The sequence below is a fragment of the Plantactinospora solaniradicis genome (assembly GCF_042658085.1).
In the GTDB taxonomy this organism is placed as follows: Bacteria; Actinomycetota; Actinomycetes; order Mycobacteriales; family Micromonosporaceae; genus Plantactinospora; species Plantactinospora solaniradicis.
Genome location: NZ_JBHSPR010000018.1, coordinates 334,636 through 448,979, shown reverse-complemented (window position 1 = coordinate 448,979; position 114,344 = coordinate 334,636). Strand labels below are relative to the sequence as shown.

At 71.1% G+C, this 114,344-nt stretch carries 98 protein-coding genes, 3 tRNA genes and 3 pseudogenes (1 of these 104 running past the window's edge); 50 read left to right on the top strand and 54 right to left on the bottom strand.

The window, feature by feature from the left end; all coding sequences use genetic code 11:
* The 3 genes in view from ACFP2T_RS23795 to ACFP2T_RS23785 are tightly spaced (at most 4 nt apart) and all read right to left on the bottom strand, a layout consistent with a single transcriptional unit that may run on beyond the window.
* On the bottom strand, positions 1-438 hold the start of the coding sequence (locus tag ACFP2T_RS23795; RefSeq protein WP_377425035.1) for a PP2C family protein-serine/threonine phosphatase. Its footprint begins 981 nt before the window's first position; the window shows 438 of its 1,419 coding nt (coding positions 1-438); it begins with the start codon at positions 436-438; its stop codon lies off the left edge, out of view.
* Positions 435-917, bottom strand: coding sequence for an FHA domain-containing protein FhaB/FipA (locus tag ACFP2T_RS23790; RefSeq protein ID WP_196200544.1), 483 nt, complete (start codon positions 915-917; stop codon positions 435-437). Before ACFP2T_RS23790 ends, ACFP2T_RS23795 begins: the two co-directional genes overlap by 4 nt.
* 4 nt (positions 918-921) lie before the next feature.
* The gene (locus ACFP2T_RS23785; protein ID WP_196200545.1) at positions 922-1,725 is read right to left on the bottom strand and encodes an FhaA domain-containing protein; all 804 of its coding nucleotides are present in this window, start codon (positions 1,723-1,725) and stop codon (positions 922-924) included.
* Between the two features lie 274 nt (positions 1,726-1,999).
* On the opposite strand from ACFP2T_RS23785, the gene ACFP2T_RS23780 reads away from it, so the two are divergent.
* From ACFP2T_RS23780 to ACFP2T_RS23770, 3 genes are all read left to right on the top strand, one after another.
* A tRNA-Leu gene (locus ACFP2T_RS23780) sits at positions 2,000-2,082 on the top strand.
* 112 nt (positions 2,083-2,194) lie between these two features.
* Positions 2,195-3,268, top strand: a complete 1,074-nt coding sequence (locus ACFP2T_RS23775; RefSeq protein WP_377425032.1) for an NAD-dependent epimerase/dehydratase family protein — start codon at positions 2,195-2,197, stop codon at positions 3,266-3,268.
* Positions 3,269-3,444: 176 nt separating this feature from the next.
* Entirely contained in the window at positions 3,445-4,251 is an 807-nt protein-coding gene (locus ACFP2T_RS23770) for a WecB/TagA/CpsF family glycosyltransferase (protein WP_377425030.1), read from the top strand.
* 29 nt (positions 4,252-4,280) lie between these two features.
* Here ACFP2T_RS23770 and ACFP2T_RS23765 read toward each other — a convergent pair whose 3' ends face one another.
* On the bottom strand, positions 4,281-4,850 hold the full coding sequence (locus ACFP2T_RS23765; RefSeq protein ID WP_377425029.1) for a hypothetical protein: 570 nt from the start codon (positions 4,848-4,850) through the stop codon (positions 4,281-4,283).
* A 168-nt stretch (positions 4,851-5,018) separates the two neighbouring features.
* Here ACFP2T_RS23765 and ACFP2T_RS23760 point away from each other — a divergent pair, with 168 nt between their 5' ends.
* The 4 genes from ACFP2T_RS23760 to ACFP2T_RS23745 are packed head-to-tail and all read left to right on the top strand — an operon-like array spanning position 5,019 to position 10,548.
* Complete coding sequence (locus ACFP2T_RS23760) at positions 5,019-5,828, top strand: ABC transporter ATP-binding protein (protein ID WP_377425028.1); 810 nt, start codon at positions 5,019-5,021, stop codon at positions 5,826-5,828.
* The gene (locus ACFP2T_RS23755; RefSeq protein WP_377425027.1) at positions 5,822-8,314 is read left to right on the top strand and encodes an FtsX-like permease family protein; all 2,493 of its coding nucleotides are present in this window, start codon (positions 5,822-5,824) and stop codon (positions 8,312-8,314) included. The genes ACFP2T_RS23760 and ACFP2T_RS23755 overlap by 7 nt, the downstream gene beginning before the upstream one ends.
* 45 nt (positions 8,315-8,359) lie before the next feature.
* Positions 8,360-9,760 carry a hypothetical protein gene (locus ACFP2T_RS23750; RefSeq protein ID WP_377425025.1) on the top strand — a complete coding sequence of 467 codons (1,401 nt, stop codon included), beginning with the start codon at positions 8,360-8,362 and terminating at the stop codon, positions 9,758-9,760.
* Positions 9,757-10,548, top strand: coding sequence for a 3-ketoacyl-ACP reductase (locus ACFP2T_RS23745; protein ID WP_377425024.1), 792 nt, complete (start codon positions 9,757-9,759; stop codon positions 10,546-10,548). Before ACFP2T_RS23750 ends, ACFP2T_RS23745 begins: the two co-directional genes overlap by 4 nt.
* 69 nt (positions 10,549-10,617) lie before the next feature.
* Here ACFP2T_RS23745 and ACFP2T_RS23740 read toward each other — a convergent pair whose 3' ends face one another.
* Positions 10,618-12,501, bottom strand: coding sequence for a S8 family peptidase (locus ACFP2T_RS23740; protein ID WP_377425023.1), 1,884 nt, complete (start codon positions 12,499-12,501; stop codon positions 10,618-10,620).
* Between the two features lie 220 nt (positions 12,502-12,721).
* Between ACFP2T_RS23740 and ACFP2T_RS23735 the strand changes: the two genes are divergently transcribed.
* Positions 12,722-13,321, top strand: coding sequence for a hypothetical protein (locus ACFP2T_RS23735; protein WP_377425022.1), 600 nt, complete (start codon positions 12,722-12,724; stop codon positions 13,319-13,321).
* Here ACFP2T_RS23735 and ACFP2T_RS23730 read toward each other — a convergent pair.
* The 3 genes from ACFP2T_RS23730 to ACFP2T_RS23720 form a co-directional block, all read right to left on the bottom strand.
* Positions 13,289-13,810, bottom strand: coding sequence for a hypothetical protein (locus ACFP2T_RS23730; RefSeq protein WP_377425020.1), 522 nt, complete (start codon positions 13,808-13,810; stop codon positions 13,289-13,291). The two genes, ACFP2T_RS23735 and ACFP2T_RS23730, sit on opposite strands and share 33 nt — an antisense overlap.
* A 224-nt stretch (positions 13,811-14,034) precedes the next feature.
* Positions 14,035-14,262, bottom strand: a complete 228-nt coding sequence (locus tag ACFP2T_RS23725) for a DUF397 domain-containing protein (RefSeq protein WP_377425019.1) — start codon at positions 14,260-14,262, stop codon at positions 14,035-14,037.
* Positions 14,226-15,107 (bottom strand): helix-turn-helix domain-containing protein, encoded by an 882-nt coding sequence (locus tag ACFP2T_RS23720; RefSeq protein WP_377425018.1) that lies wholly within the window; start codon positions 15,105-15,107, stop codon positions 14,226-14,228. The genes ACFP2T_RS23725 and ACFP2T_RS23720 overlap by 37 nt, the downstream gene beginning before the upstream one ends.
* Before the next feature lie 587 nt (positions 15,108-15,694).
* Between ACFP2T_RS23720 and ACFP2T_RS23715 the strand changes: the two genes are divergently transcribed.
* Together ACFP2T_RS23715 and ACFP2T_RS23710 are read left to right on the top strand one after the other, a co-directional pair.
* On the top strand, positions 15,695-15,994 hold the full coding sequence (locus ACFP2T_RS23715; RefSeq protein ID WP_377425017.1) for a hypothetical protein: 300 nt from the start codon (positions 15,695-15,697) through the stop codon (positions 15,992-15,994).
* A gap of 116 nt (positions 15,995-16,110) precedes the next feature.
* Positions 16,111-16,725 (top strand): chromosomal replication initiator protein DnaA, encoded by a 615-nt coding sequence (locus ACFP2T_RS23710; protein WP_377425016.1) that lies wholly within the window; start codon positions 16,111-16,113, stop codon positions 16,723-16,725.
* 33 nt (positions 16,726-16,758) lie between these two features.
* Here the strand turns inward: ACFP2T_RS23710 and ACFP2T_RS23705 are convergent, their stop codons facing one another.
* Both ACFP2T_RS23705 and ACFP2T_RS23700 read right to left on the bottom strand, forming a co-directional pair.
* A complete protein-coding gene (locus ACFP2T_RS23705; protein WP_377425014.1) occupies positions 16,759-17,631 on the bottom strand; it encodes a PASTA domain-containing protein in 873 nt (290 codons plus the stop codon).
* Positions 17,632-17,763: 132 nt separating this feature from the next.
* A complete protein-coding gene (locus tag ACFP2T_RS23700) occupies positions 17,764-18,450 on the bottom strand; it encodes a PASTA domain-containing protein (protein ID WP_377425013.1) in 687 nt (228 codons plus the stop codon).
* Positions 18,451-18,629: 179 nt separating this feature from the next.
* Between ACFP2T_RS23700 and ACFP2T_RS23695 the strand changes: the two genes are divergently transcribed.
* Entirely contained in the window at positions 18,630-20,018 is a 1,389-nt protein-coding gene (locus ACFP2T_RS23695; protein WP_377425011.1) for a hypothetical protein, read from the top strand.
* A gap of 9 nt (positions 20,019-20,027) precedes the next feature.
* Here ACFP2T_RS23695 and ACFP2T_RS23690 read toward each other — a convergent pair whose 3' ends face one another.
* Entirely contained in the window at positions 20,028-21,509 is a 1,482-nt protein-coding gene (locus tag ACFP2T_RS23690) for a glutamate-cysteine ligase family protein (RefSeq protein WP_377425009.1), read from the bottom strand.
* A 291-nt stretch (positions 21,510-21,800) separates the two neighbouring features.
* Entirely contained in the window at positions 21,801-22,382 is a 582-nt protein-coding gene (locus ACFP2T_RS23685) for a YceI family protein (RefSeq protein WP_377425008.1), read from the bottom strand.
* A 141-nt stretch (positions 22,383-22,523) separates the two neighbouring features.
* Here ACFP2T_RS23685 and ACFP2T_RS23680 point away from each other — a divergent pair, with 141 nt between their 5' ends.
* On the top strand, positions 22,524-22,973 hold the full coding sequence (locus tag ACFP2T_RS23680; protein WP_377425223.1) for a MarR family winged helix-turn-helix transcriptional regulator: 450 nt from the start codon (positions 22,524-22,526) through the stop codon (positions 22,971-22,973).
* Between the two features lie 273 nt (positions 22,974-23,246).
* On the opposite strand, the gene ACFP2T_RS23675 is transcribed toward ACFP2T_RS23680, so the two are convergent.
* From ACFP2T_RS23675 to ACFP2T_RS23665, 3 genes are all read right to left on the bottom strand, one after another.
* Positions 23,247-25,955 carry an ATP-binding protein gene (locus ACFP2T_RS23675; RefSeq protein ID WP_377425007.1) on the bottom strand — a complete coding sequence of 903 codons (2,709 nt, stop codon included), beginning with the start codon at positions 25,953-25,955 and terminating at the stop codon, positions 23,247-23,249.
* A 154-nt stretch (positions 25,956-26,109) separates the two neighbouring features.
* Positions 26,110-28,413: an MMPL family transporter gene (locus ACFP2T_RS23670; RefSeq protein ID WP_377425006.1), complete on the bottom strand. Its 2,304-nt coding sequence runs from the start codon at positions 28,411-28,413 to the stop codon at positions 26,110-26,112.
* A gap of 92 nt (positions 28,414-28,505) precedes the next feature.
* On the bottom strand, positions 28,506-28,991 hold the full coding sequence (locus ACFP2T_RS23665; RefSeq protein ID WP_377425004.1) for a MarR family winged helix-turn-helix transcriptional regulator: 486 nt from the start codon (positions 28,989-28,991) through the stop codon (positions 28,506-28,508).
* A 51-nt stretch (positions 28,992-29,042) separates the two neighbouring features.
* Between ACFP2T_RS23665 and ACFP2T_RS23660 the strand changes: the two genes are divergently transcribed.
* Complete coding sequence (locus tag ACFP2T_RS23660; protein ID WP_377425003.1) at positions 29,043-30,356, top strand: multidrug effflux MFS transporter; 1,314 nt, start codon at positions 29,043-29,045, stop codon at positions 30,354-30,356.
* A 16-nt stretch (positions 30,357-30,372) separates the two neighbouring features.
* Here the strand turns inward: ACFP2T_RS23660 and ACFP2T_RS23655 are convergent, their stop codons facing one another.
* From ACFP2T_RS23655 to ACFP2T_RS23640, 4 genes are all read right to left on the bottom strand, one after another.
* On the bottom strand, positions 30,373-30,969 hold the full coding sequence (locus ACFP2T_RS23655) for a dihydrofolate reductase family protein (RefSeq protein ID WP_377425001.1): 597 nt from the start codon (positions 30,967-30,969) through the stop codon (positions 30,373-30,375).
* 102 nt (positions 30,970-31,071) lie between these two features.
* Positions 31,072-32,634: an MFS transporter gene (locus tag ACFP2T_RS23650; protein WP_377425000.1), complete on the bottom strand. Its 1,563-nt coding sequence runs from the start codon at positions 32,632-32,634 to the stop codon at positions 31,072-31,074.
* Positions 32,631-33,065, bottom strand: a complete 435-nt coding sequence (locus ACFP2T_RS23645; protein WP_377424999.1) for a VOC family protein — start codon at positions 33,063-33,065, stop codon at positions 32,631-32,633. The genes ACFP2T_RS23650 and ACFP2T_RS23645 overlap by 4 nt, the downstream gene beginning before the upstream one ends.
* 9 nt (positions 33,066-33,074) lie before the next feature.
* A complete protein-coding gene (locus ACFP2T_RS23640; protein WP_377424998.1) occupies positions 33,075-33,533 on the bottom strand; it encodes a helix-turn-helix transcriptional regulator in 459 nt (152 codons plus the stop codon).
* A gap of 148 nt (positions 33,534-33,681) precedes the next feature.
* Here ACFP2T_RS23640 and ACFP2T_RS23635 point away from each other — a divergent pair, with 148 nt between their 5' ends.
* Positions 33,682-34,950 (top strand): D-alanyl-D-alanine carboxypeptidase family protein, encoded by a 1,269-nt coding sequence (locus ACFP2T_RS23635; RefSeq protein ID WP_377424997.1) that lies wholly within the window; start codon positions 33,682-33,684, stop codon positions 34,948-34,950.
* Positions 34,951-34,968: 18 nt separating this feature from the next.
* Here the strand turns inward: ACFP2T_RS23635 and ACFP2T_RS23630 are convergent, their stop codons facing one another.
* Complete coding sequence (locus tag ACFP2T_RS23630) at positions 34,969-35,706, bottom strand: GNAT family N-acetyltransferase (protein WP_377424996.1); 738 nt, start codon at positions 35,704-35,706, stop codon at positions 34,969-34,971.
* A gap of 75 nt (positions 35,707-35,781) precedes the next feature.
* On the opposite strand from ACFP2T_RS23630, the gene ACFP2T_RS23625 reads away from it, so the two are divergent.
* Positions 35,782-36,342, top strand: a complete 561-nt coding sequence (locus tag ACFP2T_RS23625) for a DUF1697 domain-containing protein (RefSeq protein WP_377424995.1) — start codon at positions 35,782-35,784, stop codon at positions 36,340-36,342.
* Positions 36,343-36,376: 34 nt separating this feature from the next.
* Here ACFP2T_RS23625 and ACFP2T_RS23620 read toward each other — a convergent pair whose 3' ends face one another.
* The gene (locus ACFP2T_RS23620; RefSeq protein ID WP_377424994.1) at positions 36,377-37,525 is read right to left on the bottom strand and encodes an acyl-CoA dehydrogenase family protein; all 1,149 of its coding nucleotides are present in this window, start codon (positions 37,523-37,525) and stop codon (positions 36,377-36,379) included.
* A gap of 86 nt (positions 37,526-37,611) precedes the next feature.
* Positions 37,612-39,168 (bottom strand): acyl-CoA carboxylase subunit beta, encoded by a 1,557-nt coding sequence (locus ACFP2T_RS23615; protein ID WP_377424993.1) that lies wholly within the window; start codon positions 39,166-39,168, stop codon positions 37,612-37,614.
* A 194-nt stretch (positions 39,169-39,362) separates the two neighbouring features.
* Between ACFP2T_RS23615 and ACFP2T_RS23610 the strand changes: the two genes are divergently transcribed.
* Complete coding sequence (locus tag ACFP2T_RS23610; RefSeq protein WP_377424992.1) at positions 39,363-39,935, top strand: snapalysin family zinc-dependent metalloprotease; 573 nt, start codon at positions 39,363-39,365, stop codon at positions 39,933-39,935.
* Positions 39,936-40,071: 136 nt separating this feature from the next.
* Here ACFP2T_RS23610 and ACFP2T_RS23605 read toward each other — a convergent pair whose 3' ends face one another.
* The 5 genes from ACFP2T_RS23605 to ACFP2T_RS23585 all read right to left on the bottom strand — a co-directional run bounded on the left by ACFP2T_RS23605 (position 40,072) and on the right by ACFP2T_RS23585 (position 48,063).
* Positions 40,072-40,977 carry a hydroxymethylglutaryl-CoA lyase gene (locus ACFP2T_RS23605; protein WP_377425221.1) on the bottom strand — a complete coding sequence of 302 codons (906 nt, stop codon included), beginning with the start codon at positions 40,975-40,977 and terminating at the stop codon, positions 40,072-40,074.
* A 14-nt stretch (positions 40,978-40,991) separates the two neighbouring features.
* Entirely contained in the window at positions 40,992-42,365 is a 1,374-nt protein-coding gene (locus ACFP2T_RS23600) for an acetyl-CoA carboxylase biotin carboxylase subunit (RefSeq protein ID WP_377424990.1), read from the bottom strand.
* Between the two features lie 46 nt (positions 42,366-42,411).
* Positions 42,412-43,020: a TetR/AcrR family transcriptional regulator gene (locus ACFP2T_RS23595; protein WP_377425220.1), complete on the bottom strand. Its 609-nt coding sequence runs from the start codon at positions 43,018-43,020 to the stop codon at positions 42,412-42,414.
* Positions 43,021-43,171: 151 nt separating this feature from the next.
* The gene (locus ACFP2T_RS23590; protein ID WP_377424989.1) at positions 43,172-46,264 is read right to left on the bottom strand and encodes a hypothetical protein; all 3,093 of its coding nucleotides are present in this window, start codon (positions 46,262-46,264) and stop codon (positions 43,172-43,174) included.
* Between the two features lie 5 nt (positions 46,265-46,269).
* Positions 46,270-48,063 carry an HSP90 family protein gene (locus ACFP2T_RS23585; protein WP_377424988.1) on the bottom strand — a complete coding sequence of 598 codons (1,794 nt, stop codon included), beginning with the start codon at positions 48,061-48,063 and terminating at the stop codon, positions 46,270-46,272.
* A 230-nt stretch (positions 48,064-48,293) separates the two neighbouring features.
* Between ACFP2T_RS23585 and ACFP2T_RS23580 the strand changes: the two genes are divergently transcribed.
* The 5 genes from ACFP2T_RS23580 to ACFP2T_RS23560 all read left to right on the top strand — a co-directional run bounded on the left by ACFP2T_RS23580 (position 48,294) and on the right by ACFP2T_RS23560 (position 53,429).
* Complete coding sequence (locus tag ACFP2T_RS23580; RefSeq protein ID WP_377424987.1) at positions 48,294-49,634, top strand: MFS transporter; 1,341 nt, start codon at positions 48,294-48,296, stop codon at positions 49,632-49,634.
* Positions 49,635-49,691: 57 nt separating this feature from the next.
* On the top strand, positions 49,692-50,534 hold the full coding sequence (locus ACFP2T_RS23575) for a phosphotransferase family protein (protein ID WP_377425218.1): 843 nt from the start codon (positions 49,692-49,694) through the stop codon (positions 50,532-50,534).
* Positions 50,535-50,583: 49 nt separating this feature from the next.
* Positions 50,584-51,153 carry an NUDIX domain-containing protein gene (locus ACFP2T_RS23570; RefSeq protein ID WP_377424986.1) on the top strand — a complete coding sequence of 190 codons (570 nt, stop codon included), beginning with the start codon at positions 50,584-50,586 and terminating at the stop codon, positions 51,151-51,153.
* A 398-nt stretch (positions 51,154-51,551) separates the two neighbouring features.
* A complete protein-coding gene (locus ACFP2T_RS23565) occupies positions 51,552-52,898 on the top strand; it encodes a YncE family protein (RefSeq protein WP_377424984.1) in 1,347 nt (448 codons plus the stop codon).
* 30 nt (positions 52,899-52,928) lie between these two features.
* A complete protein-coding gene (locus tag ACFP2T_RS23560) occupies positions 52,929-53,429 on the top strand; it encodes an isochorismatase family protein (protein WP_377424983.1) in 501 nt (166 codons plus the stop codon).
* Here the strand turns inward: ACFP2T_RS23560 and ACFP2T_RS23555 are convergent.
* Positions 53,419-54,321, bottom strand: coding sequence for a sulfurtransferase (locus ACFP2T_RS23555; protein WP_377424982.1), 903 nt, complete (start codon positions 54,319-54,321; stop codon positions 53,419-53,421). The two genes, ACFP2T_RS23560 and ACFP2T_RS23555, sit on opposite strands and share 11 nt — an antisense overlap.
* Positions 54,322-54,383: 62 nt before the next feature.
* Here ACFP2T_RS23555 and ACFP2T_RS23550 point away from each other — a divergent pair, with 62 nt between their 5' ends.
* Positions 54,384-55,007: a pentapeptide repeat-containing protein gene (locus ACFP2T_RS23550; RefSeq protein ID WP_377424981.1), complete on the top strand. Its 624-nt coding sequence runs from the start codon at positions 54,384-54,386 to the stop codon at positions 55,005-55,007.
* A gap of 58 nt (positions 55,008-55,065) precedes the next feature.
* Here the strand turns inward: ACFP2T_RS23550 and ACFP2T_RS23545 are convergent, their stop codons facing one another.
* A complete protein-coding gene (locus tag ACFP2T_RS23545; protein WP_377424980.1) occupies positions 55,066-55,848 on the bottom strand; it encodes an SGNH/GDSL hydrolase family protein in 783 nt (260 codons plus the stop codon).
* 206 nt (positions 55,849-56,054) lie between these two features.
* Between ACFP2T_RS23545 and ACFP2T_RS23540 the strand changes: the two genes are divergently transcribed.
* Positions 56,055-57,797 (top strand): proline--tRNA ligase, encoded by a 1,743-nt coding sequence (locus ACFP2T_RS23540; protein WP_377424979.1) that lies wholly within the window; start codon positions 56,055-56,057, stop codon positions 57,795-57,797.
* 38 nt (positions 57,798-57,835) lie between these two features.
* On the opposite strand, the gene ACFP2T_RS23535 is transcribed toward ACFP2T_RS23540, so the two are convergent.
* Complete coding sequence (locus tag ACFP2T_RS23535; protein ID WP_377424977.1) at positions 57,836-58,456, bottom strand: dTDP-4-dehydrorhamnose 3,5-epimerase family protein; 621 nt, start codon at positions 58,454-58,456, stop codon at positions 57,836-57,838.
* A 177-nt stretch (positions 58,457-58,633) separates the two neighbouring features.
* Here ACFP2T_RS23535 and ACFP2T_RS23530 point away from each other — a divergent pair, with 177 nt between their 5' ends.
* Positions 58,634-59,059 (top strand): CBS domain-containing protein, encoded by a 426-nt coding sequence (locus ACFP2T_RS23530; protein WP_377424976.1) that lies wholly within the window; start codon positions 58,634-58,636, stop codon positions 59,057-59,059.
* A 92-nt stretch (positions 59,060-59,151) separates the two neighbouring features.
* Positions 59,152-59,571 carry a SufE family protein gene (locus tag ACFP2T_RS23525; RefSeq protein ID WP_377425216.1) on the top strand — a complete coding sequence of 140 codons (420 nt, stop codon included), beginning with the start codon at positions 59,152-59,154 and terminating at the stop codon, positions 59,569-59,571.
* 158 nt (positions 59,572-59,729) lie between these two features.
* On the opposite strand, the gene ACFP2T_RS23520 is transcribed toward ACFP2T_RS23525, so the two are convergent.
* Positions 59,730-60,239 (bottom strand): TetR/AcrR family transcriptional regulator C-terminal domain-containing protein, encoded by a 510-nt coding sequence (locus ACFP2T_RS23520; RefSeq protein ID WP_377424975.1) that lies wholly within the window; start codon positions 60,237-60,239, stop codon positions 59,730-59,732.
* Here ACFP2T_RS23520 and ACFP2T_RS23515 point away from each other — a divergent pair.
* Positions 60,176-60,958, top strand: a complete 783-nt coding sequence (locus tag ACFP2T_RS23515; protein ID WP_377425215.1) for a serine hydrolase domain-containing protein — start codon at positions 60,176-60,178, stop codon at positions 60,956-60,958. The genes ACFP2T_RS23520 and ACFP2T_RS23515 overlap by 64 nt on opposite strands.
* Positions 60,959-61,043: 85 nt before the next feature.
* On the opposite strand, the gene ACFP2T_RS23510 is transcribed toward ACFP2T_RS23515, so the two are convergent.
* The 3 genes from ACFP2T_RS23510 to ACFP2T_RS23500 form a co-directional block, all read right to left on the bottom strand.
* A complete protein-coding gene (locus ACFP2T_RS23510) occupies positions 61,044-62,126 on the bottom strand; it encodes a helix-turn-helix domain-containing protein (protein WP_377424974.1) in 1,083 nt (360 codons plus the stop codon).
* An 853-nt stretch (positions 62,127-62,979) separates the two neighbouring features.
* Positions 62,980-63,531 carry a YbaK/EbsC family protein gene (locus tag ACFP2T_RS23505; protein WP_377425213.1) on the bottom strand — a complete coding sequence of 184 codons (552 nt, stop codon included), beginning with the start codon at positions 63,529-63,531 and terminating at the stop codon, positions 62,980-62,982.
* A gap of 64 nt (positions 63,532-63,595) precedes the next feature.
* Complete coding sequence (locus tag ACFP2T_RS23500; RefSeq protein WP_377424972.1) at positions 63,596-63,790, bottom strand: hypothetical protein; 195 nt, start codon at positions 63,788-63,790, stop codon at positions 63,596-63,598.
* A gap of 109 nt (positions 63,791-63,899) precedes the next feature.
* Here ACFP2T_RS23500 and ACFP2T_RS23495 point away from each other — a divergent pair, with 109 nt between their 5' ends.
* Positions 63,900-64,757, top strand: a complete 858-nt coding sequence (locus tag ACFP2T_RS23495) for an alpha/beta fold hydrolase (protein WP_377424970.1) — start codon at positions 63,900-63,902, stop codon at positions 64,755-64,757.
* Here the strand turns inward: ACFP2T_RS23495 and ACFP2T_RS23490 are convergent.
* Positions 64,729-65,304: an exonuclease gene (locus ACFP2T_RS23490; protein WP_377424969.1), complete on the bottom strand. Its 576-nt coding sequence runs from the start codon at positions 65,302-65,304 to the stop codon at positions 64,729-64,731. The genes ACFP2T_RS23495 and ACFP2T_RS23490 overlap by 29 nt on opposite strands.
* A gap of 111 nt (positions 65,305-65,415) precedes the next feature.
* Here ACFP2T_RS23490 and soxR point away from each other — a divergent pair.
* Together soxR and ACFP2T_RS23480 are read left to right on the top strand one after the other, a co-directional pair.
* Positions 65,416-65,850: pseudogene (gene soxR / locus ACFP2T_RS23485) on the top strand (redox-sensitive transcriptional activator SoxR); the annotation flags it as partial.
* 322 nt (positions 65,851-66,172) lie between these two features.
* Positions 66,173-70,681, top strand: a complete 4,509-nt coding sequence (locus ACFP2T_RS23480; RefSeq protein ID WP_377424967.1) for an HAD-IC family P-type ATPase — start codon at positions 66,173-66,175, stop codon at positions 70,679-70,681.
* Positions 70,682-70,786: 105 nt separating this feature from the next.
* On the opposite strand, the gene ACFP2T_RS23475 is transcribed toward ACFP2T_RS23480, so the two are convergent.
* Positions 70,787-71,998 (bottom strand): TolB family protein, encoded by a 1,212-nt coding sequence (locus ACFP2T_RS23475; protein ID WP_377424965.1) that lies wholly within the window; start codon positions 71,996-71,998, stop codon positions 70,787-70,789.
* The gene (locus ACFP2T_RS23470) at positions 71,970-72,530 is read right to left on the bottom strand and encodes a SigE family RNA polymerase sigma factor (protein ID WP_377424963.1); all 561 of its coding nucleotides are present in this window, start codon (positions 72,528-72,530) and stop codon (positions 71,970-71,972) included. Before ACFP2T_RS23470 ends, ACFP2T_RS23475 begins: the two co-directional genes overlap by 29 nt.
* 181 nt (positions 72,531-72,711) lie before the next feature.
* On the opposite strand from ACFP2T_RS23470, the gene ACFP2T_RS23465 reads away from it, so the two are divergent.
* On the top strand, positions 72,712-74,619 hold the full coding sequence (locus tag ACFP2T_RS23465) for a PPC domain-containing protein (RefSeq protein WP_377424962.1): 1,908 nt from the start codon (positions 72,712-72,714) through the stop codon (positions 74,617-74,619).
* An 88-nt stretch (positions 74,620-74,707) separates the two neighbouring features.
* On the opposite strand, the gene ACFP2T_RS23460 is transcribed toward ACFP2T_RS23465, so the two are convergent.
* Positions 74,708-75,148: a hypothetical protein gene (locus tag ACFP2T_RS23460; protein ID WP_377424960.1), complete on the bottom strand. Its 441-nt coding sequence runs from the start codon at positions 75,146-75,148 to the stop codon at positions 74,708-74,710.
* 77 nt (positions 75,149-75,225) lie between these two features.
* On the opposite strand from ACFP2T_RS23460, the gene ACFP2T_RS23455 reads away from it, so the two are divergent.
* From ACFP2T_RS23455 to ACFP2T_RS23415, 9 genes and pseudogenes are all read left to right on the top strand, one after another.
* Complete coding sequence (locus ACFP2T_RS23455; protein WP_377424959.1) at positions 75,226-75,723, top strand: MarR family winged helix-turn-helix transcriptional regulator; 498 nt, start codon at positions 75,226-75,228, stop codon at positions 75,721-75,723.
* Between the two features lie 99 nt (positions 75,724-75,822).
* Positions 75,823-76,197 (top strand): YciI family protein, encoded by a 375-nt coding sequence (locus ACFP2T_RS23450; RefSeq protein ID WP_377424957.1) that lies wholly within the window; start codon positions 75,823-75,825, stop codon positions 76,195-76,197.
* Positions 76,198-76,339: 142 nt separating this feature from the next.
* Positions 76,340-77,575, top strand: coding sequence for an RNA polymerase sigma factor (locus tag ACFP2T_RS23445; protein WP_377424956.1), 1,236 nt, complete (start codon positions 76,340-76,342; stop codon positions 77,573-77,575).
* 97 nt (positions 77,576-77,672) lie between these two features.
* Positions 77,673-78,257, top strand: a complete 585-nt coding sequence (locus ACFP2T_RS23440; RefSeq protein WP_377424954.1) for a cysteine hydrolase family protein — start codon at positions 77,673-77,675, stop codon at positions 78,255-78,257.
* Positions 78,254-79,165: a GlxA family transcriptional regulator gene (locus tag ACFP2T_RS23435; protein WP_377424952.1), complete on the top strand. Its 912-nt coding sequence runs from the start codon at positions 78,254-78,256 to the stop codon at positions 79,163-79,165. Before ACFP2T_RS23440 ends, ACFP2T_RS23435 begins: the two co-directional genes overlap by 4 nt.
* Before the next feature lie 131 nt (positions 79,166-79,296).
* A complete protein-coding gene (locus ACFP2T_RS23430) occupies positions 79,297-80,274 on the top strand; it encodes an aldo/keto reductase (RefSeq protein WP_377424950.1) in 978 nt (325 codons plus the stop codon).
* A gap of 64 nt (positions 80,275-80,338) precedes the next feature.
* Positions 80,339-81,190 (top strand): annotated as a pseudogene (locus tag ACFP2T_RS48125) (serine/threonine-protein kinase); the annotation flags it as partial.
* A gap of 986 nt (positions 81,191-82,176) precedes the next feature.
* Positions 82,177-83,145, top strand: coding sequence for a class A beta-lactamase (gene bla, locus ACFP2T_RS23420; protein WP_377424947.1), 969 nt, complete (start codon positions 82,177-82,179; stop codon positions 83,143-83,145).
* Positions 83,146-83,294: 149 nt separating this feature from the next.
* Positions 83,295-84,584 (top strand): D-alanyl-D-alanine carboxypeptidase family protein, encoded by a 1,290-nt coding sequence (locus tag ACFP2T_RS23415; RefSeq protein ID WP_377424946.1) that lies wholly within the window; start codon positions 83,295-83,297, stop codon positions 84,582-84,584.
* A gap of 17 nt (positions 84,585-84,601) precedes the next feature.
* Here ACFP2T_RS23415 and ACFP2T_RS23410 read toward each other — a convergent pair whose 3' ends face one another.
* From ACFP2T_RS23410 to gyrB, 9 genes are all read right to left on the bottom strand, one after another.
* A complete protein-coding gene (locus tag ACFP2T_RS23410; protein WP_377424944.1) occupies positions 84,602-85,228 on the bottom strand; it encodes a glyoxalase in 627 nt (208 codons plus the stop codon).
* A gap of 5 nt (positions 85,229-85,233) precedes the next feature.
* Positions 85,234-85,698 carry a helix-turn-helix transcriptional regulator gene (locus tag ACFP2T_RS23405; protein ID WP_377424942.1) on the bottom strand — a complete coding sequence of 155 codons (465 nt, stop codon included), beginning with the start codon at positions 85,696-85,698 and terminating at the stop codon, positions 85,234-85,236.
* A gap of 59 nt (positions 85,699-85,757) precedes the next feature.
* Complete coding sequence (locus tag ACFP2T_RS23400) at positions 85,758-86,168, bottom strand: VOC family protein (protein WP_377424941.1); 411 nt, start codon at positions 86,166-86,168, stop codon at positions 85,758-85,760.
* 136 nt (positions 86,169-86,304) lie between these two features.
* Positions 86,305-86,380: transfer RNA gene (locus ACFP2T_RS23395), tRNA-Ala, on the bottom strand.
* Between the two features lie 41 nt (positions 86,381-86,421).
* The gene (locus tag ACFP2T_RS23390) at positions 86,422-86,550 is read right to left on the bottom strand and encodes a DLW-39 family protein (RefSeq protein ID WP_225945452.1); all 129 of its coding nucleotides are present in this window, start codon (positions 86,548-86,550) and stop codon (positions 86,422-86,424) included.
* Positions 86,551-86,592: 42 nt separating this feature from the next.
* Positions 86,593-86,666: transfer RNA gene (locus ACFP2T_RS23385), tRNA-Ile, on the bottom strand.
* Between the two features lie 171 nt (positions 86,667-86,837).
* Positions 86,838-87,779: a DUF3566 domain-containing protein gene (locus tag ACFP2T_RS23380; protein WP_417629210.1), complete on the bottom strand. Its 942-nt coding sequence runs from the start codon at positions 87,777-87,779 to the stop codon at positions 86,838-86,840.
* A 165-nt stretch (positions 87,780-87,944) separates the two neighbouring features.
* Positions 87,945-90,473 carry a DNA gyrase subunit A gene (gene gyrA, locus ACFP2T_RS23375; RefSeq protein ID WP_377424938.1) on the bottom strand — a complete coding sequence of 843 codons (2,529 nt, stop codon included), beginning with the start codon at positions 90,471-90,473 and terminating at the stop codon, positions 87,945-87,947.
* 170 nt (positions 90,474-90,643) lie between these two features.
* A complete protein-coding gene (gene gyrB, locus ACFP2T_RS23370) occupies positions 90,644-92,587 on the bottom strand; it encodes a DNA topoisomerase (ATP-hydrolyzing) subunit B (RefSeq protein WP_377424937.1) in 1,944 nt (647 codons plus the stop codon).
* 584 nt (positions 92,588-93,171) lie between these two features.
* Between gyrB and ACFP2T_RS23365 the strand changes: the two genes are divergently transcribed.
* Together ACFP2T_RS23365 and ACFP2T_RS23360 are read left to right on the top strand one after the other, a co-directional pair.
* Complete coding sequence (locus ACFP2T_RS23365; RefSeq protein WP_377424936.1) at positions 93,172-93,726, top strand: hypothetical protein; 555 nt, start codon at positions 93,172-93,174, stop codon at positions 93,724-93,726.
* A 245-nt stretch (positions 93,727-93,971) separates the two neighbouring features.
* Positions 93,972-95,243: pseudogene (locus tag ACFP2T_RS23360) on the top strand (MFS transporter); the annotation flags it as partial.
* A 109-nt stretch (positions 95,244-95,352) separates the two neighbouring features.
* Here ACFP2T_RS23360 and ACFP2T_RS23355 read toward each other — a convergent pair.
* The 5 genes from ACFP2T_RS23355 to dnaA form a co-directional block, all read right to left on the bottom strand.
* A complete protein-coding gene (locus ACFP2T_RS23355; RefSeq protein WP_377424934.1) occupies positions 95,353-96,042 on the bottom strand; it encodes a DciA family protein in 690 nt (229 codons plus the stop codon).
* Complete coding sequence (recF, locus tag ACFP2T_RS23350; protein ID WP_377424933.1) at positions 96,032-97,207, bottom strand: DNA replication/repair protein RecF; 1,176 nt, start codon at positions 97,205-97,207, stop codon at positions 96,032-96,034. Before recF ends, ACFP2T_RS23355 begins: the two co-directional genes overlap by 11 nt.
* Before the next feature lie 5 nt (positions 97,208-97,212).
* Positions 97,213-98,085: a phosphogluconate dehydrogenase (NAD(+)-dependent, decarboxylating) gene (gene gnd, locus ACFP2T_RS23345; protein ID WP_377424931.1), complete on the bottom strand. Its 873-nt coding sequence runs from the start codon at positions 98,083-98,085 to the stop codon at positions 97,213-97,215.
* 25 nt (positions 98,086-98,110) lie between these two features.
* The gene (dnaN, locus tag ACFP2T_RS23340) at positions 98,111-99,244 is read right to left on the bottom strand and encodes a DNA polymerase III subunit beta (protein ID WP_377424929.1); all 1,134 of its coding nucleotides are present in this window, start codon (positions 99,242-99,244) and stop codon (positions 98,111-98,113) included.
* 696 nt (positions 99,245-99,940) lie between these two features.
* A complete protein-coding gene (gene dnaA, locus ACFP2T_RS23335) occupies positions 99,941-102,001 on the bottom strand; it encodes a chromosomal replication initiator protein DnaA (RefSeq protein ID WP_377424928.1) in 2,061 nt (686 codons plus the stop codon).
* A 775-nt stretch (positions 102,002-102,776) separates the two neighbouring features.
* On the opposite strand from dnaA, the gene rpmH reads away from it, so the two are divergent.
* From rpmH to ACFP2T_RS23290, 9 genes are all read left to right on the top strand, one after another.
* A complete protein-coding gene (gene rpmH, locus ACFP2T_RS23330) occupies positions 102,777-102,914 on the top strand; it encodes a 50S ribosomal protein L34 (protein ID WP_192766194.1) in 138 nt (45 codons plus the stop codon).
* Between the two features lie 35 nt (positions 102,915-102,949).
* Positions 102,950-103,384, top strand: coding sequence for a ribonuclease P protein component (gene rnpA, locus ACFP2T_RS23325; RefSeq protein WP_377424927.1), 435 nt, complete (start codon positions 102,950-102,952; stop codon positions 103,382-103,384).
* A gap of 26 nt (positions 103,385-103,410) precedes the next feature.
* Positions 103,411-103,674: a membrane protein insertion efficiency factor YidD gene (gene yidD, locus ACFP2T_RS23320; RefSeq protein WP_192771946.1), complete on the top strand. Its 264-nt coding sequence runs from the start codon at positions 103,411-103,413 to the stop codon at positions 103,672-103,674.
* A complete protein-coding gene (gene yidC / locus ACFP2T_RS23315) occupies positions 103,671-104,711 on the top strand; it encodes a membrane protein insertase YidC (protein ID WP_377424926.1) in 1,041 nt (346 codons plus the stop codon). The genes yidD and yidC overlap by 4 nt, the downstream gene beginning before the upstream one ends.
* Before the next feature lie 467 nt (positions 104,712-105,178).
* Positions 105,179-105,685 carry a Jag family protein gene (locus ACFP2T_RS23310; protein WP_377425211.1) on the top strand — a complete coding sequence of 169 codons (507 nt, stop codon included), beginning with the start codon at positions 105,179-105,181 and terminating at the stop codon, positions 105,683-105,685.
* Positions 105,686-105,693: 8 nt separating this feature from the next.
* Positions 105,694-106,674: a 16S rRNA (guanine(527)-N(7))-methyltransferase RsmG gene (locus tag ACFP2T_RS23305; protein WP_377424925.1), complete on the top strand. Its 981-nt coding sequence runs from the start codon at positions 105,694-105,696 to the stop codon at positions 106,672-106,674.
* Positions 106,675-108,005: 1,331 nt separating this feature from the next.
* Positions 108,006-108,941 (top strand): ParA family protein, encoded by a 936-nt coding sequence (locus ACFP2T_RS23300; protein ID WP_377425209.1) that lies wholly within the window; start codon positions 108,006-108,008, stop codon positions 108,939-108,941.
* Positions 108,942-108,968: 27 nt separating this feature from the next.
* Positions 108,969-110,003, top strand: coding sequence for a ParB/RepB/Spo0J family partition protein (locus tag ACFP2T_RS23295; protein WP_377424924.1), 1,035 nt, complete (start codon positions 108,969-108,971; stop codon positions 110,001-110,003).
* Between the two features lie 673 nt (positions 110,004-110,676).
* Positions 110,677-111,435 carry a hypothetical protein gene (locus tag ACFP2T_RS23290; protein WP_377424923.1) on the top strand — a complete coding sequence of 253 codons (759 nt, stop codon included), beginning with the start codon at positions 110,677-110,679 and terminating at the stop codon, positions 111,433-111,435.
* 96 nt (positions 111,436-111,531) lie between these two features.
* On the opposite strand, the gene ACFP2T_RS23285 is transcribed toward ACFP2T_RS23290, so the two are convergent.
* Together ACFP2T_RS23285 and ACFP2T_RS23280 are read right to left on the bottom strand one after the other, a co-directional pair.
* Positions 111,532-112,563 carry a D-alanine--D-alanine ligase family protein gene (locus ACFP2T_RS23285; RefSeq protein ID WP_377424922.1) on the bottom strand — a complete coding sequence of 344 codons (1,032 nt, stop codon included), beginning with the start codon at positions 112,561-112,563 and terminating at the stop codon, positions 111,532-111,534.
* 8 nt (positions 112,564-112,571) lie between these two features.
* Positions 112,572-113,888: an aminotransferase-like domain-containing protein gene (locus ACFP2T_RS23280; protein ID WP_377424921.1), complete on the bottom strand. Its 1,317-nt coding sequence runs from the start codon at positions 113,886-113,888 to the stop codon at positions 112,572-112,574.
* Positions 113,889-114,344: the final 456 nt, after the last annotated feature.

Genomic DNA, 114,344 nt, shown 5'->3' with positions numbered 1-114,344 from the left:
GCTGATCCGGCCTTCGTCGACCAGCATCTGGACGTACGTGTCGTCCTTGGTGACCTGGGCGAATTCGCCGTCTCGGAGCAGGTATGCACGAGAGTCACCGATGTGCACCATACCGATCTTGCTGCCCGAGAACAGCAGAGCGGTGAGCGTCGTGCCCATCCCCTCCAGATGCGGATTGGCGTCCACGGTGTCGCGCAACTGCTGGTTGGCGGTGTCCACGGCCGAACGCAACGCGTCGACGAGGGCGTCCCCAGGGACGTCCTCGTCTAGCGGGGCCATGGCACCGATGACGATGTTGCTGGCGACATCACCGGCGGCCATTCCACCCATGCCATCAGCCACGGCGAGGAGCCGTGGCCCGGCATAGACGGAGTCTTGATTGCCGTCTCGGATCAGCCCGCGGTCGCTGTGCGCCGCATAACGCATGGTCAGAGTCATGGCCGTAATTCGAGGGAAGTGCGGCCGATCCGGATCGGCACGCCGAGGGGGACGGGGGTAGGTCCGGTGACCTTAGCGCGATCGAGGTAGGTCCCGTTAGTCGAGCCGAGATCTTCGACGAACCACTGTCCGGACCGGGGCACGAGCCGGGCGTGCCGGGCCGAGGCGTAGTCGTCGGTGATGACCAGCGTCGAGTCCTCCGCCCGGCCGATGGTGATCTGCGCTTCGCCGAGGGTTATCCGTGTGCCGGCGAGCTGGCCGGCCGTGACGACCAGCTGGTGAGCCGCCCGGCCCCGCTTGACCTTCGCCGGTTTGGTGTTCCCGAGCACGGCCCCCACCCCACGCGGCGCGGCGACGAGGCGGCTGGACCTCGCTCCCGCGAAGAGGTCCCGGCGGATCACACCGACCACCGTGAACACGAAGATCCACAGCAGGACGATGAACCCGATCCGGGCGACGGTGATGACGAATGGGGGCAAGGCGTCAACCGTCCACGCGGAAGGTCAGGGTGGTCGTACCGAGCTGGATCATGTCGCCCGGGTTCAGCGCCACCGCCGAGACCCGCTGCCCGTTGACCATCGTGCCGTTGGTCGACCCGAGGTCGGTCAGCACCACCTGGGCGCCGTCGAAGTCGAGCCGCGCGTGCCGGCGGGAGATGCCGACGTCCGGCAGTCGCAGGTTGGCCTGGTCACCGCGGCCGATCACCGTGGAGCCCATCTGCAACGGGTACGTCCGTCCGTCGCCCGAGACGAGCCGGATGTTGCGCCCACCGCCACCGTGCCCGGGTGGCGGACCGTAGCCGCCCCCCTGGTCGTACGGCGGGTAGCCGGGCTGGGGTCCACCCGGCTGGTCATACGGCGACGACTGGTGCACCGGCGCCACGTCGCCACCGGTGTAGACCTCGGCGGTGACCCGGAACATCCCGGTGTCCAGGCCGTCCCCGCGCTCGATCTCGACGATGACGTCGCCGTAGACGGTCCACGCCTGCTCGCCGATGAACTCGGCCTGGGACTGTGCCAGTTCCTGGGCCAGCGCGGCGGCGTACGGCGCCAGCCGACTGTGGTCATATGGTGAGAGATCGATCACGTAGCGGTTAGGTACGAGAGTGCGCCCACCGGCGAGGATCGCCTTGTGCGCCTCCGCCTCCCGCTGCATCGCGTTGAGGATCTCGACGGGGTGCACGACCCCTTTGAACACCTTTGCGAAGGCCCCCTCTACCAGGCCCTCCAGACGCTTCTCAAAGCGTTGCAGCACGCTCACCGGCTCCTCCTCGGGTTCCGAGGACATGATGGTATCCGGCCGTTGCACGTACGGCTCGCACGCCGCTCGGCCGCCTGCTGCCGGCCTCTCTCAGCAGCCGGGGTTTGTCGTGCTACTCTTCCATCCGCCGCGAGCGGTAACGCCCGCGGCGGCAGTAGGGACAGCGTAGTATGTCCCGGCACATGCCGAAGAGCGGGCTCCGGACAGAATTGTTATGGTCCTGTGGCACGCTCGGGGGGGATGAGCCGGGTTGGTCTGTGTTCTCAGCCAGAACGCAGGGCGACGCGGATCAGCCTCGCAAGGGGAAGTGGCGGAATGGCAGACGCGCACGGTTCAGGTCCGTGTGCCCGAAAGGGCGTGGGGGTTCAACTCCCCCCTTCCCCACCGCTACGAGGGGCTCCGTGGTGACACGGGGCCCCTCGTTCATATCGGGGCAAAGGCGCCACCGCGCTATGCTCCGGTGGTTTCCGACCCGAGGGCGAACCAGGAGTGACGTGTGAGTGTCGCGTTGGTGACCGGATCCGGTGGTCTGATCGGATCCGAGGCGGTCCGGCACTTTGCCGGGCTCGGGCTGGACGTGGTCGGTATCGACAACGACATGCGCAGCCAGTTCTTCGGCGCCGAGGCGTCCACCGCCTGGAACGTGCTGCGGCTGACCAGTGATCTCGGCGACGCGTACACGCATCACGACGTCGACATCCGCGACCGGGACGCGCTGGCGGGCATCTTCCGGCGGTACGGCCGCGACATCGCGGTGGTGATCCACACTGCCGCGCAGCCCTCGCACGACTGGGCCCTGCGCGACCCGTTCACCGACTTCGACGTCAACGCGGGCGGCACCCTGAACGTCCTGCAGAACGTGCGGGAACACTGCATCGAGGCCCCCGTCATCCACTGCTCGACGAACAAGGTCTACGGCGACCGGCCGAACAGCCTTCCGCTGGAGGAGCAGGAGACCCGCTGGGAACTCGCGGCGGACCACCCCTACTTCGACGGCATCAAGGAGGACATGTCGATCGACGGCTCACTGCACTCCGTCTTCGGCGCCTCCAAGGTGGCCGCCGACGTGATGGTGCAGGAGTACGGCCGTTACTTCGGCATGAGGACCGCCTGCTTCCGGGGCGGCACGCTGACCGGCCCGGCGCACTCCGCCACCGAACTGCACGGCTTCCTCGGCTACGTGATGCGGGCCAACATGGAGCGGCGGACGTACAAGATCTTCGGCTACCAGGGCAAGCAGGTCCGGGACGCCATCCACAGCCACGACGTGGTCGCCGCCTTCGAGGCGTTCTTCCGCAACCCCCGCTCGGCGGCGGTCTACAACCTCGGTGGCGGGCGGCACTCCAACACCTCCATGCGGGAGGCGTTCGCCCTGGCTGGACAGATCACCGGCCAGGAAATGATCACCGAATACCACGAGGCGAACCGGGTCGGCGACCACCAGTGGTGGATCGGCTCCAACGCCGCGTTCCAGCGGGACTATCCGGACTGGAAGCAGATCTACGACGTACCGATGATCCTCCAGGAGATCCACGCCGCCAACGCCGACAAGTGGGTGCCTGTAACGTGAGCGCGCGAACCGGGCAGCGCGAGGAGACGGCGTGAGCGAGCGAACCAGTTGGCTCCGCTGTTTAGATCACGGGGTCGACGAGCGCAGCGAGGAGAGGCCGTGAGTGAGCGGAGCGAGCGAACCAGTTGGCTCCGCTGTTTAGATCACGGGGTCGACGAGCGCAGCGAGGAGAGGCCGTGATCTCGCGGGGTAAGCGCAATGTGCTGGGCGTACTGGTCGACGCGATCGACTACGAGGCGGCGACCGAGCAGGTGGTGGCCGCCGGACGCGAACGCCAGTCACTGGCGCTGACCGCGCTCGCCGTACACGGGGTGATGACCGGAGTGCTCGATCCGGCGCACAACGCCCGGCTCAACGCCTTCGACGTGGTCACCCCGGACGGGCAGCCCGTCCGGTGGGCACTCAATCTGCTGCACCGCGCCGCCCTCGCCGAGCGGGTCTACGGTCCGGACCTGACGCTGAGCGTCCTGTCCCGGTTCGCCGACGAGGGCATGCCGGTCTACCTGTACGGGTCCACCGACGACACCCTCGCGCGGCTGATCCCGGAGCTGGAGCGGATGTTCCCGGCGCTGAAGATCGCCGGCGTGGAGTCGTCGAAGTTCCGGCCGGCGCGACCGGGCGAGGACGCGGAGATCGCCGACCGGATCCGGGCCTCCGGTGCCCGGCTGGTGCTGGTCGGCCTCGGCTGCCCCCGGCAGGAGGTCTTCACCTACGCCATGCGGCCCCTGCTCGACATGCCGCTGATGGCCGTCGGCGCCGCCTTCGACTATCACGCCGGTCTGCTCCGGAAGCCGCCGCCGTGGATGCAGCGGGTCGGCCTGGAATGGCTGTGGCGGTTCGGCCTGGAGCCGAAACGGCTCTGGCACCGGTACATGGTGCTCAACCCCGCGTACGTGGCCCGGCTCACCGCACAGCGGCTCGGGGTCTGGAAGGCCCACCCGCCGGCCCCGGCGAACGAGCGCCCGGAAACCTTCGCGGTCTGACCGCCACGCCTGCGGCGCCGCCGGCGACGTCACTCCTCCGTCGGCCCGTCGGGCTCGGAAGGCCTTGGTCGGCGGCGGCGGCGCGCCGAGAACCCGCCGCTGAATGCGCCCTCCAGTCGATCGGCTGCGACCTCGGCGAACAGTCCCACGAGCACGCCCGTACCGCCGAACGCGAACACGTTGACGTTCTCGACGGAGGTGCCGCTGGCTAGAAAGCCGCCGCGCACAACGAGGTAGAAGCCCACGGCGAGGATCGCCCCGATCGGCGGGGTCAGGAAGTACCACGGTATGTACCGCGATTCGACCTGCGGCGACGTGAAGTCCCCGCGGATCCGCAGCAGCATCCGGATGGAGCCACCGAGTAGCCCGCAGAACGCCACGCAGAGCAGGATCCGCTGCTCGGGAGAGATGGTCCCGGAGGACCAGTTCAGCAGGTGGAGCCGGCTCGGACCGGCCAGGTCGGCCGGCTCCGGCCACAGCACCACGAGGCACACGAGCGGTACGTTCGACAGCATCAGAAGCAGCGCGACCAGCCCGTACACCTGCCGCTGCGGCATGCCGGCCGCCGCCGGAGCCCTTCCACGGTCTTCTGCCGCCACACGTCCTCACCCTCGTACGCCGCACGCGGTTCGGGCCACCGAGCATAACGAAATCCGCCAATTTGATCGGCCGGAGCCGGGAGACCCTGGCGGGTAGGGCTGTCCCTACCCGGGAGATGCCGGCCGCCGGGAGTGTGCCGGACCGCCGGCTCAGATTGACTCAGAGCCATGGATGCGGTGCGGTTGGTGGAGACGACCAGACGGTACGGCTCGGGCGAGGGCGCGGTCACGGCGCTCGATCGGGTCACCCTCGGTTTTGTCGGCGGCACGTTCACGGCGGTGATGGGCCCGTCGGGTTCCGGCAAGAGCACCCTGTTGCAGTGTGCGGCCGGACTGGACCGGCCGACCTCCGGCACCGTCACCGTCGCCGGTGTCGACCTCGGCGGCCTCTCCGAGACGAAGCTGACACTGCTGCGCCGGAACACGATCGGCTTCGTCTTCCAGTCCTTCAACCTGCTCCCCGCGCTCACCGCCGAACAGAACGTGGCGCTGCCGCTGCGGCTGTCCGGCCGCCGGCCGGGCCGGGCCGACGTGCGGGCCGCGTTGGCGGCGGTGGGCCTCGCCGGGCGGGCCCGGCACCGGCCGGCCGAACTCTCCGGCGGCCAGCAGCAGCGGGTAGCGATCGCCCGGGCGCTGGTCACCCGGCCTGCGGTGCTGTTCGCCGACGAGCCGACCGGCGCGCTGGACTCGACGGCCGGACGTGAGGTGCTCCGCCTGCTGCGCGGGCAGGTCGACCGGGCCGGGCAGACGATCGTCATGGTCACCCACGATCCGGTGGCCGCCGGGTACGCCGACCGGGTGGTCTTCCTGGCCGACGGCAGGGTGGTGGACGAGCTACGCCAGCCGACCGCGTCGACGGTCGCCCAGCGGATGACCGTGCTGGAACCGGGTGCGCCGGAGCCGGCGACCGTGGAACCGGGCTCCCCGCGACAGGGTTCCCTGGCGCAGGACTCCCGGGAACAGGTCGCGCCGTGCTGACGCTCGCCGGCCAGACCTTCCGGAGCCGCTGGACCGCGTTCGTCGGCACCTTCGTCGCGCTCGCTCTCGGCGTCTGCCTCCTGGCCACCACCGGGCTCACCCTGGCCGCCAGCGTGGCCGGGACGGATCGCGGCCCGCAGTGGTACCGCCATGCCGACGTGGTGGTTGCCGGCCCGAACACCGTCTCGGTCACCACCGGCACCGGCGACGAGCGGATGACCTCGACGACGGGCACCGCGTACTCCGCTCCGCTGCCGGCCGACCTGTCCGCCCGGCTGGCCGGGCTGGCCGGAGTCGCCGAGGCGGTACCCGAGCATCAGGCGCCGATCGAGGTGGCCGGGGTCGCCGGGATCGCCCGGCCGTGGTCGGCCGCCGCGCTCGGCGCGTACACCGGACTGGCCGGCGGCCCTCCGACGGCGGACGACCAGGTCGTGCTCACCGCGCCGACCGATCGTCGACCGGGTGACCGGGTACCGGCGCAGACCTCGGACGGACCGCGGACGCTGACCGTCAGCGGCGTGCTGACACCGGCTGCCGTCGCGGCCGGCGAGAACCCCCCGGCCGTCGGGTACCTCACCGACCGGGCCGCCGCCGGACTGGCCGGCGACCGGATCACCGCCGTCGCGCTCCGGGCCGCCGCCGGAGTCTCCGCCGACACGCTGGCCGAGCGGGTCCGCGCCGTGGCACCCGGGTCACGGGTGCTGACCGGCGACGACCGGCGCGAGGCCGAACCGGATCCGGACAGCGACGCGCTGGCCATCGCGGCGTCGCTGCTGGGCACCACCGCCGGGGTGGCCACCTTCGTGTCGATCTTCGTCGTCGCCGGTACCTTCTCGTTCGCGGTCGCCCAGCGCCGCCGGGAGTTCGCCCTGTTGCGCACGACCGGTGCGACTCCCCGGCAGATCCGCCGGCTGGTGCTCGGCGAGGCGGTGCTGGTCGGCCTGCTGGCCGGAGCGGCCGGCAGCGCGCTGAGCCTGGTCGCCGCGCCGCCGTACGCGCACTGGCTGGCCCGGTCGGGTTTCGCGCCGGAGCATTTCACCGCCCGGTTCATCCTCTGGCCGCTGCTCGCCGCGTCCGGGGTCGGCCTGCTGGTCGCGCTCGTCGGCGCCGGGGTGGCCGCCCGGCGGGCGGCCCGGGTGCGCCCGGTCGAGGCGCTCCGCGAGGCGTCGGTCGACCACCGGGTCATGGGTTGGGGGCGCTGGCTGTTCGGGCTGCTCTTCCTCGGCGGCGCGGCGGTGCTGCTGGCGGTGCTGCCGAACATCGGGGTCTCCGACGGCCTGGCGCTGGTCATGCTCGTGGCCCAGTTGGCCCTGACCGCCGCCGGGCTGCTCGCGCCGGTGCTGATCCGGGTCCTCGTCCACCTGCTCGGCGCTCCGCTGCGCGGGCAGGTCGGGACGATCGCCCGGTCCAGTGCGCTGCGCGCCCTGCGCCGGACCTCCGCCACCGCCGCGCCGATCCTGGTCACGGTCGGCCTGGCCGCCACCACCCTGGCGCTGACCGCGACGTTGTGGCAGAGCGAGCAGCAGTCCGCCCGGGATCGGGTCACCGCCACCGCCGTGGCCACCGCGAGCAGTCCGGTCGGCCTGGCCGAGCCGACCGTCACGGCGCTGCGCGAGGTGACCGGCGTGCGCGCCGCCGTACCGAGCCGGCAGACCGAGGTGTACGTCGACAGCGGCGACTACCCCGAGGAGTACTCCGCCCGGTACGTCGGCGCAGGGCTGGACCGGGTGCTGCGACTGCCGACCGTCGCCGGTTCGATCGACGGGTTGACCGGCACCGACACGGTGGCGGTGAGCAGCTCGATGGGCTGGCGGGTCGACGAACAGGTGCGGGTGTGGCTCGCCGACGCGACCGAGGTACGACTGCGCGTGGTTGCCGTACTCGCCGACTCGATCGACCTGGACCGCACCCTGCTGCTGCCCTGGGAGCTGGGCCGGGCGCACCCGTCCGACGGTGGCGCCGACGTCGTCTACCTGGACGGCGGCGATCCGGCGGCGCTCGGTGACGCCGCCGGCCCGGGTGGCGGGCGGGTGTCGCCGGCCCTCGACCACCTGGTGGCGGGGGATGCCGAGCAGTACGAACGGAACCGGGTGGCGCTGCTGGCGGTGCTCGGGATGGCCCTGCTCTACACCGGCATCGCGATCGCCAACACGCTGGTGATGGCGACCAACGACCGGCGCCGGGAGTTGGCGGTGCTGCGGTTGACCGGGGCGACTCCCGGGCAGGTGCTCCGGATGATCGGGCTGGAGGCGGTCCTGGTCGGCCTGTCCGGAACCGCGCTCGCGGCGCTGGTCGCGGCCGGCATGCTGGCCGGGCTGAAGGCCCGGTTGACCGAGGTGGTGGCGCAGCCCGAGATCACCGTCCCCTGGCTGCCGATCACGTTGGTCGCGGCGGGCTGTCTGGCCGCCGCCGTGCTGGCGAGTCTGATTCCGGCCGCGCTCGCGCTGCGGATCCCCGCCGCCCAGCTCGCGGCGGTACGGGACTAGGGCCGCCCCCTGTCGCTTGGGATAGCGCTTTCCTATGCTGGGCGGATGATAAGGATCGACCAGGAGCTGACCCCGTCCGCGCTGTTACCCAAGATCGACCGACTCTGGGCAGCCTCTGCGCAGAAGATCGACTCGATCGAGAAGAGCTGCCCGCCGGGCACGGCCTCACCGGTGTTCACCGTCGAGGGGCAGTACACCGCGCGGGGCTGGACCGAGTGGACCCAGGGCTTCCAGTACGGCTCCGCGCTGCTCCAGTTCGACGCGACCGGGGAGCGGCGGTTCCTGGACTCCGGCCGGGAGCAGACCGTCGCGGTGATGGCTGGCCATGTCAGCCACATCGGCGTACACGACCACGGGTTCAACAACGTCAGCACGTACGGGAACCTGTGGCGGCTGATGAACGAGGGGCGGATCCCGGACGACCCCGCCGAACGGAACTTCTACGAACTGGCGCTCAAGCTGACCGGCGCGGTGCAGGCGGCCCGGTGGCGCGGCACCGCCGACGGCACGGGCTACATCTACTCCTTCAACGGTCCACAGTCACTCTTCGTCGACACCATCCGGTCCTGCCGCGCCCTGGCCGTGTCACACCTGCTCGGACACGTGCTGATGGGCGAGCGGGACGAACGGATCTCACTGCTCGGTCGGCTGGTCGAACACGCCGCCAACACCGCCCGATGGAACGTCTTCTACGGCGAGGGCCGGGACGGCTACGACCTCCCCGGCCGGACCGCCCACGAGTCGATCTTCAACGTGAACGACGGCAGCTACCGGTGCCCGAGCACCCAGCAGGGCTACTCGCCGTTCACCACCTGGACCCGGGGACTCGCCTGGGCGATGCTCGGCTTCCCGGAGCAACTGGAGTTCCTCGCCGTACTTCCCGACGAGGAACTGTCGCCGTACGGCGGACGGGCCGAGATCGAGGCGATGCTGCTCCGCGCCGCCACCGCCACCTGCGACTTCTACCTGACCCACACGCCGACCGACGGGGTGCCGTACTGGGACACCGGAGCACCGGGGCTGGTCCGGCTCGGCGACTACCTGGACCGCCCGGCCGACCCGTACAACGCACACGAGCCGGTGGACTCGTCCGCGGCGGCGATCGGCGCGCAGGGGCTGCTCCGGCTCGGCCGCCATCTCAACCGGGCCGGCCGGACCGAGGAGGGGCGGCGGTACTGGCAGGCCGGGCTGACCGTGGCGGACACCATCTTCGGCGAGCCCTACCTCAGCACGGACGCGCAGCACCAGGGACTGCTGCTGCACTCCGTCTACCACCGGCCGAACGGCTGGGACCACGTACCGGCCGGGCAGCGGGTGCCGAACGGCGAGTCGAGCATGTGGGGCGACTACCACGCCCGGGAACTGGCCCTCTATCTGCAACGGGAGGCCCGTACCGAGCCGTACTACACGTTCTTCGGCCCGTCCCGTACCGGAGCGGCAGCATGAGCGATCGCATCACCAGCAGGCCGGTGGCGGTGGTGACCGGAGGTTCCCGGGGGATCGGTCGCGGCATCGTGCTGGCGCTGGCCGGTGCCGGGTACGACGTGGTCGTCAACTACGCGAGCAACGCGGACGCCGCGGCGGAGGTCGGCAAGGAGGTCGAGGCGCTGGGTGTCCAGGCCCACCTGGTCCGGGCCGACGTGTCCCGGCCCGCCGACCGTCGACGCCTGATCGACGAGACGACGGCCGCGTTCGGCCGGCTCGACCTGCTGGTCAGCAACGCCGGGGTGGCCCCGAACGTCCGGGCGGACCTGTTGGAGGCGAGCGAGGAGTCCTTCGACCGGCTGGTCGACATCAACCTCAAGGGGCCGTACTTCCTGATCCAACTGGCCGCGCGCACCATGATCGAGCAGTTGGCCGCCGGCCTGGTCGAACGACCGAAGATCGTGGTCATCTCGTCGATCAGCGCGTACACCGCCAGCGTGAACCGGGGTGACTACTGCGTGACCAAGGCCGGGCTGGCGATGACCACCCAGCTGTACGCGACCCGGCTGGCCGAGCACGGGATCAACGTCTACGAGATCCGGCCCGGCGTCATCGAGACCGACATGACCGGTCCGGTCAAGGCCAGGTACGACGATCTGATCTTCAACCAGGGCCTGACCCCGATCCGGCGCTGGGGTCAGCCAGAGGACGTCGGCAAGGCGGTGGTGGCCGTAGCCACCGACCTGCTGCCGTTCAGCACCGGTCAGGTTATCGACGTCGACGGCGGCTTCCACCTGCGTACGCTCTGAGCCTGAAGCGTTAATAAGGGCCCCTTCTTATGCAAAAAGCGATAAGAAGGGGCCCTTCCTTGCACTTGGTTAGAGGTTGAGGCTCCAGGTGTTGATGTATCCGGTGTCTCCGGAGTACACGTCCCGGACCCGCAGCCGCCAGTTCCCGTTCCCCGCCTCGGAGGAGAGGTTGACGGTGTAGGTGGCGTTCACGTTGTCCGCACCGTCGACGATGCTGCTGTTCTTCAGCAGGTAGACGCTGCCGTCCGGAGCGAGCAGGTCGATGACCAGGTCACCCCGGTAGGTGTGGACGATGTTCACCGCCACCGTGGCGGCCGTGGCGCCGTTCCGGCCGCAGCCGGTGATGGCGATGCTGCTCGTCACGGCCGCGTTGGTGTCCGGAATCGCGACGTCGGTACCGTTGCTGCCCGAGCAGCTGGTACCTCCGCTACCGGTCACCGTCAGCGTGTAGCTGGCCGTCCGGCTGACCGACGCTCCGGCCCCCGTCACGATCAGCGGGTACGTCCCGGCCGGGGTGGTCGCCGAGGTGGCGATGGTCAGCGTGGACGAGCCGCCCGAGGTGACCGTGGCCGGGTTGAAGGACGCGGTGGCGCCGCTCGGCAGGCCGCTGACGGACAGGCTCACCGACTGTGCCGACCCGGCCGTGGTCGCAGTGCCGACGGTGGCCGTGACCGAACTGCCCGCCGTTGTCGACCCGCTGGTCGGCGATACCGATACCGAGAAGTCGTCGGTCGGCGGCGGCGTGGTGTCGTTCACCACGTAGAGCAGTTGGTTGGGGGTACCGGTGCCGACGTTGCTGACCACGTTCGGGGTCGAGTTGGAAACCAGGTAGTCCCGGACCTGCTGCGGTGACCAGGTCGGGTTGGCGGAGAGCACCATCGCCGCGACACCGGCCGTGTGCGGCGTCGCCATCGACGTACCGCTGATGGTGTTGGTCGCGGTGTTGCTGGTGGACCAGGCGGACGTGATACTGACGCCGGGCGCCAGGATGTCCACACAGGTGCCGAAGTTGGAGAAACTTGCCGCAGCATCGGTGTTCGAGGTCGCACCGACGGTGACGGCGCTCGGCACCCGGGCCGGGGAGTAGTTGCAGGCGTTCTGCCGTATCCCCAGGCTGTTGCCGTTGCCGGCCGCGACGACGTAGGTGATGCCAGCGTTGATGGAGTTGCTCACCGCCGCGTCGATCGCGCTGTCCACCCCACCGCCGAGGCTCATGTTGGCCACCGCCGGACGCACCGCGTTCGCGGTGACCCAGTCGATGCCGGCCACCACCTGCGCGGTGCTGCCACTGCCCGAGCAGTTGAGCACCCGTACGCCGTACAGCCGGGCCGCCTTGGCCACCCCGTACGCCGAGCCGCCCACCGTGCCGGCGACGTGCGTACCGTGACCGTGGCAGTCGTCGGCGGATCCGCCGTCGATCGCGTCGAACCCGCTGACCGCCCGGCCACCGAAGTCGTTGTGACTGAACCGGATACCGGTGTCAATCACGTACGCGTTGACGTTCGTCGCCGTGTTCGGGTACGTGTACGAGCTGTTCAGCGGCAGGTTCCGCTGGTCGATCCGGTCCAGGCCCCAGGACGGGGGGTTCGGCTGGGTACCACTGATCTGGAACGTGTGGCTCTGCTCGACGTACGCCACGCTCGGATCGGCGGCGATCCGCGCCGCCGACCTGGCGTTGGTGCTGATCTCGAAACCGCGCAGCGCGGCCGTGTAGGTGCGGGCCACCTTGCCGCCGTGCTTGCCGATCAGGCCGGACGCCGCCGACCCGATGGCGGCCCGACTGACCGCACTGTCCTTGAACACCACGATGTAGCTGCCCGCCACGGCGGTGGCACCACCGGCATTCCGGATGGTGCCCTCCGGCGGGGCCGCCGCGGCCGGAGCGGCCACAGCAGCGAGCATGGCCAGAGTGGACACTCCGACGACTACGAACCTCATACGAGGGAGACTCATCTCCCCTCCTCCCCTCCGATCGGCGCAGGGCCGTCCGCCCCGTTTTTGTGGGGACGAATCAGCACGACCGATCGAGCTGACATTAGTCAGAAGCGATGGAAAACAATAGATCCCGAGTCTTCTATCTATCAGGAGCGATGTCCCCTACGGGTGCCCTCTCCGGGGTCAGCAGGGGCGGGCCCCGATTCGCCGCGCCAAAAAACGGGCAAGACTACAAGGCATGTTTGTGGACCTCGCCATCCTGCTCGCAATCGCCGTCGTCTGGGTGGCGGCCGGTCTCGTCGCCGAAGGACTGCCCCGACTGCGCACCGCCCGGCCGCTCCGGCGCCGGAGCAGACTCCTTTTCGTACTCGTCGTATCCGGTTTGGCCGGTCTGGCCGGGGTGCTGTTGACCGGAGCGGTCGAGGCGGACCCGACGCTCGCCGACCGGACCGCGGTCGGGCTCGCACTGCCGGCCGTGCCCGCCGTGGTCGTCGCCGCGCTGACGGTACGGCGGGTGCGGGAGCTCTGGTTGCGTGCGGGCGCGTTCGCCGCGGCGCCCGAGGCACCGGCCCCACCCGCACTGCGGGCCGCCGCCGCGCATCCGATGATCGCCCTGCCGGTGCAGGTGACCGGCCTGGTGATGCTGCCCGGACTGGTGACCGCCGCCGGCCTGGTCCCACTGACCAGTCCGAGCATGATCGGCCTGGTGCTCACCGCCGCCGTGCTCGCGATCGGCACGATCGGGGTGCGACACGCGCTCCGGCACAGCCGCCTGGTCGAACGCGCGGTCACCATTCGGCCCCGGTCATCGCGGTCGGCTGGAATCCTGCACGTATAGCAGTTCGAGGATCGCCCGCGCGGCCTCGAACCAGCGGTCGAGCCAGAGCGACCCGGGGATGGTCCCCTTGGGCGGCAGTTCGAGCAGCAGGCCACGCAACAACGGATGGTCGACGAGCGGTTCGCTCGGTACGTCCGGCCAGTCGGGCGGCGGGAAGACCGGCTCGGTCAGTCCACCCATGTCCAGCGACGGTAGCGTCGGGCCACGGTCCGACGAGGGCAGGTTTCCCGACAGGTCCACGTTTCCCGGCAGGTCCATGTTGCCCGGCAGGTCCATGTTGCCCGGCAGGTCCATGTTGCCCGGCAGATCCATGTTGCCCGGCAGGTCCGACATCCGCTCCGGGCCGGTGCTCTGCGAGGAACCGAGGTCGGCAGCCGACGACGGCTCCTCGACCGTAATGCTGCTGTCCCGACGGGCCCCACGGTATTTCCCGGTGAACCGCTCCGGCTTGGCCGAACCGTTGCCCAGATTCTCCGACCCGATCGTCATCCGCCTCGCCTGCCTCGCTCGGTTGAAACCCCCATGCGGTGGGTCGGCGTGGCCCACCGCGCCGTCTGGTACAACGACCCGGCGGGTTGGCGGCGACGGCCGCACCGGCGGATGATCGCGGATCCGCCCGCACCGATGCGCCCCCGCACACGCGTAGCGCGGTCACCCGGCAGCTTTCGCTGACCGGGTGACCGCGCTCGGCTGATCGCCGGTTGTCGTGACCGTCAGGCCAGGTCGAACTCACCGTCCCTGGCACCGCCGACGAACGCATCCCACTCGTCGGGCGTGAAGATCAGGGCAGGGCCGCTCGGGTTCTTCGAATCACGCACCGCGATCGCGCCGCCCGCGAAGGCCACCTCGACACAGTTGTCACAATTGGGTCCGCTACGCGAACTCTTGTGCCAGGCTGCCCCGTTCAGGTCGACGCGGTACCCCTTTGTCTCCACTTCCACAATGGCTCCTCTGCCAACTTCGCAATCAAAGCGACGGACTCTTCCGGGCGCATGGCCGCTGCTCGAATATGATCGAAGATGAATATGTATTTCTGCAGCTCATCCCGCTTCTCCAGAAATAACCCACCCGTGGCGTTTTCGGCGTACACCACGTCCGGATCACCCGGTTCCGGGAAGCCGAGGATGGTAAAAGTACCGTCCATACCGGCATGCGCGCCGGCATCGAACGGCAGGACCTGAAGCGTGACGTTCGGTAGGTCAGCGGCTTCCACCAGCCGCTCCAACTGGGCCCGCATGACCGCGTCGCCGCCCACCGGTCGGCTGATCACCGTCTCATCGAGCACCACCCACAGTTCGATCGGATCGTCCTGGTCCAGTAACGACTGACGACCCAACCGGACACGGACCCGCTGGTTGACTTCCTCGGCGACCCAGTCCGGCCGAGCAGATCTGATCATGGCCTGGGCGTAGTCCTCCGTCTGCAACAGGCCCGGCACGGTCTGCTGCTCGTACGCCCGGATCGAGCCCGCTGCGGCTTCGAGGCCGACGTACGCCCCGGCCAGCACCGGACTGTACGGATGCCACCAGCCCTTCTGCCGGGCCTCCCGCGCGATCTGGATCAACTCGTCGCACTCGGCACCGGTCACGCCGTAGATGCCGAGCATGTCCCGGACGTCCCGGACCGTTGCCGTGGTGTGGCCCGTCTCTATCCGGGACACCTTGGAGGCCGAACACTCCAGCAGTTCGGCGACGGCTTCTATCGTGACCCCGGCCTTCTCCCGGCGCTGGCGAAGTTCCGCACCGAGTCGACGGCGGCGGATGGTCGGGCTCCGGCGCTCGGTCACCAGGTCACCTCCGAATTGATCAATAAGAGAGGTCTGATTGTCCGCCCTGCGGACGACCGCGGATCGGCGGGGATTCGTTCACGGCGGATGGAACGATGACCCGGTCGGTCATGGCGAACGAAAGCGGCTCCAGTCTGCCGCTTCGACGCGCGGCGCATCAAGCACCGGATGGTCCACTATCGCCATCCCGGAGCAAAGGGCAAACTGCAACTTGCATTGATCATGTTCTTGATGCACCCTGTCCGTATGGCTCGGGCTACACAGCGTTCCCATCTGGTCAGGCGGTGCAATGCTCCCCCATTCTCGCCTGGCCGGGGCGACGGTCGTACCACCGGTACGGCGAGAAGCCCCGCTCCGGGGTAAGAGCCCCCGCCGCTGTATGCCAGGGCCGCTACGGCGGCTGGCGCGTCCCGGAGTCGACAGGTATCGGCCGGGACGGTGTGACGGAATGCCGACGCATCGTCCCGGCCGATGCCCCAGTCCCGCAGAGTCCACTTGTTCTTGCCGACATACGCCCGGGTCAGACCCCACCAGACCCCCGCCCGCCACTTCCGCCGGCCAGTCCGGCCAGTCGGACAGGAGCTGATGTGCTTCCCCGCTCCGGTGATGTGCTCCACGTGACCCGTACGGCGAGTGTCCAGTTCGCCGAGCCGATCTACTTCCGGGTGATCCGGGTGCACGACTGGCCGACCTATCACGGCTGGGTCTGGCTCGACGGCTACGAACTCGACGCCAGCGGTGACGCGGTCGAGCGGCGGTCCATATTCGTACAGCTCAGCGGGCTGCGCCAGCTCTACGCCAACTCCGCACGGCGCAACCGCCTTCCGGCGCAGCGCCCGATGCGGAACAACTCCACCGCGCTCGCCCAGCGGGTCCGGGTCGGCTGAACCCGCATCCGCCGGAACGCCGCCGGTGCCCGGGTGGGCCGCCCTAGACTGGGTGCACCCGTCAAAGGTTTGCCAACCCCGCACGTCGTCGAGGGCCCCGAACCCGGGAGCCGCCCATGGCCGTGGAGCCCTTCGCCCCACCCCGAACGACGTACCGAAGCATGCGGGTCAGTGTTCTGCTGATCCTGATCACCGTTGGCGTACCCGGTTGCGTGAGCGGTGCCGGAGCATCCCGCCCGCCGTCCGGCCGGTACCCGACGACCGGTCCGACGGCATCCGCCGATCCGACGCACGCCGAACCCGGACCCCGGCCGCAGCCCACCACGTCCGCTGACGCCGAATCCGACCCGCACTCCGGCGAGCCGGCCGGCGGCGGTGCGGCGGCGGCGACCTCTGGTCCACCCGCCGTCCAGCGGGTACGACGGGAACACCACTGGCCGCCCTGGCGACGGCTTCCCGCGGAGGCCAGCCCGGAGACGTCCGACCCGGAGACGTCCGACCCGGGCGCCCGACCCGATGCCGCCGGAGTACCGGGGGACGGAGCCGTACCTCCCCAGCACCAGGCCGGGGCCGGTCGGGTCGTACCCGTGGACCAGCGGTCCGGGTCGCCACCGGCCGCCGACGGGCTGTCTGACGGGTACCGGCGTTCGCTGGTCTGTTCGGGGCTGCTCGGCCTGGTCATCTCCGCCGTCGGACTGGCCATGGTCGGCTACCGCCGCCGAGCCTGGTGACCGTGCCCGAGGCTGGTGGGTCGCCGCGTGGCCTCAGTCGTCCTCCTGGGGTGACACCGAGGGGGTGGGGACGGAGGTCGTGGGCGGATCCGGTCGAGGCTCGGCGATCACCAGCGTGACCTGGTCGCCGGGCGCGACCTCACGACCGGCCGACGGGTCCGTCTGTAGCACGGTGCCCGCCGGTCGATCCGAGGCACGGAACCGGAGCCGGGGGACGAGTCCGAACTGCTCCAGTAGTTCCACCGCCTCCTGTTCCGGCAGCCCGACGAGCGGCGGCACCACCACGGTCGTACTCGCGGTGGCGCTCGGCGTGGCGGTCGGGCTCGGCGGGGTGGTGGTGGGCGCGGCGGAGGTACGGGCGGGCGTCGCGGCGGGCGTGGTGACCGCCGGGGTCGGTGGATCGGGCGCCTCCCGGCGGGCCGAGTCGATGATCACCCAACCGGCGACCACCAGAACGGTCAACAGAACCAGGGCGATCACCCCGACCAGGATGGGCATCCACCAACGACGACCATCCGGCTCGTCACCGTAGGACCCGTCGCCGTAGGACCAGTCCACCGGCGGCGGCCCACCGGGCGCACCCCTTCCGCGTACCGGTACCTCTGCCCGCCCCGCCCAGGTCGGTGCCCGGGGAGGGATCGGCGGGGTGACGTCCGGCGAGGTCGCACCGTGGCCCTGGCCAGCCTGCGTGTCCGCCTCGACGGCCCGGCCGGCGTCGGTTCTGATCACCCGGGCGGCGTCCCCGTCGATGGCGGTCGGGCCGGTCCGCCCCGCGTCGTCGTCCGGGACCGGGCCACCAGGGCCGGCGGTCCCTGGAACATGGTCGGAGGCGTTCCGGTCCGCGTCCACGTCCGCGTCCGGAACGTCCGGAGGGTCGGAGGAGCGCGGCGGGTCGTCGTCGGCCATGGCACGTCCTCTCGCCACCGGATGGGACCGGGCCAACCACCGTCAAACCTATCCGGCCGACGGTCGCCCGGCCGGTCGCGCGCGATTCGGGCGCGTCCGGCGTGTCCGTGCGGAGGAGGTGTACCGGTCCGGCTACAACGTCGGTGTGGAGGTCGGGCCTACGGAGTCCGAGCAGTACACCTTCACCCGCTCGTTCCAGCGGAGCGTGGCACCACCCTTGGGATCCTGACTTTGTACCTGGCCCTTTCTGTCGGTCGGATAGCTGGGGTAGAGGCCGTCCTCCACCACTCGCCGCCCCGCCTGTGCGCAGGACTGCCCGACGAGTTCGGGTACGACCACCTCCGGCGGGGCGCCCGCCACGGTCAACCGGACCGTGACGCCTTTCCGAACGGAGGCGCCGCCCCGAGGGTTGGTGCTCACGACGCTGCGGTCGCTGCCCGCCTTGCCGAAGGTGATCTGCGCACCCAGGCCGCGGCGGAACAGTTCCTCCCGGGCCTCCTCGAAGTCCATCCCGACCAGGTTCGGCAGCGCCATCTCGCCGATCTGCGGTGGCGGTGCAGCGGTCGGTCGTCGGCTCGGCGTTCTGCCGGGCGTACCGCGCGGAGTACTCGGCGCCGCCGCGGTGGTGGCGGTCGAAACGGAGCCGGCCTGCCGGTTCGCCGGATCCTCGCCGCCACCAGCCAACAAGAAGCCGCCGAGGGCACCGACTACGGCACAGATGACCAGGCCGACCGCCGCACCGGCCACCAGCCCGGTCCGATTCGAGTGACCAGACCGTTGGCCCGCGTCCGGTTGTCCCGTCACGTACTCATCCGACATGCCGACTCTGCCTCACCATCCGCCGTGCGGGGGTTGCACGCCGATATCCCACATCCGAAGTGTGCCGCACGCCAGCATCGGTGGCCCGCCCCCCGGAGCGCAACCGGCGGGCGGTCGAGGATGGCGCGGTACCCGGTCGCCCCTCGCCCCGCCGCCGGGTGGACGCTACGCTGCCCCGCATGGCCGTACGAGGCTGGGGAGGATCAGTCGCGACGGCGATCGGCGTTGCTGCCGGCGCCGGCGCCGCTCAACTGGGTCTCGGTTACGGGCTCGGCATCATCGCCTGGATGCCGTCCTCGGACGGCACGAGCGAGGCCGCCTGGGTCGCCAGCCTCACCTGGGCTGCGTGGATAGCCGCGACCTCCACGGTCGCCGGGGCGATCTGCGCGCACCGGCTCAGCGGTGCCGGCCGGACCCCGAAGCCGACCGTTGCCGGCGGCCCGGCCACCGAATCGCCCCCCAGCCTGGCCAGCGGGTTGTGGCGGGCCGCGCTCGCGGTTTCCAGCGCGATCGGCGGACTCGTCACCGTGGTGCTCGTCGCCGTACCCGCCCGAGCGGCGGTGCGCGCGGACACCGCGTCACCGCAGACCGTCGCCGCGGGCTACGCCGTCATCGGCGTCATGATCGGGCTGCTGGTGGCGATCTGGGCGACCTCGTCACCGGCCGTGGCCAGCAACGTGCTCGGCACCGTCGGCTGGCTCTGGGCGCTCGCGGTGATCGCCGTCATCGACGGTGTGCTGTCCGGCCGTGGGCTGACCAGCGCCCAGCTCGGGGTCTGGCAGCTCACGTCGGACAGTGGACGCTTCTGGTTCCGCGACTACTTCTACTGGCCCGGGGCGGCGCTGTCACTCGGCTCCGCCCTGCTGATCGGCATCTTCGCCGCCCGAGCCGCGGCCCGGCGGCCGGCGGCCCGGGTCGGGGCCGCCATCTCGGGCATCAGCGGTCCGCTGCTGGTGGCCGTCGCCTACTTCTTCGCCGCGCCCCGACTGGTCGGCATCCGGCCCGAGCAGGTGTCGGCACATCTGATGGCGCCGTACGCGGTGGTCGCGGGGCTTGCCGGGTCCGCGCTGGTGGCGGCGCTGGCACAGCGGGCGGAGGCACGCGCACAGGAGGCGGAGTCCCGGGCTACCCGGTCCGAGTCGGTCGGACCCGATGTCGAGGTGCCGGCGACGGGAGCCGGGGCGGCCGAGGCCGGCTCCGAAACCTCCGGCGGTGTTCCGGGCGGCTCCGGACGTCCGCCCCGGTTGCCGGCCCAGCCGACCGGCGGATCCTGGCGTACCTCTGCCGACGACGACCCGTTCCCGTCCGGCCGCGCCGACGGGCCCACCGACCTTCCCGGTTCGGACGAGTCCGACCCGCTCGGGCGGACCGACGGCCGACCCGACCCGCTCGGGCGGGCGTCCGACGAGGTGGACAGCAGCAGCGGCGCCGACGGGGAGCGTGCCGACGAGCCTTCCGAAGGAAGCACCGACGAGACCTCCCCGGCCGGCGGGAAGGCGGCCGGAGAGAAGGCCGGCGACGGCACGGCCAAGGGCCGGCTGGGTCGGTTCGGCCGCCGATCGCGCTGACCGGAGGCGTCAGTCCACCGGCCAGGTGTGCACCGGCTCGTCGGTCCGCTGGAGTTCGCCGTAACGCTGGAGCATGTGTCGGAGCGCCTGGGGACGATTCATGCCCCGGCCGCGTTCCGCCGCCCGTACCGCCTCGACCTGCCACACCGCGCCGTTACGTCCGGTACGGCAGCGCTGCTCGATGATCCCGAGCAACCGGTCCCGGTGCGCGGCGCCGACACCGAACCGGTCCAGCCCGGCGGCCGCCCGGGGCAGGAGTACGTCGAGCACCAGGTCGGTCACCCGTACCTGGCCCAGCCTGGGCCAGGCGATGACGGCGTCGATGCCCCGCCGGGCCGCCGCGTGGAAGTTCTCCTCGGCCGCGCTGAACGTCAGTTGACTCCAGATCGGCCGGTCCCCCTCCGCCATGTCCCGGGCCAGCCCGAAGTAGAAGGCGGCGTTGGCGAGCATGTCGACCACGGTCGGCCCGGCCGGCAGGACCCGGTTCTCCACCCGCAGGTGCGGGCGGCCGTTCATGATGTCGTAGACCGGCCGGTTCCACCGGTAGACGGTGCCGTTGTGCAGCCGCAGCTCCGCCAGCTTGGGCGTGCCGCCGTTGTGCAGGACCTCGACCGGGTCCTCGTCGTCGCAGATCGGCAGCAGCGGCGGAAAGTAGCGGACGTTCTCCTCGAAGAGGTCGAAGATCGAGGTGATCCATCGCTCGCCGAACCAGACCCGGGGCCGTACGCCCTGGGCTTTCAGTTCGTCGGGCCGGGTGTCGGTGGCCTGCTCGAAGAGGGCGACCCGGGTCTCGGCCCAGAGCTGGCGCCCGTGCAGGAACGGCGAGTTGGCGCCGAGCGCGACCTGGACTCCGGCGATGGCCTGGGAGGCGTTCCAGTAGTTGGCGAAACTGTCCGGCGCCACCTGGAGATGGAACTGGAGGCTGGTGCAGGCGGCCTCGGAGGCGATCGAGTCGGTGTGGGTCTGCAACCGCTCCACGCCCCGGATGTCCAGTTCGATGTCCTCGCCCCGGGCGGCCACGATCTGGTCGTTGAGCACCCGGTAGCGCTTGTTCCTGGACAGGTTGTCGAGCACCAGGTGCCGGGGGGTCAGCGTGGGCAGGATGCCGATCAGGATGATCGTCGCGTCGGACTTGACGGCGAGTTCCTCCGCGCGGCCGAGGCTTTCCCGCAGGTCCCGCTCGTAGTCCGCGAAGCCGGCGCCTTCGATCAGCCGGGGCCGGGCGTTGAGTTCGAGGTTGAACTTGCCCAGTTCGGTCTGGAAGGTGGGGTCGCCGAGGTTGTCCAGCACCTCGGCGTTGCGCATCGCGGGCTCGGCGTCATCGTCGACCAGGTTCAGCTCGATTTCCAGACCGGTGGTCGGCCGGTCGGCGTCGAAGCCGAAGTCGTCGAGCATGAGGGCGAAGACGTCCAGGCACCGCCGTACCTTCTGCCGGTAACGGATCCGGTCCTCCCGGGAGAAGGGGAGCACCTCGGAGACGTCCTGGCCCATGTGCCCTCCCCGCCGCGAGGCGCTGTCACCGCCGTCCGGGTGGTCGTACCCGTCGGGCGAATGTTCGATCTGTCACCGTAGGAGCGCTGAACGCACGCGGCCACAACCACAGCGTCCGCCGGCCGAGAGTGAGCGGCCAGCGGCGCTGCGTCCACCTTCGCACACGATCGAGACACCCTTTCCACCGGGCGCATTACCCAACGGGACGCCCCGGTCACCAGTCAATCGGTGACCGGGGCGTAACGCCGTCGTCCGTACCGGCCCGACCGTCAGCCGATCGGGCGGCATTGGTCAGGCCTGGCGAATGGCCTCGCCCTCGATCTCGATCTTGATCTTCTTCCCGACCAGCACGCCGCCGGTCTCCAGCGCGACGTTCCAGGTCAGGCCGAATTCTTCCCGGTCGATCTCGGCCGTGGCGGTGAAGCCGAAGAGGTCCTGGCCGAACGGGCTCCGCCCGGCGCCCTCGAACTCGACCTCGAGGTCGACCTGGCGGGTCACGTCCTTGATCGTCAGCTCACCGGTGAGCACGAACTCGTTACCGCTGTGCGACTTGACGCCGGTGCTGCGGTACTCCAGCGTCGGGAACTTCTCCACCTCGAGGAAGTCACCGCTGCGCAGGTGGTTGTCGCGGTCGGTCGCGCCGGTGTCGATGCTCGTGGTCGCGATGGTGGCGGACACCGCGGACTCGAGCGGGTTCTCCGTTACCGTGATTGTCGCCTCGGCCTCGCGAAACTGGCCGCGCACCTTGCTCACCATCATGTGCCGGGCCACGAACCCGACGCGCTTGTGCGCCTGGTCGAGCAGGTACGTCCCGGGGGCCGGGATCGTCAGCCCTTCCCACGAACGGGTGGCGGATTCGGTGCTGCTGCTCATGGTGCTGCCCTTCCCACGAAATAGTTTGTGTTGACCGATGACTGACTTAGCAACTATAGATGCAGCAATATTCCCCGTGTCAAGTACTGCTAGGATGGGATCGTGACCGAGAACCTCTACGATGACTCCCGCCTGACGGCCATGGGCCTGGTCATGGAGGTGCACGCTGGGCTCGCGGCCAGATTCGCCGCCCAGTTCGAGGAGCACGACCTCTCGTCCGTGGAGTTCGAGGTTCTGATGCGGCTGGCCCGATCGCCCCAGCACGAGCTCCGGATGACCGACCTCGCCGCACAGACCTCGCTCTCCACCAGCGGTGTGACCCGGGTCGTCGATCGAATGGAACGCGACGGACTGCTCTGCCGTCGCGCCTGCCCCTCCGACCGGCGCAGTGCGTACGCGGTCGTGACGGAGTCCGGCATGACGAGGCTCGGGGAGACACTCCCCGGACACATCCAACTCATCCAGGACTGGTTCATCGGTCAGCTCGACTCCGCCGCACTGGACAACCTGCTCGAATCGCTCCGGATCGTCCGGGACGCGGTTCACCCGGGTGCCACCGCCGGAAGCGCCGGCACGACCGCCGACTGCTGATTTCTGTCCGTTTTCGGGCCCCATAGCCGAATATCGTCGCCCACTGACCGAAAGACGAGTCCGGTTGGCGGGCCGGTACGGAAACCACCGGCAGAAAGACCGGCAGAAGTCACGTACACATCGCAACATGACCCATTAATCGGAAAAAACGGATGCCACTGCTGGTTAATCTTCAGACAACCGGGGGGCTCTGGGGACGTGGCGCGAGGGGGACCGGTGAGGGGCTCTGTCGGGGGGCTGTTCCACTCGCGCCACGGCCCCAGGTGCGGGGGGTCATTCTTCCCTGACGGTTTCCTGGTCAAACGCGACCAGGCCGATCAAGGCCCGCTCCCGGGGCAACAGGACGATCCCGCCTTCCCGGCACACCTGGTCAAGGCTCTTGACCGCCACCGCCCGCGCCACCGGATCATCGGTGCTGGCCACCAGTCCGACCAACGCCTCGGCGACATCCCGGAGGTCCCGGGATCCGGCGCTGGACTGGGCCGCCGCCGCGAACCACTCGGCCGCCCACTCCCGGTCACCCCGTTGCATCGCCAGACTCGCCTCGATGAGCGCGCAGATCCCGTCCTCCCGGGGCACGGCCTCGTCGACCGTCGGTCGGCCGGAATCCGGCTCGGCCGCTCGGCCGCCCGATCCCACCGTCTTACGCGCGCGAAGCTCGGCGAGCACCGCCGCCGCCTCGTCGAGCCGTCCGTCCTGGGCGAGCGCGAGCCCGACCGTGCCGAGCACCCGTCGACGGTGGCCGGGATCCCCCAGATCGGCCAGCGCCGCCATCACCCGGCGCCCCTGCCGGACCGCGTCCGCGTACCGGCCCTCCAGCCGGGCCACCTCGGCCAGGTTCGCCCGGGCCAGTACGCGGAGCCGCTCCTCGCCGCACTCGCCGGCCAGCCGGTCCACCGCCGCCAACCGGCGCCGGGCCGCACGCAGGTCGCCGATCCGGATCTCGTGCCAGGTGAGGTTGTTCTGCGACACCGCCATGTCCCGGATCCGACCGGTACGGGTGGCCAGCTCCAGTGCCGCCTCCCCGTGCCGCCGTGCCTCGTCGTGACCGCCGACGGCCGTCCAGAGTCCACAGAGCACACTGCGGGCGGCCAGTTCGCCGGGGACGTCGCGCAACCGTTGGAACGCCGTCAACGCCGCCTCCACCGCCGGTAGCTCCTGCGGCCCCGCGCCGTGTTCCTGGGCGAGTTGCGCGACACCGACCTGGGCCCAGGCCCGCGCCGTGGGATCGGCATCGGCGGTACGGGGATCGTCCAACAGCCGACGCAGCCACTGCCGCCCCGCCACGTCCCGACCCCGGTAGCGCCACCAGCGGGCAAGATTCGCGGCCAGCCGCAGCGCCGTGTGCGGATCGTCGTTGGCCGAGTGCGCCAGCGCGGTCCACAGGTCGCCCGCCACCTCGTCCAGCAGGCCGACCGCCTCGACGAGCTTCCCGCCGGCCAGATCCGGTGCGACCCGCGCGGCCAACCGGGCGAACACCGCGGCGTGCCGACCCCGGATCGCCGCCAGTTCACCGTCGGCCGCCGCCCGCTCGGCGGCGAAGTCGCGCACCACGTCGAGCAGCCGGAACCGGAGCGGCCCGGTACCCCGGGAACTGATCAGTCCCAGCGCCAGCAGGCGGTCGAGCACCCGAACCGGATCCCCGTCGCCACCCGGCCCGCCCGCCGACGAACGACCCTCGGAAGGTGCCTGCCAGCCCGGGGACGAATGACCGATCGGCGCCGGATGCGCGACCGGGAGCACATGACCGGCCGGGGCGGGGAAGGCGCGACCCGCCGGGGACGAGCCGGCCGACGAGGAGGGATCGCCACCGAGCATGGCCTCCGCCAGCTCCACCGACCACCGGTTGCGGAGCACCGAGAGCCGGCGCAGCGCCGACCGCTCGTCGGCTTCGAGCAACCGGTAGCTCGCCGCCACCGCGTCCCGCAGGGTCACCACCGCCTCGCGGGCGACGGGTGGGCTGCCGAGGTCGAGCACCCGATTCCCGTACCGGTCGAGGATCTCGTTGAGGTCGAGCACCCGGCCGTGCGCCGAGGCCAACTCGATCGCCAGTGGCAGCCCGCCGAGTCGGCGGACCAGCTCGACGAGTGCGAGCACCTCGTCGGGGCGTGGCGGCTCGGGCCGGATCTGGCGCAGTCGGGCGAGCAGGAGCGCGACCGCCGGGTACTCGGTCAGTACCGCCAGCTCGGCCGGGGCGTCGACGGGCGGCACCTCCAGCGGGGTCACCGGCCGGACCCGCTCGCCGGGCAGCCCGACCGGATGCCGGCCGGTGGCCAGGACCCGGAGCATCGGCGCGGTCTCGGCGAGCCGGTTCAGCGCCTCGGCCGCCGCTCCCGGGGCCCGTTCGACGGCGTCGACGAGCAACAGTGAGGGCACGTCGGAGAACCGGCTGGCCAGGTCGCTCGCCCGACCCACCCCGAACACCATGGCAACGGCCGACAACACGTCGCCCTCGGTGGACCCCTCGATCATCACGATCCCGCTGACGCCGCCGGGAAACTCGTCGGCCACCCGCTGGGCGACCTTGAGAGCCAGCCCGGTCTTACCGACCCCGGCCAGGCCGACCAGGCTCACCACCCCACGCGCGAGCTGCGGCCGCTCGGTCATCATCGCCGCCAACTCGGCGACGTCCCGATCCCGTCCGATCAGCTCACCCGGATCGGGAAGGCCCAGGCCACGGGCGGGAAGTCGACGGACCGGCACACCGGCAACCGTCTCGGACACCGGGCCCGCCTGTCCCCGGGCCGAGGCCATGAAGTCGGCCCGGTCCTGGCCGGCGAGTGCGAGCGCCGTCGCCAGCAGTTCGACGGTCGTACGCTGCGGACGGGACGAGCGGCCCCGTTCGAGGTCACGGACCGTACGGACCCCGACCCCGGCCCGCTGCGCGAGTTCGGCCTGGGTCAGGCCGGCCGCCAACCGGCACCGGCGAAGCAACTCGTCGAAGCCGATCGGGATCCGGTCGGAGCCATGATCCGGAGTCATGGGCAGGAAGACTACGCACCCTCGATCGACACCGGCAGCGATGCGTCGCGCTACCGACGGAGGAAGACATAGATATCCGACAGCTTCCCCACGGGCGTTCTCGCGACGCAGCGGAGCGAGCCGACACCATTACCGTACGTCGATGAAGCGGTGGTCACGGCCCGGTGGAAACCGGCTCCGCCGGGGCCGGTGCGGGGGCGGGTGTCGACGGCCGACCGCCGCCGGAGAACCGGCGGTGCAGCCGGCGCAGCGGCGCGGGCGCCCACCAGTTCCACTCACCGAGCAGGCTCATCACCGCCGGCAGCAGCAGACCCCGGACCACCGTGACGTCGAGCAGCACCGCCACCGCCATCCCGAAACCGATCTCCTTGACGGCGGTCAGGTCACCGAGCAGGAATCCCAGGAAGACGATGGCGATGCAGACCGCCGCCGCCGTGACCACCGGACCGGTCCGGGTGATCCCCGCCAACACCGCCCGCTGGCTGGCCCGGATCCGGGCGGCCGGGGTCCGCAGATCCGACCACCGGTCCCACTCCTCCCGGATCCGGGCGAGCAGGAAGACCTCGTAGTCCATCGACAGGCCGAAGACGAAGACGAACAGCAGTACCGGGGTGGTGAGATCGATCGCCCCCCAGGACTCCACCCCGAGCAGGGTCGAGCCGACGCCCCACTGGAACACCACGACCAGCACGCCGAGCGTGGCGAGCAGGGTCAACGCGTTCATCACCAGGGCCTTCACCGGGATGACCAGCGAGCCGGTGAGGACGAACAGCAACACGGTGGTGACCAGCAACAGCACCAGTACGGCGAACGGCAGCCGCGCCGACACCGACGACCGGTAGTCCACCAGCTCGGCGGCCGGACCACCGACCAGCAGCGGAAGTGGCTGCTCCAGGTCGCGTACCGCCCGGACCAGGTCCCGCGACTCGGGCCCGCCGGTCGCGCCCTCGGGAATCAGGTCGATCACCACGGCGGCGCCCGGCACGTCCGGCCGGGGCTGCATCCTGATCACCTGTGGCAGGACGTTGAGCTGGTTCATCAGGTCACGGACCTCGGCGCTGGCCGGATCCGCCTCGACCACCACGGTCACCGGCGCCGCCCGACCCGCCTCGAAGTCCCGCAGCAGCACGTCGTACGCCTGTCGGGCCTCCATCGAGCGGGGCAGCGCGCGGGCGTCGGAGTTGGCCAGATTGGCGCCGAACAGGAACGGCAGGGAGAGCAGCAGCAGACCGGCCGAGACGGTGAACGCCACCGGTCCGGGCTTCCGCTGGGCGTATCCGGCGAGCCGACCGAGCAGTCCCGGCCCGTCGGCGGGGGTCTTCCGCCAGCGGGTCACGGCCACCGCACGGCGTACCCAGGTGTCGGACCCGGGGGCGGGGATGTGCCGGTGGGCGACCGCGATCAGCGCCGGCAGCAGGGTCATGCCGGCCAGGGTGGACAGCAGCACCGCGACCGCGCCGCCGAGCGCCATCGCGGAGAGCAGCGGTTCGGCGAACGCGTACAGGCCGATCATCGCCGCCGCCACCGCGAGCCCGGAGACGAGTACGGCCCGACCGGCGGTCGCCATCGTCCGGGCCAGCAGGGTCCCCGGATCCGCGACCCCGTCGCCGCCCTCCGCCCCGCCCTCGGCCTCGGCGGCGGCCCGTTCCTCCCGGAACCTGACCACCAGCAGCAGCGCGTAGTCCACGGTCAGGCCGATGCCGAGCAGCGTGACCACGTTGAGGGTGAACTCGCTGATCCCGGTCACGGTGCTGAGCCCGTACAGGCCGAGCAGGGTCACCGCGACGGCGGCGAGCGCCGCCAGCATCGGCAGCACGCCGGCCAGCAGGCCGCCGAGGATCACCACGAGAGCGATCAGGAGTACGCCGAGCGCGATCGACTCCCCGACGGCCGCGTCCTCGATCGCCTGCTCGGCGAAGGCCCGCTCGGCCAGTTTCTCCCCGCCGACCAGCACCTGGGGCGCGTCGATGTCGCGGAGCAGGGTGCTGACCCGGTCCTCGGCCCGTTCCCGCTGCTCCGGGCTCAGTCCTTCGGCCAACTCGACCTGGACCAGGGTGCTCCGGTTGTCGGCGCCGATCCGTCCGCCCGCGGCGTTGTACAGGTCGTCGACGGCCTTCACCCCGGGTACGGCCAGCAGTTGGGTGCGAACCTGTCCGACGCTGGCCACCAGCGCGGGGTCGTACGGGTCCCGGTCGCGGACCACCGCGACCACGATCGGTCCCTCGGGCAGGAGTTCGTCCACCCGCCGCTGTGCCTGCTCCGACTCGGCGTCGGGACGCAGGTTGTCGGTGCTGTCCAGCCGGTCGAAGACCTGTCCGCCGAGGGTCGCCCCGGCGAGCACCAGCCCCAGCCAGCCGATCAGCACCGGCCAGCGCCACCGCCACATCGCGCGCCCGAGTACCGGGAACATCGTCGACCTCCCCCGGGCCGACGCCCGCTCGTCGCCCTCGGCGCACATGCAAACACTCTGGGGAGTCGGACGTCAGCCCCCTTTCCGGCAGTCCGGGATGCCAACCGGACCAAAAGCCGGGCGAACGATCGACGGATTCGTCAGCCCCGTTCGGTGGTGCGGCGAACCCGAAGGCGTTCGGCGAGCGCGCCGAGCGCCGGAGCGGCGCCGGCGACGGCCCTACGCTGCTCGTCGGTGAGGTCGTCCAGGGCGGCGGCGAAGATCCGGGCCCAGGAGTCCTCGATCCGGGCCGAGCCGTGCGCGGCGTCGACGGTCGGGTAGAGCCGTACGGCGCGTCGGTCGTTCGGGTCGGGCTCACGGCGGATCAGGCCCCGGGCCACCAGGGCGCGCACCGTCGCGCTCACGTTGCTGGCGTGCAGGCCGAGGTCACGGGCCAGGGTACTCACGGAGACGCCGGGAGTTTCGAGAACGTACCGGAGCACCTCGAGTTCCGAGGGCGGCAACTGGCCCAGCCCGGCCTCGTCGACGCCCTGGAGCCGCATCACCCGGCCCAGTTGGTACAGGACTGGTACGAGTCCCCTCGCCTCCCGGAGAACCGTCTCGTCCGCGTCCATCACTCGTTTCACTTCACGAGGGTACCGGTAGACATAGTTATATAGTTATAGTAATTTCCTGCCGTGACTTCCACCCCCTCGCGAAGCGAGCAGTCGAGTCCGCCACTACCCCCGGAGCCACTGCCCTCGTCGCCGCCCCCGGAGCCACCGCCCTCGTCGTCGCCGCCATCGGAGCCGGTCCCGGCACGCCCGGCCGGGCTGCCGGTGCTGCTCACCATCGCACTGGTGCTGCTGGCCTTCGTGCCCCCGATGGGCATCGACATGTACCTGCCGGCATTTCCGCTGATGGCCGAGGAGTTCCGGACCGATCCGTCGGGCATCCAACTCACCCTCACCGCGTTCCTGATCGGCCTGGCGCTCGGGCAGCTCGTGCTCGGCCCGCTCTCCGACCGGTACGGCCGGCGGATCCTGATCCTCACCGGTACGGCCCTGTGCGCGGCCTCCGCCGCCGCCTGCGCGCTCGCCCCCTCGCTGGAGTCGCTGACCGTACTGCGGTTCCTGATGGGTTTCAGCGGCGCGGCCGGGGTGGTCGTCGGCCGCGCCGTCGTCTCCGACACCGCCAAGGGCCCGGCCGCCGCCCGGATGTTCGGCATCCTGATGGCGCTCGGCGGGATCGCCCCGATCGTCGCGCCCCTGCTCGGTGGTGTCGTGATCAGCGCTGCCGGTTGGCGGGCGGTGTTCGGGGTCCTCGCCGCCGGCTCGCTGCTGACGTTCCTGATCACCCTGGTCGCCGTACCGGAGAGCCTGCCGCCGGAGCGGCGGCACGCCGGCGGCCTGCGGTCCACCCTGGCCACCGCGCGGTCGCTGCTGGTCGACCGGATCTACCTCGGCTACACGTTCGCGTTCGGTTTCGGTTTCGCGGCCCTGTTCTGCTACATCGCCGCCTCACCCTTCTTCCTCCAGTACGTCCTCGGCCTCACCGTCGGACAGGCCTCCGTGGCGTTCGCCGCCGGAGCGCTCGTCGCCACCCTGAGCAGTGCGGTGAACGCCAAGGTGGTTGGCCGGATCTCTCCGGTGATCCTGCTCCGGACCGGCCTGGCCACCATGTTCGCCACCAGCGCGGCCCTGCTGGGCGTCACGCTGGCCGGGCAGCAAAGCCGCGCCGTCGTGCTCGGACCGCTGGTGCTCTTCTTCGTCGGGCTGGGCATGATGATGGGAAACGCGACCGCGCTGGCGATCCAACGGGTTCCCCATGCCGCCGGCACCGGGTCGGCGGTGCTCGGCACGTTGCAGGCCGTACTCGCCGCGACCGTCGCGCCGCTGATGGGCCTCGGCGGACGGGACGTCGCCCTGCCGCTCTTCCTGGGCATGACCGTCTGCGTCGGGCTCGCCTGCCTCGCTCTCCGGCTCACCCGACGCCCACCGGTCCCGGCCTAGGCTCGGCCCACCGGGCCTAGTCTCGGCGTACCTGGAATTTCAGGTGGGTCACGTCGGTGTCCTCGACGACCGTCGGACCGACCAGCTCGACGGGGGCGCCCTTCAGCGCACCGAAAAAGGAGACACCGCCGCCGAACAGGACCGGGACCAGTTCCACCTGGATCTCGTCGAGCAGCCCGACATCGAGGCACTGCCGGGCGATGCTGCCGCCGCTGACCCCGACCCACCGGTCCCCGGCGATTCCCCTGGCCTGTGCGATGGCGCTCTCGATCCCGTCGGTGACGAACGTGAACGGTGCACCCTCACGCGGCCAGCCCTCCGGCGCCCGGTGCGTGACCACGACGACCGGTACGCCGAACGGATGGTTGCCGCCCCAGCCGCCGGTCATGTCGAACAGCCGGCGGCCGACCACCAGTGCCCCGGTGTTGTCGAGCTGTTCCCGCAGGTGGGCGGCACTGGCGGCCGACAGGCGCAGCTTACGATCCGGTTGCGCGGTCGCCACCTCGACGTCGCCGTTGCCGTGCCAGCGGAAGAGGTGCTCGAACCCGCCACCGGACGAATCCGCGATGAATCCGTCCAGTGACATGCTCGCCGCCGTGTAGACCTTGCTCATCGATCCGCTCCTTCTCGTCATCGGGCCGGATGGCCGGGCTCGTTCGAGCCGCTACCCGTACGTCGATCGGAGGGGACACCGGCAGGACAGCCGCCGGGAAATTCAGGCTCGAAGAACTCCCGTCGATCGGGTCTCTCCGACGATCTCGGCGGTCGGGTCCCGCAGTTCCGGATTGACCCGCTCGAAGAGCACCATGATGAGCAGCCCGCCGAGGACCATCAGCGCGGCACCGGTGCGCAGGGCCAGGACGTACCCCTCGGTCATCGCGACCTGCGGGTCCACGCCACGCTGGATCTCGTCGCCGCTGTACCGCAGCGCGAGGGTGACCAGGAGGGCGAGGCCGAGCGCCCCACCGATCTGTTGCATGGTGTTCTGCACCCCGGACGCGAGGCTGGAGTCCTGAACGGTGACGCCGTGCAACGCGGCGGTGGTCGCGGCCGGCATGGTCGCCCCGGCGAACACCCCGAACACGATCATCCCCGGCAGGATCCCACCCGCGTAGCTGGTGTCGATATCGATCATGCTGGTCAGCAGGAGTCCGAGGCCGGCGCCGACGAAGCCGGCGGACGTCACCGCCTTGACCCCGAGCCGGGGCGTCAACGTGGCGCCGAGGCCGATGCCGGCCCCGATCGCCGCCGAGAGCGGCAACCAGGCCAGGCCGCTCACCATCGGCGAGTAGTCCAGCACGTGCTGCTCGAACAGGGTCAGCATGAAGGTGTACGAGATGAACGCCGCCATGAAGAACAGCGAGGTGGCGTTGACGACCGTCCTGGTCCGGTTGGCGAAGAACCCGAGCGGGATGAGCGGGTCCTTCGCCCGGCGCTCGATGACGAGCATCGCGGCGAGCAGGCAGGCTCCGGCGACCAGCGGAATCACCACGGACGCGGATCCCCAGGAATGCTCGGCGGCCTGGAGCAGCCCGTAGACGACGGCGACGAGACCCGCCGTCAGGGTGATCGCACCGGGCAGGTCGAGTCCGGCGTTCTTCGCCCGCACCATCCGGCTCTCGGTGACCAGTCGAGGCATGATCAGCAGCACCGCCGCCGCGACCGGCAGGTTGATGAAGAAGATCCAGCGCCACGAGGTCAGGTCGGTCAGCAGACCGGAGATGACGTAGCCCGAGGTCCCGCCGAGCGCCACGAGTCCGCTCCAGATCCCGAGCGCCTTCGTCCGTTCCTTCGGATCGGTGAAGAGCAACGCGATCAGGCCGAGCGACGCGGGGGCGGCGATCGCCTCGGCTACGCCCTGGCCGAACCGTCCCGCCACCATCATCGCCGGGGAGACCGCCGCACCGCAGACGGCCGAGGAGACCGCGAAGATGACAACGCCGGTCAGCAGCAGTCGCCGCCGGCCGAAGACGTCGGCCAGCCGCCCGCCGAGGATCAGCAGCCCGCCGGCCGCCAGCACGTACGCGTTGACCACCCAGGTCAGGCCGGAGTCGGAGAAGCGCAGGCCGTCCTGGATCCGGGGCAGCGCCACGTTCACGACGGTCATGTCCAGCAGGATCATGAACGAGAGGCCGGAGAGCAGGGCGAGCACCCACCAGCGCCGAGGATCCTGCGCCGGGGCTGTGATGTTCGCCGGGGCCTCAATGTTCGCCGGGGCCTCAATGTTCGCCGGGGCCTCGACGTTGGCCGAGGCCCCGGCCGGATCTACCGTGGTCACGCCTCGAAGTCCGCGGGGCTGAACTCCCGCGACTCGACCAGCACCATCCAGTTGCCCGAGTTGTCGCGGGCAACCGCCTCGACGCCGTACGGGCGGTCCTCCGGAGGCTGGATGAACTCGACGCCCTTGGCCTGCAACTCGTCGTACGTCTTCCGGCAGTCGTCCACCCGCAGGCCGAGGCCGAACATGCCGCCCTCGTCCATCGCGCGGGTGATCGCGGCGACCATCTCCGGCGAGTACGGCGGGCCGGGCGGGGTCAGGTGCACCTCCAACTCGGGCTGGCTCGGGTGCTTCACCGTGCACCACCGGTAGGACCCGTCGCCGAGGGTGATGTCGGTGTGCTCGGCGAACCCGAGGACGTCGATGTAGAACGCCTTCGAGGCGTCGATGTCCTTCACGAAAACGGCGGTGATCGAAATGTTTGTGATCATTGGACCAGGCTAGGAGCCGGCGGCGGCCTGCGGCTTCTCCTGGATTGCGCACTCGCGACGTTCCGCCAGGCCCCACATGAACACGAAACACCCGGGGATGCGCGGCGCACCCGTCTCGGCCCAGCGCCGCTGGAACTCGCTCGGCGTCTCCCCGACCAGCTCCCGGAACCGGCTGCTGAACGAACCGAGGCTGGAGAAGCCGACGGCGTGGCAGACCTCGGTCACGGTGAGATTGGTGGCCCGCAGCAGGTCCTGCGCGCGTTCCACCCGCCGCTGCGACAGGTACGCCGACGGCGAGATGCCGTAGGTTGCGGTGAACAACCGCTGGAAGTGGTACTTGCTGATGCCCGCCACCCCGGCCAGCGTCTCAAGATCCAACGGCTCGGTGTAGTGGCGGTCGGCGTGGTCACGAGCCCGGCGTAGGTGCACCAGCATGTCGCCCGGGGCCCGGCGCTGCGGTGCGCTCACCGCGCCAGTCTAGGCCGGTGAGGGCCGCTGGGCTGGTCCGCAGCACCGACGCGCCGGACACCCTGGTCACCGCCGCCCTGCGTGCGGCTCTGAGGGCCGATACGGCAAACCGCCACCCGTACGAGGGACGACGGTTACTCTCCGGAGTATGACCCGAGGGTTGCTGGTACTCAGAGTAGCCAGCGCCGTGCTGGTGCTGCCGTCGCTGACGGTGGCAGGTGCTCCCGGGACGGCGGCGACGCGGCAGCTTGCCGCCACCAGACAGGCCCCGGCGGCACAGCCGACGACGGCGAGGGTGGCTGCGCCGGAGAAACCGTGTCCCGCGCCGACTCCACCGGTGGCCCGACCGACCCGGCCCGCGCCGCCGCCGCTCGATCCGGCGCACCGGACGATCGGCGGCCCGGAACTGGCCACCGCCGGTCTGGTCACCCCGGCCGGCGCGCCGACGCCACCGAAGGTCACCGCGACCTCGTGGCTGGTGACCGACCTGACCACCGGCGCGGTCCTGGGTGGTTGCGGCCCGCACGAGTACGGGGTACCGGCCAGCGTGCAGAAGCTCCTGCTGGCGGCGACGGTGATGCCGCAGCTCGATCCGGCACAGGTGATCGAGGTGACCGAGTCGGACCTCGACTTCGAGCCGGGCAGTTCGGCCGTCGGCCTGGTCCGGGGCGGTCGGTACTCGGTCGAGACGCTGTGGCTGGGACTCATCCTCAACTCCGGCAACGACGCGGCGAACGTACTCGCCCGGCTCGGTGGCGGCATGGGTGGGATGGCCGGTGGTGTCGCGGCGATGAACGCCGAGGCCCACAAGCTCGGGGCGTACCAGACGCATGCCGCGACACCGTCCGGTCTGGACGGGCCGGGGCAGTACACCAGCGCGTACGACCTGGCGTTGATCGCCCGCGCCTGTTTCGCCCGGGAGGACTTCCGGCGGTACGCCGCGACGAAGATGGCGCAGGTTCCGGCCCAGGAAGCGGGGAAGACCAAGGGCTACCCGATCTGGAACGACAACCAACTGCTGCACCGGTATCCCGGCGCGCTGGGCGGCAAGACCGGCTACACCGACCTGGCCCGGCACAGCTTCGTCGGGGCCGCCGAACGGGACGGCCGTACCCTGCTCGTCACCCTGCTCGGCGCGGAGTCGCAGCCGCTCGCCGGCTGGCAACAGGGTGCGGCGCTGCTCGACTGGGGCTTCGGGCTGCCCGCCGCCGCCAGCGTCGGCCAGCTCGTCTCCCGTGGTCAGGTCGACTCGCAGGGGCGGATCCCGTCCCAGGCCGCCGTGGCGAGCGGCGCCCGGCCCGAGAACGATCGGGGCTGGCATCCCGGCTGGCTGCTGATGGCGGGCGCTCCGGTGGTCCTCCTCGGCGCCCTGCTGACGATCCTCTTCCTGCTCCGGCGGCGGCGCGTGGCCGGCTGATTCCCCGAGGAGCCTGTCCTAGACCTCGGAGACCTCCAGGAGCCGGCTGGCCAGCTCCACCCCGGCCAACTCCTCGCTCCGGTACTCGGCCCGGCGCGGATCGGCCAGATAGGACTCGTACCCGTCCCGCCCGGCGAACGACAGCAGGTGCACCTCGGTACGGCCATCGGCGGTGCGCAGCCGCTGCTCCAGTCGTCCGCCATGGTCGGCGAGCAGCGGCAGCACCCTGTCCTCGTAACGCAGGAATGCGGGCAGGTGCTCCTCGGGGACGTCGACCCGCACCACGATCCGGATCCGCAGCCGGGGGTCCGGATCGTCCAGCCGTTTGAGGAAGTGCAGGTCGGCGTACCCGCCCGGAAAGCCCTCGCTCCGGCCCGTCTCGACGTAGCCGTGCCGGCGGTAGAACGCCGGTGCCTGGAACTCGAACGAGGAGACGATCATCCGGTCGCAGCCGCGCCGCCGCGCCTCGTCCTCGGCGGCCCGGAGCAGCCGACCGCCCCAGCCCTGGCGCCGGCGGTCCTCGCGAATCCACAACAGGCTGATCCCGCCGCAGCCGCCCCAGGTCCAGCCGGTCAATCCGCCCACCAGGTCGCCCGCCGGATCGGTGACCCGAATCGAAAGGTCGGCCTCGTCGTCGGCACCGGTCGCCCGGTTGTTGAACGCGGACAACTCCGTGCTCAGCCGCTTGGACAGCTCCGGATCGTCACCACCGACCGCGATCCTCGGCTCCTGCTCCGGGTCCTGCCTGGTCGTCATTCAGCGGAGTATGCCGGGCGAACGATCACGGTCAACCGATATCCAGCCCGCCCCGGCGGCACTAGCCTGACCGGCATGACCCAGTACGTCGCACTGCTGCGCGGCATCAACGTCAGTTCGGGCAATCGGATCAGCATGGCCGAGTTGCGCCGGATCGTCACCGACCTCGGACACCAGGACGTCAGGACGTACTTGCAGAGCGGGAACGTGGTCTTCGGCGCCGAGCCGGGAGCGGGCAGGGGGCGCGGCTCGGGCCCGGACCGGCTCGCCGGTGCGATCCGGAAGGGCATCGCCGACGAGCTGGGACTGGACGTACCCGTGATGGTCCGGTCGGACGCGGAACTGGCGGCGCTGGCCGCCGACAATCCGTACCTGAAGTCGGAGCAGGACGAGACCAAACTGCTGGTCGCCTTCCTGGCCGAGACGCCCGAGGAGGACCGGGCGGCAGAACTGGCGGTGCCGGGTACGGACACCGCCGAGTTCACCCTCGCCGGCCGGGAGATCTACCTGCACTATCCGGACGGGTTCGGCCGGACCAAGTTCAGCAACGCCTACCTGGAGAAGCAGTTGGGTACGGCGTCGACCACCCGGAACTGGAAGACCGTCCGGGCCCTGGCCGAGCTGGCCACCGACTGACCGGTACGCCCTTCGACGGCTGTCGCCTGCTGTGTCACAGGCCGAGATCGCGGGCAATGATCATCCGCTGCACCTCGGAGGTGCCCTCGCCGATCTCCAGGATCTTCGAGTCGCGCCAGAACCGGGCCACCGGGAACTCGTTCATGAAGCCGTAGCCGCCGTGGATCTGGGTCGCCTCGCGGGCATTGTCCACCGCGCACTCGCTGGCGTGCAGCTTGGCGATCGCCGCCTGCCGCTTGAAGTCCTCGCCGGCCAGCATCCGCGCCGCCGCGTCGTAGTACGCCAGCCGCGAGGTGTACGCCCGCCGCTCCATGTCAGCGATCTTGAACTGGATGGCCTGGAAGTTGCCGATCGGCTGCCCGAAGGCGCGCCGGTCCTTCGCGTACCGGATCGACTCGTCCACGCAGCCCTGGGCGAGGCCGACCGACAGGGCCGCGATGGCGATCCGTCCCTCGTCGAGGATCCGCAGGAACTGGGCGAAGCCCCGGCCGCGCTGGCCGAGCAGGTTCTCCGCCGGCACCCGGCAGTCGTCGAAGGTCAGCTCGTGGGTGTCGGAGGCACACCAGCCCACCTTGGAGTACCCCGGCGCGACCGTGAAGCCCGGGGTGCCGGACGGGACGATGATGCTGGACAGCTCCTTGGAGCCGTCGGCGTTCACCCCGGTCACCGCGGTCACGGTGACCAGCGCCGTGATGTCGGTGCCGGAGTTGGTGATGAACGCCTTCGAACCGTTGATCACCCACTCGTCGCCGTCCAGGACCGCCCGGGTCGCCGTACCGCCGGCATCCGATCCGAAACCCGGCTCGGTCAGGCCGAATCCGGCCAGCGCCTCACCCCGGGCCAGTTTCGGCAGCCAGCGGGCACGCTGGGAGTCGGTGCCGAACCGGTAGATCGGCATCGCACCGAGCGAGACCGCCGCCTCCAGGGTGATCGCGACGCTGGAGTCGACCCGGGCCAGTTCCTCCAGTACGAGGCAGAGCGCGAAGTAGTCCCCGCCCATCCCGCCGTGCTCCTCCGGGAACGGCAGGCCGAACAGCCCCATCTTGCCCATCTGCGCGACGACGTCGTACGGGAAGGTGTGCTGTTCGTAGTGTTCGGCGATGACCGGGGCGACCACCTCGCGGGCGAACTCCCGCACACTGGATCGCAACGCCTCGTACTCGTCGGTGAGCCGGAAGTCCATGGGTTCCTCCACTGGGGTCGGTCCGCGGGTGCGCTTGTGGCGTCTCGGGCGGGTACTGCTGCTGATCCCGGAACGGGTCCTGACGGCTAAACGGGCGTGACGCCGTGCCGGCGACGGGAGAACTGCCGGTCCTTGCCCCGGGCGGCGCCGAACCGCCGGATCAGTTCCGGCCGTAGGTCGCCCGGTTCGACGATCGCGTCGACGACCAGTTCGCTGGCCAGCCGGACGATGTCGATGTCCTGCTCGTAGGCGGCCCGCCGCTCCGCGACGAAGGCGGCCCGCTCGTCCGGGTCCTCGATCGCGGCGATCTTGTTGGCGTAGACCGCGTTCACCGCCGCCTCGGCACCCATCACCGCGATCTTCGCGGTGGGCAGCGCGATCGTCGCGTCCGGTTCGAAGCCGGGACCGGCCATCGCGTAGAGGCCGGCGCCGTACGCCTTGCGGACCACCACGCAGATCTTGGGTACGGTCGCCTCGGAGATCGCCGTGATCATCTTGGCCCCGTGCCGGATGATGCCCTGTTTCTCCACCGCCGTACCGACCATGAACCCGGGGACGTCGGAGAGGAACAGCAGTGGCACGTTGAACGCGTCGCAGAGCTGGACGAACCGGGTCGCCTTGTCGGCCGAGTCGACGAAGAGCACCCCGCCCTTGAACATCGAGTTGTTCGCGACCACCCCGACGACCTCGCCGTTCAGCCGACCGAAGCCGATGGTCAGTTCCTTCGCCCAGAGGGCCTGGATCTCCAGGAACGAGTCCGCGTCGAGCAGACCCTTGACGTACCGGCGCATGTCGAAGGCCTGCCGCTCGCTCGCCGGCACCAGCGCGGCCAGGTCGACGTTGCCCGGCGCGGCGGCGGCCGGCGCGACCGGCGGCTCCTGCGTCCAGTTCGCCGGCAGGTACGACAGGTAGCGCCGGACCACGTCGAGGGCGTCCGCCTCGGTCTTGCAGAGGAAGTGCCCGACCCCGGACTCGGCGCAGTGCACCCGGGCCCCGCCCATCTCCTCCAGTGTGGTCTTCTCCCCGGTGACCATCTCGACCATCCGGTCCGACCCGAGGTACATGCTGGCGTTGCCGTCCACCATCGCCACCACGTCGCAGAACGCCGGAATGTACGCCCCACCGGCCGCGCTCGGTCCGAACAGCGCGCAGACCTGCGGAATCGAGCCGGAGGCGCGTACCTGGTTCCAGAAGATCTTTCCGGCGCCGCGCCGGCCGGGGAACAGGTCCACCTGGTCGGTGATCCGGGCACCGGCCGAGTCGACCAGGTAGACCATCGGCATCCCGGCCGCGTACGCCCGCTCGATGATCCGAATGATCTTCTCGACGGTACGGGCGCCCCAACTTCCGGCCTTGACGGTCGAGTCGTTGGCCATCAGGCAGACCTGTCGGCCGTCGATGCTGGCCGCGCCGGTGATCACACCGTCGGCGGGTAGGCCCTCGGCGAGCGCGTTCGCGTACATGCCGTCCTCGACGAACGAGCCCTCGTCGACCAGCAGCGCGATGCGTTCGCGGGCGAACAGTTTGCCCTTGGCGGCGTTGGCCGCGTGGTACTTCTCCGCACCGCCGGACCGGACCCGCTTGCCGAGCTGTTCCAGCTCCGTCCCGCCGTGCTGTCCGGGTGCCGCACCGTCGAGTGTCACGCCGACCCCCTAGCCCGCATTCGCCCTACCTGAACGATCGTTAGGGTACGCCATCCGGTCGACTCCGGGCCACTCCGGGCCACCTGACCAACCGCCATACCGAACGACCACGTATCAGGAAGGGATGTTGAAATTGACAATTGTCGATAATTAGGATGCTGGCACCCCCATAACACCGGATCGGAGAGTGAGTCATGACCTCACGGATCAGCCGGCTCGTTGTCGCGTTCGTCGCGACGGCGGGTGCCACCCTGGGCGTCACCGTCGCCAACCCGTCGCCCGCGTCCGCCGCCATGACCATCTGCTACAACACCAGCCAGGCGGGCAGCTTCGTCGGCGTCGCCAACCAGGCCGCCTCGATCTGGAACAACGCCACGTCGAACCTGACGCTCTCGGCGAACTGCGGCAACAACCTCCGGATCTACTCGATCACCGGCGGCGGCTCGTACGCCGTCCGGACCAGTCTGGGCAACGGCCGGGTCTACATCGACACCCAGCAGGCCTCGCAGTACAGCCCGCTGCGGATCATGAGCCACGAGATCGGCCACATCCTCGGGCTGCCCGACAACTACAACGGGAACTGCTCGCTGCTGATGTCGGGTGGCAGCGCCGGCACCAGCTGCACCAACCCGTACCCGAGCACCGCCGAGGCGAACCGGGTGACCAACCTCTTCGCCGGTACCCGGGTCAGCGGTGAGGACGCCCGTGGCACCGGAAGCCAGGTGTTCCCGGACAGCTGGCCGGCAGTGCTCGCCCCGATCGGCTGAGTCGGGGCGCGTCCGCCCTCTGCCCTGGGCGGCGCCAGCGTGACGGAGGGGCCGGCGGATTGCCGGCCCCTCCACCGGACGGGGTGGTTAACAGGGGGCCCTTTCTATACAGAAAACGATAAGAAGGGGCCCTTCCTTACACCGCCGCGAGGCGGGTACGCGGGCCGGCGCGGAGCACTCCGGAGGGCAGCTCGCGGGCGACCAACTCCTCGGCCAGCGCCGCCGCCTCCAGCAACGCGTCGAGGTCGATCCCTGTCTCGATGCCCATGTCGTGCAACATGTGCACCACTTCCTCGGTGGCGACGTTCCCGCTCGCCCCGGGCGCGTACGGGCAGCCGCCGAGGCCGCCGACGCTGGCGTCGTACTCGGTGATGCCGAGTTCGAGGGCGGTGAGCAGGTTGGCCAGGGCGGTGCCCCGGGTGTTGTGGAAGTGCAGCAGGACCGGGATGTCGGGCTGGCGGTCCCGGACCGCGGTGACGAGTTCCCGAACCCGGCGCGGGGTCGCCATTCCGGTGGTGTCGCCGAATGCGACCCGGTCCGCCCCGTCCGCCACCACCCGCTCCACGATGCCGGCGACCCGGGCCGGATCGACGTCGCCCTCGTACGGGCAGCCGAAGCTGGTCGCGACGATCACCTCGGCGGTCGCCCCGGCGGAGTGCAGCAGGTCGATCAGCCCCGCGATGTCGTCCAGCGACTCGGCCATGGACCGGTTGACGTTGCGCCGGTTGTGGGTGTCGCTGGCCGAGACCACCACCTCGATCTCGGTGAATCCGGCCGCCAGGGCCCGCTGCGCACCGCGCGAGTTCGGCACCAGAGCCGAGTAGCGGACGCCGGGCGCCCGGGACGCCTGCGCCCAGACCTCGTCCGCGTCGGCCATCTGCGGAATCGCCCTCGGATGGACGAAGGAGACCGCCTCGATCCGGCGCACTCCGGTCCGGGACAGCGCGTCCAGCAGCCTGACCTTGCCGGCGGTCGGCACCGGATCCTCGTTCTGCAGACCGTCGCGCGGGCCGACCTCACGGATCGACACCGCACTCGGCAGGTTCGCCCGGCCGGTCACTTCTTCGCCCGCATCCGGCCGACGATGCCGGTGTCGTAGTCGCCACCGAGGAACTCGGAGTTGTCGAACAGTTCGGCGAAGAACGGCAGGTTGCACTTCGGACCGGCGACCTCGAATCCGGCCACCGCCGTCCGGGCCCGCGCGATCGCCTCGGACCTGTCCGCGCCGTACACGATGAGCTTGGCCATCAGCGAGTCGTAGAACGGCGTGACGGTGGTGCCGAGGGCGTACCCGGAATCGACCCGGACCCCCTCGCCGGTCGGCTCGGTCCACGCGGTCACCGCGCCGGGACCCGGCAGGAACCGCTTCGGGTCCTCCGCGTTGATCCGCAGCTCGATGGCGTGCCCGCGCGCCGTCAACGCGGCCGGATCGAAGCCGGGTTCCAGTCCGGCGGCCACCCGGAGCTGTTCCTCCACCAGGTCCACGCCGTAGACCAGCTCGGTGACCGGGTGCTCGACCTGGAGCCGGGTGTTCATCTCCAGGAAGAAGAACTCCCCAGCCTGGGCATCGCCCTGGACCGGCCCGGCAGTCGGGTCGAACAGAAACTCCACGGTGCCCGCGTTGCGGTAGCCGACCGCCTCGCCGGCCCGGACCGCCGCGGCCAGCAGCCGCTCGCGGAGTTCGGCCGAGACGGCCGGTGACGGCGACTCCTCGACCAGCTTCTGGTTGCGCCGCTGTACCGAGCACTCCCGCTCGCCCAGGGCCACCACCCGACCGTCGGCCAGTCCGAGGATCTGCACCTCGACGTGCCGTACCCGGGGGAAGTAGCGCTCGATCAGCACCGAACCGTCCCCGAACATCCGCTCGGCGAACGCGCGCACCTTGTCGTATTCGGTCCGCAGGCCGGCCTCGTCGGACGCCACGGCCATGCCCATCCCGCCACCACCGGCGGCGGCCTTGACCATGACGGGGAAGCCGATCGTCTCGGCGGCGGCCAGCGCCGCGTCCGCGTCGGCGGCCGGGTCGGTGGTGCCGGGCGCGACCGGCACCCCGGCGTCGGCCATCAGGTTACGAGCATTGATCTTGTCGCCCATCGCGGTGATCGCGTCGGCACCGGGCCCGACCCAGATCAGGCCGTTCGCCTCGACGGTACGGGCGAAGTCCGCGTTCTCCGACAGGAAGCCGTACCCGGGATGGATCGCCTTCGCATTGGTCGACTTCGCCGCGGCGAGGATCGCCTCCGTGTTGCGGTAGCTCTGCGCCGGGTTGGCCGGTCCGACACAGACCGCCTCGTCGGCCTCGCGCACGAACGGCAGGTCGGCATCCGCCTCGGAGTAGACGGCGATCGTCCGGACACCGAGCCGCCGGGCGGTACGGATGATCCGGCGAGCGATCTCGCCACGGTTTGCGACGAGCAGCGACTCGATCATGTTCGTTGCGTCCCTCTCCAGGTGTGGTGTCGGCGTCCGGCTGGGGTCAGTCGTCCGGGTCGGCCAGCAGCGCGGCGAGGGTCGCGGCCCGCAGCAGCGCGGCCCGGCGCTGGCGGTCGACCTCACCGCCGAGGAACGGCGTGGAGTTCATCAGACCGAATGCGGCGTGTGCCAGCACCCGGGCCTCGCCGGCCGACAGCTTCGGATGCAACGCGGTCAGCACCCCCACCCACTCCTCGACGTACAGCCGTTGCAGCCGGCGGATCTGCCGACGCGGCTCCTCGGGCAGCCGGTCCAGCTCGTGCAGGTGCAGCGCGATGACCGCCGGATTGGCCAGAGCAAACTCGACATGAAAATCGATCAATGACTCCAGTGCCGCGCGGGCGTGGTCCGGCTGCTCGGCGACCCGCTGCCGACCGCCGGCCAGCAACCCGTCACTCACCGGCATCAGCGCGGCGGCGAGCATCGCCTCCTTGCCGGCAAAATGGTGGTAAAGCGCTGGCCCGGTCACCCCGGCCGCCGACCCGATGTCGTCCATCGAGACCCCGTGGTAGCCGCGGGCCGCGAACAGGCCGACCGCGATCTCCAGGATCTCGTCGCGGCGGGACCGCCGTCGCCGCACGCCGCTGGCGGGCACGCCGGCCTCCGCCCCCATCACCTGCTCGTCCACCGTCACCCGACCAGCCTAGCCAGGTGTCAATCGCCGGCCACCTGCCCCTTTCCCTGCCGGGTTCGCCGGCCCGCCCGGCCCGCCCCGCCGCTGCCGACGGCCGGAAGGGGAATCGGAGCCGACAGCGATCAGACGGTCACCTGTCGGAGTCGAAGGCGTATTCTGCGCGCAGGGCTGCGGCCTCCTCGTCCCGGCCGAGCGCGGTCAACGCCTCCGCGAGCCACCATGCGGCCCGGGACGCCAGGTCTGGACGCTCGGTCACGACATCGAGCGTCGTCCGCAGCAACCGCTCCGCCTCCGCCGGCCGATCCAACCGGACCAGTAGCTCGCCGGTGAGCAGGTCGACATGCTGCGCCTCGCCGAGCGCCTCCATCGACCGTAGGTCGTCGGCGACGCCGGGCAGACGACCCAGCGCCTCCTCGGGCCGATCGACGGCGAGCAGTGCCCGGGCCGCCGTCTCGGCCAGCAGCGCCCGCTCCCATCGGAGCGCGGCAGCGGCCGGGACGCCGTTCTCCGCCGGCTCACCGAGCGGCACCGCCTGACCGGCGGGCGGGGTGGCCGCCTGACCGGCCGCCTGACCGGCCGGCGGGGTGGCCGGCGGGGTGGCCGGCGGGGTGGCCGGCGGGGTCAGGGTCGCCGCCACCCGGTCCGCACGGTCGAGCGCCGCCATCGCCGCGTCCGGATCGGCCGCCCAGAGCTGGGCGGAGGCCTCCCGGCGCCGGGTACGCAACTCGTCGATGCCCCGCTCCGCGAGCCGGTACGCCGTCGCCGCCGCCGCGAACCGCTGCGCCGCGAGACTGTCCCGGTCCTGCCGGTAGAGCAGGTCGCCGGCTTCCTCCAGCACCCGCCCCCGCCAGGCAAGATTGTCCGGGCTGTCCAGGTTGGCGGCGAGTTCGTCGAGCAGGGCCAGGGCCAGGTCGTACTCGCGGAGCGCGGCGTAGACGGCGGCGAGCAGGTGCCGGCAGCGATCCGCGTCGGCCTGCCGGCCGAGCCGCTTCAGCTCGCCGATCGCCTCCTCGGCCGCTTCGGCCGCGTCGGGCAACATGCCAGCCTGCTGGTACGCCTCCGCCAGCTTCCACCGCAGGTGGGCCGCGCCGTCCGCGATCCCGTACTGCACGCTGAGGGCGACCGCCTCCACGAGATCGTCGACCGCTTCGGCCGGACGGTCGACCAGTAGCAGTGCCCGGGCCCGAAGACTGCGGGCCTGCAACACCGTCTCGTCCGTCGCCGTCCGTACCGCCTCGTCCCAGGCCGGAATCGCCTCGGACGGCTCCTCGATCGAGTCGGCGTAGCGCAGGCAGGCCGTGGCAAGGTAGTCCGCCGGGCTACCGAGTGCCAGGAACAGGTCCCGGGCCTGCCGTACCGCCTCGTTGGCCTCGATCCGCCGACCGAGCAGGTCCAGGAAACGGGTCCGGCGCAGCGCGATCCGCGCCAGCAGGTGCCGGTCGCCGGCACCGGCAGCCTCGGCCGCCGCCCGATCCGCCACCTCCAGCGCCTCGGTCGTACGCTCCAGTTTGAACAGGACGACCGACAACCGGTCGTACCCACCGGCGCGGGCGGCACCGTCGCCGTGTTCGGCCAGATAGTCGGCCGAGCCCTGCGCCAGCGACAGTCCCTCGGCCGGATCGTCGGCCAGCGCCAGCAGCACGCCCAGCCGTCCCGCCACGATCTGCTCCCGGACCGGGTCCGGAACCTGGCGATGCAGCGCGATCGCCTCCCGGTTCGCCACTACCGCACCAGCGGGATCGTCGACCGTCTGCCGTTGGAGGGCCAGCAGCTCGGCCCGCCGGGCCAGCACCGACGGTTCCAGGGACCCGTGGTCGAAGCGTTCGTCGAACATCCGCAGCGCCGCCGCCAGGTGATCGTCCCGCCGGTGACGCAGCCACCGTTCCTCGATCAGTTCAAGCAGCCGGATCGGTGGGGCGTCGACCGGCAGGTCCGGCGGCGTCGTTCCCAGGTCGGGTGTTGTCGTCGAGGGGCCGGCCGGAGTCGCCGCCGGAGTCTCTGCCGGGGCCGGGGCCGGGGGCGGGGGCGGGGCCGGGTCGGCGGCGACCGGTTCCGCCTCGGCCGGCCTGCCGGCGGACCCGACAGGGCCGAGGGCCTGGCGTGCCGCGGTGGCGGACAACGGCAGGTAGCCGCCGATCGGCTCCAGCGACAGGTGGTCGGCGACCCAGCGCGACTGGGTCGGAGTGCCGTTCCGGGTATCGAACCGGGCCGCCAGCTCGCGGGCCGTCGTGGTCAGCTCCTCCGCCAGCACCGTCACCGGCACCTCGGCCGCCGGTCGGTCCCCGTACGCCGGCCGGTGCACGGTCAACGCGCCGTGCCCGGCCGCCCGCAACCGCCGGAGCAGCAGTGCCGCCCCGGCGGCGAACTCCATCGCGGCTCCCGGGGACGAGGGACGGTCCAGCCATTCCAGGTGCCGTTGCACCAGCTCCAAGCCGCGCGGCTCGTTGCCGGTCAGCGCGCAGAACGTCACGTGCTCACCGATGTACGACAGATCGGCCACGTTGCTCCGATGCCGGCGGTACGCCCGCAGGTGCGCGTCCCGCGCCTCCGCACGCCGCCCGGTGTGCAGGTACGGCCGCAGCAGGGTGGTGAGGACCGCCTGGGGTTGCTTCGCGCAGCCGAGCCTGCCGGTGAGCACCGGCTCCGCCAGCGCGACCGCCTCCTCGTGACGCCCGATCGACGCGAGGTAGTCGATCTGGGAGGTCGGATCGCAGCCGGCACAGTCCGAGAGCTCGTTCCGTGGGGTGGTGAGCCAGCGCCGGTACCACTCCTCGGCCTCGTCCATCGCGCCCAGGTGGCGGGCGACCCGGTGCCGTCGCTTGTAGACGGCCTGGAGGCTGTGGCCGCCGTCCCGGTACCGCCGCTCCATGTCGTCTAGCACCGCGTACGTCCGGTCCAGCGGCACCTCGGGAAAGTTCAGCAAGCTATTGATCATGTATTTGAACTGCCGGAGCAGGTTGTACTCGTTCCGCTGGTGGTACGGCTTCGGCGGCCCGTCGAAGTCGGCCAGGCACCAGGAGAAGGTGACGAACGATCGGCCGGGCTCCCCGCCGAACACGTAACTGTCGGTGCCGACCACCCGGGCCACGAAGGCGATCTCGTCGTCACCGTCCGCGTCCGCCCGCCGGATCAGCTGCTCGACCGCGGCGATCTGACCCGCGCCGTACGGCATCTCGGTGATCCGGTGCAGCGCCCGCCACAGATCCCGGTTGTCGTCCTCCACTGTGCTCACTCCTGTCCCGGCACGGCCCGCCCGAGCAGGCCGAGGAACGAACTGTTGAGCAGGGCCGCGTCGGCCGGCCGGATCGGGTGGTAGCCGAGCAGCAACGCCTGGCCGTACAGGGCCTCCACGGCGAGACCGACCAGTTCCGGATCGCCGAGCGCGGTGATCCGGCGAACCAGCGGATTGCGATGGTTGAGCACCAGTTGCGGGCGCTCCGGCGGGCCGGACGCGGCGAGCGCGTCGAGTACCCCCGCCCACATCTCGTCGGCCCGGTCCCGGGTCGACTGCAACTGCTCCTGGAAGGCCGCCGAACGGCTCACGAGATAGAGGGCGGGCAACGACGCCGGGGCGTACGACCGCAGGACCACCTCGCAACCCAACCGGTCCAGGGCCCGCTGCGCCGCGCTCAGGAACGGTCGGACGGCCAACTCCACACCGGGATCGAGGACGTCGAACCGGGTGGTCAGGTCATTCGGCTCCAGCCGCTCGACCAGCACCGACCGGTCCACCGACGGCAGCCGCTCGATGATCTCGGTGTCGTACGTGTAACCGGCGTTGACCACCGCCAGATCCTGTGCCGCCGCCACCGCGGCGAGCTGACGGAACTCGTCGACGGTGGCCGCGTACCGGATCAGGCCGTGCCGTTCGCGGAACTCCGCGAGGGTGGTCCGCCCGGTGTTGGTCTCCATCGGCCACCACCGCTCCACCAGCCGGAGCATCTCGTCGTCGTGCAACGCCAACGCCTTGACCCCGAGGTGGTGCACCTGGAGGAAGTCGGCGAGCCGCCGAGGATCACTGCCGGCCAGCCGGACCAGCCAGCCACGGAGCTGGTCACCGATCGCCTCGCGGGTGCTCTCCAACAGGCTGTCCTCGTACAGTGCCTCCCGGCTGGCGGTCGGCCGCAGCTCGCTGGAGTCGACGACGCAGCGGGCGAAGAACGCCCAGTCCGGCAACAGCCCCTCGGCGCCCTCGGTGAGCAGCATCCGCTTCAGGTAGACCCGGTGCCCGGCCCGGGCCGCCGGGTTCACCGGTGCGGGCAGCACGAAGGCCGTACCCGTCAGCCCGGCCTCCGGCACCGACAGCGGTACGACGTCGAACGGGGTGAAGCCGAGCGCCTCGCGGGCGTACCGGACGAGTCGGTCCCGACGGGCGGCGGGGGAGGTTCCGGCGGGCGCCGACCACGGCGGCGGACCGGTGGTGGTCTCGACCCCGCCGACGAGGACCTGGATCGGCAGCAGCGAACCGAACAGCCCGGCCAGCTCGGTCACCGTCGACTGGACGAACCACTGGTCGGCGTCCCGGCGCGGGACCAGGGTCACCGTCGTACCGACCTCGTCCCGCGCCGCACCCTCGGCGGCCAACTCGACCCGGTAACGGCCGTCGGCGTACCCGGTCCAGACCACGGTGGGCTCGTCCCCGTGCCGGGTCCGCACCCGGACCTCGTCGGCGACCAGGAAGCAGGAGAGCAGGCCGATGCCGAACTGACCGAGGAACTCGTGCCGGGCGAAGCCCAGCTCGTCCCGCTTCGAGCTGCGACCGATGGTGGCGAGCAGTTCGTGCACCTGGGTCTCGGTCAGGCCGATGCCGGTGTCGTGCACCCGCAGCGTGCCGTCTCCGGTCAGCTCGGGCGGCTCGATCCGGACCACGGCCGGTGCCCCCGGATCGGCGGCCCGGCGGGCGGTGATCGCGTCCGCCGCGTTCTGCAACAGCTCCCGGACGTAGACCCGGGGGCTGCCGTAGAGATGGTGACTGAGCAGATCGACCACGCCGCGCAGGTCGACCTGGAAGGTCCGGTCCACGATTTCACTCCGTCCGACACCGGGATGTCCGTGTGGTCGGCGTCCGATGCCGGCGCTCACCGTACCGGTCCGGACTGACGCTCCGCCTCCTCCTTTCATGCGCCCCGGCCGGCCCTGTCATGGCGGGACTCGAACGCTCGGACGACACGGGTGACTTGACCCTCGACCCGATCGAGGCGGCATCGTCGCCATCCGGCATCCCGGCCCGAGCAGCGAGGACGACAGCAACCATGACCGATTCGACGGTCCCGACGCCGCCGGACACCACCGACGGGCGACCGGCTCCGGCGGACACCACCGACGGGCGACCGGGTCCGGTGGACGGATCCGACGGGCGGCCGGGCGTTGCGGGGCTCGGCGGCGCGTACGGTCGGTTGTGGACGGCGGCGGTGGTCTCCCGGCTCGGCGACGCGCTGCGTACCCCGGCGCTGGCCCTGCTCGCCGCCTCGGTCACCCGCGATCCGCGCGCGATCGCGGCGGTGGTGGTCGCGGGACAACTGCCGCCACTACTCTTCGGCCTGCTCGGCGGCGTGTACGCGGACCGCTGGGACCGGCCCCGGACGATGGCCGGAGCAGACACTCTCCGGGCCGCCCTCGTCGGCGGATTCGCGCTGCTGGTCGCCACCAGCGAGGTGCACGTCGGCATGCTGGCCGGCTGCGCCTTCCTGCTCGCCGCCCTCGGCACCCTCTTCGACGCCGCCGCCTTCGCGGTACTGCCCACCCTGGTGCCGGCGGACCGGCTGGCCGTCGCCAACGGGCGGCTACAGGCGGGCGCGGCGACAGCCGGTGGACTTGTCGGTGCTCCGCTCGCCGGAGTGCTCTTCGCGGTAGGGGCCGCGCTGCCGTTCGCCGTCGACGCCGTCACGTTCGCCGTCGCCGCGCTGCTGGCCCTGACCCTTCGCCCGGCGACCGGCCCGATCCGGCCGTCCCGCCCGGTGGCCGACCCGGTCCGGCGACGTGTCGCCTGGCGGGTGGCCGGTGACGGGCTGCGCTGGATCTGGCGGGACCGGACACTGCGCCGGATCACCGCACTGGCGATGGTCACCAACCTCGCCACCAGTGGCCTGATCGCGGTCATCGTGCTGTACGCGCTGGAGGTGCTGAAGGTCCCCGCCACCGGCTACGGGCTGTTCATGTCGGCGGCGGTGATCGGCGCACTGGGCGGCGGGCTGCTCGCGGGCCGGATCGGCGACCGGTTCGGCACGCTGTCGGGTCTGCGCTGGGTGCTGCTGGCCGAGACGCTGGCGGTCGCCACGCTGGCGGTGGCCCGGCATCCGGTACCGGGCGCCGTCGCGCTCGCCGTCTTCTCCGCCGGCACCGCGAGCTGGAACGCGCTCTGGTCGGCGTACGGCCAGCGGAACGTGCCCGCCGAGATGCTCGGTCGGGTCGGCAGTGCCCAACGTACGGTCAGCCTGCTGGCAGCCCCGGTCGGTGCGGCGGGAGCCGGGTTCCTCGGCGCCGCAGCCGGCCTGCCCTCGGTGCTGTACGCCGCCACCGCCGTCTTCGCCCTGGTCACGATGACTTCCTGGCACTCCCTCCGCCCCCGCCTGGGAAAGGGCGTCAACGCGTAACGTTTGGCCGGCTATAGCCGGCCAAACGTTACGTCCTGACATGATCCGAGGGTGCGGATGTCGGTAGGAGTGGTGCACGACCTGGTACGCCGACTGCTGGGCGTGGAGATCCGTACCCTCGTGCCGCTCGGCGAGGGCACCGACCACGTCGCGTACGAGGTGGACGGGGCGTACGTGATCCGCCAGCAGAAGCTGGTCGACGGGGCCGACGGGGCGACGGTGATCGAGCGGGAGGTCGCACTGCTCGACATCGTCGCGCGGGTGTCACCGATCCCGGTCCCCGAGGTGGTCGCTGCGGCGCCCGAGTCGGGCCTGGTGGTGCAGCGCAAGCTACCGGGTGACTCGCTGCTCGACCGGCCGCCGACCGATCCGGCCGCTCTGGTCGACCAACTCGCGGAGTTCCTGACCGCTATTCACGGCATCCCCGACGAACGGATCGCCGACCTGGTAGAGGAGGACCGCCACCCGCTGGCCGACTACCTCGCCGCGCTGCCGGAGGTCGCCGCCCTGCTCAGTACCGAAGAACGCCGGGCGGTGGACCGGTTCCTGGCCACCGCGCCGCCCGCCGAGCCGGACGTCCTGACGTTCTGTCACAACGACCTCGGCGCCGAGCATCTGCTCGCCACTCCGGACCAGACCCGGCTGACCGGCGTACTCGACTGGTCCGACGCGGCGGTTGCCGACCCGGCGCACGACCTTGGCCGGATCTACCGGGACCTCGGTCCGGAGGTCGCCGCCGAAGTGGCCGGGCGACTGGACCGGTCAGCGGGTGGCCTGTTGGCACGCGCCGCGTTCCATGCCCGCTGCGCGCTGATCGAAGACCTGGCGTTCGGTGCGACGGCCGACCGGCGGTACGCCGACGCCACGCTCGCCCACCTGGTCCGAACGTTCCGCGACTGATCCATCAGTCAGTGGCTGGTCGGGGACTCCGACCTGGAATGATCGCTGCATGCGGGACTCCGTCGCGGCGGTGCACGACCTCGTTTCCAGGCTCGTCCCGGCCGACGAGTTGGAGAGACGCCACCAGACGGAGACGCTGGACTGGTTGCGCGGCACCGATGACGTGTTCCGGCGGGTAAAACCGGCAACCCCACCCCGGCACCTGGTCTCCTACGTCGTACCGGTCGATCCGCTCGACGGCGGTGTGCTGCTGGTCGACCACGTCAACGCCGGGCTGTGGCTACCGCCGGGCGGGCACGTCGACCCGGACGAGCATCCTGTCGAGACGGCCCGCCGGGAGGCGTACGAGGAGTTGGGCGTACCGGTCGAGAGCGGCCTTGTCGGTGCGGACCCGGTGTTCGTCACCGTGACGCGTACCGTCGGGATCGACGCCGGGCACACCGACGTGAGCCTGTGGTTCCTGCTCCGACTCGACCGGGAGCGACCGCTCTCGCTGGACAACGGCGAGTTCCGGGAGGCCCGTTGGTGGTCGCCGGCAGCGGTGCGCGACGCCGATCCCACCCGCTTCGACCCGCACTTCACCCGCTTCTGGTCGAAGCTCCGGCAGACGCGCTCGTGAAGCCGGCCTGACGCTAGCGTTCAGCGCGTCCGGACCTGCTGGACAAACAACCGCCGGTGACCGGGAAGCTCCGATGTACGGGCCTGGTGCGCGGTTCCGCCCGCACACCCGCACGCCCGTCGTTCCGTTGTCGCACCTGCGGCGCACCCTGGCCCTGCCAACCCGCCCCGGCTCGGCCTGCTGCACGCCTACCGCGACGACCGGATCGGACTGCTGGTCTATCTCGCCAGCCAACTCCAACGCGCGTTACAGGACCTGCCCACCACCGACCCCCGCGAACTCTCCGCCCGGATCGTCTACTGGCCCCCCGCTCCCGACCGCGCCGAGCGAGCAGCTCACGAGCGGTAACAAGCCGGCCGGCGGCGGAACCGGTCGCGGACGTCACGCCTCTACCCGGCATGACGACAAGGCGTAAGGCGTTGCGGCTGGCCGGGGCCCTCGCGGCCGGGGTGGCCGGGGCCGGAGCACTGGGGGCGAGTGCCGGCTGCCAGTTCCGGTCCGGGGACCGGACAACCCGGCGGGCGCCGACTCCCGGCGACGCGCTCATCGTGGAATTGGCCGGCGGTGCACTGGCGGTGGTCGACGCGGCCACCGGCCGTCTGCTGGTCAACCCGGGGCCGGCCGTGCTCAGTGGCGACGGCCGACGGCTGGTCCGGGCGGAGCAGCCGGACGGCGGCACCCGGTTGACCAGTCACCGGCTGCCGGACGGGGCAGCGGTCGCCGGCGGCACCCTCACCGGCACGCTCGCGGTCCGGGCCACCTCCGCGGACGGTGCGCTGGTGGCACTCGCGAACGATGCCGGGCCGGGCCACACGCCGTACCGGCCGGGGCCCCGGGAGCGGACCACGATCGTGGTCGCCGACGGTGCCGGCCAGCGCCGCCGGCTGGAGCTGCCCGGCAACCTGGAACCGGAGGCGTTCGACGCGACCGGGTCGGCGCTCTTCGTTCTCGACTATCTGCCGCCGACCGCGCCGGACCGGTACCGGGTCCGGGTCGTCGACCTCGCCTCCGGGCAGGTGCAACCACTGCTGACCCGGGTCAAGGCGGTGGTGCCGGGGGGTGCCGAGGAGGAGATGCGCGGCGAGGGCCGGCAGGCGGTGTACGACTCGCGGCGCAAGCGGCTGTTCACCCTCTACACGCACCAGCCGGATCACGTGCACACCCGGGACCGGATCGCCGCCGTTACGGACCCGAATGGTGCCGGAGCGCGCGAGGACGCCCCGCACGTGCACGCCTTCGTGCACACCCTCGACCTGAACGAACGCTGGGCATTCTGCGTCGACCTGCCGGCACCGTTCGGCGAGCGTGCGGCCATCGGGCACACGATCGCGCTGAGCCGGGACGGCAGCCGGCTCCACGTGGCGGACACCGGTAGCGGCACGCTGGCCATGATCGACCCCGAAGGGTTGACCGTGCTGGACAGCGTCCGGTTCGACGCGCTGGCCGACACCGGTGACTCGGGCAGTGCGGCACCGGCCGCCGCGACCTTCGACGGCGCCGGGATGCTGCTGGTCGGTGCCGGTCGCGAGGTGGTCGGGATGGCGGTCACCGCTGGCGGCGGCACAGATCCCCGTTGGTCGACCCCGGCCGAGGTACGCGGCCTCGCCGGCCCGCCGGACGGCACCCGGCTGTACGTCGGGCAGCCGGACGCCGTACTCCGGGTCGACGCCGGCACCGGGGCGGTACGGCAGCGTATCGACGTACCCGGGCTGGTGGCCCTCCGGCACGTCATCGCCCCGGCATAGCCCCGCGTCGTCGGCCTAAGATCAGCCCTCGTGAACTCCGCGCTGGTACTGATCGACCTGATGCCCCGCATCATCGCCCTGCCTGTTGCTCCGCACTCCGGCCCCGAGGTTCTGGACCGCTGCCGCCGGCTGGCCGAGGCGTTCCGGGCGAACGGTCGCCCGGTGGTGCTGGTCCGGGTGGAGCGGCCGAACGTGACCGAGCAGCCGGCGGGCAGCGACCTCGTCGACGGTCTGGTCCAGCCCGGTGACGTGGTCGTCGTCAAGCGCACCATCGGGGCCTTCCACAACACCGACCTGCACGACCAGTTGCAGAGCCGGGGCGTGGGCACGCTCGTCATCGCCGGACTGGTCACCACGATGGGCGTGGAGTCCACCGCGCGGGCGGCCAGCGACCACGGCTACGAGGTGGAGTTCGTCGCTGACGCGATGTCCGGACTCGCCGCCGACGAGCACGACTTCACCGTCGAAAAGATCTTTCCGAGGTTCGGCGAGGTCCGGAACACCGAGCAGTACACCGGACTCAGGGGGTGAGGCCGCCGGGCTGGTCGCCCTGGACCACGGGTGCCCGGACCAGGTTGCCCCACTCGGTCCACGAGCCGTCGTAGTTGCGCACCCTCGGGTAGCCGAGCAGGTGGTGCAGCACGAACCAGGTGTGGCTGGACCGCTCGCCGATCCGGCAGTACGCGATCACGTCGTCGTCCGGCGAGAGCCCGAGCTGGTCTGCGTAGATCGCCCGCAGCTCGTCGGGGCGCTTGAACGTGCCGTCGTCGTTCGCCGCCGCCTTCCACGGCTTGTTCACCGCGCCGGGAATGTGCCCGCCGCGCAGCGCACCCTCCTGCGGGTAGTTCGCCATGTGGGTCAGCTCGCCGGTGTACTCGGCCGGGGACCGTACGTCAACCAGCGGCCGGGCCGCCGCGATGTGCGCCAGCACCTGGTCCCGGTACGCCCGGACCGGCGCGTCGTCGCGCTGCGGCACCGGGTACTCGGCCGGAGCCCGCTCGGTCCGCTCCCGGGTCAGTTCCCGCCCCTGTTCGACCCACTTCTGCCGGCCACCGTCGAGCAGCCGTACGTCGGGGTGGCCGAACAGCGTGAAGACCCAGAGCGCGTAAGCCGCCCACCAGTTGAAGTTGTCGCCGTAGAAGACGACCGTGTCGTCCCGGCTGATCCCCTTCGCCGCGCAGAGCCGGGCGAACGCCTCGGCGTCGAGGTAGTCCCGGGTCACCTGGTCGTTCAGCTCCAGGTGCCAGTCGACCTTGACAGCGCCGGGAATGTGCCCGGTCTCGTAGAGCAGCACGTCCTCGTCGGACTCGATCACCACCAGCCCGTCCGCGCCCAGGTGTTCGGCCAGCCACCCGGTCGTGACCAGGCGCTGGGGGTCGGCGTAGTCCTGCAGCTCGGGGGCGGGGTCGCTCGGCATCGGCATGATCTCCACGGTACGCCGGACCGGTCGGTCCAGAGGTCGGCTCGGTCGGTTACCGTCGCCACGTGACGGAGTCGACACAGGGCCGTACCGACCGGTACGAGGGGCGGACGTTCCGACGCGAGGACTGGTACGGCGACGAGCTGACCGAACGCGAGTACGTCGACTGCGAGTTCTTCGACGTCGACCTGACCGAGGCGACGACCCGGCAGGTCAGCTTCACGAACTGTGCCTTCGGCAACGTCCGGTTCAACGCCTCCCGGCACACCGACTCGGCGTTCGTACGCTGCACCTTCACCCGCTGCAACTTCTTCGAGGCCGAGTTCACCGGGTGCAAGCTGGTCGGCAGCACCTTCACCGACTCGGCGCTCCGGCCGCTCAGGGTGCTCGGCGGGGACTGGTCGTTCGTCAGCCTGTCCGGCGCCGACCTGCGCGGTGTCACCGTCCGGGAGGTACGGATGCGCGAGGCGGACCTGACCGGGGCGAACTGCACCGACGCGGTGTTCGCCGACGTCGACCTCTCCGGTGCGCAACTGAACCGCACCCGGTTCACCGGATGTGACCTGCGCGGCAGTGACCTCAGCGCGCTCGACCCGACGCTCGTCGAGCGGGCCGGCGCGATCGTCACCGCCGAACAGTCGATCGTGCTCGCCCAGGCGCTCGGCTTCGAGGTACGCCCGCCCCGCTGATCGTCGCGGGCGGGCGGGTTCGGGACCCGTCGGCCTCCACAGCGGACCCCGGTGACGCTCAGTCCACGTACGGCCGGTGGGCGAACGGGCCCAGCATCGGCCGCTTCGCCGTGACGGTGTCCCCGGACGACCGGCCGGTGAGCCGGCGCTTGATCCACGGCGCCAGATGCTGCCCGGCCCAGCGCAGGTCCGCGCCCCGGGCCGCGAGCCACGGCGTCGGAGCGGGCCGGGGCGGTACCACCAGCCACTGTTCGTCCGGCGGCAGGTCGAGCGTCGCCAGCACCCGGGCGGCCACCCGGCGGTGCCCGGCCGCCGACAGGTGCAGCCGGTCGGGGCTCCACAGCACCGGGTTGTGGAAGACATCGTCGGCGAAGAGGTCCACCAGCATCGCGCCGTGCCGCTCCGCCGTCTCGCCGACGGCCTGGTTCAGGATCGCCACCCGGGGGGCGACGAGGCGCTGACCGGGCAGCCGGGCCATCACGTCGGCGAACCGGAACAGCAGTACGTCGGCCCCGCCGGCCCGCAGCTCCGCCACCACCTGGTCGAACCGCTCGATCAGCGGGTACGGGTCGAAGTTGCGACGCAGTACGTCGTTGCCGCCGGCCGCGAAGCTGATCAGGTCGGGTCGCATGTCGAGGGCGGCGGGCACCTGCTCCGCCACGACGCTGCCGAACAGCCGACCCCGGATCGCGAGGTTGGCGTACCCGAAGTCCGGACCGGCCTCCGCCGCCAGCGTCGCGGCCACCAGGTCGGCCCAGCCCCGGAAACTGCCGTCCGGGTAGGCGTCGTCCAGTCCCTCGGTGAAGCTGTCCCCGACCGCCACGAAGTTGCGCCAGCGCACGTCGCGCCCTCCCTGTCGTTCTACCGCTGCCCTGCTCCCGCTCGACCCTGCGGGCCAGTCTGTCAGCCGGATCGCGGCGAGCGTACGCCCGCCGGAAGAAGGTGACCGGAGCCGCACGGCCGGCCGGACCGCCCGACAGATCGGCCGCTCCGGGCTGCCCGACAATTCGGCTGCTCCGCCCCGAAGTCCGGTACTACGCTGCCCGGATGCTGCTACGGATGTCCACGCTGTTTCTGCGTACGCTGCGCGAGGACCCGGCCGACGCGGAGGTGCCGAGCCATCGGCTGCTGGTCCGCGCCGGCTACATCCGGCGTGCCGCCCCGGGCGGCTACACCTGGCTACCGCTGGGCCGGCTGGTGCTGGACCGGGTCACCGAGGTGATCCGGGAGGAGATGCTCGCGATCGGCGCCCAGGAGGTGCTCTTCCCCGCCCTGCTGCCCCGGGAGCCGTACGAGACGACCGGCCGGTGGACCGAGTACGGCGACGAGGTCTTCACCCTTCAGGACCGGCGGGGCGCGGACTACCTGCTCGGGCCCACCCACGAGGAGATGTTCGCGCTGCTGGTCCGGGACACTCTCACCTCGTACCGTGATTTTCCGGTCTCGCTGTTCCAGGTCCAGACGAAGTTCCGGGACGAGGCGCGGCCCCGGGCCGGGCTGCTACGCGGGCGCGAGTTCCTGATGAAGGACTCCTACTCGTTCGACCTGGACGACGCCGGCCTGCGGGCCGCGTACGGCCGGCACCGTGCCGCGTACCAGCGGATCTTCGACCGACTGGGCATCGACCACACCATCGTCGCGGCGATCTCCGGTGCGATGGGCGGCTCGGCCTCGGAGGAGTTCCTCGCCCCGACGCCGGTCGGCGAGGACACCTTTGTCGGCTGTACCGCCTGCGACTACGCGGCCAACACGGAGGCGGTGACCACGCCCGCGCCGCCGGCCGGGGACGCCCACGCCCATCCGTCGGCCCGGGTGTACGACACGCCGGACACCCCGAGCATCGACTCCCTGGTCGAGCTGGCCAATGCCCGGCAACTCGACGGCCGGAGCGACTGGAGCGGCGCCGACATCCTCAAGAACGTGGTCGTGGCGGTACGCCGTCCCGGACTGGACGAGCCGGAGCTGCTGGTGGTCGGCGTACCGGGCGACCGGGAGGTCGACATGAAGCGGCTCGCCGCGACGTTGAGCCCGGCGACCGTGTCGATGTTCGACTGGACCGGGACCGACGGAAGCGGCCTGGTCCGGGGCTACATCGGCCCGCAACTGCTGGCCAAGCTGGGGATCCGCTACCTGGTCGACCCCCGGGTGGTCCCCGGTACCGCCTGGCTGACCGGGGCGAACGAGCCGGGCAGGCACGCGACCAACGTCGTCTGCGGACGGGACTTCAGCCCCGACGGAACGATCGAGGCGGCCGAGGTACGGGCCGGCGACCCGTGTCCCGCCTGCCGCCCGGGGTCGTTGACCATCCGCCGAGGGGTGGAGATCGGCCACGTGTTCCAGCTCGGTCGGCGGTACACCGACGCGTTCCGGGTCAACGTGCTCGACCGGGACGGCAAGCCGGTCCGGTTGACCATGGGCTCCTATGGCATCGGGGTGTCCCGGGCGGTGGCGGTGATCGCGGAGCAGCACCACGACGAGCAGGGGCTGGTCTGGCCGGCGGCGGTGGCACCGTGCGACGTCCACCTGGTCGCCGCCGGCAAGGGGCCGCAGGCGGAGGCGACGCTCGACCTCGCCAGGCAGCTCGTCGACCGTGGCCTACGGGTCCTGGTCGACGACCGGACGCACGTCTCGGCGGGGGTCAGGTTCGCCGACGCCGAGCTGATCGGCATCCCCCGCACCGTCGTGGTCGGCCGCCGCTGGACCGAGGGGTACGTCGAACTGCGCGACCGGGCCACCGGCGGTCGGACCGAGGTGTCGGTGCCGGAGTTGGTGGACCGGCTGACCGGCTGACCGGCCGAGGAGTGTCCCGGAAACCGCCGGGGCAGCGCTCAACCCGTCCGGCCGGCACGGCGGGCCCGCTGCGCCTGGTAGAACCGCTGGCACTCGTGGTAGTCCGGGAGCAGTCCGGCGGCCCGCAACTCGGCCAGGGTGGGGGCGTTCGCGTCCCGCTCGGAGAGGACCGGCTCGATCTCCGCCGGCCAGGGCAGCGCCAGTTCCTCGTCACGTACGTGCACGATGCGTTCCCGGGCCGGGGCGTACCGGGCGGAGCAGAGGTAGCTGACGACGCTCTCCTCCTCCATCGCGACGAAAGCGTGGCCGAGCCCTTCGGCCAGGTAGACGGCGCGGTTGTCGATGGTGTCCAGCCGGGTCACCTCGTGCCGGCCGAACGTCGGCGAGCCGAGGCGCAGGTCGACGACGATGTCGAGCACCGCTCCCTGGGAGCAGTAGACGTACTTGGCCTGACCGATCGGCACGTCGGCCCAGTGCACCCCCCGGACGACGCCCCGGCGGGACACGCTCTGGTTGGCCTGCGAGACGGACAACTCGAACCCGAGCGCGTCGGCGAAGACCTCCGCGTCGTACCACACCAGGAAGCTGCCCCTGTCGTCGGAGAACTGCTGGGGCAGAAACTCCCAGGCGCCGGAGATGGACAGCTCGGTGGCCTTCACTCGCACCCCTCGGACTTCCCTGGCGGAATCGCCGGATTATCTGGGCCAACCGCACCATAGCGCCCAACAACCCAGAGTGGTCGATCGGAAACCCGACATGGTGTTAGCGTGCCGGCCAGGGGGTAGCAGGTGCTATCGAACCACTGGGGGGCGACGAACCGGGGTGTGGAGGCTCTCGTGACGCAGGTCAGGGTCCGCGACGTCATGACCAGGCAGGTTGTCTACCTGCCCGTGGGAACACCGCTGGACGAGGCCGCCCGTGCGATGCGGGACGCCGACATCGGCGACGTGGTGGTGACCGACGGACCGAACCTGTTCGGCATGGTGACCGACCGGGACATCGTGGTCCGCGCGGTGGCCGAGGGCAGGGACGCCCGACAGACCACCCTCGGCTCGGTGACCACCCGGGAGATCGTGATGATCGAGCAGAACTCGACCGCGGCGGAGGCGGCCACGCTGATGCGGGAGCGGTCCGTACGCCGGATCCTGGTCTGTGACACGGACCGTCAACTGGTCGGCATCGTCTCCCTGGGCGACCTGGCGATCCGCCTGGACCCGTCGTCCGCGCTCAGCGACATCAGCGAGGCGAGCCCGGACCGCTGACGGCTCGACCGCCGGCGGCTCGCTGCCCGACCCCGAGCGACCCCGAGCGACCTCGGTAGCCTGGGGTCATGCCGGAATCCACGCCGCAGCCGATGCCACCGAAACTCGCCGAGATCGTGGCCGAGTTCGCCGACGCCCCCCGGGACGTGGTCCTCGAAATGCTGCTGGAGTTCTCCGACGCGGTTCCGCCGCTGCCGGCACACCTGACCGACCGGACCGGCATGGAGCAGGTACCGGAGTGCCAGACGGCGTTCTTCCTCCGGGCCGAGGTGGCCCCGGATCGGACGGTCACCACCTGGTTCGACTGTCCGCCGGAGGCTCCCACCACCCGGGCCTTCGCCGGAATCCTGGCCGAGGGGCTGGCCGGGGCGAGTGCCGAAGAGGTGCTGGGCGTACCGGACGATCTCTACCAGCGGATGGGCCTGGCCCAGGCGATCAGCCCGCTGCGGATCCGGGGCGGCAACGCCATCCTGGCCCGACTCAAGCGGCAGGTACGCGAACAGCTCGGCTGATCAACGGGTCGGTCGTCGTCCGGGTAGGACCGGCGCGGGCCGGAACGCCGGCAGCGACAAGGGCCTGACCGGGACAGATCCAACGTTTCACGTGCAACAGCATCGATGCGCGTCGCTCGTATCGACGAGGACGACCCGAGTCAGCCGGCCGACCCGGGTCAGCCGGCGGGGCCGAGTCGGACGGCCGGGCCGTCGAGGACGCGCTGGAGCCCGTACTCGAAGTTGTCGTCGCGGATCTCCCGTGGGTCCCGGTCGCGCCGGGCGACGTACCCGGCACTGAGCAGCGGGTGCTCCTGGACGGACTGTTCGGCGACCGGTCGCAGGCTCTCGATCCAGTCCCGTTCGCTCTGCCCGCTGCGGGCGAGCATCGACAGGTAGGCCGCCTCGCTGGTCGCCACCCCGATGACGTACGCGGCCAGGGTGTTCATCGCCTGGTCGGCCTCGTCCAGCGCGAAGCCGGCCGTCTCGAACGCCGCGAGAAGTCCCTCCGACCACCGGGTCAGGTTCGGCCCGAGCGTGGCCAACCCGATCTGGCCGAGCACGGACACGACCCAGGGGTGCCGCAGAGCCATCGACCGCAGGTCGTGCGCGCTGCCGCCGACGACTGCCCGCCAGCCACCCGGATCGGACAGCTCGGCGACCGCCAACTCGCCGTAGATCTCGTCCACGACCAGTTCGATCGGCGGGCCCGTACGGCCGGGTCCTGATCACCGCCGCCGACGTCGCCCGCTTCGCCCAACTGCACCTGGCCGGCGCCGTCGCCCCGGACGGCACCCGGTTGGTCTCCGCCGACAGCGTCGCGGCGATGCAGCGCCGCGAGGTCGACGTCCCCGACAAGTGGATCGTCAGCGCCGACGGCTGGGGACTGGGCTGGACGCTGTACGACTGGGACGGCATCGCCGGCTACGGCCACGACGGCGCCGCCATCGGCCAGTACGCCTACCTGCGGGTCGTCCCCCAGGCGGAGGTGGCCGTCGTGTTGCTGACCAACGGCGGCGGCGCCCGCCAGTTGTACGCGGCGCTGTTCCGGGAACTGCTGGCCGAGCTGGCCGGCGTACGCATGCCCGAGGCGTTCGGGCCGGCCGCCCAGCCGCCCACGGTGGACCTGACGCCACACCTGGGCAGCTACCGACGGGAGGGCGTCGTCATCACCGTCAGCCAGCCGGACGACGGCACCGCGCGGCTGCGCTACGAGTTCGTCGACGGGATGAAGGACTTCTCGCCGCCCCTGGACATGGACCTGGTCCCGGTCTCGGACACCGTGTTCGCCGCCTCGGGCGCCGGCCCGTCCTTCAGCGAGGACTACATGCCGGTGGTCTTCGCCACCCTGACCGATGGCACCGCCTGCGTCTACGTCGGCATGCGGGCCGCGCCCAAGGTCGGCTGAGCCCGGCCGGGTCGGTTGAGCACGGCCGGGCGAGACCGGCGACCGGCCGAATGCCTCGGGGACGGTCGCCGGATCGGCGGGTCGATCAGACCGCCGAGCCGGCCACCCGTTCCACCTCGGCCAGCATCAGCCGCAGGGACAGGCTGTGTCGCTCCGGCGGCAACCGGTCCAGCGCCCGTCGGGCGTACCCGAGTCCGCCGGCCGCGTCCCCGGCGGAGGCCATCATCAGGCCCCGGTGCAGCTCGATGTGGGTCGCGAAGCGGGGCAACGTGACCGGTCGCGCGCGGTCCGCCGCCTCCTGGGCGGCGACCGCACCCGGATGACCGAGCCGGGACAGCAGCATGGATTCGAACGTGTGGAACCGCCATTCCGGCACCGCGAAGTCGGAGATCTGCTCGGCGCTGCCGACCGTGTCGAAGATCCGCCGGGCGTCGTCCAGTTTGGACAGGCTGCCGACGGCGTCGCCCCGGAACGCCGCGACGTGGGCCTGTGCGGTGAGCGCGTTCAGCCGGCCGAGGCTCGGCCGCTCGGAGAGGCCGACGGCCTGCTCGGCGAGCCGGGCGGCGACCGGAAGGTGCGCCCCCTCGTACGCCAGGGCGAGAGCGGCCCGGCCGCGTACCCAGACCCGGGTGTCCAGGTCGTCCGCCCGGTCCGCCGCGATCGCGGCCATCTCGTACGACCGGATCGCGCCCCGGCCACCGTCGTTGGAGGGAAACGTCTTGCCGTGCACCGTCATCAGCCGGGCCGCCACGCCCCACAGGTGCGGGCTGTCCAGTTCCTGTTGCAGGACGACCAGGTCGGCGGCGAGCCGGCCCTGGAGTTCCGCCGCGCCGAGTGACATGTAGTCCTGGCCGTACGCCTCGGCCTGCGCCACCCAGTCGTCGACGGATCGGCGCGGGCCGATGGCGGCGGCGAACCCGTGCTGGATCAGTTCGGCGACCGCGGTGGGCACGACCACGGCCGCGGCGAGTGCGAGGGCACCTCTGCGGTTCACGCTGTCTCCCAACACCCGCTCGTAGGCCAACACCAGGTCCGGTGTGGCCGGCCGTTTGCCGAGCTCGACGTTGCACAGATGACTCTTGCTGTAGTTGGTCCGGGCCGCCATCTGGGTCAGGGTGACCGCGGCGTCCGTACGCGCCACCCTCAGCCTTGCGCCGACGTGATCCATCCGTCTACCGCCTGTGCGCTCCGGAAAACACCTGAAAACCGCGCCTACTATCGGTAGTTCTCTCGTTACGGGAATGTGGGGATGTGGATCGCTTCTGCTCGATGTGGCACCGGTCAATGTTCTACCGCTTCCAGGTCCTGAACGTAAGCCTGGAGTGAGGCGGAGATCGGTGCGGAGGCAGTCAGCTCCGCGACCCGCGGGTACGACACGATCCGACCTCCGTGGCCTCCGAGGTCGGAACGTGATCTGTCCACGCGGGCCGGGGCGCGGACCCGCCGTCTTCCCCCCTGGGAGGCGGGTCGCGCTCCATCGGGTGCGGCGGCCGTGCCGGCGGCCGCCGCACCTCCCCGCCAGTTCAGGAGGCGACTTGTGCGCGGCACACGGCTCGATCGTGGGTGGCGCGGCGATCGGCGATGACCACTCGGGCCGCGCACCGGACACGTAACCGGCTGATTCTCTCCGCGCGGCTCATCGTGGTCGAACACTGGCCGGCGACGGACGGGAACTGCCCGATCTGCAAACTTCCGGACTGTTGGGCGCTGGCAACCGCATCCGCATATTTGGACGTGGTCAACGACCCATTTGTACCCGCGCGAATGGCTGTCGATGTGGTACACATCGACAGCCATGCCCCCCTACTAGCGATGGGGGTGACCGGTGGGGAGCCGGTCGACGGGGGCGAAGGGGAGCTAACCGAATGAGCGAGACGACGCTGTGTCTGCCGTGCGCGCTCGCCATGCGTCCGCCGGTCACCCCACCGCCGCACGGCTGTCCCGGACAGGTACGGCTGGTCTCCGGTACCGGCCAGGTCAGGGTGGTGGTCTGCGGATGCCCGGTCTGCTGGCCGGACCGCTCACCCGACGGGTCGGGCCAGTCCGTCAACCACCTCGGCGCCGGGCAGGAGGCGGAGAGCGGGGCCGGGCAGAGCGATCTTGCTGTGCCGGACGCCGGATCCGACGATCACGTACGGCGTGCCGACCACCCGCGAGTCGACCAGGATCGGCCATGACCCGGGCAGTCCGATCGGGGTGATCCCGCCGTACTCCATCCCGGTCAGTTCGACCGCGTCGTCCATCGGGGCGAAGCTCGCCTTGCGTGCGTCGAGGTGGCGGCGCACCACGCCGTTCACGTCGGCCCGGGTGGTGGCCAGTACGACGCAGGCCGCATACCGGACCGTCCCCTCCCGCTTGCCGGCCACGATCACGCAGTTCGCAGAGATGTCCAGTCCGACCTCGTAGGCCGCACAGAAGGCGGCGGTGTCCGCGAGCGTCGCGTCGATCGGCGCGACCAGTACGTCGTCGACGTCCACCGACGCGTCGGTCGGCCACTGGCCGAGGGCGGCGGTCACCGGCGGCGCGAGCAGGTCGGCGCGGGTACGGGCCGGCTCTGTCTTCAGGGTTCCGATCACATCCGTGATCCTCGCACCGCCGTCCCCGCGCCGGTGCACCGGTCCGCGTCGCGCGGGATCCTCAACTGCCGGCGAGGAAGGCGTTGTCCCGGATCAGCGTCCGCTCCCGGAGCAGCGCCCGTTCGGGAGCGCTGGCCGCGCGGGCACGTCGGATGTCGACGTCCTCGATGCCGTGCCGGACGGCCAGCCGGACCACGCCGTAGAGGAAGACAAAGCCGCATACGTACATGATCGCGGCTGAAGCCAGATAGATCATGACGTAAGCCTAGATTCCGGATCCAGAGATCGTTTCTCGTCCGGGCCACTGTCGCCCGGTCGTGTCGACGGGGTTCCAGGGCGCGGCTATGCATGTTAGCTTTATAGCTATGAGCACTCTTCACCTTGATCGGGGTCAGGGCCGGCTCGGGTACGACGTCCAGGGCGAAGGACCGCTCGTGGTCTGCGTACCCGGGATGGGCGACGTCCGGTCGGTCTTCCGGTTCACCGTGCCGGCGCTTCGCGCCGCCGGCTACCGGGTCGCCACGATGGACCTGCGCGGACACGGCGACAGCAGCGACGGCTTCGACCGGTACGACGACACCGGGATCGCGACCGACCTGCTGGCACTGGTCGACCACCTCGGCGGCGGTCCGGCCGTGGTGGTCGGGCACTCCCTCGGCACCGGAGCCGGAATCCTGGCCGCGCTTGCCGAACCCACCAGGATCTCCGGGCTGGCCCTGATCGGCCCGTTCGTCCGCGAGCCGGACTTCAGCCCGCTCGCCCGGTTGGCGTACCGGTTGATGCTGCTCCGCCCCTGGGGCCCGGCCGTCTGGGCCGGGTACTACCGCCGGTTCCATCCCGGACGTCCCCCCGCCGACCTCGCCGAGCACCAGGCCCGGATCCGGCGGAGCCTCGGAACGGACGATCACTGGCGGTCGTTCGTCCGCACCGTCCGCAGCGCCATGCGGGACCGGGCCTCGGCCCGGAAACTGACCGAACTCCGCACCCCGACCCTGGTGGTGATGGGCGAGAAGGACACCGACTTCCCCGACCCGCCGGCCGAGGGCCGGTACGCCGCCGCCCAGTTGCGCGCCGACCTGCTGCTGGTACCGGACGCCGGGCACTACCCGATGACCGAGTACCCGGAGGTGGTCAACCCGGCGCTGATCCGGTTCGCCGACCGGGTCACCACGCCGGGCGGTGGGCGTACCCGGATCAGCCGGCCTGATCGGGCGACCCGGTGACCGGCTGGCGCCGTACCGCGTCGAACACCTGGGCCAGTTCGGCGGCGTCCTCGCCCGCGTGGTGGGTGTGCGGCAGTCCGGTCAGGCCGAGGGCATTCTTGATCTTCCCCTTGTGCGTGCGGGACCACTCGGCGCCGGTCCGGCCCATCCAGTAGCTACGCAGGTCCACGCCCGAGCCCGTCGCCCCGAACGGACTGTGGCCGAGAAACCGGACGAAGTACCAGTGCACGAACATGCCGTCCCAGACCGCGGGCGCGGCCAGGAAGACCGGCCGGCCCTGCCGGCGCAGCCCGTTCACCCACCGTGCGGCGGCGGCCATCGCCACCTCGGCCGGCGGCGCCTCGCGGACCAGCCGGTCCCGGTCCAGCCCGGAGACCGCGAGCGCGGCGGGCACGAACTCGTCGGAGATCGGCCGCAGCTCGGTGTAGAAACCCAGCTCGGGGCGACCCGCCACCGACATGCCCAACGAGATCATGCTGTACGGCCCGGGGATCGGCCCGTCCGCCTCCACGTCGACGGCGACGTACAACTCCGGAAGATCGGCCACGGATCAGCTTAGGAACGGCGACCGGTCCGCTGTCCATCCGTTTAATGCCGTGACCGCGACCACCACCCGGATACCTAAACCAATGTCGAGGTAGGCGATATCGTGGGGCGGGTGACCCAGCCTCCGTACGCCCTCACCGTCGGTCAGCTCGCCGAACGCAGCGGCGTCGCCGTCTCGGCCCTGCACTTCTACGAGGCCAAGGGCCTCATCACCAGCACCCGCACCAGTGGCAACCAGCGCCGGTACGGCCGCGACACGCTGCGACGGGTCGCCTTCATCCGGTTCGCCCAGCGGGTCGGTGTGCCGCTCGCCGAGATCCGTGAGGCGCTCGCCAGCCTGCCCGAGCAGCGCACGCCGACCCGCGCCGACTGGGCCCGGCTGTCCGCGAACTGGCGTGCCCAACTCGACGACCGGATCATCGCGATGCAGCGGCTCCGCGACGACCTGTCGGACTGCATCGGCTGCGGGTGCCTGTCGCTGGACCGCTGCGCGCTGTCCAACCCCGACGACGTACTGGCGAGCACGGGTACGGGTCCGCGCCGCCTGCTCGCCGGACTCGCCGGCTCGGCACCGGTGTCGAACGACGAGCCCGAGCAGGCCGAGCCCGACGCGTGCCGCCCGCAGCTCGGCTGTGTGCCGAACGGGGTGCCCGCGACCGCCGTCCGGACCGGGGTCTGAGCCCGAGGATCCGCCGGACCGACGTGCCGCAGGCCGGAAACCGCGGTCCCTGGGCGCATAAGGCAGCGGTGGCGGGGAAGGCAGCGCCGGTCCACAGGCTCTGGGAGGGTGACATGCGGTACCCGAGTGCGGCCAGCGACAGCGGTACCGCCCCGTGGCGGGGCGGCCGGCCAGCCGGCGGCTCCGGTCGATGACGCCCCTGGGGCGCAGCCTTCCCCGGATCCGCCTGCCCGACATGCACCTGCCCCGGCTCCACCTGCCCGCCGTGGTCTCCCCCGGTGCCGTGCCGGACCTCGTCGCCGGGTTCTCCCGGGGCGCCGAGTCGGTGGTGTTCCGGGCGGCGCAGGCCGCCGGGCTGAAGCGCCGCGCCGTGTGGACCCGCCCCGGCCGGCACCACATCGAGGTGCACGGGGTCGCCCAGCCCGGCAGTGAGCGACTCGCCGCACAGGTCGAACAGGCGCTGGACGAGGTGCCGGGCGTCTTGTGGGCCCGGGTCAACGCGCCCTCGGGCCGGGTGGTGGTGGCGGTGGGCCCACCCGAGCCCCGGCTGCGGGAACTGATCGCGGCGATCGCCGCCGTGGAGCGTACCGACGGTCTCGAACCGGACCCGGACTGCCCGGAACCGCATCCGCCGGAGGAGGGGCCCCGGAGCCGGCGGGCCATGGCCAGGATCGCCACCGACGCGTTCGGCCTCGGCCTGTCGGCGGCGGTCCGGATTCTGCCGTTCACCCGGGCGCCGGGAGAAATCGCCGGCTTCGTCCGGGCGGTGGACCTGCATCCGCGGCTGCACGCGCTGGCCGGTCGGGGGCTGCGCGGTGACCACCGGGCGGACTCGGTGCTGCCGCTGGCGGCGGTGCTGGCCCAGGGCCTGACCGGCGGCTGGGCCGGCATCGTGCTCGACGGCGCGCAGCGGGTCCTGCAATGGGGCGAGGCCCGCGCCCAGCTCGCCGCCTGGGAGGGCGCCGAACCACTCCTCGCCGGTACGCCGGAACGGGCCTCGGCACCCCCGCCCCCGGACGAGCGTCCCCGGGCGAAGCCGGACGGACCGGTCGAGCGGTACCTGGCCCGGGTACTGGAGTCGGGCACCATCGCCGGGGCCGCCACGCTCTCCCTGGCCGGGCGCAAGCGCGCCGCCGCACTGGCCCTGGCCAGCCTGCCGAGCGCGGCCGTCGCCGGTCGGGAGGGATACGCCGCACGGCTCGGTTGGCTGCTCGCCCGTCGGGGGGTGATCGCGATGGACCGGAACGTCCTGCGCGAACTGGACCGGCTCGACGTCCTGGTGCTGGACGCCCTCGCTCTCCGGTCCGACCGGGGAGTCCTCGCCGATCTGGTACCGCTACCGGGCAGCGACGCGGAACGGGTCGCCGTCCAGGCCTTCAGCCTGTTCGATCCGGATCGCCCCGACCAGGTCCAGAACTCGGACGGCTGGAGCCTCGGGCCCCTCGACGCGATGCCGGCGCCCGACGGGTCCGGAACCGAGGAGGTCGAGCGGCTGCGTTCCGACGGCGGCACGCTGCTCGGCCTGGCCACGGACGGCGCCCTCGCGGCGGTGGTCCGGGTGGCCGCCGAACCCGCCCCGGGAATCGACGCGCTGCCGGCCGCGGCTCGCCGGGCCGGCCTACGCCTCCTGGTCGCCGGCGAGGACGAGGACCGCCAGCGGTACGACTTCGCCGACGGCCACGTGCCGGGAGGGCGGCGGCTGGCCAGGTCGATCCGGTCGTTGCAGTCCGAGGGCGCGATGGTCGCCCTGGTCTCCACCGATCCGCGTGCCCTCGCCGCCGCCGACTGCGGGCTCGGCGTCTGGCGCTCCGAGGAACCGGCACCCTGGGGGGCTCACCTGCTGGTCGGTGGGGATCTGTCGGTGCCGGCACTGGTGGTCGAGGCCGCTGGAATGGCCCGGACGGTGGCCCGGCAGAGCATCGCGCTCGCCACCGCCGGCAGCGGGCTGGGTGCGCTGGCGGCCTTCACCGCCCCGCCGGCCCAGTTACCCGCCCGGACCATGGCGGCGGTGAACGCCGCCGCCGGACTCGCCCTCGGACACGGGGTCTGGCGGGCCGGCCGGCTGCCCGAGCGGCGTACCTCGCACACCGCACCGCCGACGCCCTGGCACCTGATGCCGGTCGAGACCGTGCTGGCCCGGCTCGACACGGACCAGGCGGGCCTGTCCACCGAGGAGGTCGACCGACGCGGACGGCGTCCGGCGGGCGGTGTGGTCGACGGTCTCGATCTGCCCCGGGCGTTCGTCGAGGAACTGGCGAATCCCCTCACCCCGGTGCTGGCGGCCGGCGCGGGTCTCTCCGCGGCGGTCGGTTCGGTGGCGGACGCCGCACTCGTCGGCGGGGTGATCGGGCTGACCGCGTTGATCGGCGCCGGACACCGCGTCTCCACCGAGCGCTCGCTCGCCGAACTGTTGTCCCGGTCGGCGGTGACCGCGCGGGTCCGTCGGGACGGAACCGAACGGGTGGTCGGGGCCGACGAACTCGTGCCGGGGGACGTGGTCGCGTTCGATCCGGGCGACGCGATCCCGGCGGACTGCCGGGTGGTCGAGGCGGTCGGCCTGGAGACCGACGAGTCCTCGCTGACCGGGGAGTCGCTGCCGGTGGCGAAGACCACCCATCCGGTGGTGGCCGCCGCGGTCGCGGACCGACGGTCGATGCTCTACGAGGGTACGACCGTCGCCGCCGGGCGCGGTGTCGCGGTGGTGGTGGCGACCGGCGCGGACACCGAGATCGGCCGGGGCATGGCGCTGGCCGGCGAGGCCACCCCCACCAGCGGGGTCGAGGCCCGACTCGGCCGGCTCACCAGGATGTCCATTCCACTGGCCGCCAGTTCCGCGGTGGCGGTCGCCGGAGCTGGCCTGCTGCGTGGCGTGCCGCTCGTCGAGTCGGCCGGTACCGCCGCCAACCTCGCCGTCGCGTCCGTGCCAGAGGGGTTGCCGTTCCTGGTCAGCGCCGCCCAGTTGGCCGCCGCCCGCCGACTGGCCGAACACGGCGCGCTGGTCCGGAACCCGCGCACCATCGAGGCACTCGGCCGGGTCGACGTGCTCTGCTTCGACAAGACCGGCACCCTGACCGAGGGCCGGCTGATGCTCGCCGGCCTCGGCGACGGCGAGCGGTACGCCGAACTCGACGCGCTGGACAAGGGGCTGCGCCCGGTCCTCGCGGCGGCGCTCCGGGCCACGCCGGCGGCGGACCGGCCCGAGGAGGTCAGTCAGCAGACCGACCGGGCGGTGCTGACGGGTGCCCGGCAGGCCGGGGTCGACACCGGTACCCGGGCCCACCCCTGGCACCAGGCCCACGCGCTGCCGTTCGAGCCGTCCCGGGGCTACCACGCCACCGTCGGCCGGTACCGGGGGAAGTTCCTGCTCAGCGTCAAGGGCGCGCCCGAGACGATCCTGCCCCGCTGTGCCCGACGACGTGACCAGGGCGGTGACCGGGATCTGGACGAGGCCGGCAGCCGGGCGCTACGGGAGACCCTGGATCGGCACGCCGGCGCCGGCCAGCGGGTGTTGGCGGTGGCCGAGCGGGAGCTGCCCGGCGACACGGTCGGCGAGGACGACGTCCGGGACCTGACGTTCGTCGGCTTCCTGGCCCTCTCCGACGGGGTACGGGCGAGCGCGGCGCCGGCCGTACGCCGGATCCGGCAGGCCGGAGTGCACACCATCATGATCACCGGGGACCATCCGGCCACCGCGGAGGCGATCGCGGCGATCATCAGCACCGACGGCGCGGACCAACGCGTGGTCACCGCCACCGAACTCGACCAGCTCGATGACGACGCGCTCGCCGAGCGGCTGGCCCGGACCGACGTGGTCGCCCGGTGTACGCCGACGCACAAGGTACGGATCATCCGGGCGTTGCAGAAGTGCGGTCGTACGGTGGCGATGACCGGGGACGGCGCCAACGACGCCCCCGCGATCCGGCTCGCCGACGTCGGCATCGCGCTCGGCCAACGGGGTACCCCGGCGGCCCGGGCCGCCGCCGACCTCGTGGTCACCGACGACCGGCTCGAAACGATCATCGCGACCCTGGTCGAGGGGCGGGCGATGTGGTCCTCGGTCCGGCACGCGCTCAGCATCCTTGTCGGCGGCAACCTCGGTGAGATCGCGTTCAGCGTCCTCACCGCCGCGCTGACCGGCCGGTCCGCACTGAACGGCCGGCAGATGCTGCTGGTCAACCTGCTCACCGACCTCGCGCCGGCAATGGCCATCGCGATCCGGGCACCCCGCGAGGACAGCATGGACAGCCTGCTCACCGAGGGACCGGAGACGTCGCTCGGTGCCACCCTCACCCGCGAGATCGCCCTGCGGGCCGGCACCACGACCCTCGGCGCGACCACCGGCTGGACGTTGGCCCGGTACACCGGGACCCGGCGCCGGGCCGGCACGGTCGCGCTGGCCTCGCTCGTCGGTACGCAGCTCGGCCAGACCCTGATCGACGGCGGGACGAGCCCGAGCGTGCTGGCCTCGACCGCCGCCTCCGTGGCCCTGCTCGCCGCGGTGATCCAGACTCCGGGGCTGAGCCAGTTCTTCGGCTGTACCCCGCTCGGGCCGGTGGGCTGGGGCATCGCCGCCGGAAGCGCCATCAGCGCCACCCTGACCAACACGGCCGTGGACCGCCTGATCGGCCCCTCGCCGGACGGTGCCGGCGGGCCGACCGATCGGGGCGACGGGGGCACGACGGCCGGTCCGGCCACCTGACGTACCCGGGACAGCCGGTCCGGCCACCGGCCGGAGACCCGGACGGTGGCCCGACGGTGGCCGTACGGTGCGGCGTTGCCGGTCGGCGTCGTACCGCGGTGCCGGTCAGCTTCCCCGAACCAACACCTGGTCCATTTCCCCCCGGGCCGGAAGCTCGGTCACCAGACCGGTCGCGCCGGTTTCCGGATCCATGATCCGGAGCGCGTCGCCGCGCTTGTCGGTCGTGCGCAGCAGCACACCCTCCGGCAGGTACCCGATCGGTTCCATCCGGCCGCTTGCGACCGGCGGCGTCGGCGTCGGCCCGCGTCCGGCCTTCCTGGTGGCGGTCGGACGGGGCAGGTCGGTCCGACGTATCTCGCCACTGGCCAGGTCGACCAGGAGCAGGCTGCCGCCGGCGTCCAGCCCCGGCGTGCCCTGCTCCGGCCGGTCCACCCGCACCACGCCCAGCCAGATCGTCCGGCCATCCGGGGAGAGCCTCGGCGGATCCCAGGTCCGGCCCTCGTTCGTCCGGAGATATGGATTCAGGTCGCGCTCGATCCGGTGCCGGTCGAGGCCGGTCACCGGGTCGACGACTCGGACGTCGAGGTCCCGCCAGCGGGTGTTGTCGAGCCAGATCGGGTTGAGCAGTACGTCGCCGCCGGGCAGCACCGCCACGGCCCGCCACCGCTGACGGTCGCCGACCGGAACCGGCTGCCGCGCTCCAGAGGTCAGGTCGAGCCGGATCGCCGGCTCGGTCTCGTGCAGGTTGTCGGTGAGCAGCAGCCAACGGTTGTCCGGCGACCAGGCGACCGGGGCATACCCGTCCGTCAGTTCGAACCGCGCGGTCCCGACGAGGCTGCGGACCACGTACCGGCCGGCACGCTGCTCACCCAGCCATTGACCGTCCGGAGACAGGCTGGGATAGGTGTAGGTCAGACCGTCCTTACTGGTCACCGCCTCCGCGAGTCGGTGTTGCCGGCCGTCGTCGGTGAGCAGCACCGGCGGGCCCGCCTCCGCGGCCGACCTGCCGTAGAGCAGCACACCCCGGCCGACCGTTCCGGTGGCCGGCAACGGAGCCGGATCGGTCGCCGGCAGTTCGAGCCGTTCCGGCAGCCAGTCGACCGTCGGCGGCGCCGCGACCTCCAGGCCGCCGGACGGATCCGGGCGCAGCCCCGCCACCGCGACCAGCCCGACCAACACCACCGCCGTCGCGGCGGCGACCGGGGCGAGCCGGACGGCGCGGCGACGCCGCCGGGCGACCCGGAGCGCCCGGCCGGTCACGTCGTACACCTTGGCCTGCTCGGCCAGCTCATCGAGCGCGTTCCTGAACCCGTCCACGTTCCACCTCCATCGGTTCCCTCATCAGTTCGGCGAGTTCGGGAGCGAGCGTCCGGAGCCGACCGAGCGCATGACTCGTCTGGCTCTTCACGGTGCCGACCGAGCAGCCCAGCACCGCCGCGGTCTCGGCGGTGGAGAGATCCTCGAAGTAGCGCAGCACCAGCACCGCCCGCTGCCGCCAGGTGAGCCGGGCGAGCGCACGCTCCAGCAGGATCCGCCGGACCACGGTGTCGGCCCCGTCCGGCGCACGGTCGGGTTCGGGTACGCCCTCGGCCGGCTGGACGACCTGGCGACGCCATCGCCGCCAGGACAGAATCCGCTCGTTGTACATCACCCTGCGGACGTACGCCTCGGGGTCGCCGGCCCCGGACACCCGCCGCCAGCGCGCGGCGACCTTTACCAGCGCCGCCTGGAGCAGGTCCTCGGCGTCGTGATGCTGGCCGGTCAGCAGATACGCCACCCGGGACAGCCGCACCAGCCGCGCCTCGACGAACTCCTGGAACCCCGCGTCGTCGTCCACTAGCCCTCCCACGACTCATCCATTGCCGGTTACATGCCTGCGGGGCACCGGAGGTTGGAACCTCCGACAAAGTGGTCGGCGACGAGGAATCTAAATATCTCCGTACTTCTATTAATTTCCTGGGCAAATCAGTAGCGTCACGGTAGCCATCGGTGGCGGGGGCCACCGACGATGGCATGACGGAGGGGGATACATGCGTCGACCAATCGCCATACTGGCTGCCGGAACATTGGTGGCCGCGGTGCTGACGCCGACCAGCGCACAGGCCCGACCGGGCTCCGACGAGGCCGGTACGACCGGCACGGCCGCCGCCAAGTCGAAGCCCAGCATCGCGGCCCGGGCGCCCTCGGGACCGAACCCGTTCCTCGCGATGCTTCCGGATCCCAGCAAGGCGGACTACGTCGGCTGGCGGAACTGGCTGAACGCGAAGGGTGACCAACGCGCGGACCTGCGGGCACGGCAACGGGCCGCGCTCGCCGCGCCGCTGCTGGCCGACGAGGAGGAGCCGGCCGGTATCCGGAACGGCAACGACACCCCGGCAACCGCGCAGCGGATCACCGGCTTCGGTACCGGCGCCAAGGAGAACTTCCAACTGCGGATCCTCGGCACGCTCTCGCCGGAACAGGTGGACGCGGAGGAGATCGAGCCGACTCCGGAGGACGACGGGGCGATCCCGCTGGCCGGCGAGACCGGCGTCGGCGACACCCGCGAGGGCGTCACCACCTCCGCCGAGATCGGCGACGGTCCGCACGGCAGCGCCGGTGACGGCACGGGTGACTTCGACTTCTACGAGGTCACCGGGGTCGCCGGTGAGTCCGTGACGATCGACATCGACACGCCGACGGACGAGCTGGACTCGATCGTCGTCCTCTACAACTCCGAGGGCGAGATGGTGGCCGTCAACGACGACACCGCGAACAGTTTCGACAGCCTGCTGGTCCACGAGTTCACCGAGGACGGCAGCTACTACGTCGCGGTCGTCGGCTGGCCGTCGCTGCCGGAGGACCCGTTCGACTCCGGCAGCGGGTTGGGCGTCGGCACCGAGGGCCCGTACCAGGTCACCATCCACACCGGCGAGCAGGACGTCGACTTCTTCGCCGTACAACTGCGTCCGGGCGATGTGCTCGGTGCCTCGGTCGCGGATGCGGCCACCAAGGTGACGATCTACGACACGGATCGGCGTGAGGTGCACGGGTCCGATCAGGACGCCAGCGGCATCTACCCGGCGAGCAGCCCGCTTCCGGGCGGCGGCAACGCGGTCACCGAACACGTGGCCGACAAGGCGGGCTGGCACTACGTCGGGGTCAGCGCGGGCGACGGGAACTACGACATCACGGTCGAGGCGTACCGGCCCGGCCTGGAGGGCGAGCGTCCCCGCCAGACGATCTTCCTCGACTTCGACGGGGAGCGGATCAACACGGCGATCTTCGGCGGCCCGGGCGTACGTACGCTCAGCCCGTTCCGGGCGTTCCTCGGCCGGTGGGGGCTCAGCGCCGACGACGAGGACGCCGTGATCGACGCGATCCTCGCCGAGGTGGAGGAGAACCTGCGCTCGGACATGGTGGCCAGCGGTCTCAACCAGCGGTTCGACCTCCGGATCCGGAACAGCCGGGACCACGCCGACCCGTTCGGGGAGGCGAACGTCAGCCGGGTGATCATCGGCGGCAGCATCGCCGAGTCCGGGATTCCGACCATCGGCATCGCCCAGTCGATCGATCCGGGCAACTTCGGTACGGAGGACTCCGCACTGGTGCTGCTCGACGTGCTGAGCGACCCGGCCGGGGAGGAGCCCTCGCTGAACACGTACCTGACCGACGCCAGCGACCGGATCGCCTTCATCGGCCAGGCGGTGGGGAACGTCACCGCGCACGAGGCCGGGCACTTCCTCGGCGACTGGCACGTCGACCAGTCCAACGAGCAGGCCAACGTGATGGACCAGGGCGGCAACTTCCCGCTGCTGTTCGGGGTCGGCCCGGACGGCGTCGGCGGCACCGCCGACGACCCGGACGTCGACTTCGGTGAGGACGACTTCAACCCGAACGAGGGCTTCACCGGCATCGAGGACACCCTCAGCCGGATCGCCTTCACGGTCACGAAATAGCGGTCCGGACCGGGAAACCGGTCCCGACCTGGTAAGACCTCCGGTCCGGGAGCCGTCGTCGAAGCGACGGTTCCCGGACCGGACTGCGTCACCGGTACGGGCTCGGCCGGCGCCGACGCCCCGATCGGCCGGCGACCGCGGCGATCACCACGAAGACGACGAGGCTACGGCCGCCGACGTCGAGCAGGCTGTCCGGTACGGTCCGCCACGGACCGTCGAGCCGCAGGGCCAGGGCCGTCATCCTGAGTGCCAGGAGCACCACCAGTGCGGCGACCGCCGGTGCGAGCGCGAACCGCCACGGATGGTCGGCGAGGCTGCGGGAGCGTTGTTCGGCCGCCCGGAACGCGGCGAAGATCCCACCGACGAGGAAGAAGAGCACGACCCCGTTCATCGTGGCCGCCACGAGTCCGCCGGCCGTCCGGGCGGGGTCGCCCAGCCACAGCAGGACGAAGAACCCGGCCACGCCGCCACCGGCGGCGGTGGCGGTCGACCACGGCCAGAACCGCCATGCTTCCATCGACGAGCCCATGTCCCCTCCCCGCTGCCGGTAATCTAACAAATACTTCGTCCAGCCGCACTATTCGGCGTACCGAAAGGATTTCCCAGATGCCCGGACGGAGCCTGCCGACCGACCCCGAACCCCCGGCCAGCGGCAGCGGCAGCGGCAGCGGCGGGAACGATCTCGGTCGGCGGCTCAGCACAGCGGTCGTGCTGTTCCACCACGCCGTCGCCGAGCGACTGGGGCTGAGCGCGGCCGACCACAAGGCCCTGGACCTGGTGTTGAGACACCAACCGGTCACCGTCAGCCGGCTCGCCCAGCTCACCCGGCTGTCCCCGAGTTCCACCACCGGCCTGGTGGACCGGCTGGAGGCCGCCGGACTCGTCCGACGGCAACCGGCGCCCGACGACCGTCGGCGCATCCTCGTCGTCGCGACCACCGACACCCAGGCCAGCCTGGGGGAGATCTTCGGTGCCCTCGGCGCGGCCATGGGTCGCGCGATGGCCGGGTTCAGCACCGAGGAACTGCTGGTCATCCGCGAATACGTCGAACGCACCATCGGCGTGCTCGAGGAGCAGACGCAACGGCTCGGACCCGGGACCTGAGTCGCGACAGAACTTCTTCCCATCCGGTGTCCTGCGGGCGGCTCGCCGGTCGACGCATTGGTAGACAGGCAAGTACGCCAGGAACCGAGGAGTTCGACGATGCGATTCATTCTGCTGCTCAAGGGCGACCCGTCCCTCGACACGCCGCCCCCGGCCGACGGGCCGAAGGTCGAGGACGTGATGGCCGCCATGCACCGGTACGGCGAGGAGCTGACCAAGGCCGGCGTGCTGCTCGCCGCCGAGGGCCTCTACCCGAGCGCGACCGGCGCCCGGGTGGTGTACGCCAAGGGCCAGCGCACCGTGCTCGACGGACCGTTCGCCGAGGCCAAGGAGTTGGTCGCCGGGTTCTACCTGATCCAGGTGGCGTCCCGGGAGGAAGCGATCGAGTGGGCGAAACGCTGCCCGGTCGAGTACGCGGTACACGGCGACCAGGAGGCGGTGGTCGAGGTCCGGGAGGTCGCCGACGCCGGCTGACCCCGGGCCGGGCAGGGCCGGGCAGGCGGACCCCCGTCAGCCCGGCCGGACCCCTCGGGCGTCGCCCGGCCGGCGGCGCCGTGTGGCCGGGTGACCCGGTGTTAGATGGGGGGTTGTGCCGGTCACCGAAACCCAACGCGCCGTGGAAGCCGTCTGGCGGATCGAGTCCGCGCGGTTGATCGCCGGGCTCAGCCGACTGGTCCGGGACGTCGGGCTGGCCGAGGAGCTCGCCCAGGACGCGCTGGTCGCCGCGCTGGAGCAGTGGCCCGACGCGGGTGTACCCCGGAACCCGGGCGCCTGGCTGATGACCGTCGCCAAGCGCCGGCTGGTCGACCAGCTACGCCGCCGCGAGCGGTACGACGAGAAGCTCGCCCAACTCGGCCGCGAACTGGAGTCGGCGGCGTCGGACGGCACCACCGAGATCGACGCCGCCGCCGTGGACCACATTGAGGACGACGTCCTGCGGCTGATGTTCGTGGCCTGCCATCCGGTGTTGTCGACGGAGGCGCGGGTCGCGCTGACGCTCCGGATGCTGGGCGGACTCTCGACCGACGAGATCGCCCGGGGGTTTTTGGTTCCGGAGCCGACCGTGGCGAAGCGGATCGTCCGGGCGAAGCGGGCCCTCGCCGACGCGAAGGTCCCGTTCGAGGTGCCCGAGCCCGGCGAGCGCGAAGCCCGGCTCGCGTCGGTCCTGGAGGTCATCTACCTGATCTTCAACGAGGGCTACTCGGCCACCGCCGGAGACGACTGGATGCGGCCGGAGCTCTGTGCCGAGGCGCTCCGGCTCGGTCGGGTACTGACCGGACTGATGCCGGCCGAACCCGAGGTGCACGGCCTCGTCGCGCTGATGGAGATCCAGGCGTCCCGGTCGGCCGCCCGCTCGGGGCCGGGCGGAGAACCGATCCGGCTGCTCGACCAGGACCGCGGTCGCTGGAACCAGTTGTTCATCCGCCGTGGCCTGGCCGCACTGGACCGGGCGGAGGGCTCCCGCCGGCCCACCGGCCCGTACACCCTGCAGGCCGCGATCGCCGCCTGCCACGCCCGGGCCCGTACCCCCGAGGAGACCGATTGGGTACGGATGGCGGCACTGTACGAGGCACTGGCCATCATGACGCCGTCCCCGGTCGTCGAACTGAACCGGGCGGTCGCACTCGGCATGGCGTACGGTCCGGCGGCCGGGCTGGCCCTGGTCGACGCCCTGCGGACCGATCCAGCGCTGCGCGGCTACCACCTGCTGCCGAGCGTCCGGGGTGACCTGCTGGAGAAGCTCGGCCGGCTCGCCGAGGCACGCGCCGAGTTCGAGCACGCGGCGTCGCTGACCCACAACGGCCGGGAACGGACCCTGCTGCGGGAACGCGCCGCCGCCTGCGCCGGCTGACCCCTGCCCCCGCCCCCGGCTCGCTGACCGGATCGTTCCGGATCGGGGCAGAATGGTGACTGACGGTGGAGGGGTTCGGAGCGACAGGATCGGTGACATGTTGCGCGCACTCGTCGTCATCGACGTACAGGAGTCCTTCCGCCAGCGCCCGATCTGGGCCGCCAACTCCAACCCGAAGATCGTCGAACAGGTACGTCTGCTGACCGAAGCGTTCCGGGCCACCGGCGACCTCGTCGTCTGGGTCCTGCACACCGAGCCCGGTACCGGCACCGTCTTCGACCCCGCCCTCGGCTTGGTACGGCTGATGGACGGTCTCGAACCCGCACCCGGTGAACCGGTGCTGCACAAGACCTCGCACAACGCGTTCACCACCACGAACCTGCAACAGGTGCTGACCGGCGAGGGCATCCGCGAGGTGGCGGTCTGCGGAATCCGTACCGAGCAGTGCGTGGAGACCACCGCCCGGGTCGCGGCCGACCTCGGCTACCAGGTGACGTTCGTCACCGACGCGACGGCGACCAACCCGATCGAGCACCCCGACGCCGCGCCCGGCCGTCCGCTGGCCGAGATCCTCGCCGACCCGCGCACGCTGATCGCGGACGAGGTCGTCGCGCGAACCGAGTACGTCCTCGCCGGCCGGTTCGCGACGATCCGTACCGTCGCGGAGCTGACCGCCGGGTGACCAACGTCGTCTTCCTGCTCGCCGCCCGGCTGCACCTGCTCGACCTGGCCGGGCCGGCGCAGGCGTTCTCCACCGCGGCCGATCTCGGCGGCGGCTACACGCTGCACTACGTGGGGGAGCAGGAGGAGGTCACGACGACCCAGGGCGTACCGCTGCGGGCCCGGACCGACTGGCCCGACCTGGACCGGAACGACCTGATCGTGGTGCCCGGCTGGCGCCCGGCCAGCCGGCCGACGTACGCCGGCTTCACCGCCGCGACGCTGGAGCGGCTGGCCACCCACCACGACCGGGGCGGCACGGTGGCGAGTGTCTGCGCCGGTGCGTTCGCGCTGGCCGGCGCCGGCCTGCTCGACGGCCGCCGCTGCACCACCCACCACGATCTCTCGGACGACCTGGCCCGGCAGTATCCCCGGGCCGGCGTCGTCCGTGACGTGCTCTACGTCGTCGACGACCGGGTGGTCACGTCGGCCGGCATCGCCAGCGGCATCGACCTCGCGCTGCACCTGCTCGCGGTACGCCACGGGCCCGGCTTCGCCGCCCGGGTGGCCCGGGAGATGGTGGTCTACGCCCGACGCAACGGCGACGAGCAGCAGGCCAGTGCGATGCTGCGGCACCGGGGGCACATCAGCGACGTGGTGCACCGGGTCCAGGACGTCATCGACGCCCGTTTCGGCGAACGGCTGGCCCTGGCCGACCTGGCGACCATCGGCGGGGTCAGCGAACGGACCCTCACCCGGGTCTTCCTCCGGGCGGTCGGCCTGACTCCGCTGCGCTACCAACAGGTGCTCCGGGTCGAACGCGCCGAGCATCTGATCGGTCACGGCGCCACCGTCGAGTCCGCCGCCCGCGCGGTCGGTTTCTCCGACGCCCGCATGCTCCGCCGGCTCCGAGGTCGCACGGCCGGTTAGCGAGGTCACCATTTCCCGGTCGGCCCGGCCGCCGGTACGTTGCTGCCGGGCGGGGTGCCGAGCGTGGCCGCGCCGGGCGAGGTCGGCCGGCACGGCAGGGCACCGCGAGGAGATCGAGGCGAGGAGAACTGATGCGCTACGTACGGTTGGGCAACTCGGGACTGGAAGTGTCGAGAGTCGTCCTCGGCTGCATGAGCTTCGGCGATCCGCAGCGCGGCACCCACGAGTGGTCGGTCGGCCTCGACGAGGCGCGGCCGTTCGTCCGGCAGGCGATCGAGGCCGGAATCACCACCTTCGACACCGCCAACGTCTACTCGGCCGGCACCAGCGAGGAGATCACCGGCAAGCTGCTCGGCGAGTTCGCCAAGCGCGACGAGGTGGTGATCGCGACGAAGGTGCATGGCCGGATGGGTCCGGGGCCGAAGGGCGGCGGCCTGTCCCGGGCGGCGATCCTCACCCAGGCCGACGAGAGCCTGCGCCGGCTCGGCACCGACTACATCGACCTCTACCAGATCCACCGGTACGACCCCAACGTGCCGATCGAGGAGACGATGGAGGCGCTGCACGACCTGGTCCGGGCCGGCAAGGTCCGCTACCTCGGCGCCTCGTCGATGTGGACCTGGCAGTTCGCGCAGGCGCAGCACGCCGCCGACCTGGGCGGCTGGACCCGGTTCGTGTCGATGCAGGACCAGTACAACCTGATCATGCGCGAGGAGGAGCGGGAGATGCTGCCGTTCTGCCTCGACCAGGGCGTCGGGGTGCTGCCGTGGAGTCCCCTCGCCCGAGGCCGGCTGACCCGGGACTGGGACGCCGGTACGCGGCGCAGCGAGACCGACCGGTTCGGCAGCACGCTCTACCGGCAGGCCGAGGAGGCCGACCGCGCGGTCGTCGACACGGTTGCGGCGGTGGCCGGTGAACTCGGCGTGTCCCGGGCCCAGGTCGCGCTGGCCTGGCTCTGCCACCAGCCGGCGGTGACCGCCCCGATCGTCGGCGCGACGAAGCCGGAGCACATCACCGACGCGGTCGCCGCGGTCGAGTTGGCGCTCGGCGACGACGAACTGCGCCGGCTCGGCGAGCACTACGTACCGCACGCTCCGGAAGGGTTCTGAGTACCCGCGGTGGCCGTCGCCAGCACGGCGGCCACCTCGGAAACGCGGCGGGTACCGTGGTCGGGTGCTGACCCGGGGAGTCGTACTCAACGATCGCTATCTGCTCGACGATCGGATCGCGACCGGTGGCATGGGAGAGGTCTGGTCGGCCACCGACACCCTGCTGGGACGCAGGGTCGCGGTCAAGGTGCTGCTGCCGGCGCTGGTCTCCGACACCGAGTTCATCACCCGGTTCCGCACCGAGGCGCGGATGCTGGCCGCCCTGCGGCATCCCGGCATCGTCGCCGTCTACGACTACGGCGAGGACGCGGTGGTCGACGGCCGCCGGGTGGACTACCTCGTGATGGAGTACATCGAGGGCGTACCGCTGTCGAAGCGGATCAGGGCCGCCGGCCGGCTCGGTGTCGCCGAGACCATCTCCGTACTCGCCCAGGCCGCGCAGGCGTTGCACGTCGCGCACAACGCCAACATCGTCCACCGGGACGTCAAACCGAGCAACCTGCTGGTCCAGCCGGACGGCAGTGTCGTACTCGTCGACTTCGGCGTGGCCCGGGCCGGGAACGTCACCAGCATCACCGGCACCAACGTCGTGCTCGGCACGGTGCAGTACATGGCTCCCGAGCAGATAGCCGGTCGGCCCGTCTCGGCGGCCACCGACGTCTACGCGCTCGGTGCGGTCGCGTACTCCTGCCTGACCGGCCGACCACCGTTCCCCGGCACCAATCCGCTGCACGTGGTGACCCAGCACCTCCAGGACGCGCCGCCCGCGTTGCCGGCGGAGGTGCCCGCACCGGTGGCGGCACTGGTGAGCCGGGCCCTGGCCAAGGACCCCGCCGGCCGGTACCCGAGCGCCGCGGCGTTCGCCGACGCCGCCCGCGCCGCGCAGAACGCCGGGTCGGTCCCACCGCCGCCACCCGCCCCGAACTTCGGTTTCGGCGGTGCCGGCAACGGGGTCGGCGTCACGACGGGCGGTCCCGGTGCCGGCGGTACGACGGGCGCTCTCGTGCCGGACACCCGCCCGGAGTTGCGGTCCATCCCGCCTCGGCCCCGGACCGAGCCCGGCCGGTACCAACACCCTGACCGGTCGTCCGCCGAAGCGGATCAGCCTCCGTCCCCGCTGGCCGCCGACGGCAACCGGCGCCGCCGCATCATGTTCGCCAGCGTGGCCGGGGCGGTCGTCGTCGCGCTCGCCGGCGTCGCCGCCTTCGTGACTCTGCGACCCGACGAGGAGGGACCATCGGCGGGGCCGGTGACGAGAGCGTGGGTCGGGACCTCCGCCAGCGCGGACCCCGGCAGCGGGGACACCGGACCGGCGGCCCGCGCGACGGCGACCGCCAGGCCGAGCCAGTCGGCGAAGGCCGCCGGCGCGACGAACCCTTCGGCACCCCCGCGGGGCACCGACCCGGACACCACCGGTGGCCCGAAACCGGGTACGACGCAGACCAAGCCCTCGCCGAGCAATCCACACACCCCGGGCAAGGTCTGCGGCAGCGGCTACCAGGTCATCGACTCGGCCAGCCTGACCGGATCGGACGGCGTCCAGCAGGGAAAGGTGTACCTGCTGTACAACGCCGGCAACGGCTACAACTGCACGGTCGCCCTCAAGTCCACCTCGGTCGGCAAGGCGACGGCGGTCTCGGCGTACCTGGAGGTGAAGGGCCGGACCAGGAGCACCGACAGCGGTTCCTTCGCGTACTACGCCGGTCCGGTGCGGGCGAAGGCCGCCGGGGTGTGCGTACGGTGGGGTGGCTCGGCCGCCGGGGTCAGCTACAACAGCCCGTTCGAGCACTGCGACTGATCGTCGGAGGGCACCTCGCGGCGCGATCAGGTGCGCTGGCGGGAGTACGTGTCGGCGGCACGGCCGGCTCCGCGCCATCATGGCGAACCAGCGGAGGGATGAGAATGACATCGTCGCGACCGACCATCACCCGGCGTGCTCTCCTGGGGGTCGCGGCAGTGGTGCCGCTGGTCGGCTGTGCCAAGGGCAGGACGCCCTCGTCCGCCCCATCCTCCTTCCCCACGTCCTCGCCGTCGCCGTCGCCCACGGCCTCGCCCCCTTCCGCACCTCCGGCTGCCGCAGCGAATGATCGGCACGATCGCCTGGTCGAGTTGGAACGAAAGTTCAAGGCGCGCCTGGGGGTGTACGCCCTCGACACCGCCACCGGCACCACCGTCGCCCACCGGGCGGACGAACGATTCGCGTTCTGCTCGACGTTCAAGGGACTGGCGGCGGCAGCCGTGTTGCAGCGCAACCCGCTGTCGCACCTGGACACGGTCGTCAGGTACACCGACGACGACCTCATGAAGAACGCCACCATCACCAGGCGCCATGTGGCCACGGGAATGACGATCCGGCAACTCTGTGACGCCGCGGTCCGGCACAGCGACGGCACGGCCGGCAACCTCCTGCTCCGCGATCTCGGCGGCCCGAGCCAGTTGACCGCGTACGTGCGCAGCCTCGGCGACACGGTCACCCGGATGGATCGGATCGAGCCGGCGATCACCACAGCCGTCCCGGGAGACCCCCGCGACACCACGTCTCCCCGGGCGTTCGGCGGCAACTACCACCAGATCCTGCTGGGCGACGCCCTGCCACCTGACAAGCGCGGCTTTCTCCGCGACCTGCTGGAACGCAACGCCACCAGCGTCGGCGCCCGACGCATCCGGGCCGGCGTCCCACGGGGATGGACCGTGGCCGACAAGACCGGGACCGGTGCCTACGGCACGATCAACGACATAGCCGTCGTGTGGCCCCCGACGTCCGCGCCGCTCGTCATCGCGGTCATGTCCAGTAAGACCGCCAGGAACGCCGAATACGACAACGCCCTCATCGCCGAGGCCGCCGCCTACGTCGCGGCGACTCTCACCTAGTCATTGACGAGCGGTGCGACAATGCACTACTCGGCAGCGTGCGTGGTACCGGTACGGGTTACCGGCAACGCCCGCGCCAGTGACAGCAACATCAGCACACCGGCCGCGCCGTGGAGCAGGCCGAGGTGCGACACGGGGGAGATATCAGGATGCTCGACTCTGCCACGACCCAGGTGATCGAACCGGTCCCGCCACAACCGCCGGCCCGGCGGGGTAAAGGCCGCCTGTGGCTGCTGATCAGTGGTCTGTTGACCCTGCTGCTGGCCGGTACCGCGCTGGTCGCGATCGAGCCGCTGCGCCACCCGCTGCCCGCACCGACCGTCACCCGGACCCTGCCCGCGTCGATGGTGATCCCCGGCAAGGCCCCGACGGTGCCGTGGCCGAAGTCCGGGCAGGCGGCCCTCTCGGTTGAAGGGCTGGGTTCGCTCGGCACGTCGGGCGGAAGCGAGCCGGTGCCGATCGCGAGCGTGGCCAAGGTGATGACCGCGTACGTCATCCTGACCGAGCACCCCCTCGACCGGGGCGAGCACGGACCGAGGCTCACCGTCAGCGCGGCACAGGCCGCCGCGTACCCGGCGGAGCTGGCGCGCGGTGAATCCCTGGTAGCGGTCGTCGCGGGCGCGGTCTTCACCGAGCGCCAGGCGTTGCAGGCGGTGCTGCTGCCCTCGGCGAACAACATGGCGCGGATCCTCGCCGCCTGGGACGCCGGCAGCATCGAGGCGTTCGTCGCCAAGATGAACGACACCGCCGCCGAGCTGGGCATGACCGACACCCGCTACACCGATCCGTCCGGGCTCGACGCGGGCAGCGTGAGCACCGCCGTCGACCAGGTGATCCTGGCCCGCAAGGCGATGGAGCTGCCGGCGTTCGCGGAGATCGTGGCGCAGAAGAAGGCCACCCTGCCCGTCGCCGGCACCGTGAAGAACTACAACTCCCTGGTCGGCCGGGACGGCGTCGTGGGGATCAAGACCGGATCCACCGACGAGGCCGGCGGGTGCCTGGTCTTCGCCGCCGTCGTCAAGGTCGGCGGCCGGAGAATCACCGTCGTGGGCGCCGTCCTCGGGCAGCCCGGCGCCAACACCCCCGTGCAGCTGGACCGGGTGTTCCGGGCGACCCGTCCGCTGGTCCGCACCGCCGCCGCCGCGATCGGGGTGCACCCGATCGTCCGAGCCGGTGACCAGGTCGCCACCGTGCAGGGACCACTCGGCACCGGCACGACGATCAACGCCGCAGAGGACCTGCACGTGGTGGGTTGGCCCGGAATGCAGGTACGACTGGACGTCGACATCCCGGCGGTACCGACGCGCCTGCTGGCCGAGGCCGAACACGGCCAGGTCAGTGCGGTCGCCGGTGAGAACGCCCCGGTCGGCGCCCCGCTACGCACCGGCGCACGGCTGGAACCGCCGAGCACCTGGGACCGGATCCGCGAGCACCGCTGACAGCCCCCCGGTACGCCTCAGCGGGTAGCTGCCGGCACTGCGGCCTCCCAGGTGAACCCGTCCGGGTCGCTGAAGGATCCGGCATCGCCACCGATCGCGAGCCGGTGTGATCCGGTGCCGTCGGGGGAGACGCCGGCATCCTTCGCCAGGGCCCGGCGCCGGTACAGCGCCAACTTGACGGGACCCGAGCCAGCAGCGAACTCGACGTACATCCGGCCGAAGCTCTTCGCCACGGCGAGGCCCTGGTCGACGTAGAACCGCTTGCTCGCGGCCACGTCCGCGACTCCCAGCAGGAGAACGATCTCGTCGATCTGCCGGGTGGCAGGGCCGGTGTCCTTCTTCGCCGAGGTCGCAACCTTCCAGATCGTCCCGTCCGGGGCCTGCAGGACGCCGCCGTAACCCCACAGCGACTTCGCGGCAGGCTTGAGCGGCGTGGCGCCGGCGGCGAGGGCAGTGTCGATGAGGCTGTTGACGGTGGCCGGCTGGGACACCGTGAGCGACAGCGTGAATCCACGGAAGCCGGTCGTGGGTGCCTGCGAGGCCCGCAGGCGGATCTGCGTGTCCAACCCGAAGGCGGTGGTGTAGAAGCGGCCGGCGGCGGTGGGGTCGGCCACCTCGAGGGTGACGGATTCGATGAGTGCCATGGCCATCACGCTAGTTGCAGCTCGGTGACCAGCGCTTCTTGATTCCTGACCGGTCGTGTCACCCGTTCTGCCATCCATGGCGGCGACTTCGCCGCCGCGCTCGTCGCACGGCACCGGTATGCGCTGGGCGGCATGCCGACCAACTCGGTGAAGCGGGTGCTGAAGGTGCCCAGCGACGAGCAACCGACGGCGAAGCAGACCTCGGTGACGCTGTGCTCGCCACGACGCAGCAGCGTCGCCGCGCGCTCGATGCGACGCGTCATCAGGTACGCGTACGGCGACTGGCCGTAGGCCAGCCGGAACTGGCGGCTGAGGTGCCCGGCGGACATGTTCACGTCCCGCGCGAGCGCGGCGACGTTCAGCGGCTGCGCGTACTCCCGGTCGATCCGGTCGCGGACCCGGCGCAGTCGGGCGAGGTCGCTCAGGCGCTGCGCTGCCGCGCGTGCGCGCCCCCACGAGGGATGACACACGAGAGAACTCCTTCCGACGATATGTCCGCGAGCACCTGGGTCGTCGCCTGCCGGACGGCTCAGCGAAGCTCCTGGATGCGGACCATGTTGCCGGCGGGATCGCGGAAGGCGCAGTCGCGGACGCCGTACGGCTGCTCGGTCGGCTCCTGGACAACCTCGACGTCGCTGGCCTGCACCTTCTCGAAAGTGCCGTCGAGATCCCGGGTGGCCAGCAGGATCCAGCCGTAGGTGCCCTTGGCCATCATCTCGGCGATGGTGCGGCGCTCGTCCTCGGTGACCCCAGGGTCGGCGGCCGGCGGCGCCAGGAGGATGGAAGTGCCGGGCTGGCCGACGGGGCCGACCGTGATCCACCGCATCTTGCCCTGCCCGACGTCGCTGCGGACCTCGAAGCCGAGGGCGTCGCGGTAGAAGGCCAGGGACGCGTCCGGGTCGTCATGCGGGAGGACGCTCGTGTGAATTGTGATGTCCATGATGAGCAGGCTATGCGGCTCGGAGGCCCGCGCTTCTCGATTCCTGATCGATCTGGCCACCCGTTTCCCGCCAGGGGTGTGCCGGATCCGTGCCCGTTGATCTAGGAACGAGCGAAAGCCTGGTCAAGGCGTTATGTGGTGGAGCCGAGGGGACTCGAACCCCTAACCCCTGCCTTGCAAAGGCAGTGCTCTGCCAGTTGAGCTACGGCCCCGGGCTGGACACTGCCCCCGGGGATGGCAGTCCGATCGGAGACTACCGAAGGTCCGGCGCGGTGGTCGCCTCGTGCCAGAGGGCCCGCTCGTCGTTCGATTCCTTGACCTTCTTGTAGACCAGGGCCGCGACGCCCACGACGCCGACAACGAGCAGGATCTTCTTCAACATGGACGTATCCTCACGCTCGACCAGTCGTCGGACGGTGTGAAGTGGGGCTAGATGGAATCGAACCATCGACCTCAGAGTTATCAGCTCTGCGCTCTAACCGACTGAGCTATAGCCCCCCGTGCGCCGAGCAAGGTTACCGTACCCCCGGCGCCGATCCCAACTCGGGGCCGCCGCTGGCGGGAACCTGTACTCGCGTACCAGTTACGACCGAGACGGTACCGGAACGGCGAACGCCGGGGCCACCGCTTTGCGGCGCGCCCCGGCGTTCCTAGGCCGCTGTCGTCCGCTCAGTCGCGCTCGGCGAGCGTCAACTCGACGCCGCCGACCAGGTCCGCGCAGACGTTGTAGATGAATGCCGCGAGGGTGGCCAACGCGGTGAAGAGCACCACGTTCACCAGGCCGATGAGGCCCGAGGTGAGGATGACACCCTTGGCAGTGATCTTGAAGGTGTTGCCGCCCTGACCACCGGTCGCGCTGAGCATGTCGGTGAGCGTGCCGTTCACGCTGTCGAAGACGCCCATCGCGTCGAGCGCGAGATAGAGCACGGACGTCGCGACGATCACCACGATGAACAGCACCAGCGACACCGCGAACGAGAACTTCATGACGGACCAGGGGTCGATCCGCTTCAGGTTCAGCCGGGCCCGACGGGGTCCACGCGAGGCCGCCGAGCTGACCGTGCTGCGGGCCGCCCGAACGGCCTCGGTCACCCGCGCGGCGCCGACCGCTCCGGCACCCCCGGCCGCCCCTGCGGCCGCACTGCCGCCGGCGGCCGGACCACCGGTCCCCCCGGCGCCACCGACCCCGGCGGCCGGTCGCGCGGCGGGACCGCCGAACCCGAACCGACTCGTGGGCGTCTGGGGCTGGGGTGTTCCACCGGCCCGGCCGGGCCGGAAGGCACTCTGCTGAGCGCCCGAGATCGGCTGGGTCGACTCGGCGCCGCTGGCCGTGGGGACGGCCGGCCGTTCGGTCCGGGTCGGGATGCGTTCGGTACGGCTCGACGAGCCCGGTTGCTCCAACCGGGTGGTCGGGGCGGTCTGCTCGGCTCTACCAGCGGGTTCGGCGCGACCCGCTCCGACGGTGACCCTCGGGGCCGGAGAGGACGCCACCGGGGACGTCACGGTGTCCCCGGTTTCCGTCGCGGCCGGCGCCGTGTCCTCGAGGTTGCTGTCGGGCTGGGCCGTCGCGCCGGCCGACTCCTCGGGAAGCTGATCGGGTGGCGGCGGCATGCCCGGTGCCCGAGTGAACTTGGGGGACGGCGCGTCACCGGGGACTACCGCCCGGCCGACGGCCATGCGGCCGGTCGCTGGTGCGCCAGCGCCGCCGGCCTCCTCGTCGACCGGGTTGGTCGGGGCCCCCGCAGCCCCCGACTTCGCCTGTGTCTCCGTCATCAACTAGTCCTGTTCGTCAGGCTCGTCGGCATTGCGAGCAATCGCCACAATAGTCACGCCGTCTGGTAGGTCCATCAGTTTGACCCCCATTGTGTTCCGATCACGCGTTCGGCGTACAGGCTTCACGGGAGTCCGGATCACACCGCCGTTGCTGGTGATGGCAAACAGCTCGTCGTCCGGGCTGATCACGACCGCGCCGACCAGACCGCCACGGCGTTCAGTGATCTTCGCGGTCAGCACCCCTTTACCTCCCCTACCCTGCACGGGGTACACCTCGATCGGGGTACGTTTTGCGTATCCCCCGTTCGTCGCCACGAGGACATCCAGGTTCATGCCCTCGCGGACTACCTCCATCGCCAACAGCACGTCGTCGTCGGTGAACCGCATCCCGATCACCCCCGACGTGGCCCGGCCCATCGGCCGGAGCGCCTCGTCCGTGGCGTTGAACCGAATCGCCTGCGCCTTCTTGGACACCAGCAGGAGATCGTCCCCGGGTCCAGCCAGCGCCGCTCCGACCAGCTCGTCCTCGTCGCGGAGGTTGATCGCGATGATGCCGCCGGAACGGTTGGAATCGAACTCCTCCAACCTCGTCTTCTTCACCAGGCCGTTCCTGGTGGCCAGCACCAGGTATGGCGCGACCTGGTAGTCCGGGATCTCGATGACCTGGGCGATCTGCTCGTCTGGCTGGAAGGCGAGCAGATTGGCCACGTGCTGACCTCTCGCCACCCTACTGGCCTCCGGCAACTCGTACGCCTTGGCCCGGTAGACCCTCCCCTTATTGGTGAAGAAGAGCATCCAGTCGTGCGTGGAGCAGACAAAGAAGTGGCTGACGATATCGTCCTGCCGGAGCGTGGCGCCACTGACCCCCTTGCCGCCGCGCCGCTGCGAGCGGTAGAGGTCGACCTTCGTCCGCTTGGCGTACCCGGTCCGGGTGATGGTGACCACCACGTCCTCGCGGGCGATCAGGTCCTCCATCGAGACCTCGCCCTCGAAGGGCACGATCTTGGTCCGGCGCTCGTCGCCCCACTTGGCCACGATCTCGCCGAGCTCCTCGGAAACGATCTTCCGCTGCCGCTCGGGCTTGGCGAGGATGTCCTTGAGGTCGGCGATCTCGATCTCGATCTTGGCCAGCTCGTCGATGATCTTCTGACGCTCCAGCGCGGCGAGCCGGCGGAGCTGCATGTCCAGGATCGCGGTGGCCTGGACCTCGTCGATCTCCAGGAGCTGGATCAGGCCCTGCCGGGCCTCCTCGACCGTGGGTGACCGACGGATGAGCGCGATGACGTCGTCGAGCGCGTCCAGCGCCTTGACCAGACCCCGGAGGATGTGCGCCCGCTCCTCGGCCTTCCGCAACCGGTACGCGGTCCGCCGTCGGATCACGTCGATCTGGTGCTCGACGTAGTAGCGGATGAACTGGGCCAGGTTCAGCGTGCGCGGCACCCCGTCGACCAGGGCCAGCATGTTGGCGCCGAAGGTCTCCTGGAGCTGGGTGTGCTTGTAGAGGTTGTTCAGCACCACCTTCGCGACCGCGTCGCGCTTGAGCACCAGCACGATCCGCATGCCCGTACGCCCGGAGGACTCGTCCCGGATGTCGGCGATCCCGGCGAGCTTCCCCTCCTTGATCAGCTCGGCGATCCGCTCGGCCAGGTTGTCGGGGTTGACCTGGTAGGGCAGTTCGGTGACGACCAGGCAGGTCCGCCCCTTCTTGTCCTCCTCGACCTCGACCACCGCACGCATCCGGATCGAGCCGCGCCCGGTCCGGTACGCGTCCTGGATCGGGGTCGTCCCCACGATCAGCCCGTACGTCGGGAAGTCCGGCCCCTTCACGATCCCGATCAGCTCGTCGAGGGTGGTCGCCTCGTCGGCGTCCGGGTTCTCCAGGCACCACTGCACTGCGGCGGCGATCTCCCGCAGGTTGTGCGGCGGGATCTTGGTCGCCATCCCGACCGCGATGCCCTCGGACCCGTTCACCAGCAGGTTGGGGATCCGCGACGGCAGGATCGTCGGCTCCTTGGCCCGGCCGTCGTAGTTGTCCTGGAAGTCGACGGTGTCCTCGTCGATGTCCCTTAGCATCTCCATAGCAAGCGGGTCAAGCTTGCATTCTGTATACCTCATGGCGGCAGCCGGATCGTTTCCGGGCGAGCCGAAGTTGCCGTTACCGTCGACCAGCGGGTAGCGCAGGGACCAGGTCTGGGCCATCCGGACCAGGGCGTCGTAGATCGCGGAGTCGCCGTGCGGGTGGAACTGACCCATCACGTCGCCGACCACCCGGGAGCACTTCACGTACCCCCGGTCCGGCCGGTAGCCGGAGTCGAACATGGCGTAGAGGATCTTGCGGTGTACGGGCTTCAGCCCGTCCCGCACGTCCGGCAGCGCCCGTCCGACGATCACGCTCATCGCGTAGTCGAGGTAGGAGCGCTGCATCTCCACCTCGAGCCCGACCGGCTCGATCCGGTCGTGCTGAGCGACCGCACCGCCGAGGGCGGGCTCCTGCTCCGGCTCGCTGGCGGAGGACTCGGGGATATCCGTCACTGTCAACCCTTATCAGACTCAAAGCCGCATTCCGCTGTGGATAACGGCTGTGGAAACCGTGGAAGCTGTGGATAACTGTGTGGAACGGCGGTGTTGCCGGGCCGTTCGTCCAGGCCCGGCAACTCGGCGCCACCGGTCACGACCGGCTGGCCAGGACCGCCGTACCACCACTAGATGTCGAGGAAGCGGACGTCCTTGGCGTTGCGCTGGATGAACGAACGACGTGCTTCCACGTCCTCACCCATCAGCACGCTGAACAGCTCGTCGGCGGTTGCCGCGTCGTCGAGGGTGACCTGCCGGAGAGTACGCGTCGCCGGGTTCATCGTGGTCTCCCACAGTTCGGGGTAGTTCATCTCGCCCAGACCCTTGAACCGCTGGATGTCGTCCGGCTTGGCGTTCGGCTTCTTCTGCTGCCGCAGCGCGATCAGCCCGTCCCGCTCCCGGTCGGAGTAGGCGTACTGGGCGTCGTCGCCCTTGCGGTTCCACTTGATCTTGTAGAGCGGCGGGGCGGCGAGGTAGACGTGCCCCAGCTCGACCAGTGGCCGCATGAAGCGGAACAGCAGGGTGAGCAGCAGCGTCTGGATGTGCTGGCCGTCCACGTCGGCGTCGGCCATCAGCACGACCTTGTGGTAGCGCAGCTTCTCCATGTCGAAGTCGTCGTGGATGCCGGTGCCCAGCGCGGTGATCAGTGCCTGGACCTCGTTGTTCTTCAGCACCCGGTCGATCCGGGCCTTCTCCACGTTGAGGATCTTGCCTCGGATGGGCAGGATCGCCTGGGTACGCGGGTCCCGGCCCTGCTTCGCCGAGCCCCCCGCGGAGTCGCCCTCGACGATGAACACCTCGGACTCGCGCGGATCGGTCGACTGGCAGTCGGCCAACTTGCCCGGCATCGAACCGGACTCCAGCAGCGACTTGCGCCGGGCCAGCTTCCGCGCCTGCTGCGCCGCGATTCGGGCCCGGGCGGCCTGGGTCGCCTTGGTGATGATCAGCTTGACCTCACCGGGGTTGCGGTCGAACCAGTCGACCAGCCACTCGTTGCAGGCCCGCTGGACGAAGCTCTTCACCGGCGTGTTGCCGAGCTTGGTCTTCGTCTGACCCTCGAACTGCGGTTCGGTCAGCTTGACCGAGATGATCGCCGCAAGCCCTTCCCGGATGTCCTCGCCGGAGAGCTTCTCGTCGCCCTTGAGCAGCTTCTTCTCCGCGCCGTACCGGTTGACCACGGTGGTCAGCGCGGCCCGGAAGCCCTCCTCGTGGGTGCCGCCCTCGTGCGTGTTGATGGTGTTGGCGAAGGTGTAGACCGACTCGCCGTACGACTCGTTCCACTGCATGGCGATCTCGACCGACATGCCCTCCTCCTCGGCCCCGAACTCCACCACGGTCTTGTGGATGGGGTTCTTGGAGTTGTTGAGGTGCCGGACGAAGTCGGCGATGCCGCCCTTGTAGCAGAAGGTGACCTCGCGGGACTTGCCGTCCTCCTCCTGCACCCGCTCGTCGCGGAGCTGGATGGTCAGGCCACGGTTGAGGAAGGCCATCTCCTGGAGCCGGCGGTAGATCGTCTCGAAGGAGAAGTCGGTCGTCTCGAAGACGGCCGGGTCCGGCCAGAAGGAGACCGCCGAACCGGTCGTATTGGTGGTCTCGCCCTTCTCCAACGGAGACGGCTTGGAGTTGTCGTATGACTGCCGCCAGACGTACCCGGACTTGTGGATCTCCACGAACATCCGGGTGGAGAGCGCGTTGACCACCGAGACGCCCACGCCGTGCAGACCGCCGGAGACCGCGTACGACTTGCCGTCGAACTTGCCGCCGGCGTGCAGCACGGTCAGCGCCACCTCGACGCCGGGCTTCTTCAGCTTCGGGTGCAGGTCGACGGGGAACCCACGACCGTTGTCGGTGACCCGCACGCCGCCGTCGGCGAGCAGGACCACCTCGATCGTGTCGCAGTAGCCGGCCATCGCCTCGTCCACCGCGTTGTCCACGACCTCTTGGACAAGGTGGTGCAGACCGCGCTCACCGGTCGATCCGATGTACATACCAGGCCGTTTCCGGACGGCCTCCAGGCCCTCCAGAACGGTGATCGACTCGGCGCCGTACTCCTGCTTCTTCTGCGCTGCCACCTTGGCCACTTTCTCGCGCCGTCCCACGCCGGGTCAGGCGCGGAGAGCGCGGGTTTGGTGGACAGCCACGACGGCGGGGCGCGCGGGCCGACACCACGATGAGTTCCGGGGTACGGTCGAACGCGCCGGTCGCCGCGGTTGCCCACGGATCGCGATCGGCTCGGACCCGGCGCGGTCCCGTCCCGAACCGCTGAGGTCCGGGTCATCGCTCCACACCGTGTCGTCGTCTCGCTGTCAATCTTACTGTGCCCAGATGACATATTGGTTATCCGGCACCCTGCGCGGCGCCCTGAGACAGTCGTAGGCGCCCGAACCCCCACGCCCACGACTCCCCCCACACGCACGGGGTCGAATCGGGGGCGGTTTCCGGCATCGCCGTGCCCGTCGCCGGGCGAGCAGATCAGTTCGCCCGACGTCGTCGCCGCCGCCGTGCGGCGATCGGGCCAGGGGTCGCGCGAACGCGGGCGGTGCCGTAACTTTGCGACGGCGACGCCGTGAGTAAGCTCCGTGGCCAGGATGCCCGGAAAGCGCATCGGACGGTCCTACCGACCGGTTTCGTCAGGTGCCAAGAGAGGTGACGCTCGATGGGGCTGGACAATGTCGCGGTGCGGTGGCCGCGGACCGGCCGCTTCTACGACCCGGTGGCCCCGGCCGAGTTCGTGGACTTCGGCGAGTTGGCCGACGTGCCGGACGTCGCCGCGCCGACCGCGGCTCTTGCCGGATACATCGCCAAGACCGGCTCGGTCCGGGCGACCGCGTACACCGAGCTGGTCGATCTGCTGCTCGGCCTCGACGGCGTGTTGTACGCCACCGAGGCTGCCGCCGAGGACGAGGACCCCGTGATCGATCCGGACGGGTGCGCCTGGATCGCCGGCGGGCTGGAGCGTTTCGTCGACGGACACCGGGGCTTCGGCGAGTCGGTGACCTTCGACACGGTGAGCGCCGTACTGCGGGCCGCACTCGCCGACGGCAGGCTGGCCGAACAGCAGCTGCGGTGGCTGGACGGCCGGCTGGACGCGCTCCGCGACGACTCCGGGGCGGCGCCGCAGTGGAGCTTCTCCCGTTCCGAGTTGGGGGTCCTCGCGGGCTTCTACCGGCGGTGCGCCGAACGCGGCTTCGCCGTCTACGCCGACTCCTGACGCCGACTCCCCGGCCCTGCGGCCCCCCGACTCCCCGGCCCTCCGACGCCGCCCGCTGACCCGTCGACCGGCGGCGGATCGGCCGAACGGCCATGTGCGGGTTAGCCCGAATCGCCGGCTGCGCGGCGGTACGCGTGATTTTTCCCACCGCCCCTGAGTGAACGCCGGAAGCAGCAGGCAGACTTGCACGTCCTCGCGGGTTGTTGCGAATCAGTGACGGACAGCAATCCGGCGGGGCGCCTTCCGTGCGTTCGCCCGCCAACGAACGGGGAGGGTTCGCGGCTTTGCGCACCACGTTTGGCGCCCTGCGCCATCGCAACTACCGGATCTGGGCGGGCGCCGGATTCGTCTCCGTGATCGGCACCTGGATGCAGGTGCTCGGGGTCAACTGGTACGTACTGCAGCAGACCGGCTCGGCGACCTCGATGGGATTCGCCGTACTGCTCCAGGCGCTCCCCACCCTCCTGCTCAGCGGTTGGGGCGGGGCCCTCGCGGACCGGCTGCCCGCCAGGCCGCTGCTGATCGGCACCCAGGTCGGGCACGCCGTACTCGCCGCCGGGCTGGCCACGCTGGCCTGGTCGGACGCGCCGCAGATGTCGATGATCTACACGATCTCACTGGTCAGCGGGGCGCTCACCGCGATCGAGGGTCCGGTCATGGGCCGGTACGGCTCGATGATGGTCGACCGGGAGACCCTGGGCAACGCCCTGGCGTTGGGCTCGCTGACGAACTCCGCCGGGCGGATCCTCGGAATGAGCCTCGGCGCGATCGTGGTCGCCGCCACCGGACCGGCCCTGCTGTTCGTGATCAACGCGGTCAGTTTCGCCGCCGTGGTGGGTGCGCTGTTCTCGGTACGGCAGCGGGATCTGTACCAGCCGGAACCCGACCCGGAGGGGAATCCGGAGGTCCGGCACGGAATCCGGGCCGGGTTGCGCTACCTCCGCCGGCAGCCCGTCATCCTGACCGCCCTGGCGCTCGCCTTCGTGCTGGGCAGCCTGGGCCGCAACTACCAGGTCACGATGGCCGCCATGAGTGCCGGCCCGCTCGGCGGCGGGGCCGCCGTCTACGGCCTGCTCTCCACGGTCTTCGCGATCGGCACGGTGCTCGGCGCACTGGCCGCCGCCCGCAGGCGCCACCTCGGCTACGGCATCCTGGTCGGCGCCGGGCTGGTCGCGAGCACCCTCCAGGCCCTCGCCGGGCTGGCACCCGGCGTCTGGAGCTTCGCGCTGGCGATCCTGCCGATCGCCGCCGCCGCCGTCATCATCGACACCACCGTCGGCACCCGGGCCCAACTCGACACCGATGGTGCGATGCGCGGCCGGGTACTGGCCGCCGTCGCGGTGACCGGCTCGGTCGCCGCCGCCGTCGGCGCGCCGGGCCTCGGCTGGCTGTCCGAGCACGCCGGTCCCCGGCAGACACTGGTACTGGCCGGCTGTGTCGGTCTGGTCGCCTCGGCCTGGGCCGGGCTGGCGTTGTCCCGCCGGCAGCAGCCCGCCGTCGCGCCGGAACCCGCCCTGCCGACGACGCCCGAGACGGTGCCGGTGCCGGTGCGGTCCCGCGCCGGTCGGCTACGCGTCGTCGGAGGCAGGTCCGTCGGACGGATGCCGTCCGTCCGACTGGCGCGGCTCAGCCGTACGTATCCCGGGGACCACGTCCTCGTACCCGCCGTGGACCACGGGCCCAGGACGGGGCAGTCGGTCCGTGCACGTGCAGCCGCCGAACCACGTTATGCCCCACCTCAGCCGCGATACGCCGAAGCAGCGAGCCGGCCAGCAGCCGAAGCTGAGTCGCCCACGCTGTCGACTCCGCCTCGACCGTGAGTTCGCCGTCCTCCAGCTTGACCGGACGACTGTGCTGGGCGATGTCCGGCCCGACCACCCGCTCCCAGGCACCGAAGACGGTCGCCTCGGCCGCCGGCTGCTGCCAGCCACGCGCCTTCACCATCCGGGCCAGGACGGTGCCGAAGAGCTGCGGATCCCGGGGATCCGGTCCGGGTCCGGAGTAGCCCCTGAGCCGGCGCCGGGGCTGCCCACCCCGGCCGGTCGCCGGCCCCGCCTCACCGGAACCGTCGCCGACGGCCCGGTCACCGTCGAGGTCGGCCCTTCCCGGGGTACGTCGACCCGGCCCACCCGACTTCCGGCGGGCCAACGCGGCGTCCAGCACGGCGCGGGCCAACGCCGGACCGGTCAACTCCCCGCCCTCGGCGGGCACCACGTCCGGCGCCGTCGACTCGGCGGCTCCGGAACCCGGGCCGGCGGCTCCGGAACCCGGGTCGGCCGAGCCGGCGGCCCGGCGCGCTTCGGAGTCATCCGGCACGACGCACCTCCCCGTCGGACGCCTCGAAACGCGCGCCCCGAAGGGCCTGCGGCACGTCGTCGGCGACCGCGCAGGTGACCACCAGCTGGCTGGCGCCGGCAACCAACTCGGCCAGCCGTTCCCGACGTCCACTGTCCAACTCGGCGAAGACGTCGTCGAGGACGAGGACCGGCTCGACCCCGTCGGCACGGAGCAGGTCGTACGCGGCCAGCCGGAGCGCCAGCGCGAAGGACCAGGACTCGCCGTGGCTCGCGTAGCCGCGCGCCGGCAGCGGGCCCAGGGTGAGGGTCAACTCGTCGCGGTGCGGCCCCACCAGCGTGACGCCACGCTCGATCTCGGACGTCCGGGCCTCGGCCAGCGCGGCGGCCATCGCCGCCTCCAGCGCGGGCCGGTCCGGTGCCGGGTCGACGAGATCGAGCGAGGAGCGGTACGCGATCGCCGCCGCGCCCCGCCCCGGCGCCACCGCGTCGTACGCCTTGGACACGTGCGGGCTGAGCGCCGCGACCAACTCCAACCGGCCCGCCAGGAGCTCCGCCCCGTGCCGGACCAGGTGGGTGTCCCAGACCGTCAGCGTCGACAGCTCCGACCCGGAGTCGGCTGGTTGGTCGGGCTCGGTCCGGGCGCGCCGGCCCCGCCCGCCGGCGGTCTTCCGAGCCAGGTAGGCGGTACGCAGCAGCGCGTTGCGCTGTTTCACCACCCGCTCGTAGTCCGACCGTACCGCGGCGTACCGGGGCATCCGGGTGACCAGCAGGTCGTCGAGATAACGTCGCCGCTCGGCCGGATCGCCCCGGACCAGTTCCAGGTCCTCCGGAGCGAAGAGCACCAACCGCAGCGCGCCGAGTACGTCCCGGGCCCGCCGGGCCGGCGAGCGGTTCAGCCGGGCCCGGTTCGCCCGACCCGGCGCGATCTCCAGCTCGACCAGCAACTCCCGTTGGTCGTGCACGATCGCGCACCGGATCACCGCGGTCGCCGCCCCGGCCCGGACCAGTGGGGCGTCGGTGGCGACGCGGTGGCTGGACAGCGTCGCCACGTAACCGAGCGCCTCGACGAGATTCGTCTTGCCGACCCCGTTGGGGCCGACGAGCACGTTCCCGCCCGGCTCCAGATCGACCCCGACGCGCTCGTACGAGCGGAAGTCGACCAGTTCGAGCCGGCGGACGTACACCGTGCTTAGTTCTTGCGGACGGCGTGCCCGCCGAACTGCTGGCGCAGCGCGGAGACGGCCTTCATCGCGGGCGAGTCGTCCTGTCGGGAGGCGAACCGGGCGAAGAGGGAGGCGGTGATGACGTTCAGCGGCACCCCGAGCCGGACCGCCTCGTCGACCGTCCACCGGCCCTCGCCGGTGTCCTCGGTGTAGCCGCTCAGGTCGGCCAGTTCCGGATCCTCGTCGAGCGCCCGGTCGAGCAGGTCGAGCAGCCAGGAGCGGACCACCGTGCCCTCGCGCCAGGACTTGAACACGCCCGGCACGTTGGTCACCAGTTCGGAGGCGGCCAGCAGCTCGTAACCCTCGGCGTAGGCGTGCATCAGGCCGTACTCGATGCCGTTGTGCACCATCTTGGCGTAGTGCCCGGCGCCGACCGGCCCGGCGTGCACGAAGCCGAACTCGCCCTCCGGCTTGAGCGCATCGAAAATCGGCATCAACCGCTCGACGTGCCGCTCGTCACCGCCGACCATCAGTCCGTAGCCGTTCTCCCGGCCCCAGATCCCGCCGGAGACTCCGACGTCGATGTAGCCGATGCCGTGCTGGTCGAGCTTCTTCGCCCGGGGCAGGTCGTCGCTGAACCGCGAGTTCCCGCCGTCGATCACGATGTCTCCGGGTGAGAGCACCTCGATCAGGCCGTCGGCCGTGGCCTCGGTGTACTGTGCCGGGACCATCAGCCAGACGGCCCGGGGCGCGGCCAGCTTCTCCGCCAGGTCCGCCAGGCTGGCGACGTCGCTGAGGCCGGGATTCTGGTCGAAGCCGATCACCTCGTGCCCGGCAACGCGCAGCCGCTCGCGCATGTTGCCGCCCATCCGGCCGAGACCTACCAGGCCGAGCTGCATGAACTTTCCCTTCGGAACCGTGCGATCAGCGGGTGACCCGGATCGGCATAATCAGGTATCGATAGCCAGGAACAACCTCGCCGTCCTCGCCGGACGGCGAGATGACGGCGGGTTTGAACGCGTCGACGAACGAGAACACCGCCAACGCGGATCCGAGATTCTGCAAACCGTCGATCAGGTACTGAGGGTTGAAGCCGATGGTCAGCGGCTCGCCGGTGAAGGTGGCGTCCATCGCCTCGCTCGCCCGGGCCTCTTCGGTGCTGCCGGCCTCGACGACCAGTCCGTCCGAGCTGAAGTTGAGCAGCACCGGCGTGGTCCGTCCGCCGACCAGCGACACCCGCTTGACGACCTCGGTGAGCGCGGCGACCGACACCCGGGCCTCGGCGTTGTGGCTGGCGGGAAAGAGCGACCGCACCGGCGGGTAGTTGGCGCCGTCCAACAGCCGGCTGGTGGTCCGACGGGTGCCACCGGCGAAGCCGATCAGCCCCTCCCCGGCGGCACCCTGGGCCAGGGCCATCGTGACGTCGCCGCCGAGCGGCCCGAGGGCCTTGGCGGTGTCGTGCAGGGTCCGGGCCGGCACGAGCGCGTTGATGCTGACCTCCGGGTCGTCCGGGCGCCAGTCGATCTCACGCAGGGCGAGGCGGTAGCGGTCGGTCGCCAGCATCGACAGCGTCGAACCGTTCAGCTCGATCCGTACCCCGGTCATCATCGGCAGCGTCTCGTCCCGGCCGGCGGCGATCGCGACCTGGCCGACCGCGGCGGCGAAGGTCGCCGCGTCGATCGTGCCGGCGCTGCCGGGCATCTCGGGAAGCGTCGGGTAGTCCTCGACCGGCATCGTCGGCAGGGTGAACCGGGCGCTGCCGCAGACCAGCTCCAGGTGGGCACCGGCGGCGGCGATGTCCACCGGTTTCGCCGGCAGCGCCTTGGTGATCTCCGCCAACAGCCGCCCGGACACCAGCGCGGCGCCCTCGGCCTCGCTCTGGACGTCGACGGTCACCTGGCTGGAAACCTCGTAGTCGAACCCGGAGACGTGCAGGCCACCATCGGCGACCCGGAGCAGCACTCCGGCGAGGACCGGGACCGAGGGACGGTTGGGGAGACTCTTCGCGGTCCACGCCACGGCGTCGGCGAGCGCGTCGCGCTCCACGCGGAACTTCATGCCATGCCTCCGGATCGACGTCAGCGACAACTGTCTCATGCCGGCGGCAGCCTTCCGGCCCCGCCAACCGTGCGGGTCTTCATCGCACCTTAGGGCCCAGCCTCATCGGCTGTGCGTCCGACCCCGGTACTTCGGCAGATCTTGACCCATCGGTACGACAAGTCAAACGAATCCACAGCATGCCCAACGCTGATGATTGGTTTTTGTTCTTTAGAAGAGATATCTAAGTCGTCTTCATCGGTGCTGTGCAAACTGTGGAGAGGCGACGTCTGCCCAGGTCAAGGGCTTATCCACCGGTGTGCGGGGTGTGGACAACCGGCCCGAAAACCCGGTCGACCGTCCACAGCCGGTCGGCCCGTCGAGGTTTTCCACTGTTGTCCACCGGTCGTCCACCGGGTTACCCACGGTCTTTTCCCCATCTGTGGGCACAGCCGGTCGGACATCGACGAGCACTGTCCCCAGAACCTTCAACAGCCCGTGCACAGCCGGCCGAACGCGGTGGACAACCAGGTGACTCTGGGTAACCGTCCACATCACTTTCCCCAACACTTGTCCACAGCTTGTGGGTTCGCCCACCGACGGCGGGTCCGGGTTATCCACCGACGGTGGACAACCGGCTGTGGACGAGGTGTGTACGACGAAGGCCGGGCCCGGACCGGATGGGTCCGAACCCGGCCTCGGCCGGCGTGGGTGGGGTCAGGTGATCTGCTTGATCCGGTTGGTCAACTCGGCGATCTGGTTGTAGAGCGAGCGTCGTTCCGCCATCTGCTGCCTGATCTTCCGGTCGGCGTGCATCACCGTCGTGTGGTCCCGACCGCCGAACGCCTGGCCGATCCGGGGCAACGACAGGTCGGTCAGTTCGCGGCACAGGTACATCGCCACCTGTCGGGCGTTCACCAGTACCCGGGACCTCGACTGGCCCCGCAGGTCCTCCAGGCTGACACCGAAGTAGTCCGCCGTGGCCACCATGATCTGGTCCGCGGTGATCTCCGGCCCGGAGCCGTCCGGGATGAAGTCCCGGAGTACCTCCTCGGCCAGGGACAGCTCCACGGGTGACCGGGTCAGCGACGCGAACGCGGTGACCCGGATGAGCGCGCCCTCCAGTTCACGGATGGAGTTGGAGATCCGCGAGGCGATGAACTCCAGTACGTCCGGCGGGGCGAACAGGCGCTCCTGGGCCGCCTTCTTCTGCAGGATCGCGATCCGCGTCTCCAGGTCGGGAGGCTGGATGTCGGCCAGCAGTCCCCACTCGAACCGGGTGCGGAGCCGATCCTCCAGCGTCGCGAGATCCTTCGGTTTGCGGTCCGAGGTGATCACGATCTGCTTGTTGGCGTTGTGCAAGGTGTTGAAGGTGTGGAAGAACTCCTCCTGGGTCCGTTCCCGGTTCTCCAGGAACTGGATGTCGTCGATCAGGAGGATGTCCACGTCCCGGTAGCGACGCTGGAACGCGCTCGTCTTGTCGTCCCGGAGCGAGTTGATGAAGTCGTTGGTGAACTCCTCGGTCGAGACGTACCGGACCGAGCGGGCGTTGCCCAGGGTGGTGGCGTAGTGCCCGATGGCGTGCAGCAGGTGGGTCTTGCCCAGCCCGGAGCTGCCGTAGATGAACAGCGGGTTGTACGCCTTGGCGGGCGACTCGGCGACGGCCACCGACGCGGCATGGGCGAACCGGTTGGACGAGCCGATGACGAAGGTCTCGAACATGTACTTCGGGTTCAGCCGATTGCCGCCGACATCGCCGGCCCCGCCCACGCCGCCCGGCCGGCGGTCGTCCCGGCCGCCCTGCCGATGGTCGGCGAAGGCTCCGCCCCGACCCGGCCCGCTGTCCGTACCACCGTCCCCGCCGGGGCCCAGCCGTCCGGCTCCGTCCCGGCCGTCGTGGTAGCGGCGGTCCGGCGAACGGTGGTCGGTTCCGAACTGGCCGATGTCGCCGGCGTTGTTGACCCGCTCGTCGAAACCACGTCGGTCCTGGTGCGGGGCGGTCGGTCGGTACGGCTCCGGATAGGGCGCGGCGAACAGCGTCTCCTGGCCGTCCCGACTGGCCGGGATCAGGTTGGGCCGTCCGGCGTCGGCGGGTCGTCCCGGCGGTCGCGCCGAACCGACGATCGGCTGCTGCGCGGAGCCGGAGAAGGGACCGGACTCCCGGCCACCCTGGTCGAGTCCTGGATCGGGGTTGCGCTGGCTCTGTTCCTCCTGCCCCGGATTACCGGGGTAGCGCAGCGGCTCGATGCCATATCCGCCGCCCGGGGCGGGGTCGCCGTATCCACCGCCGGGCTGCTGACCGCCGTACCCGCCGCTCTGCTCCGCGCCGCCGTATCCGCCGGCCGGGTCCGGGCCGTACCCGCTGGACGGGTCCGGACCGCCGTACCCGCCGGACGGGTCGGCGCTGCCGGGATAGCCCGCGGCGGTGCCGACGGACTGGTACCCCACGGCGGTGGGGCGACCGGTGGATTCGGAGCCGGGCGGGTAGCCGGTGCCGGTCGGCCGGGCCTGACCGTCGTCCGGCGGTCGTACCGTCACCGCCACCTGGACCGCCCGGCCCAGCCGGCGGGACAGCGCCTCGGTGATCGCCGGGCGGAGCCGGGACTCGATCACGTCCCGGGTGAAGGCGTCCGGTACGGAGAGCAGTGCGGTGTCCTCGACGATCGCGCGCAGTCGGGTCAGCCGTAGGTAGGCGCGCTGCTGAGCCGAGATGATCTCGTCAGCCAGTTCCTCGGTCGTCGCCGTCCACACTGCGGCAAGGTCGATCGTGTCGGCCACCGTCGCGCCACCCCCATCGCCTCTGCGTCTCCGGCCGCCGTTGCCGTCCCAGTCGACCGTTCCGGGCTTGCTATCGTGCGTGAACAGGCACGACGCGACGTCCGGCGGTTGCCGACGCCGTCCACAAGTTATCCACAACCTGTGTATCGACTGATTGTTGTCGCCCGGCCGGGCGTCCGTGCCGTCGCCCCCGGCTCCAAATGGCGTTGACGCGGGTTCATCTGTCGAACGATCGACGAGCTTGTCCGGTTTTGCCCGTCAGCGGCACCCCCACCCCCTGACGCCGACGTGCAAACGGGCACGCTAACAGCGTTGTCCACACCCCATCAACCGTCGGCCCCGCCGACACCTTGGCAACATCAGCGAAAAACCCCGCCCGGCTGGCCAGCATAGCCACCTGGTTCCTCCCGCTCTGCGGCGATCGGTCCGACTCGGCCCGGATGCCCGGTCGGCTGGGGTCGAACCGGGCGTCGGCGCCGTAACGGGACGTTCCAACCGCCTCGCGATCCGGTTCCCGGACCGGCCAACTCGACTCGGCGGATCGGTCGGAGGTGTGTCGCCCGCTCCTGTTTGACGCTCTCCGCCGGCCTGCGTAGGCTCCAACGGTTGCTCTGTCGCCCTCTGCTAGGGTGATGAGAGACTGCTGACCGCTGCCCGTGCTGGGCAGCGTCCGATGCCGGACGGCATCGAACCCGGCCGCCCAGGCGGCCAACGCCAGACCATCACACGACCCCGACGTCACACGACCGGGGCGTACGACGACGGAGAGCCTGACGTGAGCAAGCGCACCTACCAGCCGAACACCCGCCGCCGCGCGAAGACCCACGGCTTCCGGCTGCGCATGCGCACCCGGGCGGGCCGCGCCATCCTCTCCGCCCGCCGTGGCAAGGGTCGTACCCGCCTGTCGGCCTGACGGCTGGCAAGGCCGGTCCGGGGATGTAGGCAGTCGTGCTGGCGGCCGCACAACGACTGCGGCGCAGCGGTGACTTCGCCGCGGCGATCCGGGGTGGGCGACGAGCCAATCGTGGCGTCCTCGTGGTCCACCTCCATTCGGCCGGCACACCGGACCCGTCCCGAGCACCATTGACCAGAACAGCGTCGAAGCCGGCCCGAAGCGCCGCCGTGGAGCACGAATCCGCGCCGGTCCGGGCCGGCTTCGTCGTTTCCAAGGCCGTGGGCGGCGCCGTGGTTCGCAACCGGGTCCGCCGCCGGCTCAGGCACCTCGTCCGGGACCGGCTCGCCGGACTGCCTGCCGGCGCCACCCTCGTGGTACGGGCGCTGCCCGATGCCGCCGACGCCTCGTACGCCCGGCTCGGCGCCGACCTCGACGCCGCCATCGCCGCGGCCCGGGCACCAAGAAAACCCGCTCGGCGGTCCCGGTGAGTAACCCGATCGACGCGTCGTCCGGGATGACACTCGGTGCCCGAGTGCTGGCGGGACCCATCGTCGCGTACCGTCGTTGGATAAGCCCGGCGCTGCCGGCCCGCTGTCGGTTCCACCCGTCGTGCAGCGCGTACGCCCTGGAGGCGGTCGCGGGACATGGCGCGCTTCGGGGAGCCTTCCTGGCGGTCCGGCGGTTGTTGCGCTGCCACCCCTTCCACCCCGGTGGATATGACCCGGTACCGGAGCCGGGCGGACGCCGCCATGCCGATGTGACTGGAGCCCCGAATTGAGTCTCGACTGGATCTACTGGGCGATCTCGTGGATCCTGCTGCTGTGGCACTCGGCCTGGGACGCCATCGGGGTGTCGGCCGGTGCGTTCCTGGGTACGAACTGGTCCTGGATCCTGGCGATCATCTTCCTGGTAGTCACCCTCCGGGTGATCCTCTTCCCGATCTTCGTCAAGCAGATCAAGTCGCAGCGGGCGATGCAGGCGATTCAGCCCCAGCTGAAGGCATTGCAGGAGAAGCACAAGGGTGACCGGGAGACGCTCCAGAAAGAGATGATGGAGCTGTACCGGAAGGAGAAGGCGAACCCGCTGATGGGCTGCCTTCCGATCTTCCTCCAGGCTCCCGTCTTCATCGGCCTGTTCCACGTACTCCGCCGGCTCGACCCCATCAACCAGGGCAAGACCAAGTACGGCTGGACCGTCGAGCAGTTCGAGAGCGCCACCCACGCCCGGCTGTTCGACGTGCCGATCGCGGGCAAGTTCGGATCCAGCGCGGCGGAGCTGGCCCGGCTGAACGCCAGCGGCACCTCGGTCAAGATCCTGGCCGGCGTGCTGGTGGCCATCATGATCGCCACCACCTACCTGACCAGCCGCCAGATGATCCTCAAGACCGGTTGGGCCGAGGACCCGCAGCAGCGGATGATCCAGCGGTTGATGCTCTACGGCATCCCGGCCTCGTTGCTGGTCTCCGGTGCGATCTTCCCGATCGGTGTGGTCATCTACTGGGTGACGAACAACCTCTTCACGCTCGCTCAGCAGCAGTGGGTGCTCCGCAAGTACCCGCCGCCGCCCACCGCGGCCCGGCTGCCCAAGCCGGGCGAGTCGGCTCGGCGTACCACCGGGCCTCGCCGGACCACCGATTCCCGCAACCCGGTCCAGCCCGCCAAGCCCGCCAAGCCGGCCGGTCGGTTCAGCCGGTCCAAGGCCAACGGCACGCAGCCGGAGAGCAAGCCGGTGGTGGACACCAAGGCGCTGGCCCCGAAGCCGGGCGCCAAGCCGGTCAACCCCAAGAAGGGGCGTCCGGCGAAGCGTCAGGGTTGACGCGACGGGCCGCCGGCAGCGCCAGTCGCGCCGGCGGCCCGGTAGGACTCTGGGCCGTGCTGCCGCCAGCGCTGGCGCCGGCCCGAAGTCCACCGCTCCCCGCGCACAGACGGGCAGTGCTGCCCGCGACAGACGTGCCCGTGGCATCGGCGATCTCCCGCCGGGCCCGGGAAACCAGCGCCGACCGTACGGTCCGGCCGAGAGAGTACGGAGATGAAACCGTGACCGACACCAGTATTCCGCGCGCCGACGAGCCCATCGGCGACACCGATCCTGTCGTGGCGGCGGGATCGGCCGCAGAGGCCGAGACCACCGAGGCCGTCTCGGTAGCCGGGGACAGCGCGGACGTCGACGAGGTCGCCGGCGGCCGGGGCGGTCCGGATCGCGAAGCCGATGCGGATGACGACGACGCGGACGAAGAGGACGAGGACGACGAGGACGCGGACGACGACAGCGCGGATGGGGACATCGCCGCGAGCACCAACGGCGCGAAGCCGGCAGCGGCGTCCACCGACGTGGACCTGTTCCGGCAGAGCGAGATCGCCGCGGACTACGTCGAAGGGCTGCTGGACATCCTCGACTACGACGGCGACATCGACGAACTGGTCTCCGCCGGCCGGCCCGTCGTCGAGGTCGTGGGCGGCCGGCTGCAGGCGCTGGTGGGCCAGCGGGGTGCCACGCTGGAGGCGTTGCAGGAGCTGACCCGGCTCGCCGTGTTCCGCCAGACGGGCTCGCCCAGCCGGCTACTGCTCGACGTGGGTGGCTACCGTGCCACCCGGCGCAAGGAGCTCTCGGCGGTCGCCAAGAACGCGGTGGAGAAGGTCAAGCAGCACGGCGAGGCCGTCCGGCTGGAGCCGATGTCCGCCTTCGAGCGCAAGTGCGTCCACGACGTGGTCAACGCCATTGCCGGAGTGGAGAGCGAGTCGGAGGGCGTCGAGCCGAACCGCCGGATCGTCGTACGTCCGGTCGACTGAGCGAATCAATGACGTACCGTCCGATGTCCGGCCCGGGTGGCGAACTGCCGCCCGGGCCGTTTCCGGTATCCCCGACGGACGGCGGCGACAGCTCCGACCCGGCGGCCGGTGCGGGTGCCGTTCCGGCGGCACCGCTCCCCGCCGAACTGGCCGGTCCGGCCCGTACGCTGTTCGGCGACCGGCTGCCGCTCGCAGAGGCGTACGCGGAACTACTCGCCGGGCCGGGCGTGGTCCGTGGTCTGATCGGTCCCCGTGAGACGCCGAGGATCTGGGACCGGCATCTGCTCAACTGCGCCGTGGTGGCGGAGCTGATCCCGTCCGGCTCCTCGGTGGTGGACGTCGGCTCGGGAGCGGGCCTGCCCGGCATCGTGCTCGCCATCGCCCGACCCGACCTGGCGATCATGTTGGTCGAACCACTGGCCCGGCGTGCGGTGTTCCTTGCCGAGGTGGTCACGGCACTCGAGCTCGGCGACTCGGTGACCGTGCTACGGGCCCGGGCGGAGGAGATTCCCGCGGCCTGGCGCCGGACGGGCCGGAACTCGGACCGACGTACGGCGTCGGACCGTCGGCTGTCCGTGCCGCACGGGTCCGAGCCCGGATCACCGGCGCATCCGGGCGGCTCGGTCGAGCCGGAAAGTGTTCCGGTCGAGCTGTCCGACCTGCCGGCCGAACTGTGCGTGCCGGCGGACATCGTGACGGCTCGGGCCGTCGCGCCACTTGATCGGCTGGCCGGTTGGTGTCTTCCGCTCACCGCACCGGGAGGACGCCTTCTCGCGCTCAAGGGCGCGACGGCCGCCGACGAGGTGGCGAACGCAGCGACGGCGGTACGTCGGCTGGGTGGTTCGCAGCCGGTCGTCCAGCAGTGCGGGATGGGGATCGTCGAGCCGCCGACGACCGTGGTCGAGATCGTCCGCGAGCGGGTGGTCGGGGCGGCGCGGGAGTCAGCACCGCGCTCGACGGCGGGCCGCCGCTCCAAGCCCCGCCGTTAGTTTCGCTCCTGAACTCCTGAACTCTGCCTCCCGACCCCTGACTCGTGGCGGCCAGTCGACCGCGTGCCCGTGGCTCGGCGCCCGGCGTCGACGTACCGACCTGCGGTCCTCAGACGTTCTGACCTGCGGTCCTCAATGGATGGTCAGGTGGGGGCGGCCGTGGCGGGGGACCGGTTCCGGGCGCCGGCTGGTCGAGTGTCGGTCGTGACCATTGGACCTGCCCGGTGGCCGGTAGGTCTGCACGCCCTCGCCATGGCCGGCGCAGTCCGATCGAGCGCCGGGTCACCGATGCGGGCCGCCAGTGACCGGTGGGCTGGTTGTGATCGTCGGCACGCTCGGACGCTGTCCGCCCGGACGCTCGGAGGACTGGCGAACGGAGTCTTGGACGCGACGGGCCGAGGGTTGAGGCTGGATGCGGCTGCTCGACGTGGCTCCGACGGGGTCGAGCGGGGGCGCCGAGCGGATGGCCGAACCTCTTCATGGATGGTGCGGTTTCCTGCGCCACGATGATTCACCCAGCGGACAGCCGTGGCTCATTTTGCCCAGCGGCCGTAGGCTGACCGCGCGTCGATAGTGTAGACCGGGCAGCGGGCGGCGCCTCAAGCATTCGCTGCTTCTTGGCGGACCGCACGCTACGCCCGAAGGCACGGGCATGAGCGGTGACGGGGCCGACACCATCCGAAGCTGGCAGGGATGACACGGTGCATGACAACGGTAGGTATGACGATCCAGAGATGACGGACTCCGGGGGATACCACTCCGGCGGCGCCGATGTTTCACGTGAAACCGACTACGAAGGCTGGTCTGCCAGTGGGCGTGCTCGGCCGCCGGCACGGGCTGGCGGACCTGGGGAGCCCGCCGAGCCGGCCGGGTATGACTCCGCGCTATCTGCGGGGCCTACTCGAGGGACCGCGCGGGTGACGCCGCCAGGGCACGACATGCCGGCACAGCCGGGACGTCCGACTCCGCAGCCGGACGTCTCCTATCCAACGGTCGCCTCTGCCCCGGTGCCGGCAGTGGCACCGACACCGGAGCCGGCCCGGCAGACCGGACGTGCTCCGGAACCGGCACGGCCCCGGGAACGTGCTCCGGAGCCGCAGCGTCCGCCGGGTCGACGAGCCGCAGAGCCGGCACGGGGGTCGGCGGGGGTTCCCGAACCGTCGCCCGCAGGACCACCCGTTCCGCCTCAACCGGTGGCCGAGCACTATGAGCCGCAGTCGTCGGCTCGAGTCGGTGCCCCGGCGATCCCATCGGACGGGCAGCGCCCCGATGTCCAGGCGGCGGTCGAACTCGGCCCGAGAGCCGACTCGCCGACCGCCGTACCGCAACCCCTGACCGAGGAAGCCGCGCCCGACGCGTACGTTTCACGTGAAACGCCGTCGCGTGACCAGGACGATCCCCCGTTGGCAATGGAGGCAATGCGCGCTGTGCAAATCCTGAACCCGAGCGGCGAGGTCACGATGCCGCGTCCGGACCGGCCACGGATCATGTGTGTTGCGAACCAGAAGGGAGGGGTTGGCAAGACCACCACGACGGTCAACCTGGCCGTGGCCCTGGCGCTACACGGAAACCGCGTCCTCGTCGTGGACCTCGATCCGCAGGGGAACGCCTCCACCGGGCTCAACGTGCCCCACCATGCCGGCGTCCCGGACGTCTACGACTGCCTGATCGACAACGTCCCCCTGGCCGAGGTGGCACAGGGCGTCGAGGGGATTCCTGACCTCTGGTGCGTGCCCGCCACCATCGACCTGGCCGGCGCCGAGATCGAGCTCGTTTCGGTGGTCGCGCGGGAGTCGCGGTTGGCCCGGGCGATCGCCGGCCACCCCGCCGAGTTCGACTACGTCTTCATCGACTGCCCGCCGTCCCTCGGGCTGCTCACGGTCAACGCCCTCTGCGCCGCGCAGGAGGTGCTGATCCCCATCCAGTGCGAGTACTACGCGCTGGAGGGTCTCAACCAGCTGATCAACAACATCAACCTGGTACGGCAGCACCTGAACCCCACGCTTGAGGTCTCGACCATCCTGCTCACCATGTACGACCGGCGAACCCGCCTGGCGGATGCGGTCGAGCAGGACGTCCGGAACCACTTCGGCGACAAGGTCCTGCAGTCCGTGATTCCGCGGAACGTGCGGGTATCGGAGGCTCCGAGCTACGGCCAGTCGGTCATGACTTACGATCCCGGATCGCGGGGCGCCACGAGTTACTTCGAGGCCGCCCAGGAGATTGCAATGCGAGGGGTCAAAGAGTCTGTTGGCCGCAATGTGTAGCTCGGTTGATTCGTCGGGAGGCGTGGCATGAAGAACCGTCCGCGGGGCGGGCTCGGTCGAGGTCTGGGCGCGCTGATCCCCACCACAGCGGAGCCGGTCTCCGGAGTGGTGACGGCCGAGCCTCCAGCCGCCCGGCCGGAGGCCGGCGCACCGCTGGCCGGTGAAACCACCACCTGGGTGGCGCCGGCCCCCGTCGCCCCGGCGCAGCCGGCCGGGCCGGAACTCGCGCCGGTTCCGGGAGCTCGGTTCGCCGAGATCCCGCTCGACTCGATCGTGCCCAACCCGAAGCAGCCTCGACAGATCTTCGACGAGGAGGCTCTTGAGGAACTCAAGCTTTCGATCCAGGAGGTCGGGTTCCTCCAGCCGATCGTGGTGCGCCAGCTTCCAAACGATCAGTTCGAGCTTGTCATGGGCGAGCGGCGCTGGCGGGCCGCGCAGGCGGTCGGCCGGCAGTCCATTCCGGCCATCGTCCGGGACACCCGGGACGACGCGATGCTCCGGGACGCGCTGCTGGAGAACATCCATCGCGCCAACCTGAACCCGCTGGAAGAGGCGGCGGCCTACCAACAGCTGCTGGAGGAGTTCGGCGCGACGCACGAGGAGCTGGCCCGACGGATCGGCCGGAGCCGCCCGCAGATCTCGAACACCATCCGACTGCTGAACCTTCCGCCCGAGGTGCAGAAGCGGGTGGCCGCCGGGGTGCTCTCCGCCGGTCACGCCCGAGCGCTGCTGGGCCTGGAGAATTCGACGGCGCAGGAGGACCTGGCGCGTCGGATCGTGGCCGAAGGGCTCTCCGTACGGGCGACGGAGGAGGTCGTGAAGCTGGCCGAGATCTCCCCCACCCGACCCAGCCCGGCGAAGCGGCGGGCCAAGGTGCACGCCCCGGGCCTGACCGATCTGGCGGATCGGCTGTCGGATCGGTTCGACACCAGGGTCAAGGTCGACATCGGTCGGAACAAGGGCAAGATCACGATTGAGTTCGCCACGGTCGACGACCTTGAGCGGATCGTCGGTGTCATCGGCATGGCGGAAAGCGACGCCCAGACCGACGACCTGGACTGATCGCCGCACGGTCGGTGCGACCGGAAGGTCCTGGCGGAATCCCCGAGACGGGGTCGGCTCCGCCCGGTACCCGGAACCGCCGTTTCGACGCCGAGATGGCCACGATCCCTTCACTGGGAACGTGGCCATCCGTGTGCCCGGTCCAGCCACGGCGCCGTTCGCCCTCGGCATGCCCGGGGCGCCGTCCGCGCCTCGGCCCTGTCCGGCCCTCCGCCCCCGTCCGGTGCTCCGGACCCGGCCGCTGGTTTCACGTGAAACGGGGCGCGGGCCTACGGCCCCCGCAGGCCCGCGGGGGCCGACCAGCTACCCAAGAACCGGGGTCCGCCGGCCGGGCGGCCGTACCTCCGTCGGTCGGCCGCGCTCAGCGTTGCGGAGTCGATTCCTGGCCGTGGTGGCCGGCGGGGACGTCGGCGAAAGGTAGGCGGACGGTCATCCACAGGCGTTGTCCACAGGCTGACCCCGTTTCACGTGAAACCGCGCGTGGAACGGGGTCCTTGCCTGTGGACAACGGAACCCGACCGACGCCGATCGTGCCGTTTCGGGGCCGCAGCCGTCCCCTTCGGAGCCTGTCGTGTCGTCAACTTCCGCCGTCCGGAGAGCTCCCCGGAATCCCGATCGTCGGCAGCCGAAACAGGTAGGGACAGCGGTCTCAAACTCGGTTAGGGTCAGCCTCGTGTCCCACACCCCTCCTGCCGTACCGGACTTCACCAGGTGGCCCTCCTTTCCCTTCGAAGGCGACTTCCGGGTCAAGCAACTCGACGAGCCGGTCGCGGTCGAACCCCCGCGCAAAGGCGAAGGCTCCGGTGAGTGTCATTCCTGCAACGCCCCCGACGATGCCTACATCTGGGTCAGTGAGCGTTGGCGGGTGCGTGCCATGGACCGGCCGACCGGCCTGCCGATGGTGCTGATCCTCGAGTCCCGCTCTCATCTGGATCTGGGCGACCTGCCCAACCTGCTCGCCGCCGAACTCGGCGTGATGACGGTACGGCTGGAACGGGCGGTCCGCTCGCTCGACGGAGTGGCCCGGGTGCACGTCAACCGTTGGGGTGACGGCGCCGAGCACCTGCACCTGTGGTTTCTCGCCCGGCCGTACGGGCGGCTCCAACTGCGCGGCACGTTCCTGTCCCTCTGGGACGACATCCTGCCGGCGATTCCCGAGTCGCAGTGGCGGGAGAATCTGGCGATGGTCGCGGCCTGGCTCGCCGAGTTCGGTGGACGTCCACTGGCCGAGCCGCCCCGCATCCAGTGGCAGGCGCCGTCGAACCTGACTCAGCAGGCGGCCTCGGGACGGGAGGCCGCCCTGTCGGCTGACGACTCGTCCGTAGCGCTCGCTGCGCCGGCGGCGGTACCTACGGCGGAGGCGTCGGAGGAACCCGTCCGTCCCGCCCCCGAGCGCGAATCCTCAGGCGATCCGGCGACCCGGGCGTACTAGGGGAACCCCGGCGTGCCGGGAGAGCGTCAGCGGGGCCCCTGGGCGGTCGGGCGGGCTCAGGAGGTGTACGGCAGCCGGGGCCAGGCGCAGCCGCGGTCAGGACCGGCCGAGGTCCCGGCGCTGGGACGCGCGTGCCACCAGCGTTCGCAGCAGCTCGCCGAAGTCGAGTCCGGCGGCCGCGACGGCGAGCGGCAGCAGCGAGGTCTCCGTCATCCCGGGCGAGACGTTAACTTCCAGCACGTGGGGTCGATCGGCCTCGTCGACGATCAGGTCCACCCGGGACAGGTCCCGGAGCCCGAGCGCGGAGTGGGCCGCGAGAGCGGTTTCCGCGACCCTGGCCGCCGCAACGGCCGACAACCGCGCCGGAGCGTGCCAGGTGGTCAGGCCGGCGGTGTACCGGGCCGCGTAGTCGTACACCCCGTTGCGGGGGACGATCTCGACGGCCGGTAGCGCCTGCGGCCCGTCGCCCAGGTCCACCACGGAGACCGCCACGTCCATGCCGGGAACGTAGCGTTCGACGAGCGCGGTGGTGTCGTAGGCGAAGCAACCCACCATCGCCGCCGGCAGCGCGGCCGGGTCCCGGACGACCGCGGCACCGAGGCCCGAGCCGCCCTGGGTGGGCTTGACCATGAGCGGCAGTCCGAGCCGGTCGACGATCCGATCCAGCACGGCCACGGCCCCGAGTTCGGAGAACCGGTCGTGCGGCAGAGCCACCCAGTCCGGTGTCGGGATGCCCGCCTCCCGAAGGACGGCCTTCGCCGACGGCTTGTCCCAGGCCAGCCTGGACGAGCGGGCGTCGCAACCGACGTACGGCACGTCGCAGAGGTCGAGTACACCCCGGAGCGAACCGTCCTCGCCGGTCGATCCGTGCAGGGCGATCACGACCGCGTCCGGCGGGTCGTCCCGGAGGAGCGGAAGCAGGGCGACGTCGGCGTCCCGTAGATCCGCCTCCACCCCCGCCGAACGGAGCGCGTCGAGTACCCGGCGACCGGACTTCAACGACACGTCCCGCTCGTACGACAGCCCGCCGGCGAGCACGAGAACCCGCAGTTCGGCGGTTGCCTCCCGAGGTAGCGGGATCGGCCAGTCTGCGGCGCGGGACGGATCGGCGGGGGAGTTCGTACCCATGCCGGAGATCATGCCAAGTCGGGCCCTGGCACGTCCGCGCCGGCCTGCCCCCGACGGCTCCGGACCGGTCCGACCACCGTGCCGAACACCTCGCGCATGGCGGTCTCCTGCTCCATCACGGTGGCCAACCGGCGGACACCCTCGCGGATCCGCTCCGGCGGAGGGAAGGAGAAGTTGAGCCGCATGTGTCCGGTGCCGGTGCCGTCGGCGTAGAAGCCGGTCCCGGGCACGTAGGCGACCCGGGCCGCGATGGCCCGCGGCATCATGGCCTTGGCGTCGAGGCCCTCCGGCAGCGTCGCCCAGACGAAGAGCCCGCCGCCGGGCTCCGTCCAACTGGTGCCGGTCGGCATGTAGTCCGCGAGCGCGGTGAGCAGCGCGTCGCGGCGCTCCCGGTACACCTCGCGGTAGATCTTTAGTTGCTGGCGCCACGGCATCGTGGACAGGTAGGTGGTGACAGCGGCCTGGGCGAAGGCACTGGGGCAGAGGATCTGCGCCTCGCTGGCGATGACCAGCTTGTCCCGTACGGCGTGCGGGGCCAGGATCCAGCCCACCCGCAGCCCCGGGGCGAAGGTCTTGGAGAAGGTGCTGAGGTAGAAGACGCCGTCCCGGCGACGCGCCCGCAGTGGTGCCGGCGCCTCGCAGTCGAACCCGAGCTGGCCGTACGGGTCGTCCTCGACCACCAGCAGGCCAGCGCGTTCGCAGATGTCGAGCACCCGCTCCCGCCGCTCCTCGCTCAGCGTCACGCCGGCCGGGTTCTGGAAGGTCGGGATGGTGTAAAGGAACTTGGCCCGCCGACCCGACCGGGCGACCTGCGCGATGGCCAGTTCCAGCGCCTCGGGGATCAGGCCGTCGGCGTCCATCGGTACGTGCACCACCTGCGCCTGCGCGCTCTGGAAGACGCCGAGCGCGCCGACGTAGGTCGGCCCCTCGGCCAGGACGACGTCGCCGGGATCGAGGAACAGCCGGGCGATCAGGTCCAGCGCCTGCTGGCCACCGACGGTGACCACCACGTCCTCGGGGGAGGCGCCGCAGCCGACATCGATGCCGGAGAGCGCCATCACCTCGCAGATCCGTTCACGCAGTTCGAGCGTGCCCTGACCGATGCCGTACTGCAGGGTGGTGGTCCCCTGCTCGGCGGCGAGCTGGTTGAGCATCTCGCCGACCGCGTCGAGCGGCAGTGCGGCGATGTACGGTGCACCTCCGGCGAGCGAGACGACCTCGGGCCGGCTGGCCACGGCGAACAGCGCGCGAATCTCCGACGCTGTCATCCCGCGTACCCGCCGGGCGTAGCGATCCGTGTAGTCGTCGAGCGTCGTGCCGGTCATGCCCTCTCCTCGCTGCGCTCGTCGTCACGACCTGCGGTGCCGGGGTCGGTTGATGCCCCTGCTCCGCTCGGTCATGCCCTCTCCTCGCTGCGCTCGTCGTCACGACCCGCGTGCCCGGGACGGCTGCCGCCGCCCCGCTCGGTCATGACATCTCCCCGCCGCGTTAGCCCCATCGCGGTCATGATGGCCGGGTCGGTCACCGAACGCATCCCCAGCAGGGCGCCGTCGGCACCTCGATCGCCGCGCCCGCCACGTGTCCGCCTTCCGGAGCCCCGGTGCACCGGGGACGGTTCGGGTGGGTCGGCCGGCAACTCCGCCGGTCGGCGCTCGTCGGTCGATCGTAATCCGACTGACCGTATTTGACCCTCGCCCCAAGCGGTTGGTCCACATGTCGGACCGGCTGAGCTGCCCGGGGTGGCACCTGACCGGGCGGTACGGGCATCGCTGCCCCGATCC

What these genes read in the sequence shown, in the direction of transcription:
- ACFP2T_RS23785 (WP_196200545.1), bottom strand. Translation starts at nt 1,725, where the DNA reads ATGTCCTCGGAACCCGAGGAGGAGCCGGTGAGCGTGCTGCAACGCTTT.
- ACFP2T_RS23760 (WP_377425028.1), top strand. Translation starts at nt 5,019, where the DNA reads ATGGATGCGGTGCGGTTGGTGGAGACGACCAGACGGTACGGCTCGGGC.
- ACFP2T_RS23750 (WP_377425025.1), top strand. Translation starts at nt 8,360, where the DNA reads ATGATAAGGATCGACCAGGAGCTGACCCCGTCCGCGCTGTTACCCAAG.
- ACFP2T_RS23745 (WP_377425024.1), top strand. Translation starts at nt 9,757, where the DNA reads ATGAGCGATCGCATCACCAGCAGGCCGGTGGCGGTGGTGACCGGAGGT.
- ACFP2T_RS23740 (WP_377425023.1), bottom strand. Translation starts at nt 12,501, where the DNA reads ATGAGTCTCCCTCGTATGAGGTTCGTAGTCGTCGGAGTGTCCACTCTG.
- ACFP2T_RS23735 (WP_377425022.1), top strand. Translation starts at nt 12,722, where the DNA reads ATGTTTGTGGACCTCGCCATCCTGCTCGCAATCGCCGTCGTCTGGGTG.
- ACFP2T_RS23730 (WP_377425020.1), bottom strand. Translation starts at nt 13,810, where the DNA reads ATGACGATCGGGTCGGAGAATCTGGGCAACGGTTCGGCCAAGCCGGAG.
- ACFP2T_RS23710 (WP_377425016.1), top strand. Translation starts at nt 16,111, where the DNA reads ATGGCCGTGGAGCCCTTCGCCCCACCCCGAACGACGTACCGAAGCATG.
- ACFP2T_RS23705 (WP_377425014.1), bottom strand. Translation starts at nt 17,631, where the DNA reads ATGGCCGACGACGACCCGCCGCGCTCCTCCGACCCTCCGGACGTTCCG.
- ACFP2T_RS23700 (WP_377425013.1), bottom strand. Translation starts at nt 18,450, where the DNA reads ATGTCGGATGAGTACGTGACGGGACAACCGGACGCGGGCCAACGGTCT.
- ACFP2T_RS23695 (WP_377425011.1), top strand. Translation starts at nt 18,630, where the DNA reads ATGGCCGTACGAGGCTGGGGAGGATCAGTCGCGACGGCGATCGGCGTT.
- ACFP2T_RS23690 (WP_377425009.1), bottom strand. Translation starts at nt 21,509, where the DNA reads ATGGGCCAGGACGTCTCCGAGGTGCTCCCCTTCTCCCGGGAGGACCGG.
- ACFP2T_RS23685 (WP_377425008.1), bottom strand. Translation starts at nt 22,382, where the DNA reads ATGAGCAGCAGCACCGAATCCGCCACCCGTTCGTGGGAAGGGCTGACG.
- ACFP2T_RS23680 (WP_377425223.1), top strand. Translation starts at nt 22,524, where the DNA reads ATGGGCCTGGTCATGGAGGTGCACGCTGGGCTCGCGGCCAGATTCGCC.
- ACFP2T_RS23675 (WP_377425007.1), bottom strand. Translation starts at nt 25,955, where the DNA reads ATGACTCCGGATCATGGCTCCGACCGGATCCCGATCGGCTTCGACGAG.
- ACFP2T_RS23670 (WP_377425006.1), bottom strand. Translation starts at nt 28,413, where the DNA reads ATGTGCGCCGAGGGCGACGAGCGGGCGTCGGCCCGGGGGAGGTCGACG.
- ACFP2T_RS23655 (WP_377425001.1), bottom strand. Translation starts at nt 30,969, where the DNA reads ATGAGCAAGGTCTACACGGCGGCGAGCATGTCACTGGACGGATTCATC.
- ACFP2T_RS23645 (WP_377424999.1), bottom strand. Translation starts at nt 33,065, where the DNA reads ATGATCACAAACATTTCGATCACCGCCGTTTTCGTGAAGGACATCGAC.
- ACFP2T_RS23635 (WP_377424997.1), top strand. Translation starts at nt 33,682, where the DNA reads ATGACCCGAGGGTTGCTGGTACTCAGAGTAGCCAGCGCCGTGCTGGTG.
- ACFP2T_RS23630 (WP_377424996.1), bottom strand. Translation starts at nt 35,706, where the DNA reads ATGACGACCAGGCAGGACCCGGAGCAGGAGCCGAGGATCGCGGTCGGT.
- ACFP2T_RS23625 (WP_377424995.1), top strand. Translation starts at nt 35,782, where the DNA reads ATGACCCAGTACGTCGCACTGCTGCGCGGCATCAACGTCAGTTCGGGC.
- ACFP2T_RS23620 (WP_377424994.1), bottom strand. Translation starts at nt 37,525, where the DNA reads ATGGACTTCCGGCTCACCGACGAGTACGAGGCGTTGCGATCCAGTGTG.
- ACFP2T_RS23610 (WP_377424992.1), top strand. Translation starts at nt 39,363, where the DNA reads ATGACCTCACGGATCAGCCGGCTCGTTGTCGCGTTCGTCGCGACGGCG.
- ACFP2T_RS23600 (WP_377424990.1), bottom strand. Translation starts at nt 42,365, where the DNA reads ATGATCGAGTCGCTGCTCGTCGCAAACCGTGGCGAGATCGCTCGCCGG.
- ACFP2T_RS23595 (WP_377425220.1), bottom strand. Translation starts at nt 43,020, where the DNA reads ATGGGGGCGGAGGCCGGCGTGCCCGCCAGCGGCGTGCGGCGACGGCGG.
- ACFP2T_RS23580 (WP_377424987.1), top strand. Translation starts at nt 48,294, where the DNA reads ATGACCGATTCGACGGTCCCGACGCCGCCGGACACCACCGACGGGCGA.
- ACFP2T_RS23575 (WP_377425218.1), top strand. Translation starts at nt 49,692, where the DNA reads ATGTCGGTAGGAGTGGTGCACGACCTGGTACGCCGACTGCTGGGCGTG.
- ACFP2T_RS23570 (WP_377424986.1), top strand. Translation starts at nt 50,584, where the DNA reads ATGCGGGACTCCGTCGCGGCGGTGCACGACCTCGTTTCCAGGCTCGTC.
- ACFP2T_RS23565 (WP_377424984.1), top strand. Translation starts at nt 51,552, where the DNA reads ATGACGACAAGGCGTAAGGCGTTGCGGCTGGCCGGGGCCCTCGCGGCC.
- ACFP2T_RS23555 (WP_377424982.1), bottom strand. Translation starts at nt 54,321, where the DNA reads ATGCCGATGCCGAGCGACCCCGCCCCCGAGCTGCAGGACTACGCCGAC.
- ACFP2T_RS23540 (WP_377424979.1), top strand. Translation starts at nt 56,055, where the DNA reads ATGCTGCTACGGATGTCCACGCTGTTTCTGCGTACGCTGCGCGAGGAC.
- ACFP2T_RS23525 (WP_377425216.1), top strand. Translation starts at nt 59,152, where the DNA reads ATGCCACCGAAACTCGCCGAGATCGTGGCCGAGTTCGCCGACGCCCCC.
- ACFP2T_RS23510 (WP_377424974.1), bottom strand. Translation starts at nt 62,126, where the DNA reads ATGGATCACGTCGGCGCAAGGCTGAGGGTGGCGCGTACGGACGCCGCG.
- ACFP2T_RS23500 (WP_377424972.1), bottom strand. Translation starts at nt 63,790, where the DNA reads ATGATCTATCTGGCTTCAGCCGCGATCATGTACGTATGCGGCTTTGTC.
- ACFP2T_RS23495 (WP_377424970.1), top strand. Translation starts at nt 63,900, where the DNA reads ATGAGCACTCTTCACCTTGATCGGGGTCAGGGCCGGCTCGGGTACGAC.
- ACFP2T_RS23480 (WP_377424967.1), top strand. Translation starts at nt 66,173, where the DNA reads ATGACGCCCCTGGGGCGCAGCCTTCCCCGGATCCGCCTGCCCGACATG.
- ACFP2T_RS23465 (WP_377424962.1), top strand. Translation starts at nt 72,712, where the DNA reads ATGCGTCGACCAATCGCCATACTGGCTGCCGGAACATTGGTGGCCGCG.
- ACFP2T_RS23460 (WP_377424960.1), bottom strand. Translation starts at nt 75,148, where the DNA reads ATGGGCTCGTCGATGGAAGCATGGCGGTTCTGGCCGTGGTCGACCGCC.
- ACFP2T_RS23455 (WP_377424959.1), top strand. Translation starts at nt 75,226, where the DNA reads ATGCCCGGACGGAGCCTGCCGACCGACCCCGAACCCCCGGCCAGCGGC.
- ACFP2T_RS23450 (WP_377424957.1), top strand. Translation starts at nt 75,823, where the DNA reads ATGCGATTCATTCTGCTGCTCAAGGGCGACCCGTCCCTCGACACGCCG.
- ACFP2T_RS23440 (WP_377424954.1), top strand. Translation starts at nt 77,673, where the DNA reads ATGTTGCGCGCACTCGTCGTCATCGACGTACAGGAGTCCTTCCGCCAG.
- ACFP2T_RS23430 (WP_377424950.1), top strand. Translation starts at nt 79,297, where the DNA reads ATGCGCTACGTACGGTTGGGCAACTCGGGACTGGAAGTGTCGAGAGTC.
- bla (WP_377424947.1), top strand. Translation starts at nt 82,177, where the DNA reads ATGACATCGTCGCGACCGACCATCACCCGGCGTGCTCTCCTGGGGGTC.
- ACFP2T_RS23415 (WP_377424946.1), top strand. Translation starts at nt 83,295, where the DNA reads ATGCTCGACTCTGCCACGACCCAGGTGATCGAACCGGTCCCGCCACAA.
- ACFP2T_RS23410 (WP_377424944.1), bottom strand. Translation starts at nt 85,228, where the DNA reads ATGGCACTCATCGAATCCGTCACCCTCGAGGTGGCCGACCCCACCGCC.
- ACFP2T_RS23400 (WP_377424941.1), bottom strand. Translation starts at nt 86,168, where the DNA reads ATGGACATCACAATTCACACGAGCGTCCTCCCGCATGACGACCCGGAC.
- ACFP2T_RS23390 (WP_225945452.1), bottom strand. Translation starts at nt 86,550, where the DNA reads ATGTTGAAGAAGATCCTGCTCGTTGTCGGCGTCGTGGGCGTCGCGGCC.
- ACFP2T_RS23380 (WP_417629210.1), bottom strand. Translation starts at nt 87,779, where the DNA reads ATGCCGCCGCCACCCGATCAGCTTCCCGAGGAGTCGGCCGGCGCGACG.
- ACFP2T_RS23365 (WP_377424936.1), top strand. Translation starts at nt 93,172, where the DNA reads ATGGGGCTGGACAATGTCGCGGTGCGGTGGCCGCGGACCGGCCGCTTC.
- gnd (WP_377424931.1), bottom strand. Translation starts at nt 98,085, where the DNA reads ATGCAGCTCGGCCTGGTAGGTCTCGGCCGGATGGGCGGCAACATGCGC.
- dnaN (WP_377424929.1), bottom strand. Translation starts at nt 99,244, where the DNA reads ATGAAGTTCCGCGTGGAGCGCGACGCGCTCGCCGACGCCGTGGCGTGG.
- yidD (WP_192771946.1), top strand. Translation starts at nt 103,411, where the DNA reads ATGACACTCGGTGCCCGAGTGCTGGCGGGACCCATCGTCGCGTACCGT.
- ACFP2T_RS23305 (WP_377424925.1), top strand. Translation starts at nt 105,694, where the DNA reads ATGACGTACCGTCCGATGTCCGGCCCGGGTGGCGAACTGCCGCCCGGG.
- ACFP2T_RS23295 (WP_377424924.1), top strand. Translation starts at nt 108,969, where the DNA reads ATGAAGAACCGTCCGCGGGGCGGGCTCGGTCGAGGTCTGGGCGCGCTG.
- ACFP2T_RS23285 (WP_377424922.1), bottom strand. Translation starts at nt 112,563, where the DNA reads ATGGGTACGAACTCCCCCGCCGATCCGTCCCGCGCCGCAGACTGGCCG.
- ACFP2T_RS23280 (WP_377424921.1), bottom strand. Translation starts at nt 113,888, where the DNA reads ATGACCGGCACGACGCTCGACGACTACACGGATCGCTACGCCCGGCGG.